110 protein-coding genes, 3 tRNA genes, 3 pseudogenes, 2 riboswitches and 2 other annotated features (1 of these 120 running past the window's edge) are annotated in these 115,343 nt (G+C 30.3%); of the genes and pseudogenes, 22 read left to right on the top strand and 94 right to left on the bottom strand.

Translation table 11 applies throughout. The features are described 5' to 3' along the window. The first annotated feature begins 404 nt into the window (after positions 1–404). On the top strand, positions 405–1,409 hold the full coding sequence (locus tag B3N22_RS20665; protein WP_286910179.1) for a DUF5050 domain-containing protein: 1,005 nt from the start codon (positions 405–407) through the stop codon (positions 1,407–1,409). A gap of 67 nt (positions 1,410–1,476) precedes the next feature. Here the strand turns inward: B3N22_RS20665 and murD are convergent, their stop codons facing one another. Further along, positions 1,477–2,853, bottom strand: coding sequence for a UDP-N-acetylmuramoyl-L-alanine--D-glutamate ligase (murD, locus tag B3N22_RS20670; RefSeq protein ID WP_286910181.1), 1,377 nt, complete (start codon positions 2,851–2,853; stop codon positions 1,477–1,479). A 118-nt stretch (positions 2,854–2,971) separates the two neighbouring features. Here murD and B3N22_RS20675 point away from each other — a divergent pair, with 118 nt between their 5' ends. Then, a complete protein-coding gene (locus B3N22_RS20675; protein WP_286910183.1) occupies positions 2,972–3,436 on the top strand; it encodes a methylated-DNA--[protein]-cysteine S-methyltransferase in 465 nt (154 codons plus the stop codon). Positions 3,437–3,453: 17 nt separating this feature from the next. On the opposite strand, the gene B3N22_RS20680 is transcribed toward B3N22_RS20675, so the two are convergent. The 32 genes from B3N22_RS20680 to purR all read right to left on the bottom strand — a co-directional run bounded on the left by B3N22_RS20680 (position 3,454) and on the right by purR (position 38,245). Continuing rightward, positions 3,454–4,845 carry a glycine--tRNA ligase gene (locus tag B3N22_RS20680; protein WP_286910184.1) on the bottom strand — a complete coding sequence of 464 codons (1,392 nt, stop codon included), beginning with the start codon at positions 4,843–4,845 and terminating at the stop codon, positions 3,454–3,456. Between the two features lie 48 nt (positions 4,846–4,893). Continuing rightward, positions 4,894–5,061, bottom strand: a binding site (T-box leader). A 92-nt stretch (positions 5,062–5,153) separates the two neighbouring features. Next, a tRNA-Asn gene (locus B3N22_RS20685) sits at positions 5,154–5,228 on the bottom strand. Positions 5,229–5,357: 129 nt separating this feature from the next. Then, entirely contained in the window at positions 5,358–6,863 is a 1,506-nt protein-coding gene (gene lysS, locus B3N22_RS20690; protein WP_286910185.1) for a lysine--tRNA ligase, read from the bottom strand. 13 nt (positions 6,864–6,876) lie between these two features. Next, positions 6,877–7,359, bottom strand: coding sequence for a transcription elongation factor GreA (gene greA / locus B3N22_RS20695; protein ID WP_073020421.1), 483 nt, complete (start codon positions 7,357–7,359; stop codon positions 6,877–6,879). A gap of 113 nt (positions 7,360–7,472) precedes the next feature. After that, entirely contained in the window at positions 7,473–8,294 is an 822-nt protein-coding gene (locus B3N22_RS20700) for a hypothetical protein (RefSeq protein ID WP_286910189.1), read from the bottom strand. Positions 8,295–8,353: 59 nt separating this feature from the next. Beyond that, positions 8,354–9,334, bottom strand: a complete 981-nt coding sequence (gene dusB, locus B3N22_RS20705) for a tRNA dihydrouridine synthase DusB (RefSeq protein ID WP_286910191.1) — start codon at positions 9,332–9,334, stop codon at positions 8,354–8,356. A gap of 6 nt (positions 9,335–9,340) precedes the next feature. After that, the gene (locus tag B3N22_RS20710; RefSeq protein ID WP_238903214.1) at positions 9,341–10,120 is read right to left on the bottom strand and encodes a type III pantothenate kinase; all 780 of its coding nucleotides are present in this window, start codon (positions 10,118–10,120) and stop codon (positions 9,341–9,343) included. Between the two features lie 313 nt (positions 10,121–10,433). After that, entirely contained in the window at positions 10,434–12,101 is a 1,668-nt protein-coding gene (locus B3N22_RS20715; protein ID WP_286910194.1) for a formate--tetrahydrofolate ligase, read from the bottom strand. 164 nt (positions 12,102–12,265) lie between these two features. Beyond that, entirely contained in the window at positions 12,266–14,068 is a 1,803-nt protein-coding gene (gene ftsH, locus B3N22_RS20720) for an ATP-dependent zinc metalloprotease FtsH (RefSeq protein WP_286910196.1), read from the bottom strand. 87 nt (positions 14,069–14,155) lie between these two features. After that, complete coding sequence (gene hpt, locus B3N22_RS20725) at positions 14,156–14,695, bottom strand: hypoxanthine phosphoribosyltransferase (protein WP_286910198.1); 540 nt, start codon at positions 14,693–14,695, stop codon at positions 14,156–14,158. Between the two features lie 2 nt (positions 14,696–14,697). Continuing rightward, positions 14,698–16,095, bottom strand: coding sequence for a tRNA lysidine(34) synthetase TilS (tilS, locus tag B3N22_RS20730; protein ID WP_286910201.1), 1,398 nt, complete (start codon positions 16,093–16,095; stop codon positions 14,698–14,700). A 191-nt stretch (positions 16,096–16,286) separates the two neighbouring features. Further along, positions 16,287–18,686, bottom strand: coding sequence for a stage II sporulation protein E (gene spoIIE, locus B3N22_RS20735; RefSeq protein WP_238903216.1), 2,400 nt, complete (start codon positions 18,684–18,686; stop codon positions 16,287–16,289). 383 nt (positions 18,687–19,069) lie between these two features. Next, a tRNA-Leu gene (locus B3N22_RS20740) sits at positions 19,070–19,158 on the bottom strand. Positions 19,159–19,316: 158 nt separating this feature from the next. After that, on the bottom strand, positions 19,317–19,727 hold the full coding sequence (locus tag B3N22_RS20745; protein WP_073020437.1) for a S1 domain-containing RNA-binding protein: 411 nt from the start codon (positions 19,725–19,727) through the stop codon (positions 19,317–19,319). 51 nt (positions 19,728–19,778) lie between these two features. Then, positions 19,779–20,066 (bottom strand): FtsB family cell division protein, encoded by a 288-nt coding sequence (locus B3N22_RS20750; protein WP_238903217.1) that lies wholly within the window; start codon positions 20,064–20,066, stop codon positions 19,779–19,781. Positions 20,067–20,150: 84 nt separating this feature from the next. Continuing rightward, the gene (gene yabQ / locus B3N22_RS20755) at positions 20,151–20,543 is read right to left on the bottom strand and encodes a spore cortex biosynthesis protein YabQ (RefSeq protein ID WP_073020441.1); all 393 of its coding nucleotides are present in this window, start codon (positions 20,541–20,543) and stop codon (positions 20,151–20,153) included. A gap of 9 nt (positions 20,544–20,552) precedes the next feature. Continuing rightward, entirely contained in the window at positions 20,553–20,846 is a 294-nt protein-coding gene (gene yabP, locus B3N22_RS20760; RefSeq protein ID WP_073020443.1) for a sporulation protein YabP, read from the bottom strand. A gap of 153 nt (positions 20,847–20,999) precedes the next feature. After that, positions 21,000–21,260, bottom strand: coding sequence for an RNA-binding S4 domain-containing protein (locus B3N22_RS20765; protein ID WP_073020445.1), 261 nt, complete (start codon positions 21,258–21,260; stop codon positions 21,000–21,002). Positions 21,261–21,315: 55 nt separating this feature from the next. Then, positions 21,316–21,591, bottom strand: coding sequence for an HU family DNA-binding protein (locus B3N22_RS20770; RefSeq protein WP_021804417.1), 276 nt, complete (start codon positions 21,589–21,591; stop codon positions 21,316–21,318). Positions 21,592–21,808: 217 nt separating this feature from the next. Then, a complete protein-coding gene (gene yabN, locus B3N22_RS20775) occupies positions 21,809–23,260 on the bottom strand; it encodes a bifunctional methyltransferase/pyrophosphohydrolase YabN (RefSeq protein WP_286910209.1) in 1,452 nt (483 codons plus the stop codon). 41 nt (positions 23,261–23,301) lie between these two features. After that, positions 23,302–24,840, bottom strand: a complete 1,539-nt coding sequence (locus tag B3N22_RS20780) for a putative polysaccharide biosynthesis protein (RefSeq protein WP_238903219.1) — start codon at positions 24,838–24,840, stop codon at positions 23,302–23,304. Positions 24,841–24,931: 91 nt separating this feature from the next. After that, on the bottom strand, positions 24,932–25,483 hold the full coding sequence (gene spoVT, locus B3N22_RS20785) for a stage V sporulation protein T (RefSeq protein ID WP_286910212.1): 552 nt from the start codon (positions 25,481–25,483) through the stop codon (positions 24,932–24,934). A gap of 198 nt (positions 25,484–25,681) precedes the next feature. Then, positions 25,682–26,725 carry a peptidylprolyl isomerase gene (locus B3N22_RS20790; RefSeq protein ID WP_286910214.1) on the bottom strand — a complete coding sequence of 348 codons (1,044 nt, stop codon included), beginning with the start codon at positions 26,723–26,725 and terminating at the stop codon, positions 25,682–25,684. A 95-nt stretch (positions 26,726–26,820) separates the two neighbouring features. Then, positions 26,821–30,333: a transcription-repair coupling factor gene (mfd, locus tag B3N22_RS20795; protein WP_286910216.1), complete on the bottom strand. Its 3,513-nt coding sequence runs from the start codon at positions 30,331–30,333 to the stop codon at positions 26,821–26,823. Positions 30,334–30,359: 26 nt separating this feature from the next. Then, complete coding sequence (gene pth / locus B3N22_RS20800) at positions 30,360–30,923, bottom strand: aminoacyl-tRNA hydrolase (protein WP_073020456.1); 564 nt, start codon at positions 30,921–30,923, stop codon at positions 30,360–30,362. 85 nt (positions 30,924–31,008) lie between these two features. Further along, positions 31,009–32,184, bottom strand: coding sequence for a S1C family serine protease (locus tag B3N22_RS20805; protein ID WP_286910219.1), 1,176 nt, complete (start codon positions 32,182–32,184; stop codon positions 31,009–31,011). A gap of 13 nt (positions 32,185–32,197) precedes the next feature. Continuing rightward, complete coding sequence (locus tag B3N22_RS20810) at positions 32,198–33,628, bottom strand: sensor histidine kinase (protein ID WP_073020458.1); 1,431 nt, start codon at positions 33,626–33,628, stop codon at positions 32,198–32,200. Positions 33,629–33,631: 3 nt separating this feature from the next. Continuing rightward, positions 33,632–34,318, bottom strand: a complete 687-nt coding sequence (locus B3N22_RS20815) for a response regulator transcription factor (protein WP_286910222.1) — start codon at positions 34,316–34,318, stop codon at positions 33,632–33,634. Between the two features lie 132 nt (positions 34,319–34,450). Next, a complete protein-coding gene (locus B3N22_RS20820; protein ID WP_073020460.1) occupies positions 34,451–35,410 on the bottom strand; it encodes a ribose-phosphate diphosphokinase in 960 nt (319 codons plus the stop codon). A 64-nt stretch (positions 35,411–35,474) separates the two neighbouring features. Next, positions 35,475–36,842 carry a bifunctional UDP-N-acetylglucosamine diphosphorylase/glucosamine-1-phosphate N-acetyltransferase GlmU gene (glmU, locus tag B3N22_RS20825; protein ID WP_286910224.1) on the bottom strand — a complete coding sequence of 456 codons (1,368 nt, stop codon included), beginning with the start codon at positions 36,840–36,842 and terminating at the stop codon, positions 35,475–35,477. A 194-nt stretch (positions 36,843–37,036) separates the two neighbouring features. Then, positions 37,037–37,312: a septation regulator SpoVG gene (spoVG, locus tag B3N22_RS20830; protein WP_021804406.1), complete on the bottom strand. Its 276-nt coding sequence runs from the start codon at positions 37,310–37,312 to the stop codon at positions 37,037–37,039. 111 nt (positions 37,313–37,423) lie between these two features. Next, entirely contained in the window at positions 37,424–38,245 is an 822-nt protein-coding gene (gene purR / locus B3N22_RS20835; protein WP_286910228.1) for a pur operon repressor, read from the bottom strand. Between the two features lie 347 nt (positions 38,246–38,592). On the opposite strand from purR, the gene murC reads away from it, so the two are divergent. Further along, positions 38,593–39,969, top strand: coding sequence for a UDP-N-acetylmuramate--L-alanine ligase (gene murC, locus B3N22_RS20840; protein ID WP_286910230.1), 1,377 nt, complete (start codon positions 38,593–38,595; stop codon positions 39,967–39,969). Positions 39,970–40,010: 41 nt separating this feature from the next. Here the strand turns inward: murC and B3N22_RS20845 are convergent, their stop codons facing one another. Next, the gene (locus tag B3N22_RS20845; RefSeq protein WP_286910232.1) at positions 40,011–40,574 is read right to left on the bottom strand and encodes a YdcF family protein; all 564 of its coding nucleotides are present in this window, start codon (positions 40,572–40,574) and stop codon (positions 40,011–40,013) included. 169 nt (positions 40,575–40,743) lie between these two features. Between B3N22_RS20845 and B3N22_RS20850 the strand changes: the two genes are divergently transcribed. The 4 genes from B3N22_RS20850 to B3N22_RS20865 all read left to right on the top strand — a co-directional run bounded on the left by B3N22_RS20850 (position 40,744) and on the right by B3N22_RS20865 (position 43,980). Beyond that, complete coding sequence (locus B3N22_RS20850) at positions 40,744–41,769, top strand: LacI family DNA-binding transcriptional regulator (RefSeq protein WP_073020466.1); 1,026 nt, start codon at positions 40,744–40,746, stop codon at positions 41,767–41,769. Positions 41,770–41,845: 76 nt separating this feature from the next. Continuing rightward, positions 41,846–43,018, top strand: coding sequence for a phosphopentomutase (locus B3N22_RS20855; protein ID WP_286910235.1), 1,173 nt, complete (start codon positions 41,846–41,848; stop codon positions 43,016–43,018). 15 nt (positions 43,019–43,033) lie between these two features. Then, a complete protein-coding gene (locus B3N22_RS20860) occupies positions 43,034–43,852 on the top strand; it encodes a purine-nucleoside phosphorylase (RefSeq protein WP_286910237.1) in 819 nt (272 codons plus the stop codon). Between the two features lie 54 nt (positions 43,853–43,906). Continuing rightward, positions 43,907–43,980, top strand: a tRNA-Gln gene (locus tag B3N22_RS20865). A 384-nt stretch (positions 43,981–44,364) separates the two neighbouring features. Here the strand turns inward: B3N22_RS20865 and B3N22_RS20870 are convergent. Then, positions 44,365–45,438: a M24 family metallopeptidase gene (locus B3N22_RS20870; RefSeq protein ID WP_286910239.1), complete on the bottom strand. Its 1,074-nt coding sequence runs from the start codon at positions 45,436–45,438 to the stop codon at positions 44,365–44,367. A 140-nt stretch (positions 45,439–45,578) separates the two neighbouring features. Between B3N22_RS20870 and B3N22_RS20875 the strand changes: the two genes are divergently transcribed. Further along, positions 45,579–46,277, top strand: a complete 699-nt coding sequence (locus B3N22_RS20875; protein ID WP_238903228.1) for a metallophosphoesterase family protein — start codon at positions 45,579–45,581, stop codon at positions 46,275–46,277. A 47-nt stretch (positions 46,278–46,324) separates the two neighbouring features. Here the strand turns inward: B3N22_RS20875 and B3N22_RS20880 are convergent, their stop codons facing one another. Next, a complete protein-coding gene (locus B3N22_RS20880; protein WP_286910242.1) occupies positions 46,325–46,474 on the bottom strand; it encodes a hypothetical protein in 150 nt (49 codons plus the stop codon). 174 nt (positions 46,475–46,648) lie between these two features. Here B3N22_RS20880 and asnS point away from each other — a divergent pair, with 174 nt between their 5' ends. Continuing rightward, the gene (gene asnS, locus B3N22_RS20885; RefSeq protein ID WP_286910244.1) at positions 46,649–48,046 is read left to right on the top strand and encodes an asparagine--tRNA ligase; all 1,398 of its coding nucleotides are present in this window, start codon (positions 46,649–46,651) and stop codon (positions 48,044–48,046) included. Between the two features lie 75 nt (positions 48,047–48,121). On the opposite strand, the gene B3N22_RS20890 is transcribed toward asnS, so the two are convergent. After that, positions 48,122–48,913 (bottom strand): Cof-type HAD-IIB family hydrolase, encoded by a 792-nt coding sequence (locus B3N22_RS20890; protein ID WP_286910246.1) that lies wholly within the window; start codon positions 48,911–48,913, stop codon positions 48,122–48,124. Positions 48,914–49,065: 152 nt separating this feature from the next. Between B3N22_RS20890 and B3N22_RS20895 the strand changes: the two genes are divergently transcribed. After that, positions 49,066–49,614, top strand: a complete 549-nt coding sequence (locus tag B3N22_RS20895) for a hypothetical protein (protein WP_286910248.1) — start codon at positions 49,066–49,068, stop codon at positions 49,612–49,614. Between the two features lie 24 nt (positions 49,615–49,638). Here B3N22_RS20895 and B3N22_RS20900 read toward each other — a convergent pair whose 3' ends face one another. The 12 genes from B3N22_RS20900 to B3N22_RS20955 form a co-directional block, all read right to left on the bottom strand. Next, on the bottom strand, positions 49,639–50,583 hold the full coding sequence (locus B3N22_RS20900) for a magnesium transporter CorA family protein (protein WP_021804389.1): 945 nt from the start codon (positions 50,581–50,583) through the stop codon (positions 49,639–49,641). Between the two features lie 96 nt (positions 50,584–50,679). Continuing rightward, entirely contained in the window at positions 50,680–52,164 is a 1,485-nt protein-coding gene (locus B3N22_RS20905; RefSeq protein ID WP_286910250.1) for a leucyl aminopeptidase, read from the bottom strand. 117 nt (positions 52,165–52,281) lie between these two features. Further along, positions 52,282–53,067, bottom strand: a complete 786-nt coding sequence (locus B3N22_RS20910; protein ID WP_286910252.1) for an ATP-binding cassette domain-containing protein — start codon at positions 53,065–53,067, stop codon at positions 52,282–52,284. After that, on the bottom strand, positions 53,060–54,037 hold the full coding sequence (locus B3N22_RS20915) for an ABC transporter ATP-binding protein (protein WP_286910254.1): 978 nt from the start codon (positions 54,035–54,037) through the stop codon (positions 53,060–53,062). The genes B3N22_RS20910 and B3N22_RS20915 overlap by 8 nt, the downstream gene beginning before the upstream one ends. Positions 54,038–54,051: 14 nt before the next feature. Further along, positions 54,052–56,265 carry an ABC transporter permease subunit gene (locus B3N22_RS20920; RefSeq protein ID WP_286910256.1) on the bottom strand — a complete coding sequence of 738 codons (2,214 nt, stop codon included), beginning with the start codon at positions 56,263–56,265 and terminating at the stop codon, positions 54,052–54,054. Beyond that, on the bottom strand, positions 56,252–58,564 hold the full coding sequence (locus tag B3N22_RS20925) for an ABC transporter permease subunit (RefSeq protein ID WP_286910258.1): 2,313 nt from the start codon (positions 58,562–58,564) through the stop codon (positions 56,252–56,254). The genes B3N22_RS20920 and B3N22_RS20925 overlap by 14 nt, the downstream gene beginning before the upstream one ends. Positions 58,565–58,585: 21 nt before the next feature. Continuing rightward, a complete protein-coding gene (nrdG, locus tag B3N22_RS20930) occupies positions 58,586–59,095 on the bottom strand; it encodes an anaerobic ribonucleoside-triphosphate reductase activating protein (RefSeq protein WP_286910260.1) in 510 nt (169 codons plus the stop codon). A 104-nt stretch (positions 59,096–59,199) separates the two neighbouring features. Then, on the bottom strand, positions 59,200–59,667 hold the full coding sequence (locus tag B3N22_RS20935) for a hypothetical protein (protein WP_286910263.1): 468 nt from the start codon (positions 59,665–59,667) through the stop codon (positions 59,200–59,202). A 105-nt stretch (positions 59,668–59,772) separates the two neighbouring features. Then, positions 59,773–60,981 (bottom strand): NADP-dependent isocitrate dehydrogenase, encoded by a 1,209-nt coding sequence (locus tag B3N22_RS20940; protein ID WP_286910265.1) that lies wholly within the window; start codon positions 60,979–60,981, stop codon positions 59,773–59,775. A 17-nt stretch (positions 60,982–60,998) separates the two neighbouring features. Beyond that, positions 60,999–62,921 (bottom strand): aconitate hydratase, encoded by a 1,923-nt coding sequence (locus B3N22_RS20945; protein ID WP_286910267.1) that lies wholly within the window; start codon positions 62,919–62,921, stop codon positions 60,999–61,001. A gap of 22 nt (positions 62,922–62,943) precedes the next feature. After that, complete coding sequence (nifV, locus tag B3N22_RS20950; protein WP_286910269.1) at positions 62,944–64,095, bottom strand: homocitrate synthase; 1,152 nt, start codon at positions 64,093–64,095, stop codon at positions 62,944–62,946. 360 nt (positions 64,096–64,455) lie between these two features. Beyond that, complete coding sequence (locus B3N22_RS20955) at positions 64,456–66,573, bottom strand: anaerobic ribonucleoside triphosphate reductase (RefSeq protein ID WP_286910271.1); 2,118 nt, start codon at positions 66,571–66,573, stop codon at positions 64,456–64,458. A gap of 341 nt (positions 66,574–66,914) precedes the next feature. On the opposite strand from B3N22_RS20955, the gene B3N22_RS20960 reads away from it, so the two are divergent. The 4 genes from B3N22_RS20960 (at position 66,915) to thiT (ending at position 69,799) form a co-directional block, all read left to right on the top strand. Further along, positions 66,915–67,913 carry a DUF3048 domain-containing protein gene (locus tag B3N22_RS20960; RefSeq protein WP_286910273.1) on the top strand — a complete coding sequence of 333 codons (999 nt, stop codon included), beginning with the start codon at positions 66,915–66,917 and terminating at the stop codon, positions 67,911–67,913. Positions 67,914–68,155: 242 nt separating this feature from the next. Beyond that, complete coding sequence (locus B3N22_RS20965; protein WP_021804376.1) at positions 68,156–68,608, top strand: PadR family transcriptional regulator; 453 nt, start codon at positions 68,156–68,158, stop codon at positions 68,606–68,608. Between the two features lie 67 nt (positions 68,609–68,675). After that, positions 68,676–68,885, top strand: coding sequence for a hypothetical protein (locus B3N22_RS20970; RefSeq protein WP_021804375.1), 210 nt, complete (start codon positions 68,676–68,678; stop codon positions 68,883–68,885). A 31-nt stretch (positions 68,886–68,916) separates the two neighbouring features. Further along, positions 68,917–69,016: riboswitch (TPP riboswitch) on the top strand. Between the two features lie 138 nt (positions 69,017–69,154). Beyond that, the gene (gene thiT / locus B3N22_RS20975) at positions 69,155–69,799 is read left to right on the top strand and encodes an energy-coupled thiamine transporter ThiT (RefSeq protein WP_414632253.1); all 645 of its coding nucleotides are present in this window, start codon (positions 69,155–69,157) and stop codon (positions 69,797–69,799) included. Positions 69,800–69,830: 31 nt separating this feature from the next. Here thiT and B3N22_RS20980 read toward each other — a convergent pair whose 3' ends face one another. The 10 genes from B3N22_RS20980 to B3N22_RS21025 all read right to left on the bottom strand — a co-directional run bounded on the left by B3N22_RS20980 (position 69,831) and on the right by B3N22_RS21025 (position 79,372). Next, positions 69,831–70,019: a ferredoxin gene (locus B3N22_RS20980; RefSeq protein WP_073020505.1), complete on the bottom strand. Its 189-nt coding sequence runs from the start codon at positions 70,017–70,019 to the stop codon at positions 69,831–69,833. A gap of 69 nt (positions 70,020–70,088) precedes the next feature. Then, the gene (locus tag B3N22_RS20985; protein WP_286910280.1) at positions 70,089–70,940 is read right to left on the bottom strand and encodes an Mrp/NBP35 family ATP-binding protein; all 852 of its coding nucleotides are present in this window, start codon (positions 70,938–70,940) and stop codon (positions 70,089–70,091) included. Between the two features lie 26 nt (positions 70,941–70,966). After that, the gene (locus B3N22_RS20990) at positions 70,967–71,794 is read right to left on the bottom strand and encodes a YhfM domain-containing protein (protein WP_286910282.1); all 828 of its coding nucleotides are present in this window, start codon (positions 71,792–71,794) and stop codon (positions 70,967–70,969) included. Between the two features lie 131 nt (positions 71,795–71,925). Beyond that, on the bottom strand, positions 71,926–72,486 hold the full coding sequence (locus B3N22_RS20995; protein WP_286910284.1) for a hypothetical protein: 561 nt from the start codon (positions 72,484–72,486) through the stop codon (positions 71,926–71,928). A 127-nt stretch (positions 72,487–72,613) separates the two neighbouring features. Beyond that, on the bottom strand, positions 72,614–74,128 hold the full coding sequence (locus B3N22_RS21000; protein ID WP_286910286.1) for a DUF7922 domain-containing protein: 1,515 nt from the start codon (positions 74,126–74,128) through the stop codon (positions 72,614–72,616). Positions 74,129–74,252: 124 nt separating this feature from the next. Then, on the bottom strand, positions 74,253–75,092 hold the full coding sequence (rsmA, locus tag B3N22_RS21005; protein ID WP_286910288.1) for a 16S rRNA (adenine(1518)-N(6)/adenine(1519)-N(6))-dimethyltransferase RsmA: 840 nt from the start codon (positions 75,090–75,092) through the stop codon (positions 74,253–74,255). Positions 75,093–75,096: 4 nt separating this feature from the next. Then, positions 75,097–75,651, bottom strand: a complete 555-nt coding sequence (gene rnmV / locus B3N22_RS21010) for a ribonuclease M5 (protein ID WP_286910290.1) — start codon at positions 75,649–75,651, stop codon at positions 75,097–75,099. A gap of 97 nt (positions 75,652–75,748) precedes the next feature. Next, positions 75,749–76,774, bottom strand: a complete 1,026-nt coding sequence (locus B3N22_RS21015) for a ubiquitin-like domain-containing protein (protein WP_073020517.1) — start codon at positions 76,772–76,774, stop codon at positions 75,749–75,751. 249 nt (positions 76,775–77,023) lie between these two features. Continuing rightward, positions 77,024–77,806: a TatD family hydrolase gene (locus tag B3N22_RS21020; RefSeq protein WP_286910293.1), complete on the bottom strand. Its 783-nt coding sequence runs from the start codon at positions 77,804–77,806 to the stop codon at positions 77,024–77,026. A gap of 63 nt (positions 77,807–77,869) precedes the next feature. Next, complete coding sequence (locus tag B3N22_RS21025; protein ID WP_286910295.1) at positions 77,870–79,372, bottom strand: DUF445 family protein; 1,503 nt, start codon at positions 79,370–79,372, stop codon at positions 77,870–77,872. A gap of 109 nt (positions 79,373–79,481) precedes the next feature. Here B3N22_RS21025 and B3N22_RS21030 point away from each other — a divergent pair, with 109 nt between their 5' ends. Then, positions 79,482–80,162, top strand: coding sequence for a Crp/Fnr family transcriptional regulator (locus B3N22_RS21030; RefSeq protein WP_286910297.1), 681 nt, complete (start codon positions 79,482–79,484; stop codon positions 80,160–80,162). Between the two features lie 187 nt (positions 80,163–80,349). Here B3N22_RS21030 and metG (B3N22_RS21035) read toward each other — a convergent pair whose 3' ends face one another. Both metG (B3N22_RS21035) and metG (B3N22_RS21040) read right to left on the bottom strand, forming a co-directional pair. Next, a complete protein-coding gene (gene metG / locus B3N22_RS21035) occupies positions 80,350–81,978 on the bottom strand; it encodes a methionine--tRNA ligase (protein WP_286910300.1) in 1,629 nt (542 codons plus the stop codon). A 155-nt stretch (positions 81,979–82,133) separates the two neighbouring features. Then, entirely contained in the window at positions 82,134–84,071 is a 1,938-nt protein-coding gene (gene metG, locus B3N22_RS21040) for a methionine--tRNA ligase (protein WP_286910302.1), read from the bottom strand. Positions 84,072–84,123: 52 nt separating this feature from the next. After that, positions 84,124–84,359 (bottom strand) — a binding site (T-box leader). 167 nt (positions 84,360–84,526) lie between these two features. On the opposite strand from metG (B3N22_RS21040), the gene B3N22_RS21045 reads away from it, so the two are divergent. After that, positions 84,527–84,835 (top strand): nucleotidyltransferase domain-containing protein, encoded by a 309-nt coding sequence (locus B3N22_RS21045; RefSeq protein WP_286910304.1) that lies wholly within the window; start codon positions 84,527–84,529, stop codon positions 84,833–84,835. 206 nt (positions 84,836–85,041) lie between these two features. On the opposite strand, the gene B3N22_RS21050 is transcribed toward B3N22_RS21045, so the two are convergent. From B3N22_RS21050 to B3N22_RS21065, 4 genes and pseudogenes are all read right to left on the bottom strand, one after another. Next, complete coding sequence (locus B3N22_RS21050) at positions 85,042–85,710, bottom strand: hypothetical protein (RefSeq protein WP_286910306.1); 669 nt, start codon at positions 85,708–85,710, stop codon at positions 85,042–85,044. Further along, positions 85,703–86,026, bottom strand: a pseudogene (locus tag B3N22_RS21055) (sigma-70 family RNA polymerase sigma factor); the annotation flags it as partial. The pseudogene B3N22_RS21055 and the gene B3N22_RS21050, both read right to left, overlap by 8 nt. A 262-nt stretch (positions 86,027–86,288) precedes the next feature. Then, a complete protein-coding gene (locus B3N22_RS21060; RefSeq protein ID WP_286910308.1) occupies positions 86,289–86,471 on the bottom strand; it encodes a hypothetical protein in 183 nt (60 codons plus the stop codon). 25 nt (positions 86,472–86,496) lie between these two features. After that, positions 86,497–86,925, bottom strand: coding sequence for a hypothetical protein (locus B3N22_RS21065; RefSeq protein WP_286910310.1), 429 nt, complete (start codon positions 86,923–86,925; stop codon positions 86,497–86,499). A gap of 510 nt (positions 86,926–87,435) precedes the next feature. On the opposite strand from B3N22_RS21065, the gene B3N22_RS21070 reads away from it, so the two are divergent. From B3N22_RS21070 to B3N22_RS23765, 4 genes and pseudogenes are all read left to right on the top strand, one after another. Continuing rightward, positions 87,436–87,663, top strand: a complete 228-nt coding sequence (locus B3N22_RS21070; RefSeq protein ID WP_286910312.1) for a DUF1659 domain-containing protein — start codon at positions 87,436–87,438, stop codon at positions 87,661–87,663. Positions 87,664–87,696: 33 nt separating this feature from the next. Next, the gene (locus B3N22_RS21075; RefSeq protein ID WP_238903262.1) at positions 87,697–87,918 is read left to right on the top strand and encodes a DUF2922 domain-containing protein; all 222 of its coding nucleotides are present in this window, start codon (positions 87,697–87,699) and stop codon (positions 87,916–87,918) included. Between the two features lie 126 nt (positions 87,919–88,044). Then, positions 88,045–88,953, top strand: coding sequence for an Rpn family recombination-promoting nuclease/putative transposase (locus B3N22_RS21080; RefSeq protein ID WP_286910315.1), 909 nt, complete (start codon positions 88,045–88,047; stop codon positions 88,951–88,953). A 284-nt stretch (positions 88,954–89,237) separates the two neighbouring features. Beyond that, a pseudogene (locus B3N22_RS23765) lies at positions 89,238–90,440 on the top strand (IS701 family transposase). 50 nt (positions 90,441–90,490) lie between these two features. Here B3N22_RS23765 and B3N22_RS21095 read toward each other — a convergent pair. The 17 genes from B3N22_RS21095 to mntA all read right to left on the bottom strand — a co-directional run bounded on the left by B3N22_RS21095 (position 90,491) and on the right by mntA (position 103,428). Then, a complete protein-coding gene (locus B3N22_RS21095) occupies positions 90,491–91,123 on the bottom strand; it encodes a CPBP family intramembrane glutamic endopeptidase (protein ID WP_286910320.1) in 633 nt (210 codons plus the stop codon). Between the two features lie 346 nt (positions 91,124–91,469). Further along, the gene (locus B3N22_RS21100; RefSeq protein ID WP_286910322.1) at positions 91,470–91,640 is read right to left on the bottom strand and encodes a hypothetical protein; all 171 of its coding nucleotides are present in this window, start codon (positions 91,638–91,640) and stop codon (positions 91,470–91,472) included. Continuing rightward, positions 91,637–91,861, bottom strand: coding sequence for a hypothetical protein (locus B3N22_RS21105; protein WP_286910324.1), 225 nt, complete (start codon positions 91,859–91,861; stop codon positions 91,637–91,639). The genes B3N22_RS21100 and B3N22_RS21105 overlap by 4 nt, the downstream gene beginning before the upstream one ends. A gap of 515 nt (positions 91,862–92,376) precedes the next feature. After that, positions 92,377–92,670 (bottom strand): hypothetical protein, encoded by a 294-nt coding sequence (locus B3N22_RS21110; RefSeq protein ID WP_286910326.1) that lies wholly within the window; start codon positions 92,668–92,670, stop codon positions 92,377–92,379. A gap of 391 nt (positions 92,671–93,061) precedes the next feature. Next, the gene (locus tag B3N22_RS21115; RefSeq protein ID WP_286910327.1) at positions 93,062–93,412 is read right to left on the bottom strand and encodes a hypothetical protein; all 351 of its coding nucleotides are present in this window, start codon (positions 93,410–93,412) and stop codon (positions 93,062–93,064) included. Between the two features lie 194 nt (positions 93,413–93,606). Further along, complete coding sequence (locus B3N22_RS21120) at positions 93,607–93,882, bottom strand: hypothetical protein (RefSeq protein ID WP_286910329.1); 276 nt, start codon at positions 93,880–93,882, stop codon at positions 93,607–93,609. Positions 93,883–94,175: 293 nt separating this feature from the next. Further along, a complete protein-coding gene (locus tag B3N22_RS21125) occupies positions 94,176–94,823 on the bottom strand; it encodes a hypothetical protein (protein ID WP_286910331.1) in 648 nt (215 codons plus the stop codon). A gap of 73 nt (positions 94,824–94,896) precedes the next feature. After that, positions 94,897–95,226: a hypothetical protein gene (locus tag B3N22_RS21130; RefSeq protein WP_286910333.1), complete on the bottom strand. Its 330-nt coding sequence runs from the start codon at positions 95,224–95,226 to the stop codon at positions 94,897–94,899. A 241-nt stretch (positions 95,227–95,467) separates the two neighbouring features. Beyond that, positions 95,468–95,614, bottom strand: coding sequence for a hypothetical protein (locus B3N22_RS21135; protein ID WP_286910335.1), 147 nt, complete (start codon positions 95,612–95,614; stop codon positions 95,468–95,470). A gap of 100 nt (positions 95,615–95,714) precedes the next feature. Beyond that, positions 95,715–96,095, bottom strand: coding sequence for a hypothetical protein (locus B3N22_RS21140; RefSeq protein WP_286910337.1), 381 nt, complete (start codon positions 96,093–96,095; stop codon positions 95,715–95,717). Between the two features lie 111 nt (positions 96,096–96,206). Next, positions 96,207–97,319 carry an HlyD family secretion protein gene (locus B3N22_RS21145; protein ID WP_286910339.1) on the bottom strand — a complete coding sequence of 371 codons (1,113 nt, stop codon included), beginning with the start codon at positions 97,317–97,319 and terminating at the stop codon, positions 96,207–96,209. Continuing rightward, positions 97,306–97,902, bottom strand: a complete 597-nt coding sequence (locus B3N22_RS21150) for a hypothetical protein (RefSeq protein ID WP_286910341.1) — start codon at positions 97,900–97,902, stop codon at positions 97,306–97,308. The genes B3N22_RS21145 and B3N22_RS21150 overlap by 14 nt, the downstream gene beginning before the upstream one ends. Next, the gene (locus B3N22_RS21155) at positions 97,889–100,141 is read right to left on the bottom strand and encodes a peptidase domain-containing ABC transporter (protein ID WP_286910344.1); all 2,253 of its coding nucleotides are present in this window, start codon (positions 100,139–100,141) and stop codon (positions 97,889–97,891) included. Before B3N22_RS21155 ends, B3N22_RS21150 begins: the two co-directional genes overlap by 14 nt. A 217-nt stretch (positions 100,142–100,358) precedes the next feature. Then, complete coding sequence (locus B3N22_RS21160) at positions 100,359–101,660, bottom strand: sensor histidine kinase (RefSeq protein ID WP_286910346.1); 1,302 nt, start codon at positions 101,658–101,660, stop codon at positions 100,359–100,361. 11 nt (positions 101,661–101,671) lie between these two features. Beyond that, positions 101,672–102,484 (bottom strand): LytR/AlgR family response regulator transcription factor, encoded by an 813-nt coding sequence (locus B3N22_RS21165; protein WP_286910348.1) that lies wholly within the window; start codon positions 102,482–102,484, stop codon positions 101,672–101,674. Positions 102,485–102,614: 130 nt separating this feature from the next. Further along, the gene (gene hepT, locus B3N22_RS21170) at positions 102,615–103,022 is read right to left on the bottom strand and encodes a type VII toxin-antitoxin system HepT family RNase toxin (protein ID WP_286910350.1); all 408 of its coding nucleotides are present in this window, start codon (positions 103,020–103,022) and stop codon (positions 102,615–102,617) included. Then, positions 103,015–103,428, bottom strand: coding sequence for a type VII toxin-antitoxin system MntA family adenylyltransferase antitoxin (gene mntA / locus B3N22_RS21175; protein WP_286910351.1), 414 nt, complete (start codon positions 103,426–103,428; stop codon positions 103,015–103,017). The genes hepT and mntA overlap by 8 nt, the downstream gene beginning before the upstream one ends. A 315-nt stretch (positions 103,429–103,743) precedes the next feature. Between mntA and B3N22_RS21180 the strand changes: the two genes are divergently transcribed. Next, positions 103,744–104,253 carry an FUSC family protein gene (locus B3N22_RS21180; protein WP_286910353.1) on the top strand — a complete coding sequence of 170 codons (510 nt, stop codon included), beginning with the start codon at positions 103,744–103,746 and terminating at the stop codon, positions 104,251–104,253. A gap of 127 nt (positions 104,254–104,380) precedes the next feature. On the opposite strand, the gene B3N22_RS21185 is transcribed toward B3N22_RS21180, so the two are convergent. Both B3N22_RS21185 and B3N22_RS21190 read right to left on the bottom strand, forming a co-directional pair. Beyond that, positions 104,381–104,683 carry a hypothetical protein gene (locus tag B3N22_RS21185; RefSeq protein WP_073020378.1) on the bottom strand — a complete coding sequence of 101 codons (303 nt, stop codon included), beginning with the start codon at positions 104,681–104,683 and terminating at the stop codon, positions 104,381–104,383. A 3-nt stretch (positions 104,684–104,686) separates the two neighbouring features. Continuing rightward, positions 104,687–104,791: pseudogene (locus tag B3N22_RS21190) on the bottom strand (LexA family protein); the annotation flags it as partial. A 69-nt stretch (positions 104,792–104,860) separates the two neighbouring features. Between B3N22_RS21190 and B3N22_RS21195 the strand changes: the two are divergent. Further along, positions 104,861–105,181: a hypothetical protein gene (locus B3N22_RS21195; protein WP_286910356.1), complete on the top strand. Its 321-nt coding sequence runs from the start codon at positions 104,861–104,863 to the stop codon at positions 105,179–105,181. A gap of 53 nt (positions 105,182–105,234) precedes the next feature. Here B3N22_RS21195 and ppcA read toward each other — a convergent pair whose 3' ends face one another. From ppcA to B3N22_RS21245, 10 genes are all read right to left on the bottom strand, one after another. Next, positions 105,235–106,851 (bottom strand): phosphoenolpyruvate carboxylase, encoded by a 1,617-nt coding sequence (gene ppcA / locus B3N22_RS21200; protein WP_286910358.1) that lies wholly within the window; start codon positions 106,849–106,851, stop codon positions 105,235–105,237. A gap of 246 nt (positions 106,852–107,097) precedes the next feature. Further along, positions 107,098–107,273: riboswitch (Lysine riboswitch) on the bottom strand. Positions 107,274–107,327: 54 nt separating this feature from the next. After that, entirely contained in the window at positions 107,328–108,929 is a 1,602-nt protein-coding gene (locus B3N22_RS21205; protein ID WP_286910360.1) for an ABC1 kinase family protein, read from the bottom strand. A 68-nt stretch (positions 108,930–108,997) separates the two neighbouring features. Continuing rightward, positions 108,998–109,309, bottom strand: a complete 312-nt coding sequence (locus B3N22_RS21210; RefSeq protein WP_286910362.1) for a phasin family protein — start codon at positions 109,307–109,309, stop codon at positions 108,998–109,000. 84 nt (positions 109,310–109,393) lie between these two features. Beyond that, positions 109,394–110,638: an aminopeptidase P family protein gene (locus B3N22_RS21215; RefSeq protein ID WP_286910364.1), complete on the bottom strand. Its 1,245-nt coding sequence runs from the start codon at positions 110,636–110,638 to the stop codon at positions 109,394–109,396. Positions 110,639–110,684: 46 nt separating this feature from the next. Beyond that, on the bottom strand, positions 110,685–111,125 hold the full coding sequence (locus tag B3N22_RS21220) for an ACT domain-containing protein (protein ID WP_073020360.1): 441 nt from the start codon (positions 111,123–111,125) through the stop codon (positions 110,685–110,687). A 567-nt stretch (positions 111,126–111,692) separates the two neighbouring features. Beyond that, a complete protein-coding gene (locus B3N22_RS21225) occupies positions 111,693–111,893 on the bottom strand; it encodes a hypothetical protein (protein WP_238903289.1) in 201 nt (66 codons plus the stop codon). Positions 111,894–111,959: 66 nt separating this feature from the next. Continuing rightward, positions 111,960–113,615: a putative ABC transporter permease subunit gene (locus B3N22_RS21230; protein ID WP_286910367.1), complete on the bottom strand. Its 1,656-nt coding sequence runs from the start codon at positions 113,613–113,615 to the stop codon at positions 111,960–111,962. Beyond that, entirely contained in the window at positions 113,608–114,333 is a 726-nt protein-coding gene (locus B3N22_RS21235; RefSeq protein ID WP_021804335.1) for an ABC transporter ATP-binding protein, read from the bottom strand. The genes B3N22_RS21230 and B3N22_RS21235 overlap by 8 nt, the downstream gene beginning before the upstream one ends. 82 nt (positions 114,334–114,415) lie before the next feature. Further along, on the bottom strand, positions 114,416–114,937 hold the full coding sequence (locus B3N22_RS21240; RefSeq protein ID WP_073020349.1) for a spore maturation protein: 522 nt from the start codon (positions 114,935–114,937) through the stop codon (positions 114,416–114,418). 8 nt (positions 114,938–114,945) lie between these two features. Then, on the bottom strand, positions 114,946–115,343 hold the 3' portion of the coding sequence (locus B3N22_RS21245; RefSeq protein WP_286910370.1) for a nucleoside recognition domain-containing protein. It continues 178 nt past the right edge of the window; the window shows 398 of its 576 coding nt (coding positions 179–576); the start codon falls outside the window, past its right edge — the gene reads right to left on this strand; it ends in the stop codon at positions 114,946–114,948.

Raw genomic sequence — 115,343 nt, forward strand, 5'->3', positions numbered from 1 at the left:
TGTTCCAAATTTTACATTTGGTACAATCACCTACTTCACAACTTTCGTTGTGTAAGTTTCGTTTTATTCAAAACTTCTTAAGTTTCCTCTGTTTAATTTTCAAAGATCTAATAAAACTTGCTTTCACAGTTTAACACTATCAACATCTTTATGTCAACATGTTTTTTTCAACTGTTTTTTGTCTTAGCGACGAATAAAATAGTAACACGATATTTACATTGCAACTCTCTATAATTATATTATTATTCTATTTTAACTTTATATTTCTTAATCTTTCTTTTAATTTCTTAATTTTCCTATTAAAGATACACTAGGTAATGTTTATATTAATCTATTTGTTATTTGCTCGATAATTAACTATAATATAATCATAATAATTACATAACCTACTGGAGGTATTTACTTTGATAAAAAAACTTATGCTCTTTTTATTATGTTCTTTTTCTATTACTTTATTATCTTGCAGTAATAAATCAACCAATTCAGATAATACTACTCAAAATAATAGTAATACTATAACCATAAAGTCTCCACAATCAAATCAAAACAGTATAGTATTTTTAGGAGACACTTCTTTATCTCCAAATATATTTTATCCTTTTTTAGATAAAAATATATTTGTTGATTGGAGAGATGGAAATAAATTGGCAACTTTTCCTAAAGCTCTTACTAAAGATATGTTTCCTAATTTAAAAAATGAAAATACATATAACATAACATCTTCTTCATCTTCAATAGCTGTTTATGGTGACAAAATAATTTACAGCGATAATGTTGGAAGTCTACATACTACATCTCAGGATTTAAAAAGTTCCACTAAATTATCTGATGATTATGCTTATAATCTTATTTTATCTGGTGATGATTTATATTACATAAATAAAAATAACAACAATGTAATTACTAAATATAATCTTAAAAACAATACAAAAACAGCTTTAACTCAAGATAATGCTGGTAAATTCATTATAGTTGGGGATTGGATATTGTATCAAAACCTATCTGATTACTCTAAAATATACGGAGTAAAGTCAGATGGAACTTCTAGAACTAAATTGTCTAATTCATCTGTAGAATCTTTTGCTTTATATAAAAATAATATTATATTTGTAAATTCCTCAGATAACGATAATCTATATTTACTTCTTATAGATAAGTCAGAAGAAAAAAAGGTTCTTGATGTAACAGCTCAAGATCTACATTCAATCAATAATACTGTTTTCTTTATAAACAAAAATGACCTTAATTATCTTTACAGTTTAAGTGAAACTGGCGAGCTAAAATTCTCCTCCACTAAAATATCCAAAGATTCAGTAGTGGATTATTATCTTTTTGAAAACTCTATTTTTTATAAGAGAAGCCTTTCTACTGATTCTGAAATACATAGGATAGAGAATGCTTATAAATAAAAGTTTTATTAGCTTTAAATATAAACACCCCAAAGTTCAATATTAAAGAACTTTGGGGTGTTTTACTTTATATACTATTAACAATCTCTCTAAACTTATTACCTCTTATTTCAAAGTTAGTAAACATATCAAAGCTTGCACAAGCGGGCGACAATGTTACTATATCTCCATCCTTAGCTATATCTTTAGCCTTTTTTACTGCCTCTTCTAAGGATTCTACTATATTTACTGGAACATTTATTCCTTTATCCTCTTTTATCTTATCAAAAACTTCTTTTATTTTATATTTTGTTGCTCCTAATAATATCAATTCCTTGATATACTTATGTCCTTCTTGAGCAAGTGGTTCAAATGGTATATGTTTATCATACCCACCTGCAATTAATATTACTTTTTCGTCAAAAGCCTTTAATCCCGCTAATGTTCTAGTTGGGCTAGATGCTATTGAATCATTATAGTATTTAACACCTTCAACTTCTCTTATTAGCTCACATCTATGTGCTACTCCCTTGAAGTTTCTTGCAACAGTTACCATACTTTCAATAGATACCTCATCTTCAGTCACTAAAAATGCTGCAAGATAGTTTTCTATATTATGAGTTCCCTTTATTACAATTTCATCTTTATTTATGATTTTTTTATCCCTTATATAAAGATATCCATCTTTTAAATACGCTCCATCTTTTAATTCTTCTTTAGAAGAAAAAGTTTTTACATGCCCTTTAGCTTCACCTATAAAGCTTTTTGTAATTTCATTATCTATATTTAATACTAATAGATCTTCTTTTTCCTGGTATTTAAATATATTCTTTTTAGCATCAACATACTCATCCATACCTTTATGCATATCTAAATGGTTGGGAGTTATGTTAGTTACTATTACTTTATCTATCTTTTCTTTCATTGTCATAAGCTGAAAAGAAGAAAGTTCTAATACTACTCTATCTTTAGTAGTAATCTCTTCTATATTAGAAAAAAGCGGAGAACCTATATTACCACCTACCCATGTCTTGAGACCTTCCTCAATTAAAAGTTTAGACACAATAGTTGTAGTTGTAGTTTTTCCATCGCTTCCTGTTATTCCATAAATCTTAGCAGGACAATATTTTACGAACTCTTCCATTTCTGATGTTATGTGAGTACCTTCATTCTTTGCATTTACAAGTTCAGGTAAGTCTATTCTCATGCCTGGTGTTTTAAATATAACATCAAAACCTTTTAGTCTACTTAAATAGTCTTCTCCCAAAGAAAGTTTAACCCCTTTATTTATGAAATCTTTCCCTATATCCCCTAATTGTGTTTCATCTTTTTTATCAAAAGCCGTTACTTCAGCCCCTAATTCTAGCAAAAAATTTATTAATGGTATATTACTAACACCTATTCCTAAAACTCCTACTTTTTTACCCTTTATAAAAACTTTAAATTCATTAAAATCACTTTTCATTAAATATGCCTCCAAAACTATACTCTACTTTAAATCTTTGCCCATTTGCTTTTAATTATAACATTGGTTATATTATAATTCTACTTAGGACGATACTAATTTGAAAAGGAGATTTTACATGTATTATTATGATTTCTTAGAAAGCCCCATAGGTTTAATCAAAATAACTACTTCTGAGTCAGCTCTTGTTTCTCTTTCTCTTATAACTCAAGCTGACATCATAGCCACTCCTAACATCATAACTGATTTATGCAAAACTCAACTCAATGAATATTTTATGAATCAGAGAAGAGAATTTACACTACCTTTAGAATTTAATGGTACAAAATTTCAAAAAAGTGTGTGGAATGAACTATTAAAAATCCCTTATGGTAAAACTGCTAGTTATAAAGATGTTGCTGTCTCTCTTGGAAATCCTAATGCATCCAGAGCAGTTGGTGGTGCCGTAAATAAGAATCCATTATTTATAGTTGTTCCTTGTCATAGAGTTATTGGTTCTAATGGTTCACTAGTAGGTTTTGCTTTGGGAATTGATAAAAAAACTTATTTACTAGATATAGAAAAAAATCACCCGGGCAAATAAATCCCAGGTGATTTTTATTAAAATTCTAATTTTTTACTTATATATGCTTCTAGTTCATCTATTTTGATTCTGATTTGATTCATTGTATCTCTATCTCTAACAGTTACTGATTCATCTTCCATAGTATCAAAATCAACTGTTATACATAATGGAGTACCTATTTCATCTTGTCTTCTATATCTCTTTCCTATACTTCCTGCTTCATCGTATTCTATATTAAAGTTTTTAGCAAGTTTTGAATATACTTCATCTGCTTTTTCTGATAACTTTTTAGATAATGGAAGTACAGCAGCTTTAAATGGTGCTAGTGCTGGATGCAATCTTAATACTGATCTTACATCTCCACCATCTAATTCCTCCTCATCATATGCATCAATTAAAAATGCTAATGCAACTCTATCTGCTCCTAATGAAGGTTCTATACAATATGGTACGTATTTTTCATTAGTAATTGGATCTAAATAATTCATATCTTGACCAGAATGTTCTTGGTGTTTTTTAAGGTCATAGTCAGTTCTATCAGCTATTCCCCATAATTCGCCCCATCCAAATGGGAATAAGTATTCTATATCAGAAGTTGCATTTGAGTAGAAAGAAAGTTCTTCCGCTTCATGATCTCTCATTCTTAAATTACTTTCATTTACACCTAAGTTTAATAAGAATTTCCAACAATATTCTCTCCAGTAACTAAACCATTCTAAATCTGTTCCTGGCTTACAGAAGAATTCTAACTCCATTTGTTCGAATTCTCTTGTTCTAAATACGAAGTTTCCTGGTGTTATTTCATTTCTGAAAGATTTACCTATTTGAGCTATTCCAAAAGGTACTTTCTTTCTTGAAGATCTTTGAACAGCTTTAAAGTTTACAAATATACCTTGAGCTGTTTCTGGTCTTAAAAATATTTCTGATTTAGCATCTTCTGTTACACCTTGGAAGGTTTTAAACATAAGATTAAATTTTCTTATATCAGTAAAGTTTTTCTTTCCACATTTAGGACAAACTATATTGTTTTTATCTATATAATCTTTAAGTTCTTCATTGCTCCATCCATCAGCCGTAGCAACTTCTGCTCCATTTTCAGTCATATGATCTTCTATTATTTTATCTGCTCTGAATCTTGATTTACAATCTTTACAATCCATTAAAGGATCTGAGAATCCACCAACGTGACCTGATGCAACCCAAACTTCTCTGTTCATTAAAATTGCACAGTCTACTCCTACATTGTATGGACTTTCTTGAACGAATTTTTTCCACCATGCTTTTTTTACATTGTTTTTAAATTCAACTCCTAAAGGACCGTAATCCCATGAATTCGCAAGTCCGCCATATATATCAGAGCCTGGGAATATAAATCCTCTATTTTTACAAAGAGCCACTATTTTATCCATAGTCTTTTCTACTGCCATTTTAATACCTCCAAATAATTTTTTATAATAAAAAAAGACCTCTTACCATAAAGGGACGAAAATATCTTTCCGCGGTTCCACCCTTCTTGGCAATAGCCCTACTTTCAAATTTTAAGCACTCAAAAGCTCCCTTCATCTTAACCACATAATAGCTTTCACCATCCGCTATCTCTCTAAAACATAATTAAGAATACTATTCTTTATCATCATGCATATTTAATTATATAATAATTTTATCAGATAATACTTTATTGTCAATTTAAATCTGAAATAAAAAAAAGCAGCCTATAGCTACTATTTAGAAAAATTGGCTCCGTGGAGAGGGCTCGAACCTCCAACCTATCGGTTAACAGCCGAGTGCTCCACCATTGAGCTACCACGGAACATTAATCACAAGTATTATTATATCAAGTTATTTATAAAAATCAATAGCTTTTTTGAAAAATTTTGAGGTTTTTTAATAAATTTAATTAAAAAACCGCCGTTAATACGGCGATTTATTAATTTACAATTTATTGTAGTGGTTTCATTGTTGGGAATAAGATTACGTCTCTTATAGATGCTGAATCTGTTAAGAACATTATAAGTCTATCTATACCTATTCCTAATCCACCAGTTGGAGGCATACCTGTTTCTAAAGCACTCATGAATTCTTCATCTATCATGTATGCTTCGTCATCTCCAAGTTCTCTTTCTTGTTCTTGTTGTTTAAATCTATCTCTTTGAACGATAGGATCATTTAATTCAGAGTATGCATTACATATCTCTCTTCCAAATACAAATCCTTCAAATCTTTCAGTAAATTCATCATTTCCTCTCTTCTTTTTAGTAAGAGGAGAATTTTCTACTGGATAATCTATAACAAAAGTTGGTTGTATTAATTTTTCTTCACAGAATTCTTCATAAAGAGCATTAAGAACTTCACCCTTAGTAACTTTATCTAATGGCTTCTTAAACTCTAAGTGTTTTTCTTTAGCTATAGCTTGAGCTTCTTCATTTGTAGCTACAGCATTATAGTCAAAGCCAGTATGCTCTTTTACTATATCAACCATAGTTACTCTTCTCCAAGGTGTCATAAATTCTATTTCTGTTCCTTGGTAAGTCACCTTAGTTGTTCCATTAACCTTTTGACAAACATAAGCAACTAAGTTTTCAGTTAGTTCCATCATATCGTTATAGTCAGCATAAGCTTCATATAATTCTATAGTTGTGAACTCTGGATTATGTTTTACTGACATACCCTCATTTCTGAAGATTCTTCCCATATCATAAACTTTTTCAAATCCACCTACTATACATCTTTTTAAATGTAGTTCTGTAGCTATTCTTAGATACATGTCTATATCTAAAGTGTTATGATGAGTTGTGAATGGTCTAGCAGCTGCTCCACCTGCACTTGTTTGTAACATTGGAGTATCTACCTCTAAATAGCCCTTTTGATCTAAGAATTCTCTTATTCCAGAAACTATTTTTGATCTTTTTATAAATGTTTCTCTTACTTCTTGATTCGTAATTAAGTCAAGTTCTCTTTGTCTATATCTTAAATCTGGATCTTTTAATCCATGCCATTTTTCTGGAAGTGGTTTTAATGACTTAGATATAAGTTGGAAGGCACTCACCTTAACAGAAATTTCTCCAGCCTTAGTTCTAAATACTTCACCTTCTGCTGCTATCCAATCTCCTAAATCATAAGTTTTAAACTCTTTAAGATTTTCTTCTCCAACAGCATCTAATTTAATAAATAATTGCATTTTCCCATCTCTATCATGGATATCTGCAAAAACAACTTTTCCTTGCCCTCTTTTAGACATTAAACGTCCAGCAATCGTTACAGTTTTTCCTTCAAGAGTCTCAAAATCATCCTTTACTTGAACTGAAGTATGAGTTCTTTCAACTTTATATACATCAAAAGGATCTTTTCCTGCCTCTTGTAGTTCTACAAGTTTCTGTCTTCTTAATCTTTCCTGCTCATTAAATTGAGCTTCCAACTGGTTTATACTTATCTCTTCATTTGACATTGGTGGTCCTCCATTAATCTCTTCTAATTCCTAATACTTCAAACTTATTTACCCCTTCAGGTACTGTAATTTCAACAACATCTCCAACTTTTTTACCTAAAAGCCCAGCTCCTACAGGAGATTCATTTGAAATTTTATAATTTATTGGATCTGCTTCAGCTGATCCTACTATTACATACTCAACTTCTTCATCAAATTCATAGTCTTTTATTTTAACTTTAGACCCTATTGATACTCTATCTGTTGATATTTCAGACTCATCTACAACAACTGCATTTTTTAACATGTTTTCTAATTGAAGAATTCTTCCTTCTGTAAAAGCCTGCTCATTTTTAGCTTCATCGTATTCTGAATTCTCACTTAGATCCCCATATCCTAGTGCAACTTTTATTTTTTCAGTTATTTCTTTTCTTTTTACAGTTTTAAGAAACTCTAGTTCCTCTTCTAATTTTTTTACACCTTCATAAGTTAATATAACTTTTTTTTGTTCGCTCATGTCTTTCTCCCCTTCTATATGGTTCATCATATAATATATCATATTTTATCTTTAATTTAATAGTTTTTCCTATATGATTATTTAAAATATTATAAAGCTTACGCTATTACATGTCAATAAGAGTTGATATCAATTTCTTTTTTACCAAATCTAATCTCTTCTATATTAATTTTATTACTATCAAAAAAATCTTCTACTCTCTCACTAATATTAATATCTGATTTAAGCAATGCTCCTAGAAGTTCAGGTGAAACCCTTTCTTCATAGTCATTTATGGATAATAATACATCATTAACCGCTAAATCACTGAATTTTTCTGGCTCATAAAAACTATCTAAATACCAAACTCCTATATCACCATAACTTTTAGCTTTATCACTTATAATAAAGTCTATCCCTTTAGTATCATTAATATTAGTTGTGAATTCAGGTGAAACTCCATAATTAAGCAGTATGTGGCTTCTTATATTATTGACATTTTTGAAATTCCTAGTAACTAATACTATTCTCTTGGTATATTTTGCACATTCCTCAATAAGTGATAGATTATTAGTATTTCCACCATCTTCAATTGCTATAACGGAATTTTTTACAGTTTTTTTATTATTAATTAGTATTATAGACATAGATCTAACAATACAAAATGAAAGTACATTTTTTTGAAAACTATCTAGGTAATCTAAATCGTATAATCTATTGCCTCTAACACTAACTGAGCTCCATGTTGCTCTTCCTATAGCTCTCAATATATTATAAGAGTAAGCATCCTTATTATAATTAGGTGGAATACTTACTCGAGTTATTTCTTTATCTAATAAACCTAACTTTTTAGGAATATATGTTTTTGTTTTCAATTGATCTAGTATTTTATTTATAGAGTTATACTTAAAGTATGGATCTCCTTCTCTAAGCCTTATGTCTAAGATAGATTTCATAAATGAATACCACCCTTAATTACAAATACTCTTAAAGTATATTATTCTGAACTTTTACTTTAAATACCTGCAATTTCGAGTATTTTTATATAATCTTCTAATATAGCTATAGCTTCATTGGAACTTTCCACAGTATTTATTTTGTCTTTTATGTCCGTACAATGAGGCAAACCTTTTGTATACCATGCTGAATGTTTTCTCATTTCGCGTATAGCTTTATATTCACCTTCATATTTTAACGCTATCTTATAGTGCCTAATGCACATTTCTATCTTCTCACTAGCTTTAGGGTAAGTTACATCCTCTCCTTTTAGCTTTTGAGAAATAAGCTTAAATATCCATGGATTCCCCATGCTTCCTCTTGCAACCATTATACCATCGCAGTTACTTATCTTTTTAAGGTTCATAGCATCTTCCGGAGTAAATACATCCCCATTCCCTATAACAGGAATAGAGACTGCTTTTTTCACCTTAGATATTATATCCCAATCAGCCTTACCTTCATACATTTGAGTTCTTGTCCTACCATGAACTGCTATAGTATCTGCACCTGCATCCTCCATCCATTTTGCGAACTCAACGGCATTAACATTCCCATCATCAAAGCCTTTTCTAAACTTAACTGTAACAGGGTTCTTGGAACTCTTTTTAACCGCCTTTACTATCTCTGCTGCTAGTTTAGGTTCTTTCATAAGTGCTGAGCCCTCTCCATTTTTAACTATCTTGGGAGCCGGACATCCCATATTTATATCTATTATACATATGTCATCTCTATTATTTAAATACTTGTCTACTACTTCTGCCATTATATTTGGTTCTCTTCCAAATATCTGTACTGCTGCAGGCATTTCTTCTTCTGCTATTCTCAAAAGTTTCTTTGTATTTTCACTACCATAATAAAGAGCTTTAGCGCTTACCATTTCTGTATAAACAAGTTCGCAACCCATCTCTTTACACAGGCCCCTAAAGGAAATATCTGTTACCCCTGCCATCGGTGCTAAAAATACAGGATTTTCGAAACTCATTTTTCCTATATTCACTATTATCTACTCCTTATTTTTTTCATAGATTATCTTTAATCCTTCAAGAGTAAGTTGAGATTCTATTTTATCTATAATATTTGTTCCTTCTGAAATAAGTGAAGCTAGTCCTCCTGTTGCTATAACAAATGGCTCTTCTTCATCTAGTTCTTTCATTTCATTTTTCATCATATTTACTATATATTCAACTTGACCTATGTATCCATAGATTATTCCTGCTTGCATACTTGTAATTGTGTTCTTACAAATTATACTTTTAGGTTTCTCAAGCTCAACTCTAGGCAACTTAGCCGCTCTTTCAAACAAAGCCTCTGAGGATATTTTTATTCCTGGAACAATATTCCCACCTAAATAATTTCCGCGTTTAGTTATAGCACAAAAAGTAGTTGCTGTTCCAAAGTCTATAATTATTAAAGGTCTTTTATACTTTTCATGTGCTGCTACAGCATTTACTATTCTATCTGCACCAACTTCTTTTGGATTATCATACTTGATATTAATACCTGTTTTTATGCCAGGACCTACAACAAGTGCTTCAGTATTAAAACACTTTCTTATCATATGCTCCAAAGAATACATTATATTAGGAACTACAGAAGATATAATTATTCCGCTTACTTCTTTAGGATCTAAAGAGTTTTGATTAAATAGCTGCATAACTTGTATTCCATATTCATCTGAGGTCTTATTAGCATCTGTAGATATCCTCCAGCTAGCTATAAATTTTTCCTCTTTACTAACCCCTAATACAATGTTGGTATTCCCCACATCTATTAATAGTATCATAATTGCACCGCCTTAATATAATTAAAAGTAGCTTTGAAGCTACTAAGATTCTTAAATACTTTTACAATTTAACAATTTAATTTTAGCAATTAATTTTGATTTGTCAAGTTTTTAACATTGTTTTTATATTAACAAAGAATTACATTTTAAAAACTTTTTCAATAAAAAATTTTAAAAAAAATTTAACTTCTCAACTTAATAGAGAAGTTAAATCTGTAGATTATATTTATACATCCAAATATCTGAGTACCTGAGTACTTGAGTACTTGAGTAATCAGGTACTCAAGTACTCAGGTTTTTCTTCTTTTATTTTTTAAAACAATCCTAGTATTTCTCCATTTTCTAATATATCCATTCTAGCAGCTGCTGGAACTTTAGGTAATCCCGGCATTGTCATTATATCCCCAGTTAAAGCTACTATAAATCCCGCACCTTTAGAAACTTTAATTTCTCTAACTGTAATATCAAAATTACTTGCTCTTCCTAGTAATTTAGGATTATCAGATAATGAATATTGAGTTTTAGCCATACATATAGGAAGTTTATCACATCCTATTCTTTCTAATTCTCTAATTTGATTTAAAGCTTGAGTCGTAAAATTAACACCATTCGCTCCATATATCTCTTTAGCTATTTTAAGTATTTTATCTTCAATTGAATCTTCTATATCATATAATACATCAAATTTAGATTCTTCTTTTTCTATTATATCTATAACTTCATTTCCAAGTTCTATAGCTCCATCTCCACCTTTTGCCCATACTTCTGAAAGTGATACCTTAACACCAATGGAATGACAATACTCTTTTATTGCCTTTATTTCATCTTCAGTATCAGTTACAAATTTATTTATAGCAACAATCATAGGTACACCATATTTTTTTATATTTTCTATATGTTTTCCTAGGTTCTCAATACCTTTATTTAATGATTCTATATCTTCAACATTTAATTTATCCTTAGCTACTCCACCATGATGTTTTAATGCTCTAATAGTCGCAACTAAAACTACACAGTTTGGTTTAAGTTCACCATATCTACATTTTATATCGAAGAATTTTTCTGCTCCAAGATCAGCCCCAAATCCTGCTTCAGTAACAACTATATCTCCTAATTTTAACGCAGTTTTAGTAGCTATTATAGAATTACATCCATGTGCAATATTAGCAAAAGGTCCTCCATGAATTATTGCTGGAGTATTTTCTAGAGTTTGCACTAGATTAGGTTTAATAGCATCCTTCATTAATAATGTCATAGCTCCATGTACATTTAGATCTTTAGCATAAACAGCATCGCCATCTAAATTATAAGCTACTAATATATTTCCCATTCTTTCTTTAAGATCAGCTAAATCTTTAGCTAAACATAGTATAGCCATAATTTCTGAGGCAACAGTTATCATAAAACCATCTTCACGTACAAAACCATTGGCTTTTCCGCCCATACCAACAACTATATCCCTTAGAGCTCTATCATTCATGTCCATGACTCTTTTGAATAATATCCTTCTTGAATCTATTCTTAAATCATTACCTTGATGTATATGATTATCTATAGCCGCTGATAGTAAATTATTAGCTGAAGTTATAGCATGCATATCTCCAGTGAAGTGAAGATTTATATCTTCCATTGGAACTACTTGAGCATATCCACCACCAGCTGCCCCGCCTTTTATTCCAAAAACTGGTCCTAAAGAAGGTTCTCTTAATGCTATTACGGCTTTTTGCCCTAATTTACAAAGCCCTTGACCCAATCCTACTGTAACAGTAGACTTCCCTTCCCCTGCTGGAGTTGGATTTATCGCTGTTACTAAAACAAGCTTTCCATCTTTATTATCTGATTTATTTAATATATCTAAGGAAATTTTGCATTTATATTTGCCGTATAACTCTATATCATCCTCACTTAAATTTAAATCCTGAGCTATTTTAACTATTGGTAGCATTTTGGCTTCTTGTGCTATTTCAATATCACTTTTCATAAGTAAACACCTCTTTCTTATATTAATAAACACTCTATAATTCATCTATATTATATCATTAAAAATATTTTTTTGAAGCTTTATTGCAATTTTAAAGATATTTTTCGCCTTATGACGGATTATCAATAAAAAAAGCCGTATATAATACGGCTTTTTAATATTAATTATGCATTAGCAAATACTTCTTGGAATTCATTTGCTTCAAGTCTTTCTTTTTCAAGAAGAGCTAAAGCTACTGCATGAAGCTTATGAATGTTTTCTGTTAATAACTTTTCTGTTCTCTTATATGCTTCATCTACTAATTCTTTTATTTCTCTATCTATTCTAGAACCAATTTCTTCACTAAAGTTTCTAGATCTACCTAAATCTCTTCCTAAGAAGACTTCGTTTTGATCTGTTCCATAGCTTATAGGTCCTAAGTTATCACTCATACCATATTCCATAACCATTGCTCTTGCTATGTTAGAAACTCTATCAATATCATTTTTAGCTCCAGTACTTATATCTCCAAGAATCAACTTTTCAGCTACTCTTCCTCCTAAAAGACTTACCATATCATCTTTTAATTTTGATTTTGATGTATATGATCTATCTTCCTTAGGTAAATGCATTGTATATCCACCTGCCATACCTCTTGGTATTATACTTATTTGGTGAACTGGATCCGAATTTTCTAAATACATAGCTACTACTGCATGACCTGCTTCATGATAAGCTGTAAGTTTTTTATCATGTTCACTAATAACTCTGCTCTTCTTTTCGGGACCAGCAATTACTCTTGTTATAGCCTCTTCCATTTCTTCCATGGTGATTCTCTTTTTAGATTTTCTTACTGAAAGCAGTGCAGCTTCATTAGTAAGATTTTCTATATCGGCTCCAGTAAATCCAGGAGTTCTTTTTGCTAAAACATCTAATTTTATATCATCTGATAATGGTTTATTTCTTGTATGAACTTTTAATATATCTTCTCTTCCCTTAACATCAGGTGCTCCAACCATGATTTGTCTATCAAATCTACCTGGTCTTAATAATGCTGGATCTAATATGTCTGGTCTGTTAGTCGCAGCTATCATTATTATTCCTTCATTAAGTCCGAAACCATCCATTTCAACTAATAATTGATTAAGTGTTTGTTCTCTTTCATCATGACCTCCGCCAAGACCTGCTCCTCTTTGTCTACCTACAGCATCTATTTCATCAATAAATATTATACATGCTGGATACTTTTTTGCTTGTTCAAATAAGTCTCTAACTCTAGATGCACCTACTCCTACAAACATTTCAACAAAGTCAGATCCCGATATGCTTAAGAAAGGTACTCCAGCTTCACCAGCAATAGCTCTTGCTAATAAAGTTTTACCTGTTCCTGGAGGTCCAACTAATAAGACTCCCTTTGGAATTCTAGCGCCCATATCTGTATATTTTTTAGGATCTTTTAAGAAATCAACTATTTCTGCTAATTCCTCTTTTTCTTCTTCAGCTCCTGCCACATCTTTAAACGTAACCTTCTTTTTATCTGGAGCTGCCATTTTAGCTTTACTTTTGCCAAAATTCATTACTCCTCTATTTCCGCCTCCGCTTTGTGATTGCTGCATTATTATGAATAAGAAAATTAAAAATACTACTATAAGTAATACTGTAGGGATTAATTGAACCCACTCTTTTGTACTTGTTGGCTGATCAAATAATATATCTACATTTTGCTTAGGATTTTCTGTAAGTAATCCATTAAGAATAGTTAATGGCGCGTATACAACAAACGCCTTTCCATCATTTAAAGTACCTTCTATTGTTATATTATCTTGTTTAACTCTTATTGATTTTACTTCATCTTTAATATAACTTTGTTTAAAATCACTATAGTGAATTGTATCCTTATTTTTACCGCCTTCCCATAGGGCAAATGAGGTTATCATGACCATAACAGTTATTATTAACCAAGTTGCAGTGCCAGAAAATTTTTTCATTCAAGGCCCCCCTCTCTTTCTAGTTATTAAAAATTTTATCACATTTAATTGTATCTAATCAATAGTATTATGGTATATATGCTTATATTACTTTCTATATACCTTTGGATCAAGAATGCCTATGAACGGAAGATTCCTATACTTCTCAGCATAATCTATACCATATCCCACTATAAATTCATCTGGAACTATAAAACCTTCATACTTAACATCCACGTCAACTGCTCTTCTAGCTGGTTTATTAAGAAGTGTCGCTATGCTTATACTATTAGCTCCTCTCCCTTGTAAATACTTAGACAAGTAATTTAAAGTTATTCCTGTATCTACTATATCTTCAACTATTAAGATGTTTTTTCCTTCAATTCCATGGTCTAAATCCTTTAATATTCTAACAACACCAGATGTTTCAGTGGAATTGCCATAGGATGAAACTGCCATAAAGTCTATTTCACATGGTATTTCAATGTTTTTTATAAGCTCTGATGCAAATAAAACTGAACCTTTTAAAACTCCTACCACAACTAATTCTTTTCCCTTATAATCTTTATTTATCTCATCAGCAAGTTCCTTTACTCTTTTAGTGATAGCCTCCTCACTAAACAAAATCTCTTTTACATCGTCCCTCATTCTTACTGTTCCTTTCTAATCAATTTAATTTTTAATATTTTTTTTGTACTTTTATTAATTTTAAATTCTTCAGAAGTTTTGATTCCAACAACCCATGCTATTTCATCATCAAAACAAACTATAGGAATAAAATCTCTATTATCTTTAGGTATCTTAAAATCTATAAAAATATCTTTTATTTTTTTTCTTCCGCTCATTCCTAATGGCTTCATTCTATCCCCATCTTTTCTGAGCCTCACTTCTATATTTTTAGATATTTTATCATAATCAAAATATTTTACAAGGGAATCATCTGAAAACATCAAATTTCCTTCATTACTAGAAACAGTAAATTCCATATCATATTCATTAAATCTTATGATATTATTATTCAACTCTTCCTTTTTCAACAATATATTTGCTTTTTTACTTTTCTCTTCATTATAAGTATTTACAAATCTAATTATTACATTCTTATATACATTTACAGCTTCCAAATTATGAGGAAGTGATAATCTTGTTCCAGTTTTATTTCTTTGTAATGTTATAATATCATAAATATGTTTCATTTCAAAATCAAAATGTTTTTTTGAAAATACTACTAATGCTGATTTTAGTGTCCTTGTAAGTAATGCTTCCTTTTCTAAAAATAGTTTTTCACCTATTTTTAGTTCATCTTTAAAATCACAATATTTATCCAAGCTCTTTTCAACATATTCATTTATAAATTCTTCATCCTTACTCAAAAGTATACCTAATCTGTTAATAGTATTTATAATATCAGAATTAAAATTCTCCTTAATATATGGTATCAATTCTAATCTTACCTTATTCCTAGAATATATATTTTCTAAATTAGTTTTATCAATTTTTGGCTTTAAATTTTTTTCTAAGCAATATTTCTCTATCTCATTTCTTTCTATACACAATATAGGTCTTATGTAAATATCATCACGTTTAGCTTTTATACCAACTAAACCTTCTAACCCAGTTCCTCTCATAAGCCTCATTAAAATAGTCTCTGCCTGATCATTTAAATTATGGGCTAAAGCTATTTTATCATAGGAGTGTTCTTTTTTTAATTCCTCAAAGAATTTATACCTTTCTTCTCTACCAGCCATCTCAGAGCTTATTCCTCGCTCTTTAACAATCCTATTAATATCAACTCTTTTTACAAAATAATCTATACCAGCTTTTTCACAAAAACTTCTAACATAAGCTTCATCCTCATCTGCTTCTTTTCCTCTAAGCATATGATTTATGTGTGCAGCTGCTATCTTAAGATTATAGTTTTTACTAATCTCTATTAAAATATTAGTCAAAAAAATTGAGTCGGGACCGCCAGAAAGAGCAACTAAAATCCTATCACCAGATTTAATAAGCTCTTTATCTTCAATATATTTAATTATCTTATCTTTCAAATTCAAATCCACCTCAATGTATTAATCAATCTTATTATACTTCTACAATTTAACATTTACAATTATTAAAATCAACTATATATAATAATGTGAACTAACTAATTTATACTGTTTTTTTAAGTGGAGGAATACTATTTATCAAGGTGCATAAATAAAAAACCTGGTGTTAGCCAAGTTTTTTATTCAATAACTTAATATAAAGAATATACTTTTGAAGCCACAACTGTCATATCATCTTTACTTTTGCCTCCAGATAGCTCTTTTGCCTTTTCTAATATATCATGAACCATCTCTTTAGGATTAGTAGACTTACACTCTCGTAGATAGTTTACAAGCCATCCAGTGCTTCCACTCTGATCCTTATTTATTTCTAATATACCATCACTTAAGGTTATTATTATATCTCCGCTCTTAACCTTCCTATTTATAATATCAACATCAACCTTATCTAGCACTCCAAATGGTAATGTTTTAGAACTTATTTCTTCTACACTATCTCCACTCTTTATAAAACTAGCAACAGCTCCTATCTTCATAAAACTTATATCTCCAGAGTATAAATCAACAGTATTCATATCTAATGTCGCATATTTCTCATCTTCTGCGAATTTCATATTCATTATAGAGTTAACAGCATTTATTGCTGTCATATTGTTAAATCCCGCTTCAGTAAATTTCTCTATAAGTTCCACAGCTGCCTTTGATTCCTCTCCTGCACCTGGTCCTGATCCCATTCCGTCACTAACTAAGGTCATATAACAACCATCTTTTGTTTTATTGAAAGAATGGCTATCCCCTGTGTACTTTTCTCCCTCCTTACAACTTAAAGCTACATAACTTGCTATATGATATTTAGGTGTTTCTTCTATCAGCACCTTACATTGATTACTCTTTGGGTCAATACTACATCCATCCCCTCCTATGCTCATCGGTCTTCCTATTACCTTATTTATTATTGGTAAAGCTTCCTTAACACAATACTGTGCTCCATGACAATTTTCTAAAGTGATTTTTATGTTAATTCTTCCTTTTTTATCTTCATAACAAAACAAATCTAGGTATTTAAAGTTATTTCTGTTAAGCGTCCTTTTTAAACTTCTTTCGAACTCACCACAGAGTTCCATATCTCTGTCTAAGTCTGTCAAAATCTCATCAACAGTATCCGCCATATTTCCTATATGATTTGCTAAAAGCATCCTTCCTTCCTCTAATCTTTTTTTCCACATTTCATTTAATATATGCTTTTCTACTATTTCTTCAGTACTTTTAATAAGTGCATGTTTTTTTACACATTTCTTTTCTAATTCTTCTGGAAATACTAAAACACCTTCTTCTGATGATTTAATTAATTCTGAGAAACTTCCATAGGTACTATATAGTTCCCTTTTCCAACACATGTATTTCATGTCACAATTACTACAAACTCTATCTGCTAAATTTTCTATTAATGCAGCACTTTTATTTTTTAATAACAGTTTATTATTATCACCAAAACCCTGCATCACCTCTGACATATCTCCTAATAGTTGCGTAAAATCTCTAAATCTTCTTGTAAATTCCTCCTTTATTTTTGACAAGTGAAACTCTGTATACTTATCTTCTTTTTTCTCTGCATCTATTTCTAACATCAATTTATTTATAAAAGTATTTGGTATAGCTAAAAATATGAAAACAGAGATTAAAGCCTCCACAATCATATATACATCAAATACTTGAGCATAGAGATTTAATATAGAATACATTATCACAAAACATACTGCCGAAAATATTTTTCCTATATCCTTAAATACTCCAACCACCAATCCACATACTCCATATAGAGTTACATAAAGCAGCATCTTATCCATGGTTATTCCTATTATAAGTCCCATACTTATACCCATTGCTGCCCCCAAGGCTCCCTGAGATGTATAGGCTATAATTAAAATAAATACAAGGGCAATTATATTTCTTATACTTATGTTAAGTATAGACATTCCCCCTATTCCAGCAACAGATAAAGAAATTAATATACTTATGCTTATAAGTTCCTCTGAAATAAATATATGATTTGTATTAAATTCTTCCAAGCAGCTTACGCTATACTTTACTATATACGATATACCTTCGATTATTATTGTTAATACTCCTGATAAAACAATTGAACTTATTATCCCATTTCCGTCAATAAAATATTTAAAGATCATCATTGAAAGAAATAAAACAACCCCTCTTCTTATCCCCTCACTTTTACCACCTATCTTTATATTAACTAAATCTGTGGATACCAATATACATGATGTTATTATATACATCGAAACATCTTCAACCCTATATACTAAAGTTAGGTACCCTAATATAACTCCTGAAGACCCTAATAATTTATACATTTTATCTTTACTACTTTGTAGTGCTAATATATATGCAATTCCAAAAGGAGCTATACTTTCTAATGTAGAGAGATTTAACACCAAGGATATTCTACTAAGTAATATCCCAACCGAAAAAAATATCCCTAACTTTAAGGGAGAATATACAACTCTTAAATCTTTTTTGTTTTTATTCTTGTTCTCTATTCTTTTATAAGTATCTACTTCTAGTCCATACTGCACGTCTACCCCTCCATCCTATTTTTCCAATAAATGTAATTAGATTATAGCAAGGTTTTTTTGCAATTTGTGTCATTATGTGTTCTACATAATGATTTTCGTTGGACAAAATTACTTATAATTCACATTATTTATATAAACTCAGCAAAAATCTGTGGATAATATTTAAAGACTTGTGGGTTGTTTTATTCCTTAGAAAGACTGGATTTTCAAAGATTATTTTCTCTTTTGAAAAGATTTAATTTTTTGTCGTGTTTTTATTATATTTGAATATTTATATCATACGAATTTAGGAATAAATCATATTTAGGCAGATGAAAGGAATCTAATTGATTAAGTTTCTATAGTAACACAAACAAAAAAACCTACAATATATTGTAGGTTTTTGGTGCTGAAGACCGGAATCGAACCGGTACGGTGTTTAAGCACCGCAGGATTTTAAGTCCTGTGCGTCTGCCAGTTCCGCCACTTCAGCCTATATTGTCCTAAGCCATTCAGCCGGGACAACAAAATTAATTATAATCTAGGATATGATTTATGTCAACACTTTTCGCAAAAAATTTAATTCACATGTTATTATGGCATAAACAAAGGCTTCTAGTGCACCTAGAAGCCTAATTTAAACAATACTATTTAACCTGAATTTTTTCTTCCTCTACCTTTGAATTCTTGATTTTTCTTAACGTCTTGAAGCCTTTCTTCGCTATCCTTTAAAAACTTTGACATAATATCTTCAAAGTTTTCAGTAGATTGAGATGGCTTCTTTTTATCTGACACCCAATCAATTTCTACTGGTTTTACACTTTTCTTTTGAGGATTAGCTTGCTTAATAGATAAGCTAATTTTTCCATTATCATCAATTGAAATAACTTTAACTTTAACTTTATCTTGTTCTTTTAGATGTTGTCTAATGTCTTTTACAAAAGAATCAGCTACTTCTGATATATGAACTAATCCTGTTTTTCCCTCCACCTCAACAAATGCGCCAAAGTTTGTGATGTTTACTACTGTACCTTCTAAAATGTTTCCTGCCACTAAGGTCATGTTTAAAAGACTCCTCCTTAAAATTATATATATGTTATAAAATAATAACCTTTATTTTGAGCTTGAACTTCCATTACTATTATTGACAACTTTTTCTCCATCTTTAACTAATCCTAGTCTTTCTCGTGCCAATTTTTCTGCAAATTCATCTGTATTTATACTATCCACTTTTTGTTGAAGTAATTCATTCTCTTTTTCTAAAGCTTCAAGCTTATTCTGTCTCTCAGATACCTGTTTACTTAGTTTTTTAATAGCATTTTCTTGTCTTACTACACTAAAACAAAATATAGCAAGCAAAAAAACTATTACTATGTTTTTAAGGGTAATTCGTTTTGCCATACATATTCCCCCGATTTAAAATAATAATGAATCTTATACTCTATTTTAAATACAATGAGGTATATATTCAAGCTATTTTTAAATTTATTTACTTTTTTCAAATATTTTATAAATAATTATCTTACAAATATATATGAAATTTTTTATAATTACTCTCGAGCCTTTACCAGCTTTTCTTGCGCTACTTCTCTCGACTTTCAATATATATGAGCTTAAGGTTTTCATATACACTATAAATCCCAATACAATACCTATATATACATATAATCCTAGGAAGGCATAATTTGTATATAACAAAAAGGTGAATACTATTAATCCACAAAGCCCTCCAAAAAGTACATCTTCTATAATCACAATAGCCCTAGGAGCCCCAACTCCTCTTATTAGCCTATATCCATCAAATAATACTCCAGTTAAAATTCCGCCCAATATACTAAATAAAACTATATTATATTGGATACTAGTAGGTAATAACATGATCTCCTCCTACTTAAAAAGCCTTTTTAATAAGGCTTCCTTTTCTTTTTTTGCCTCTTTACTTGAATATACTATACTATAAACTAACCCTATTATCATTACATCCCCATTTTGTACATCAAGTTTATTCATTTTAAGTCCTTGTCCTTTTATAATTAACATTCCCCCGTTCGTATTTAGCTCTATTTTTTCTTCATCAAAGCTTAATACTTCCATTACCCCTGTCAAATCTAATCTTTTTCTATTTTCAAGATGTATAGAATTCTTATTTTCTTCAAGATTTAAATCTTTTCTACTTTCCATAATTTCTCCTCTTCATAATATTTCTATAAGAATATATGACTTTCATCTAGTGTATATTCTATTATAGTCATCTTTTATATGTGAAAATTTATAAAAAATAAAAAAAATGACCGAATACTAACTTTATATGAAGTCAGTACTCAGTCTATAATTTTATTCTTTATCTTCTTCACCTTCTAATATCTCATACAAATCTCTTGCTTCATCTTTTTTTACATGTTCAGAAACATTCAATATTTTAGCTTTTAACTTTTTATTTGCAAAAGTTATTTCTATAATATCTCCTTCTTTTATGTCAGTAGATGGTTTAGCTACTTTTCCATTAATAGAAACTCTTCCACTTTCACAAGCTTCCTTTGCAACTGTTCTTCTTTTAATTATTCTAGAAACCTTTAAATATTTGTCTAATCTCAAAATTAAATTCCTCCTATAATACAAAAACCCGAGAAATTCTCGGGTTCACAAACTACTATTTGCTAACTGTATCTTTAAATTCTTTTCCAGCTTTGAAAACAGGAACTGTAGAAGCTGGGATTTGGATAGTTTCCTTAGTTCTAGGATTTCTTCCTTCTCTTGCAGCTCTTTCTCTTGTTTCAAAAGTTCCAAATCCAACTAATTGGACTTTTTCTCCGTTAGCTAATGCTTCTTGAACACTTTCTATGAATCCCTTTAAAGCTGCTTCTGCATCTTTCTTAGTTAGTTTGCTTTTTTCTGAAATACTAGTGATTAATTCTGCTTTATTCACGATTACATCCTCCTTAAACATAGAGATATTTAATTATTACTGTAGTCTTTTTTATGTACAATACTACATTATCATATTATATACCTAGTTTTATACCTAGTCTATAGAATAATAGATATTTAATACAAAAAAGGCATATTTATGATTAAGTAGCAATACATTTATTTATTTTAATATATATATTCTCCTTAAAAGGCGGTTTTCCTTCACTATTATACTACTTTTTTAGTTTTTTTGCATCTTCCCACAACTTATTCATTTCATCTAAAGACATTTCTTTCATATCTTTGTTGAGTTCTTTAGCTTTTTCTTCTATAAAAGAGAATCTTTTAATGAACTTTTCTGTGGTTTTATTTAATGCAAGTTCTCCGTCTATATCAAGGAATCTACATATATTTACACAAGCAAATATTAAATCTCCCACTTCTTCTATTATTATTTCCTTATTTTGCCCATTATATACTTCTTTTATTTCATTTAATTCTTCAATTACTTTATCCATTGCTTCTTCAACTTCATCCCAGTCAAAACCAACTTTTTTAGCTTTCTTTTGAACTTTATTAGCTCTAATTAATGCTGGTAGACTTCTGGCTATAGCTCTCATCTCTTCTGTAATACTATCTATTCCTTTTTCTTTCTTCTTTAGTTCATCCCAATTCTCTAAAACCTTGCTAGAAGTATTTATACTTTCTCCTCCAAATACATGAGGGTGTCTGTATATCATTTTATTACAAATTCCTTCTATAACATCATTTATAGAGAAAAACTCTTCTTCCTTTCCTATACTTGCGTGAAAAACTACTTGAAGAAGCACATCTCCTAATTCTTCTATAATAGCATCATCATCTTCGCTTTCTATTGCATCTATAACTTCATAACTTTCCTCTATTAGTGCAGATTTTAGACTATCATGAGTTTGTTCTCTATCCCAAGGACATCCATCCTCACCTCTTAAAGTTTCTATTATGTTTACTAAATCATAAAAATCTTTTTTGTTGCCTAAATCTTTTGGTATATATATTGAAGTCAAATAGTCTATATCTTCCTGCCTATCTAATTCGTATAAAGGTATTTTTCTTATACTCTCCATACCCTTAATTCCAGCAGCTCTTACAAAGAATATCTGAGTATCATCATTATAATACTCAGAAAGTTTTAATTTAACCTCTGAAGCTATAAACGGGTTATATACTTGAGTTATTATGGTCCCTATTCTCTTGTCAAGAATTTGGCTATCAAGTTCAAAGGCATCAAGAATTTTTAAACCTTCTATTGGATCTATCTTTAATGCCTCCATCATAACGTCAACAAAGCTTACTGCTGGTATAATCTTGTATTCAATATTTCTTTCTTCACAAATATTTATAATATTAAATACGGACTTTTCTGCAACTAATGGATGCCCTGGCACTGCATAAACTAAATCTCCAATTTTATCATGCTCTTCTATTAAATCTTTAGCTATATTTTCGTATACTTCATCAAAAGATGATCCTTCTTCATATTTTGAATCATAGGTTTCAAACAAAAAATTTCTTTTACTTAAGTATTCTACTGTAGGATGCTTTTCCGTCCTTAGAAATATTCTATTACCATTTCCTAGCACATCTAATGTCCCTAATGTTAAAGCTTCTGGTGCCCCAGGCCCTAATCCAACTATTGTTATCATTAAATAATCTCCTCTTTTCCCTGTATATATTAAATTATAACTTAGGTATTTCTATTTAATCTACTCCTAATAATATCATAATTAAATACTCCAAAAATAATTATTAATGTTATATATATAATAATACCTAAAAATATTGAAATTAAGCAAGCGAGAGAAGAACTCTTTAAAATATATGCTAAAGGGATATAACTTCCCATTACTCCAACACTCATTATGATGGTTGCAAATGCTGGTTTTACCAATATCTCATAGAATGGAATTTTGACTGACATACTTGTCTTTAATGTAATTAAGTTTAATATAGAGGATATTAAATATGCAGATACACTTGCAATAACCGCTCCATATATATTTATTTCATTTATAGAAACCAAGGTATTTGTTATTACTATTTTAATAACACATCCTATGAATAAATTAATTACAGGCAATATATATTTCCCTATCCCTTGTAATATGGCTGTTGTTGTCTGTGCTAAAATAATAAATGGTATTGATATAGAAAGATATTTTAATATCTCATAACCTTCATATTTTCCTGGAAACAAAATCTGCATTATTGGCTGAGCTAAAAAAAATAATCCTGCAAAACACGGTAGTCCAATTGCAAAAGATAGCTTTAATGACATGTTTACTTTCGATTCAACTTCTCTCTTGTTTTTAAGAATAAAATTTTCTGCTATGATTGGAACTAAAGAGGCACATAAGGCTACAGATAAGGTTAATGGTATATTGGTTAATACAGCAGCCTTGCCCGTTAACTGTGCATATAATATGGTAGCACCCTTTTTATCAAATCCTGCCTCTAATAACCTCTGTGGCACTAATACAGAGTCTATTAAGCCCATCACGCTTCCTACAGTTGCCCCAAGAGATATAGGAATAGATATCTTTAGTAGTCTTGTTAATATCTCTGGATTAAAGTTAACTTTTTTTACTCCACTTTCTTTCCTAATCTTTCTATATTTAAAGAATAAGTATCCTCCCCCTAATATCCCTCCAGCTGTGGCTCCAAATGCTGCTCCACCTGCGGAGTATTCTATTCCTCTAGGAAGTAACAATATAGCTAGTCCAACTCCAACTAGGATTCTCGTGATTTGTTCTATTAATTGTGATATTGCTGACGGGGTCATATTCTGAAGCCCTTGGAAAAACCCTCTGTATATTGTCATAAAAGACATCGCCATAGGTGCAAATGCTATTCCCATTAAAGAGTAGTAGGCATTATCTTCCCATTTTAACAATGTTATAAGAGGTTTCGCTCCAAAGAATAAAAATAAACTAGTACCAACCCCTAAAATTATCATTAACAAAAAGGCTTCCTTTATAATCTCAAAGGCTGCCTTATCATTTCCAAGTGCATTATTCTCAGAAACCATTTTAGATATAGCAACAGGTACACCCGATGCTACTGCTATAAAAAACATATATAAAGGATATGACATTTGATAATATCCTACCCCTTCATCTCCTATTAACATAATTAATGGCCATCTAAAAAATATTCCTAAAAACTTTGCTAATATCCCTGCCATGCCTAAAATAATACTTCCTTTTATAAGGGATTGTTTCTTCATATAAAAACCTCCACATTGATACTGTTACTAATAATTTTTATTTCAATGGTGGAGGTATTATTCTACTTTAACATAAATAAAATCAATTTTTCTATTGTTCCATTTGTTTTCCTAAAAACGATGCAGCTGTTTCTGCAAGTTTCATTTCTAAATCTCCTAGTTTTTCAGAACTATCTTTAGAAAGAATGATTACGGCCCCAATAGCATCTCCCTCAGCAATTATAGGAGATATAACTTGATAATTATATTTGCCTTCTTCTTCGTCATTATAAAGTTGTATTACCTTACCTCCTCCTTCTCCTAATAGAACTGGTTTTCTATCTTCCATGACTTTTTCTAAATCATTAGATATTTTCTTTTCTACATATTCTTTCTTTGAACTACCACTAACTGATATAAAAGCATCCTTGTCAGCGATAAGTATTATATGACCTATAGATTGTTGTAGTGATTCTGCGTATTCCTTTGAGAAGTCTGTTAGTTCGCCAATAGGAGAATATTTTTTTAATATTACCCCACCTTCTCTATCTGTGAAAATTTCAAGAGGGTCTCCCTCTCTTATTCTCAAAGTCCTTCTTATTTCTTTTGGAATAACTACTCTACCTAAATCGTCAATTCTTCTAACTATGCCTGTAGCTTTCATCCTTAGCGTCCCTCCTATTTATATTTATATTTTTTATTTACAATACTATTATTTTTCTAAATGAGATTTTTATACGTAAAAATGGTTATATTTATTTTTATTTACAGTGCTCATTGAATTTTGTCAATTATGGAATATAAAAAAAGGCATAATTAAAGAGCCCATGCAAATAATTGCAATGAGCTCTTGTTATTAATTTTATAGTTTATCTTCGTAAGATTTAACGTTAAGTTCTTTTTTCCACTCTTCTAACTTAGTATTATAAGCTTCAGTTTGTTTTTGTTGAGTTAATGTTTGAGTTATTTTATCTTTTACTGCATCAAATTCTTGAACTTTATCTTCGCTTTGAACATCAGTTACTTTTATTATATGATATCCAAATTGACTCTTAACAGGAGCTGATACTTCTCCTTCTTTTAAGTTCTTAAATCCATCCATAAATTCTTTAACATATTGAGTTGAAGAATAATCAATATGACCTAAACTTCCACCTGACGTTGCTGAGCCAGTGTCATCTGATTCAGCTTTTGCAAGCTCCTCAAAGTTTGCTCCGCCATTAAGCTTAGACTTTATTTCATCTATTTTTGCCTTAGCTTTAGAATCTTCCTCAGCTGTTGCTTCTGTACTAGCATCATTAAACTTAGCTAATATATGAGCTACTGTAGCTCCAGCACCTTGTGTATAAGTTGCTTTATTTGCTTCATAGTATACTTTAGCATCATCTTCAGTTACTGTTGCATCTTTAGTTATCTCATCATAAACCTTATTCATTATTTCATTTTCTCTAATCATTTTCTTAAGTGAATCCATATTAAGTCCATACGCTGTAAGAGCTTCGTTTAATTTATCTTCACCACTATAATATTCCTTATATTGTTCTAACTGCTCATCTACCGCTTTATTTAATTCATCTTCTGTTGGAGCAACACCTAGTTCATTAGCCTTATTTAATAGAATTTTTTGTTGAACTAATTGCTCTAATGCACTTTTTCTTTGTTCAGTTAAAGTACTTTTAGCAGTTTCATTGTTCTCATAATCATCCCCATACTGTTCTTTAAGTTGAGTGATTACAGATTGAATTTGCTGATCTACATCCCCTAGTGTTATCTTTTCACTTCCTACTTTTGCTACAACTGTCTTCTTTATAGCCTCTGGTGTTTTCTGTATCATGCTGCATCCAGCTACAGATACACCTATAACTCCTATTATTAAAAGTCCTAATATTTTTCTGAATTTTTTCAACTTCTCCCTCACCTTTCATTATATAAGTTAAAGTAAACATAACCTTAGTATAACAATATTATGTGTCAAATTCAAAACAATAAGAAAATATTTCTTTATCCTAAATCTTCAGTTAATGAATTTAATAACTCTTTTATATCTAACAACATATTTTCATTTTTAGCTTCATTAACTTTATACACAAAAGATGGTTTTTCTCCTAAGCGTATATAAACTTCTTTTTTGTAATTATCAAGTATTCTTTTGTAAACTGAGCTTTTAATCCTATCTCTGTTTTGGAACATGAAATGAATATCTTCATTTTTTTCCTTAACTTCTTCAACCCCTAAAGATTTAGCTTTGCTTTTTATATATGCTATATCCATTAAATTATATACGGGTTGTGGAATAGCTGAATATCTATCCTCTAGTTCTTCTTTAATATCATCATAATCCTCTTGATTTTCTATAGCTGCTATTTTCTTATATATAGATATCTTTTGTATCTCATCCTCTATATATTCTCCTGATATAAAAGCATCAACCTTCACATCTACGGTTGTTTCAATAGGCTCTTGTTCTATATCGCCCTTAATTAACTTTATAGTATCTTCAAGCATTCTGCAATATAAATCATATCCAACTGATGCCATATGACCATGCTGAGCTGACCCCATCATGTTTCCAGCTCCTCTTATCTCTAAATCTCTCATTGCAATCTTAAAGCCTGAACCTAATTCTGTAAAGTCTTTTAACGCTTTTAATCTCTTTTCTGCCACCTCAGTTAATACTTTATCCTTTTTATAAGTAAAATAAGCATAAGCTATTCTATTACTTCTTCCAACTCTTCCTCTTAACTGATAAAGCTGCGATAAACCCATTTTATCTGAATCATATACTATCATGGTATTTACATTTGGGATATCAATTCCTGTTTCAATAATTGTAGTACACAAAAGTATATCATATTCTCTATTCATGAAAGCAACCATTTCTTTTTCTAATTCTTTCTCTGTCATCTGTCCATGAATTATTGTCACCTTGCCTTCCGGCACAAGATCAGCTATATATTTAGCCATTTTTGATATATCTTCAACTCTATTATAAACAAAGAAAACTTGCCCTTCTCTATTTATTTCTCTAAGTATAGCATCTCTGATTAACTGATCATTTTGTTCAACTACATAAGTCTGAATAGGATATCTCTCCTCAGGAGGTGTCTCTATAACAGATATATCTCTTACTCCAGTTAAAGACATGTGAAGTGTTCTTGGAATTGGAGTTGCACTTAAAGTTAATACATCAACATTTTTCTTCACATTTTTAATTTTTTCTTTTTGGGTAACACCAAATCTCTGTTCTTCATCTACTATTAATAAACCTAAGTCTTTAAACTCTATATCTTTAGAAACAAGTCTGTGAGTACCTATTAATATATCTACATTTCCTTCTTTTAAAGCCTTTAAGGTTTCCTTTTGTTGCTTTGCAGTTCTAAATCTACTTACCATATCAATCTTTATAGGAAAATCCGAAAACCTTCTCTTCATATTATTATAATGTTGATCTGCTAAAATTGTTGTAGGAACTAAAAAAGCAACTTGTTTCCCATCCATAACCGCTTTAAACGCTGCTCTTATAGCTACTTCTGTTTTCCCATATCCAACATCACCGCAAAGAAGTCTGTCCATAGGTTTATCTGATTCCATATCCTTCTTTATCTCTTGTAATGATGTTAATTGGTCAGGTGTTTCCTCATATGGAAATTCCTCTTCAAATTGATTTTGCCACTGTGTATCTTTAGAATACTTGTATCCCTTAAGGGTAGATCTTGCAGCATAAAGTTTTACTAATTCTTGTGCTATATCATTAATTGAATTTTTAACCTTAGCTTTAGCTTTTTGCCACTCATTTCCCCCTAATTTATTTACCTTAGGAGATTTACCTTCACTACCGATATACTTTTGTATCATATCTAATTGATCTACAGGAACATATAACTTGTCACCTTTGTCATAAAGTATATCTAAGTAATCCCTTTTATGACCACCTACTTCTATTTGTTTTATTCCCTTATATACACCAATACCATGATTTACGTGAACTACATAATCTCCTGGTTTTAAATCAGCAAAACTTTTTATTTTGCCTATACCTTTTTGTTTAGAAGGTCTTTTGGTAAGTTTTCTTTTAGCCTCTCCAAATACTTCTTTATCAGATATAACACATATTCTAAGGTCAGGATATTCAAAACCTTTTATAAGATTTCCAAAGGTTATAACAACTTCACCAAATTCTATAGAAGATATATCATCTTTGTATACACTCTCTATCCCTCTATCTCTAAGAGTTTGTACCAAACGTTCTCCTCTACTTCTTGTACCTGATAAAATAACTGTTTTATATCCTTTTTGTTTTTTATCTTTTATATCTTCAATTAAAAAATCTAATTGACCTTGATAATTGTGAAGTGTAATTTGGGAAATATTTTTTATATCTAAAGGCGCCAAAAATGTTCTTCCTTTAGTTAAAGCATCTATAGTAACAACTTTACTATTTTCAATCATGCTATGAAGGATATCTTTTCCTAACAGTAAATTCCCTTGTGATGGTAATATATCTCCTCTATACAAGAACCCTTCATAATTCTCTTTAAACTCAAAATATAAACTTTCTAATTTACCTTCACATCTCTGAGTATCGTCCATAATAATTAAATAATCTTCAGCATATTGGAATAGATTCCACGGTTTTTCATATAAAAAGGGTAAATAACTCTCAATAGTCTCAAAACTATAAGATTCCTTTAAACTCTCAAGATTACTTCTAATTATTCCTGTTAATTTCTTTACTATATCCTTTTCTTCTTTTCTATTTTCTACAACACTTTTAAACTCTGTCTCAATAGCCTCAACAGCACTATTTAAGACTTCTGAATTCACAATTATCTCTTTAGCAGGAAATACTTCTATCTCTTTAACCTTAGAAATACTTCTTTGCGTTTCTATATTAAAGCTTCTTATAGATTCTATCTCATCGCCAAAAAACTCTACTCTATAGGGGATTCCATATTGAGGTGGAAATATATCTAATATTCCTCCTCTTAATGAGAACTGCCCTTTTCCTTCTACTATATCTACTCTTTCATAACCACTTTCAATTAAAAGGTTTACTAGCTCATCTGTATTTACTTCCTCTGAGGTTTTTAGTTTAATAAAATGTTTTAAATATAGTTCCTTTGGAGTATACAAAGCAGCAAGACTATCCACAGATGTTACTATGATTTTCTTTTTGCTATCTAACATCTCTTTTATAACCTTGAGCCTTGCCCACCTTAAGTCTCCTGAAATAGCATCTATATTATAAAAAACTACTTCTTTTGCAGGTAAATAAAACACATCCAGTTGAAAAAGATTCAAGTCTTCATATAAGTTTCTAGCTTCAATATCGGAATGTGTTACCACTAATAGTGGCTTATCTTGAGTTTCATATATTCCATTAATAAAATAACTTTTTCCTGATTCTCCTAATCCATATACTCCTATAGGATAAATATCTTTCTCTATACTTTTTATAATACCTTGAAAATCCTTATAGGATTTCAGAGGTTCCATTAACCCCCCTAATCGCATGTCACTACACCACCATTCAAATACTTCTAAATAGAAAAACTATTATATTTGTTCATAGCTTCAACTTCGTCGTTTTTAATTATTTCTTCAGTTGCTAAAGCTGATACTTCTATGACTTTTTGTAATTTCTCCATCTCTTCTTGAGAAAACTTTCCTAATACATGAGATACTAAATCTCCTTTAGGTTGTCCTACACCTATTTTAATTCTTGGGAATACATCACTATTTAGGTGTGCAACTATGCTCTTTATCCCATTATGCCCACCAGCGCTACCCTTTCCTCTTATTCTGACTCTCCCAACTTCAAGACTTATATCATCATATATCACTATTACCTGTTCATTAGATATCTTATAAAAATCTACTACTTCTCTAATACTCTCTCCACTTAAATTCATGTAAGTACTAGGTTTTAAAAGTATAACCTTTTCTCCAGATATCCTACCTTCCCCATACTCACCTTTAAATTTTTTCCTATTAATCTCTATATTATACTTTTCTCCTAAATAATCTATAGCATTAAATCCAATATTATGTCTTGTATTTCTATATTCTGCTCCTGGATTACCTAATCCAACTATTAAATACATGTAAATATCCTCCAAAATAAAAAATCAACTATATCTATAATATAATATTCACAGATAATAATAAAGAGACTTCATTCAAAGTCTCTCATAAAACTAATTTGTATTTTACAAGTGTGAGCACCAAATCCATGTTCTCAGCACCTCTTAATACTCTACAGCTGATATTATCCCCAATATTATGTTTTTTTATTATATTGTCTATATCATCAATACTTCTTATTTTTTGATTATCTAGCTCTATTATTATGTCAGTTGGTCTTATACCTGCATTAGCAACACTACTTTCGGGATATACCCATTCAACATATATTCCATTAATTCCTTCTTCATTTAATGAACTAGTTGCTCCTCCAATAAAGCCTAAATCCATTTTTTCAGCGTTACCAGTATCAATTATAGATCTTACTATAGATTCTAGCTCGCTTCCTCCAACTACAACACTTAATCCATACTTTGAATGTTTATCTATAAAGTCCAAAGAATTAATCCCTATTATGTCACCATTTAAGTTACAAAGGGGACCTCCATTATTCTCTTCATTTACAATTGTGTTATTCTGGATACTTTTAAATATCTTTTGTTCTTTGCTACTACTTGATGTATCTAGAGTTAAGCTGGTTGAATTAATTATTCCAGAGCTAACAAATCCTACATAATCATTTGCACTAGCATTTCCAAGGGAAACTACCCTGTCTCCTGCTCTTATATCCTTATCATTTGCAAATTTACTAACTGGATAATTACCGCCTTCAATTTTAATAACTGCTATATCTAATTGTTCATAAGAACCAATTAACTTAGCCACTTGTGTGCTAGAAGCCACTGAAGAAAGTTTAACATATATGTTACTAAAACTTTTTATAGAACTATAGCTTGTGACTATATACCCCTCATTATCTATAATAACTCCAGTAATATTTTGTTGATTATAGCCATTTTTCTTCAATTTATCAGTATCGTCCGATATGCTAACTAAAGATGGTCCAACCTTAGATATTATTTCAGATAAATAAACATAATTTAAGTTTTGTTCTTCTACTGTAATATCCTTTTTAATTGAACTATTTAATCCTAATTCCTCAATTTTTTTATCAACTATCACATTCGATGTAATAATTCCTGTTGCTATAGAAACAGCTACAAGAGCTGCACTTTTAGAAAGTACTTGTATTGTATGCTTCTTTTTATTTCTTTTGAAACTTATAGGTGCTTCATCATTCTTATTAGTATAAGTATGTGAATATTTTTCATCTTTAGACATTTAGCACCTCACTTTAATTAGATTTTGATAGTGTAAAAGTAAAAACTACACCAGAATTATCTTTTTCATTTTCCACCCATATATCTTGACCATGTTGAGTGATTATTTCTCTTACTATAGACAATCCAAGCCCTGTACTCATTTTGTTAGTTCTAGATTTATCAGCCTTATAAAATCTATTCCATATATTATGTATCTCTGAATCTTTTAATACAATACCTTCATTCGCTACACTTATATAGATTTTATTTCCCTTACTTCTAGTAGTAATTTTGATGTTCCCACCTTCATTAGCATACTTTATCGCATTATCAACAATATTTGTTATAACTTGAATTATCCTATCTAAATCGCCTAAAACGAAATCTCTTTTTCCTTCAAAAACAACTTCAACTTTAACCTTCTTCTCCAAAATCTTACTTTCAAGATTCATGACTACAGTTTTTATAATATCATTAATCTCAATTTCTCGTATTTTAAGTTCCATCTTTCCTGCTTCCATTGCTGATAAATCTAAGAGCTCATTTACTAATCTTGTAAGTCTTTGTATTTCATCATAAACAATCCTAAGATAATAGTTTTCTTTATCTTTAGGTATTACTCCATCTAAAATCCCAGCTATAAATCCCTTTATTGAGGTTATAGGTGATCTAAGTTCATGAGAAACATTAGATATAAATTCTCTTCTATTATTATCAACCTTTTCTAAAGACTCAGCCATAAAATTGAAAGATTCGGCAAGTTCCTGCATCTCATCTTTAGACCTTATATCAACTCGCTGTCCAACCTCGCCTTTTGCTAGTCTTTTTGCTGCTCTATTTATTTCATCCAATGGATCTATTAATATTTTCTGTGCTAACATATTTATGACAATTGCTGATACAGTTACTGCTATTATTGCAGATAGCCAAATTATAAAATAGAACCTATTTAGTGGAGCTTTTATTTTCTCCAAAGGTGTTACCATTGCAATAAATCCATAATAATAGTTATTGCTTATTATTGGCTTATAATAAATATAATCTGAAACATCTAGAAATTTGTTAGAATTAGTTCTATCCTCAATAGAATTTCCTTGCTTTAATTGTTCAATCTCTTCTGATGATAAATACATCTGTTGATACTTCATATTGATATAATTATCGTTTGAAACCTTATAAATATATCCTAAACTATCAACTAAAATTATGTCTATTGACAAAGTATCTGAAACATTAGTAATAGCATAATTTAAATTGTTCACAGAATCTGTTTTATTATTTGCATAATAATCTGTAACAGCTGATGATATACGTTGAGCTTGCTTATCTAACAAGTCCTTTCGTTGATCAAAATAATATCCTTTAAACCAAAAAGATAAAACTGCCGCAATTATTGTAAAGGATAATGCTACAATTAAAGTTACTGTCACAAGTAGTTTAGAAACTAAACTATTTTTCTTCATCAATTATTTCACCTCGAATTTATAGCCAACCCCCCAAACAGTTTCTATCTGCCAATTAATACCCTCTGGAAGTTTTTCTCTTAATCTTTTTATATGAACATCTACAGTTCTAGAATCTCCTGGATAATCATATCCCCAAACTTCACACAATAACTGTTCTCTTGTAAAAACCTTATTTTTATTTGATGCTAAATAATATAATAATTCAAATTCCTTAGGAGGCATTTTTATCTCTTCTCCTCTATAAAGAACGTTATAAGAATTAGCGTCAACATTTAAATCGCTATAATCAATTACTTCTTTATTTGTTGAGTCAGTGTTGTACCTTCTCATTACAGCCTTTACCCTAGCTAATAATTCCTTAGGTTCAAATGGCTTAACTATGTAATCATCTGCTCCAAGCTCTAAAGCCAAAACTTTATCAAAAGTATCACCTTTTGCTGTAAGCATTATTACTGGCACTTCGCTTTCTTTTCTTATCCATTTAAGAACATCTATACCATCTATATTAGGTAGCATAATATCTAGTAGTACTAGATCCGGCTTATACTCTATAAAAGCATTCTCCACATCTTTCCCATTGTTTACTATTCTATTATCATAATTTGAACTATTTAAATACATTCTTATAACTTCGCAAATATTCTCATCATCATCGACAATTAAAATTTTACCTATTGTTCCTTCCATAAAAAACACTCCTTTCATATTATTAATTTACCACAAGCTAAAATAATTAAATATAGATTTTAATAAAAGTTACAATTATTTAATGATGTTAGAAAAAATCCCCTTAGAAACTTTCTTCTAAGGGGATTGATTTTATACTTCAAATAATTTGCTTAATGGCTCTTCATCGTATATTCTCTTTATTGCTTCTGCAAATAAAGCAGCTACTGATAAAGATTTGAATTTATGTAAGTCATCTCTTTCAGGTAATTCTATTGTATTTAACATTACTAATTCTTCAATTGCACTAGAATTAATTCTATCTAAAGCTGGTCCTGAAAGAACTCCATGTGTACAGCATGCATATACATTTTTAGCACCTAAATCTTTTAATGCATTTGCAGCATTAGCTATAGTTCCAGCTGTATCTATCATGTCATCGATAAGTATGCAAACTTTACCTTCAACATCACCTATTATGTTCATGATTTCTGAAACATTTGCTTTAGGTCTTCTTTTGTCAATTATAGCTATTGGCGCATGTAATCTATCTGCAAATTTTCTTGCTCTAGTTACACTACCTAAATCTGGAGATACTACCACTACGTCTTCTCTCTCATCAAATCCTTGTTCAACAAAATAGTTTGCTAAAATAGGTGCACCTAATAAATGATCAACTGGGATATCGAAGTATCCTTGTATTTGTGCTGCATGTAAGTCCATTGTTAATACCCTATCAGCTCCTGCTGTAGTTAAAATATCAGCAACAAGTTTTGCAGTTATTGGATCTCTAGATTTTGCTTTTCTATCTTGTCTTGCATATCCATAGTAAGGAATAACAGCCGTTATTCTACCTGCTGAAGCTCTTTTTAAAGCATCAATCATTATTAATAATTCCATAAGGTTATTATTAACTGGAGAATTAGTTGATTGAATAATAAAAACCTCTTGCCCTCTTACTGTTTCATTAATATCTACTGATATTTCTCCATCACTGAAGGTTCCTACCTTCGCACTACCCACTGGGACCCCTAATATGTCTGCTATTTCTTTGGCTAATTTTGGATGCGAGTTTCCAGTGAAAATTTTAATATTTCTTCCATGGGTAATCATTTTTTAGAAAACCTCCTTATTTAATTAGAATACCTCAATTTATTTCAAAAAGTGCTGTTTTATGTTACTTTTTTAAGCCCTTTTTATTGACCCAACCTTCGATATTTACTTGTTTTGCTCTTGCAATAGCCAAGCTACCTTCTGGAACTTCTTTAGTTATAGTAGATCCAGCCGCTATGTAAGTATTATCTTTCACCTCAACAGGTGATACTAAATTTGTATTACAGCCTATAAATGAATTATCTCCAATTATAGTTTTATTTTTATTTTTTCCATCATAATTAACCACAACTGTTCCACAACCAAAGTTGCAGTTTTCACCAACCTCAGCATCTCCTATATATGTTAGGTGAGATACCTTAGTATTGTTTCCAATTGTAGATTTCTTTATTTCAACAAAGTCACCTATTCTAACTTTATCGCCGATATTTGATTCAGGTCTTACATAGGCAAAAGGTCCTACAGTAGTATTGTCTCCTATTTTACTTTGTAAAATAACCGAACTTTGTATTTCAACTTCATTACCAATAATTGAAGAATCTATTCTAGAATTCGGATAAAGCACACAATCCGCACCTATTTCAGACTTTCCTTCTAAAACATTGCCTGGATATATTATTGTATCCTGTCCAATAACAACGTCTACTCCTATATATGTATTACTAGGGTCTATTATAGTAACTCCATTATCTAAATGTTTTTTATTAATTACTTTTCTCATAATTACTTCTGCTTGGGCTAACTCAGCTCTTGAATTAACTCCAAGAGTCTCGTCGAATTCAGTAATAACTGCTCCAAGTTTTTTACCTTCAGACTTTAATATTGAGATTACATCTGTTAAATAATATTCCCCTTGAGCATTATTATTAGATAACTTTTCTAAAGCTCCTAAAAGGGCTTTAATATCGAAACAATACATACCTGCATTTATCTCATTTACCTTAAGCTCATCTTCGTTACAATCCTTATGCTCAACTATTCTCTCAATTTTATTTCCATTTCTTATTATTCTTCCATATCCTGTTGGATCTTGTATTAATGAAGTTAATAAGGTTCCAGTATTCCCATTTTCTATATGATTATCTAAAAGTTTTTTTACTGTTTCTTTTCTTATTAGAGGTGCGTCTCCAGTAAATATTGCAACTACTCCATCCTTGTCCTTCAAGAATTCTTTAGCACACTTTACTGCATGACCTGTACCTAATTGTTCTTCTTGTAGTGAATATGATACATTTCTACTTTCAGTAGCTTTTTGTACTAATTCAGCGCCCTTACCTATAATTATATTTACATCTTCAATGTTTGCTTCTCTCATGGTGTCTATAACGTGATTAATCATCTCTTTACCACATACTTTATGAAGTACCTTAGGAAGATTTGATTTTATTCGCTTTCCTTGTCCTGCTGCTAATATTAAAGCACTTTTAAACATCCATTCCACCTCAACAATTTTTGCATATTAAAATAAAATTTTAATAATTTCTAAATGCATCTATTACATTATAGGGTATTAAAACTAGTATTTCAACCTAATAAATATAATTAGAATTATCCCTAATTTTCTGAATTTTCAATAACAAAACACACAGTAAAAAAAGGAAGCACTGCCTCCTTTTTTACACGTAATTATTCCTCTACGATTTCTTCTACTTTAGCTTTTTCATATTCATCTAAAATAGCGTTTTGGATCTTTTCTCTGGTATCTGTATTTATTGGATGCGCTATATCCTTAAATTCTCCATCCGGAGTCTTTCTACTAGGCATTGCAATAAATAGACCATTTTGGCCTTCAATAACTTTAATGTCATGTACAACAAACTCATTATCAAAGGTCACAGAAACTATAGCTTTCATTTTGCCTTCAGCAGCTATTTTTCTTATTCTTACGTCTGTGATTTGCACTTCACTACACCTCCAGTTGTTTATTGTAGTTAATATTCTATAAAAGTTAGTAAAATCCTCTTTTTTGTAGAAAAATTAATATTTTTTTAACTTTAATTTTAATTTTTCTATTTATATATTTTTATTAGTCGAGGGTTGTAAATCAACCACGCCATTTTTGTCTACATTTTTTAAATCTATAATCGAATAATAGTTTTCTACAAGTTTGGTTTCAGCACCAGTATGATCAACTAATACACCAATACCAACAAGCTCACAGTCAAACTCCTTAAGCAAATCATTAATTCCTTTTGCAGTTCCCCCACCTTTTAGAAAATCGTCTACAAAAATACATCTACTTTCTTTCTTTAATGACTTTTTAGAAAGAGACATTTGTTGAATCTTGCCACTACTTCCAGAAACATAATTAATGGTAACTGTTGGTCCTTCTGTGACTTTATTGTTATCTCTTCTAGCTATTACAAGCTCAACCCCTAAATTTTTAGCAACTTCATATGCTAAAGGAATACCCTTAGTTTCAACAGTCACAACATAATCAACTTTTTCTTTTCCTAAATACTCTGATAATATAACCCCAGCCTTACCTATAATCTGTGGATTATACATAAGATCTGTCATGTATATAAAATTACCTGGAACAATTCTAGATGGATCTCTTAAAAGCTCACATAATTGTTCTCCAAAGTTGTCCTTATTTTCTTCACTGATTCCATTTATAAATCTTATTCCACCAGCAGCTCCTGAAATAGTTTCCACTCTACCCATGTGTAACTTTTCTAGAACTTCTCTAACTATTACTATATCTTCACTAATAGTCGACTTAGCAGCATTTAATAAATCCGAAAATTTATTAAGTCCTATCACTTTATTAGGATTTTCTATTAACGATTTAGTAATAGCTACAACTCTACTATTTCTACTTAATTTTTCCACACTAATCACCTACAATTTTTAATATAATTAACGAATTTTCTCTCTCTTAAACACTCTTAATATTCATATTTTATTCCATATTATAACCTTAATCAATACAATTTAATCAATTATTATGGATATTTCATAATTTATATAAAATTTCTTTTAATGTGATTATTTTTCATAGGTATATGTTAATACTTTCTCATATAAGAATTTATTCCAAATAACGAAAAAGAACACTCTTACGAAACAGAGACGAACTTTTTTCATTGATTTTGCATATAAATACATGTAAAGGTGTGTTCAATTCTGTAAAAATGTATATAATTAAATAATGTAGTTAACAAAAGGAGTTGATATTAGTGTCTTTTGATTTTTTAAAGGATAAGCATATGAAAGTGCATTTTATAGGTATAGGCGGAATAAGTATGAGTGGTTTAGCTGCAGTACTTTTAAACGGAGGATATAGAGTATCTGGTTCTGATGCAAAAGCATCTAAGATAACTGAGTCATTAAAAAGTAAAGGCGCAGAAGTATACATAGGCCACAATAGTGATAACATTAAAGATGCTGACCTAGTTGTTTATACAGCTGCTATCCCAAAGGATAACCCTGAATTACTAGAGAGCATATCAAGAAATATACCTTTAATGGATAGAGCTGAGTTCTTAGGGCATATAATGAATGGTCATAAATATAATGTAGCTGTAGCTGGAACACACGGTAAGACTACAACTACATCTATGATATCTCACATTACATTAGAAGGTAACTTGGATCCAACAATTTTAGTCGGTGGAGAATTGGACATCATAAATGGTAATTATAAAGTGGGAAATTCCGAATACTTCATCACAGAAGCATGTGAATACAAGGAATCATTTTTAAGTTTTTATCCTTATATAGGAATAATATTAAATATTGATGCTGACCATCTAGATTACTATAGAGATATAAATCATATTCAAGAAACTTTTGAGAAATTTATAGATATTATACCAAAAGATGGTTATATAATAGGTAATGCAGATGATGAGAGAGTAAAAAAGGCAATGTCTAAAGCTGAATGTAACGTTATTGGTTACGGAATTGACAATGGAGATATTTTAGCTAAAAACATCAGCTATGATAATAAAGGTTGTGGAACATTTGATGTTTATAAAAATGGTACTAAATTATTCACTTTATCTTTAAGTGTTCCTGGGAGACACAATGTGTTAAATGCCCTTTCAACAGTAGCTGTAGGTCTAATATTTAACTTATCAGATGATGCAATCATAAATGGTTTAAAAGCCTTTGGGGGTGCTCATAAGAGATTTGAATATAAAGGCGTTAAAAATGGAGTTACTGTAATAGATGACTATGCTCATCACCCAGTAGAAATACAAGCTACCTTAAGCACAGCAGCTAAAATTCCTCATAATAAAACCTATTGTGTTTTTCAACCACATACTTATACTAGAACTAAAACATTATTTAAGGAATTCACAGAATGCTTCGACCATGCTGACGAAGTAATATTAATGGACATCTATGCTGCTAGAGAAAAAGATCTAGGAGAAATAAGTTCTAAAATCCTAGGTGATGCTTTAAGAGAAAAAGGTATAAAGTGTACCAATGTATCTTCTCATAAAGAAGCTTTAGATTACGTTAAAACTATAGTAAAAGATAAAGATCTTCTTTTAACTGTAGGTGCAGGAGATGTAGTCCAAGTAGGAGAAATGTTTTTAAATGAATAACCCTTAAATAATAAAACAGCTGTTTTCATACAGCTGTTTTATTATTTAAAAATATCTTTCATTAACCCTAATATTTCTCTCAATCCACCATAAATTTCAGTATACCACTTATCTTTTACAAAAATTCCTGAGAAACTTGCTTTCAAATCTAATTTATCACTAATTAACTTTGCTCTTCTAAGATGGAACTTGTTAGATACAATAAGAACATCTTTAAAATTTTTATCCTCTATTATCTTCTTTGAATTAACCAAATTTTCATAAGTATTTGTAGATTTATCTTCTAATATAAGTTTTTCATCATCTATTCCTTCATTTATAAGTATTCTTCTCATACATTCAGCTTCTGATATATTCTCACCTTCGCCTTTACCACCAGAAAGGATTATATACTCTGAGTATCCCTCTTTATAAAGCCTACTTGCTAAGATAGTTCTTTCATATAAAAATCTAGTAGGATTTTCTCCATTAACCTTACAACCTAAAACTATAATAGCATCGCTCTTTTGTGGTTTATTAAAATAGTCTGTTGAGAATATAAAGGTTTCAGTTAAAATCAATAGAACTATTAAAGATCCAATCATTTTAAAAATTCTCTTCCTCATAAAGTTCTCCTCAATAAATATTATTTTTTATGCTGGTTAATTGTTACCATTTAATTATACTTAATTTTTAAGGAATATCATAATATCTATTGATTTTTATATAGAACTATTGTAAATTGAACTTAAAATAAAACCATTTTTCCATGGTCAAAACTTAGGAGGAGTTTAGATGGCAGCAACAATTAGTGATATAGCTAAGGCAGCAGGAGTTTCTTTAGCTACAGTATCAAGAGTTTTGAACAATTCTGGATATGTAAAAGAGGAAACGAAAGAAAAAATACTTAAAGCCATTAAAGATTACAACTATACACCATCTGCTATAGCTAGAAGTTTATCAAAAAAACAAACTAATACTATAGGAGTAATTGTTCCTGATATCACTAATCCCTTTTATGGCGAGATGATACGTGGAATTACAAAAGTGGCAGAAGAGCACGGATTAAATATACTTTTATGGGATTCTCATGAATCAGTAGAGAGAGAAATTAAAAGCATTCAAGCCCTTAGAGAACATAGAATTAGAGGAATATTAATTACACCAACTTCTTCTGAAGATGATAGAAATGCTGAATGCATTAAAAATCTAGAAAACTTAGGTATTCCAGTAGTTTTAATAGATGGTCATTTAAAATATTCTAACTTTAGCGGTATATTTGTGGACAACATTCAAGGAAGCTACGATGCTGTAAATGCTTTAATTAGAGAACATCACAAAAAAATAGCCATAATTACAGGTAGAATGAATTCTAAAACAGCTCAAGAAAGACTTGAAGGTTATGAAAGAGCACTTTTAGAAAACAATATCTCCATAAACAAAAATTACATATTATATGGTGACTATAGCCTAGAATCTGGTTATAATTTAACTAAAGACATACTTTCAATGAAAGATAAACCTACAGCTATATTCACTTCATCAAATCAAATGACAGTAGGTGCTCTTAAAGCCTTGTCAGAACATAATCTTAAAACCCCTGAAGACATTTCTTTAATTGCTTTTGATAAAGTTGATATTTTTAATATATTGGGGCTAAATATAAGTTATGTAGATGGGCCAAGCACCGAATTAGGTGAAATTGGTATGAGTTTACTATTAGAATTTCTAAATTCTGAATATAATAATAAAGAAGAGAAAAAAATTACTCTAACACCAACTTTAATTTTAAAAGGATCAGAGAAGCTAATAAAAAAATAGAGATTTATTCTCTTTTCTTTTTAGAAAAACAGTAAAGCGTTTCCATAAAAAAAATAAAAACTTACGGAGGTATTTTATGATAAAAAGAGTTATTCTAATAATCCTAGACAGCGTAGGAATGGGAGCACTTCCAGATGCTGATAAATATGGCGATGTAGGTGCAGATACCATAGGTCATGTGGCTAAATTTAATGGTGGCTTAAAGCTTCCTAACATGGAATCTATAGGACTAGGCTTAATTGAAGGAATACAAAATATAAATAAAGTAAGTAATCCTTTAGGCTGCTATGGCAAATTCTATGAAGCTTCTAATGGCAAGGACACTGTAACAGGTCATTGGGAAATGGTTGGAGTAAAATCTGAAATCCCATTACCTACTTATCCAAATGGATTTCCACCTGAAATCATTAAAGAATTTGAAGAAAAGACAGGTAGAAAAGTAATAGGTAATAAACCTGCTTCTGGTACAGAAATATTAGATGAATTAGGAGAAGAGCAGTTAAAAACTGGCGCACTAATAGTTTATACTTCTGCTGATTCTGTTTTTCAAATAGCTGCTCATGAAGATATAATTCCTATTGAAGAACTATATAAATATTGTGAAATCGCTAGAGAAATGCTTACTGGTGATAATGCTGTAGCTCGTGTTATTGCTAGACCATATCTAGGCGAACCTGGAAACTTTAGCAGAACTTCAAACAGGAAAGACTATGCCCTACTACCACCTCATGCTACTGCTTTAGATAAGTTACAAGAAGCTGGAGTTAAAGTAATGGCTGTAGGTAAAATTGAAGATATCTTCTCTGGTAAAGGTATCTACTCTGCTGTTCATACAAAAGATAATATGGATGGCGTAGATAAAACCCTTGATTATATGAAAACTGAAAAAGAGGGGCTTATTTTCACTAACTTAGTTGATTTTGATATGAAATGGGGACATAGAAATGACCCTAAGTCTTATGGTAAAGGTCTAGAAGATTTCGATGTTAGACTTAAGGAAATCATGCAAAACATGGAATCTGATGATATACTATTTATAACAGCAGACCATGGATGTGACCCAACATATCCTGGAACAGACCACACCAGAGAATATGTACCTTTCTTAGCTTATGGAGAACCACTTAAAAAAGGCTATAATTTAGGAACTAAAGTAGGATTCTTCAATATGGGGCAAACTATTTGTGATATCTTTAATAGTGAAAAAATAATAAACGGGGATAGTTTCCTTGGTGAAATTTTAAAATAATAGGGAGATGTTAAGATGGATTTAGATTTAAGAATAAAGGAAGCCGCTGAATATATATTATCAAAAAGTAAATATAAACCTGAAATTGGTCTTATTCTTGGTTCAGGACTCGGTGCAATAGCTGACGATATAGAAGATGCTGAATACTATGACTACAATGATATACCTCACTTTCCTGTTTCAACAGTAGAAGGTCATGCTGGAAGACTAGTAATAGGAAAACTTCAAGGTAAAGACGTATTAGCTATGCAAGGAAGATTCCACTTTTATGAAGGTTATAAGATGCACGATGTTACTTTTCCAGTAAGAGTAATGCATTTATTATCAGTAAAAAAATTGATTGTTACAAATGCTGCTGGTGCTGTTAATACATCCTTTACTCCTGGAGATTTAATGTTAATCACAGATCACATTAATCTATCTGGAGATAATCCTTTAATCGGAAGAAATCTTAAAGATTTCGGAACTAGATTCCCAGATATGTCTTCTGCCTATGATGTAGACTTAAGAAATACAGTTAAACAAATAGCTACTGACTTAGGAATAGATCTTAAAGAAGGAGTTTATTGTATGATGAGTGGTCCAACTTATGAAACTCCTGCTGAAATTAGAATGATTAGAATAATTGGTGGAGATGCTGCTGGAATGTCAACAGCTCCTGAAGTTATAGTTGCTAAGCATCAAGGTATGAAGGTTTTAGGAATATCATGTATGACAAATATGGCTGCTGGTATATTAGATCAACCATTAAGTCATGAAGAAGTTATGGAAACATCTGAAAATGTAAAAAGTAAATTTATAACTTTAATGAATAATATAATAAAAACAATTTAAAACATTTGCAATTTTCCACATATGAATTTATAATATTTTTATGTGGAAATTTAATGCCAGATCGTCTAAGGGTAGGACAGCAGACTCTGACTCTGCACGTGTGGGTTCGAATCCTACTCTGGCAGCCAATTATAAGCTATTACAATTTTGTAGTAGCTTTTTGTTTTCTAAATTTATAGGTAAAAATACTGGCGTCTCATAAATGAGACGCCGTATTTTTACATAGGAATTTTTAACTTTTTAACTTTTTAAGAAGAATGACTTTAATGAGGCTTGAAGAGAAGCCTCTACAGTAATAAGGTGTTTAACTTTTTATTAAACATAATTATCAATCAAAATGAATTTAATGGAGCATTCCTGCGGAATCTCCTACAGTAATAAGGTGTTTAACTTTTTAAGAAGAATGACTTTAATGAGGCTTGAGAAGAAGCCTCTACAGCAATAAGGTGTTTAACTTTTTAAGAAGAATGACTTTAATGAGGCTTGAAGAGAAGCCTCTACAGTAATAAGGTTTATAAAACCACGAGTTCCTTAGTAACCTTATTTAAAACTTCTACCCCATTTTCAGTTACTAAAACTAAATCTTCTATTCTCACGCCTACATCTCCAGTTAAATATATACCTGGTTCTACTGAAAATATATTTCCTACTTGTAACTTATCATTGTTTACGGAGCTAACATCACCGTAATCATGAACTTCTATACCTATTGAATGTCCTGTTCTATGTGTGAAGTATTGTCCATATCCATAAGATTCAATTGTACTTCTAGCACCTCTATCTACCTCACTGAAAAGTGCTCCTGGCTTTACAGCCTTGATGCCTTTTTCATTTGCCTCTTTTACTATGTTATATACTTCTCTTCCCTTAACGCTTGGTTCTCCATAAAATACTGTTCTAGTCATGTCAGAACAATAATGGTTATATAAGCACCCTATATCTATTACAACCCCTTCCCCTTTCTTTAAAAAGGATCTATCAGGTTCATGATGCGGATCAGCAGCATTAGCTCCATAAGCTATAATTGGAGAAAATGAAAATCCATCTGCACCTTCTTTTTCATAAAGTTCTCCTAAAAGACTACACATTTCTTTTTCTGTTTTTACTTCCCCTACACTTCTCCATATCTCTTTCATAGCTCTATCATTAAGTTCACTTGCTTTTCTCATTAATTCAATTTCTTCTAAGTCCTTAACTGCTCTAGCCTTATCTATGATTAAGGAACCATTAACAAATGCTTTACCTCCACCTAGTTCCATAAGCTTAATTAAAAAATGAGCTGGCCAATTCTTATCTATTCCAACTGCGCTATTTTTATCAATAAATTTACTTAATAGAAGTACAGGATTTTCTATATCCTTATACCAAACTATATCTAAACCTAAATCCTCATTAACTGGAAACAATTCATTTATAATAAGTTTAGGTGATGATTTTGTACTAACGTAAAGAGCAATCATTCTTTCTCCTGGCTCAAACCACTTACCAGTTAAATAAAATATAGCTGCTGGTGATGAAATTACCATCTGCTCTAAACCTTCAGCATTCATCTCTATAAGAATCTTTTTTAATCTACCATCTTTCATGGATTTTCCTCCTTAAATATTTACTACCTCAATATTACTACTACATCAAATAAAAATCAAAAACACATAATATTTTGTCATTATAAACCTGACTGGGTGTTATAATAATATTATTAGCTAGATTAGGAGGATTAATATAAATGAGAATAGCAGTTATATCCGATATACATGGGAATATTTATGCACTAATGAAAGTTTTAGAAGAAATTGATAGCGAAAATATAGATTTTATAATGTGTTTAGGAGATCTTGTGGGGTATGGTCCTCATCCTAACGAGGTTATAGCTTTAATGAAAAGAAAAAGGATTCCTTGTCTAAAAGGAAACTATGATGCTTCTGTAGTAGACAATGAATATAGTTATATAAGAAACACCTCAATAAATTCATTTTCACTTCCTTGGACTGTAGATGAACTTAGGGCCTCCAATAGACACTATTTAAATAATCTACCTTTATCTATGAGTATGGAATTTGAAGGCAAGAAAATAACTTTTGTACATGGAAGTCCAAGAAAAATAAATGAATATCTATTACAAGATGGTGAAAACACCAAAGAGATTATGGAAACTTTTGATGGAGACATTCTAGTGTGTGCTCATACTCACATCCCATCCTATAAAGAGTTTGGAGATAAGTTATTTATAAATGGTGGTTCTGTTGGAAAACCTAAAATAGGCAATCCTAATGCAACTTATGCAATACTTGAACTTGAAAATGGCAGTAAACCTACAGTAAAGTTTAAAGAAGTTCCTTATGAATATAAGCGTATTATTAAAGATATGGAAATATTAAAATTCCCTTCTCAGCTTATATATACCTTTGAAACTGGAAATGAATAAATGGATTATAGAGAATTGATACCTTATATCAATTCTCTATTTTTTGTCTATATTTTATTCTTCATTTCTTCAAGATCACTTAATCTCATTTCTAATAACTCCATGATTACTTCCCTAGAATCAGGAGCAACCATTAGCATTGCTTTTATAAGTTCTACTTCCTTTAATAACTCCTGTACAATATCTTGATTCGTCAATATCCTCTCCCTCCTTAAAATAACTGTATGTCCATATACATTATTATGAGATAATGTTTGCAAATATTAAATTTTTGCGGTAGAATCATTATGAGTTTATTATAATTTGGAAATTATTCTTTCATCATTTTTGATGAAGGCTTTTTTTATTTTAAAATATTAAGGAGGTTCCTTATGAATAAAGATGTTTTAGTGAAATCTTTATATAGAGATTCACATGAATTTATTAACAAGCAGGTTACAGTAAGCGGATGGGTAAGAACCCTTAGATCTTCTAATGCATTTGGCTTTATTGAACTTAATGATGGTTCTTTTTTTAAAAACTTACAAGTAGTTTTAGATGCTACTAAACTTGAGAACTTTAAAGAAATAGCAAAACTACCTATAAGTTCATCAATATCCGTTACCGGTACCTTAATAGAAACACCAGAGGCTAAACAACCTTTTGAAATTCAAGCTGAAGTGATAACGATTGAGGGTATGAGTTCTTCTGATTATCCACTACAAAAGAAAAGACACACGTTTGAGTACCTAAGAACTATAGCTCATTTAAGACCTAGAAGTAATGCTTTTTCGGCTGTATTTAGAGTTCGTTCTGTAGCAGCTTATGCTATACACAAGTTCTTCCAAGAAAGAAACTTTGTATACACTCACACACCAATAATAACTGGTTCTGATGCTGAAGGTGCTGGAGAAATGTTTAAAGTCACTACTTTAGATTTACATAACGTACCTAAGACAGAAGAAGGTAAAATAGATTACTCAGGTGACTTCTTCGGAAAAGAATCTAATCTTACAGTATCAGGTCAATTAAATGGCGAAGCTTATGCTTTAGCTTTTAGAAATATATATACCTTTGGACCAACTTTTAGAGCAGAAAACTCTAACACTGCAAGACATGCAGCAGAGTTCTGGATGATTGAACCAGAAATATCTTTTGCAGACCTTAAAGATGATATGGAACTTGCTGAAGATATGCTTAAGTATGTTATTAGCTACGTAATGAATGAATGTCCAGAAGAAATTGAATTCTTTAATCAATTTATAGATAAAGGTTTATTAGAAAGATTAAATCATGTTGTAAATTCTGATTTTGGAAAAGTAACTTACACAGAAGCTGTAGAATTACTACAAAAATCTGATAAGAAATTTGAATACCCAGTTAAGTGGGGAATAGATCTTCAAACTGAACATGAAAGATATTTAACTGAAGAAATCTTCAAGAGACCTGTATTTGTAACAGATTATCCTAAAGAAATAAAAGCCTTCTACATGAGACTTAATGATGATGGAAAAACTGTTGCAGCTATGGACTGTTTAGTTCCTGGAATAGGAGAAATAATAGGTGGTTCTCAAAGAGAAGAAAGATTAGAAGCTCTTAAGAAGAGAATGTCTGAACTTAATTTACACGAGGAAGATTACTGGTGGTATTTAGAACTTAGAAAATACGGTGAAACTCCTCATGCTGGATTTGGTTTAGGTTTCGAAAGACTTATAATGTATATAACAGGAATGTCTAACATAAGAGACGTAATACCATTCCCAAGAACTACAGGGCAAGCGGATTTCTAATAACACAACCTGAAAATAATAAGAGAAATAGCTTTATATTTTAGCTATTTCTCTTTTTTATTTTATTATTAGTTGCTATATTAATTCAAAAACCTTCATAGCATTATAAATTCCATCATCAAATATATTTGAAGTTATGTAGTCAGCTACTTCCTTAAGTTCTTCTACTGCATTTCCCATTGCTATTCCTGTGTTTACCTTCTTTATCATTTCTACGTCATTATGTCCATCTCCAAAGGCATAGGTGTTTTCCATAGGTATTTCTAAATGTTTAGTTATATACTCTATAGCTTCAGCTTTTCCCCAGTCTTTAAGAGATACGTCTGCTGACATATCTGCTCCATGTGCATTGAAGATTAGCATGTCCTTAAAATATTCACGGCATTTTTCTAATACTGAATCATCCTTATAAAATATATCTAAAGAACTTGCCTCTACATCTTCTAACTTCCACTCTTCTAAAATATATGCTTCACCTGGAAATTGTGAATTATATCTATCAATTCTTCTTCTATCCATCTTATAAGAATATCCTTGATGTCCTCCGCTAAAGTTACATGATACATCAAGCTCATCAAAGGATTTCATAAGAGATATTAATGTATCTTGAGATAGATTTTTCCCATAAACCTTCTCTCCCTTAAAAAATATCTCTGTTCCATTTCCAGATATATAACCATCAAACATATCTGTTCCAAATTTATCATTTATAAATCTTATTTGTCTTCCACTGCATATAAAAGCTAAATTTCCTTTTTCTCTGAATTTTTTTATAGCTAGTTTTGTACTTTCTGGCATTATTAAAACATTTTCTTTATGTTCAACTAATGTTCCATCAATATCAAAAAATGCTATTTTGTTTCTCATAAGTTCTCCTCCTCTTATATAATTAAAATCTTCTCTACCTATAAAGTATATCATAGTTAAATACAGCCTTGAATTCCTTAATAAATACTTTGACATAAAGCAATAATTTCTTTAAAGTATAAGTAATAATAATTCTTAATTGGGAGGTATTAATGAAAAATCAAGCGCAAAAGCTTACACTAATTGCCATAACCATAGCACTACTCATAGTTGGTGGTGGAGTAATTTACTCAGTTAGCTACCTTTTAGGTGGTTCACAAATAATCAAAATACTTTTTATGTCACTTTATTTTAGTATTCTTTTATATTTACTTATTCTTAGATGTAGTGATATTGGAACTTTAACTACTTTATCTATAGTATTAGGTCTTATTCTGTCTGTATTTAGTCCACTAATGACTTTAGCAATAATTCTTTCTGGAATTTTTACTGATTTGACTAGTTATTTAATGTTTAAGGGATATGGAAAAGATAAGCAAAAAATTATAAGTATCGGTTTTTACCCTTTATACTCTGTAGTATTTTCCTTATTAGTTACCTCTGCTTTAACAATTAGATTTCATAACACTATGATTGTTGTCATAGTCTATATCTTAGGTGGACTAGCTGCATTTATACTGGGCATTATTGGCGGCTACCTAGGTTATTATTTAAATAATAAATATATACATCTTGAAAAACAATTTAACATACAAAAATAAAAAGAGGCCAAGCCTCTTTTTTTATTAAAACATATCTTTTTTCTTTAAGTATAAAGTTGAACCTACGCATAGAAGAACAATAAACAACACCACAGATAAAAGACCATATGGACTTTCTAGAAGAGGATTCCCCCCTACGTTCATCCCAAATATTCCTGATATCATATTAGGTATTGACATTACTATTGTTACAGAGGCTAACACCTTCATAACTATGTTAAGATTATTAGCAATTACTGATGCAAATGCATCCATGGTTCCTGCTAATATATCACTATATATACCTGACATCTCTATTGCCTGTTTATTTTCTATAATAACATCCTCTAAAACATCATTATCCTCAGGATACTTTTGCATGATCTGCATCTTAAGCATTTTTTCTAGAGTTATTTCATTAGACTTTAATGAAGTTGAGAAGTAAACCAATGACTTCTCTAAAGATAATAACTGAATAAGTTCTTTATTTTTCATGGATTTATGGAGTTTCTTTTCTACCATTACACTCTTTTTATCTATTTGTCTTAAGTAAAGTAAATAATATGTTGATATTCTATTTAATATTTGAAGTATAAATCTAGATCTCTTAAAGGTATAAAAACTTCTAATATCACCTTTAGCAAAATCAGTTAATATTTTTGAATTCTTTAAACAAACTGTTATGATTTCTTTTTCTGTATGAATTATTCCTAATGGATAAGTATCATAGGTTAGAGAATTATCTTCCATCTCCGTAAAAGGTATATCCACTATAACTAAAATATTATTATCTATTATATCAATTCTTGAAGTCTCCTCATCATCTAGAGGCGCCTTAAAAAATTCAAGAGGTACCCCAGTTTTCTTAGCCAATAGTATTATTTCTTGCTCCGTGGGAGCTACCACATTAATCCAGCATCCTGGTTCTATATTTTCTAAGGCTCTTAGGGTTGTATTAGTTTCATTAGTAGTTCTATATATGTTTATCATAATAACTACCTCCTCTCTTTTTTCCACATTCATTATAACAGTTAATAACTAAAAAGAACATGGTAACTACAAAAAAGCTACCATGTTTATAAAAAATTATTTTTTCTCTGTACTTCTTCTTTTGATTAATTCATATATAGTTCTTACTGGTTCTCCTGTACCACCTTTTTGAGAATATTCTCTAGGTGAATCACACCATGCTGTTCCAGCTATATCCATGTGTAACCATGGTTTATCTTCTACAAATTCGCCTATAAATAATCCTGCTGTTATAGTACCAGCCATTCTTCCACCAGTGTTCTTTAGATCAGCTATATCTGACTTTATAAGCTTCTTATATTCTGGGAAGCTTGGTAAGTTCCATACTCTTTCCCCAGTGTATTTAGATGCCTCTTCTAACTCTTTATAAAACTCTTGATTGTTAGTGATCACAGCTGTAGTTGTTCCACCTAATGCTACTAAAGCAGCGCCAGTTAAAGTTGCTAAATCTATAACTTCTTTAGCTTTTTCTTCTCTTATAATATAAGTTACTGCATCAGCTAAAGTTAATCTTCCTTCTGCATCTGTGTTTAATACCTCAATTTTCTTTCCAGCCATAGAACCTATTATTTCTCCTGGTTTATATGCATCTCCAGATATTAAGTTTTCGCAGGCTGCAACTACTCCAACTACATTTATTTTAAGCTTGCTTTTTGAGATAGCAGCTAAAGCTCCTATAACAGCGGCTGAACCACCCATATCTGATTTCATAGTTACCATACCATCATTAGGTTTAATAGAGTATCCGCCTGAATCATAAGTTAGTCCCTTACCTACAAGTCCGAATATATTATCCTTATCTTCTTTGTTTCCAAAGTATCTCATAACTATTAATCTAGGTTTATTTGCTGATGCTTTAGCAACTTGTAAAAATGCTTCCATACCTAAAGCTTTTATTTCTTTTTCTTCTTTAACTTCAACCTCAAATCCATACTTTTCTCCAACCTCTTTAGCAGCCTTTGCTAAAGTTTCAGGATATATAACATTTGATGGTTCATTAACTAAATCTCTAGCGATAATAGTAGCTTCAACTAAAAGCGACCCTTCTTCTAAAGCTTCTTTAATCTGACTTGAATTTTCTTCATTTATTAAAGAGCCTCCTATAGAAAATGTTAAACATTCAGTTTTGTTGTCACTTTTATATTTATCAAAAGAGTAAGAACCTAATCCTAAACCTTCTACTACTGCTCTAGTAGTATCATATGGACTGATTTCCTCATTTAGTGGCAATCTTACAAATATCTTTTTGCATTTTAATTCCTTTGCCTTTTTAACCCCACTAGCTAAAGCTACTCTTACAACTTCTTCATTTAGCTCTTTTTCTTTTCCTAGCCCCACAATAACAGCATCTTGAAGACTGCTATTAGTTTTTCTAATAAAACTAAAAATCTCGCCTTTAGCACCTTTAAATTGACCTTTAGATTTCATACTTTGTATATAATTATTAGTTTCTTCATGATGTACCTCTGCCTTCTCTTCAAAAAGCGGTATTATAACTAAATCTGCTTCTTGGCAGGTAAATCCTTTTAATGTTATGTTCATTTTATCACCTCGTTATTTTTAATACTTCTATAATTTTCCCCAATTAATACTTACAATATAGCACATTTTTTAATTAAATACTAATTCCTATCCAAATTAAAATAAATAGTTATAAAGTTATAAAAGTTGAGAGCTTACTAAAGATTTTGTATATTCTTCCTTAGGATTATTTAAAATCTTTGAGGTTTCCTCAATTTCCATTAAGCCGCCCTTATACATAACTCCTATTCTATCACATATATGTTTAACAACTTTAAGATCATGAGATATAAATAGATATGTCAGATTCAATTCTTTTCTTAAATTCATTAATAGATTTAATATTTGTCCTTGAATAGAAACATCTAGAGCAGAAACAGGTTCATCACAAACGATGAAACTTGGCCTTGTTGAGATTGCTCTAGCAATACCTATTCTTTGTCTTTGACCTCCACTTAATTCATAGGGAAGTTTTTTCTTAGTACTTTCAGCCATTTCTACTAAATCCAAAAGTCTTTTAACTTCCTGATCCAATTTGTTGTTATCAACAACTTTATGAAGTTTCAGTGGTTCTTTTAGTAATTCTTCTATTGTCCTCTTTGGATCTAAAGCCCCTTGATTATGTTGAAAAATTATTTGAAGTTCTTTTCTTAAATTTCTCATCTCATATTCTTTTAAGTCTATTAGATTTTTTTCTTTATAAAATATACTTCCTTCATCAGCTTTTACAAGATTTAGGATTAAAGAAGCTGTAGTAGTTTTTCCACATCCACTTTCTCCTATTAACCCTAAAGCCTCACCTTTTTTAATATTAAAGCTTATATTATCAACAGCTTTAATTACAGTGCTTTTAGAGAAAATATTTTTCTTTACTACATAATGCTTAGAAAGATTTTTAACTTCTATAAGTACATCTTTATTCAAAATCTTCACCAACCTTCTCTAAAACACATCTGAACTTTCTATTCCCTACTATTTTAAAATCTGGTATCTTTTCTAAGCACTTATCATTTCTATACTTACATCTATCATAAAAAGGACATTGATTCTTAAATTCCTCTGGCGATGGAGCTTTACCATCAAGAGAGTATAAGTCTTTATCATTTTTATTTAGTGACTCAACACACTTAATTAATTCCTTAGTATAAGGATGTTTAGGAGATTTTAAAACCTCTTCTGTTTTTCCTTCTTCCATAACCAATCCCCCATACATTATAACCACTTTACTACATGTATATTTAACCACATCAAAATCATGGGTTATTATTATAATAGAAGTATTATTCTTTTTGTGTATATCCTTAAATAAATCTAATACCTTTTTTTGAAGAGAAGCATCAATAGCTGCCGTAGGTTCATCTGCAATAATTATTTCTGGAGAACATAAGGTGCTCATGGCTATAACAACTCTTTGACAAAGACCTCCGCTTAACTGCCATGGATACATATTATAGATAACCTCTCCATTATCAATTCCAACTTTTTTTAATCCTTGGATAATTTTCTCCTTACTAAAGCTTTCTCCATGAACCTTTAGCACCTCTTTTAACTGCTTTCCTATACTCTTATAAGGATTTAATGCGCCAGTTGGGTCTTGAAAAACATAAGATATCTTTTTTCCTCTTATATCTCTCATCTCTTTATCATTTAACCCAATAAGTTCTTTATTATTAAACACTATGCTTCCTGAATCTATTCTATAGGTATCATCCTCTATTAACCTTAATATAGTAGAAGCAGTTACTGTCTTTCCACTACCTGATTCTCCTAATATTCCAAGTATTTCTCCTTCATTAAGTTCTATATCTACCCCTCTTATTACTTGAAGAAATCCTCCATTATTTCTAAAGGATACCCTTAAATCTTTTATATTAAGTGCTGAATTATTCTCCATGTTCTCACCCCCAACTAATAATTTGTTTTCGAAATTGAAGATACTAATACATCCACAAATTTTTTCTCTATAAGATTCTTCTTTGTATTATTTTCTTCACTGCCTAACATTGATATTGTAGGCACTGCCCCCACATAATACATTACCTGCTGAGAATTAGGATTTTTAACAATTTCAGCTACCTTTTTCTTATTTACATATTGATTAATATTAAATCCTTTCCCCTTAAGATTTAATTGGAATTGATGATTAAAACCCCATGAAGAATACTTAGTTACTGGAACCTGGGCTTCATCAAAGGTTAGTGTATCTCCTTTTACATCCATATTGGTTAAATCAACATTAATATTTGCAAATTCTAGTGACTTAGCTGGTTTTGCCACATACTTCTTTACTCCAGAATATTCTTCTGTTAAATTACCATCCCAAAAGGCAAACATTATACTTCTTCCTTGATTCTCTTTATTATCATATAATCTTTTAGCTATCTCTAACATCATGTCCATCTTTTTAGCTGAGGACTCCTTATCAGAAGCTAAATAATTATAACCCATGCTAATAATTATTACCTGCTCAGAAAGATTTTTATTACTTCCTGGAATCATTGCTAAAACATTTTTTCCAGAGCCTTCTAAAGTTTTAGTTTTTATAGATATGGAAACATTACTATCATGTTTTAGCTTTTCTCCTGAATCCTTAGTTAAATATATCACGTTATCCTTACTTTCTTCTCCAGTAATAGAATTCGGTAATTTTTCATTTTTTGATATTACATCTATTACCCCTAAAGCCTTTGACTTTTCTTTAATTATGTTTGAAAAATCTGCTATAGTTTCTCTCGAATAAACATCCTCATCTAAAACCAATAACTTTCCATCAAATATGCTAAAATCTTTTATAGTAAATAAGTCTAGCGCCTCATCTTTATAAACTTTTCCTTCTATGGAAAAGTCTTTATTTGAAATGACAGAAAAATCTTTTCCTAATACTAAACTATCTGAATCTACTTCAAAAGAGTAACTATCTATAACTTTTAACTTATGGATATCATATTTACTTATATAATCTTCTCCTACTGGACTTAATCCTATTTCTTGTAGGGAATTTTTAAGATTATTAGCTGTATAATCCGCTTCTTCACTTCCTATAACTACCTGATCCTTAAACTCCCAATCCATAATAGATGAAAGTTGTTTTTTAGCCTTTCCAGTTTTATAAGTATTAACTCCAAAATTAAATATACCTACTATTAATATTGCTGCCATAAATGCTGCTATAGGTTTATAAACCTTCTTAGGAATATTTCTTATCCCAACTTTAGAATTTTTTCCTTGAAGTTTTTCTCTAAGACCTTCTCCAAAAAGATTAAATCCAAATATACTTATAAAGAATGTTAATGCTGGTGAAATTACCATCCAAGGGAATTTAGTTATATATGGTAAAGAAGTTGATAGCATGCTTGCCCATTCTGGCTCAAAGCTTATATTTATAGGTACATTTGTATCCTGAAATACTCTTAAATTTCCTACATATATTCCAAAGTAACCAAGCTCCATTATCATTGATAGGGCCAATGCCATTTCCATAAATACTAGGACCATTATCTCTGCTGAAAGATGGGGCAAAACATTTTTCATAGCTATAGCTAAATTGCTTTTACCTATAGCTTTCTCTCCATCTATAAATGATTTTGACAATATTCCTTGTACTCTTTCCCTTATAAGTTCAGCTAACTTACCAAAACCAACAATAGTAAGAACTACTACAAAGGCTAATATTGACTGATTTTTATCTAAAGATTTAAAGAAACTTATATTAAGAACAAAAAGACTTATAATTAATGCCGGTATAGCACTAAATATTAAGCTAAAGAAATTTATTATGGATTTGCATAAGTTATTGCCAAATCCAGCTGCTATTCCTAATGGTATTGCAACTAAAAATCTTCCTAATACTATAAAAAATCCTAATTCTAAAGTTAGTCTTGTTCCATATATTATAAGACTAAGTATGTCCCTTCCAAGCTGATCTGTTCCTAATAGATTTTCTTTAGATGGTGCAAAAGGTGCTCCTTGTAATGATAATCCTACATTTTTTTGTATAGTAGCCCTAACGCCTTCCATTACATAAGGATTGTCACTTGTAAACCATCTTGGAAATACTACTACTACTGCTAAAATTACTATTATAAAACCTCCAAATATAAGAGGTAGATTACGCTTTTTCATTTTGCTTACCTCCAATCATAGCACGTCTTTTAAATGGATTAATTATTATAGACAAACCTTTAAATATAGCAGTTAGAATAAAATAGACAACTCCTATTCCAATTATTAATCCAACACAAGTCCTAATATCATAATCCTTAAAATAACTAAATAACTGATATACTATTCCTGGATATGAAAATACATACTCAACAATTATTACATTTGATACTATGATATTTAATACTGAAGGTAAAGTCTCAACAACCTTTATAGCTACACTTATTAACAAATGATCCTTTAGAATATTAAAAGTTGATAGACCTTTCGCCCTAGCTGCCATTATATAATCTTTAGTTATTTCTTCCTTTACTGCAATCTGAGCAATTCTCGATATATATGCTGTTGGAATTATTGCTAAAGATATAAATGGAAGTAAAAATTTGGTTATCTCACTACTACCTGAGTGTAGTATGTTGTTCTGACGAAGTATTATAAATAAAAGCTGAACAGATATAGCTATTAAAACATCAGGTAAAGACAACATTGCTATAGGGCCTATAAAGCTTATATTTCCTCTTTTTTTATTTTTAAAAGAACTTATTATCCCTATGGAAGTTCCAACTATAAAAGCTAATATTACCGAACTTAATATTAAGCCTATACTTTTTATTATTGAAAAGCTGATGATAAATGCTACAGAAAAGCCACTATCTGTTTTTCCTAAACCTTTATCAAAGAAATTTCTTATATATTCAATAGTACTTTCAAAAGAAAAATATATAGAATGATTTGATATATAGCTCCCATTGTATTTAACTAAATCAAAATTACTTGGAATATAAACAATAAATGCAGTTATAAATATTATTACCCCTACTAGAGCAGCCCCATTTACTATTTTATCTATAACATTAAATATACTCGAATAATAAATGTCCTCTGCACTTATTCCTAACAACTTAATTGAAGGCTTAGTTTTATATACAGATTTAAATAGGTACATTATTAAAAATACTATTACAAATGTTATTATATAGCTTTTTTCTTTGCTTTGAATCATTCCCTGTGACCAATCTTTATATATATCTCTTTGAATATAGTTTAAAAGTACTTGTCCTGCATCTGCGAAGTCTCCTTGCTGAAAAAATTCATAACTACTAACTTGTCCACCTGATCTATCTCCATTTATAAGAATAGCTGGAGTATCTTTTAATAGAAAAGTCTTGCTATCATTATAGGCTATGTCGGTTGTCACATTGGGTCTGATTCCCCTATGCATTGCATAATCTGATAATTTATTCATGATGAATTGTCCCGCTTTCCCATAAGTAGAGATATTCATTACTCCACTGTTAAGTGAAGCAACATCGTCTAAAACAAATACTTCTGTTTCCTTTAATGGATATATTGGATTTTCCACATAATAATTAGAGCCTTTCATTCCTTCATCAAAGCTATTCCAAACAGCAAAAACAATAGTTTTTTCAGGAGTATTATCCTGCATCTTAAGTACTCTTGCATATTCCATTAATAATGCTATCCCTGAATTATCATCAGATATATGAGCTGATATTATACTATATCCAGCACTTTTGCTCTTTCCTTGGATTTTGGAGAGAATATTAGGAGTACTCTCCATTTTAAAAGAAACATCAACTTTTAAGTGAACCTCTAAATTATTTATGTAATTACTTTTAAGTTCACTAAATAATCTTTGTGATACTCTATAAATAATAGTAGACTTGGCTTGCTTTAACCTTGTATCTACACTCTCTTTTTTACTTACATCTGGATCTATCATCATTATTGCCTTACATCCATTATTAACAGCATAATCTATATCTTCATCTGTTAGCGCTCTACTACTAAGGATTATGTTATTTTTTAATATATCTTTAGACAATGAAGCCATATTATCTTCAAGTAGATATATTTTCCCACTAACATCTCCATTTCCACCAAACCCTAATAAAGATTCCCTAAAATCTTCACCATACACAAAACTTCTAACTACAGAATCATTATTTTTTATATAAAGTGATGGTGTAGAATTATATACTGGAATCATTGTATTAAAATTCTGAAGATAAGTCCCTTCCTCACCACCAGGAGAGGTTCCTAACTTTTCAAAATAATTTTCTATATATTTAACCTTATCTTCATTAGTTTCTAATTTTGATAACTCTTCTGTATTTTTAGCTACATTATTTACTTCAAATGCATTATTAAACTTATGTATATTTATTTGAACCAGCACTACCGCAACAATAATTATACATGCAAAAAATCCTGCTAGCCCTCTGCCCCACTTTAACACAATATCTCCTCCTAATTAGTCCTATATTTCTATCTCTATTATCTCACCTGTCTTTAAGCTTTTTTTCACATCTATTATCCTTTGATTAGATGACCCTTTAAATCTTAATCCATCTTTCTTATTCTCAAGTTCAAACCTTCCATCTACAAGCACATCTAAACAGTTAATTAAATCTCTCCACCCTTCTCTCCTATCTAAGTGGTCTAATATGTATTCAAATTTATAGCCCGTATAAGACCATATATTTAATCCTAAATCTCTGAATTCCTTAGCCATATATGAAAATTTATCTGCTTGCTCAAAAGGATCTCCCCCTGAGAATGTAATTCCTTTTATCATAGGGTTCTCTTTTACATCTTGTATAAGTTCATCCATATCTCTAAGTTCACCACCTGTGAAAGGATGAGTATCTGGGTTAAAACACCCCTTACAATTATGTATGCACCCCTGTGAAAAGAATACTCTTCTAATCCCAGGACCATTAACTAATGACTCGTAGGCTATGCCTGATAATCTTATGTTTTTATCCATTTTCTTCACTCCATGCTCTAAATTGTATTATTTAATTTTAGCATAAATTTAAATAGAAAAGAGAATACCCTAAAAATTTTACTTTTGGCATTCTCTTAATTATCTTAAAGTTTTTTATCTATATGCTTATCTAACTCTACGGTTTGTATATCCTCTTTTTCTACGCCGTCTATGGTGTAGTTAAATTTTATATCTAGTGCTTTATCAGGTTTTATTTTGGCGCCAACTGCTCTCGAGTCCCACAATTCATCATAAGAAGATTCATATTCTTGTTTATACTCAAATCCAAACATATATGTTCGTATTCCATTACCATCTTGAGATATTTCCATTCCTATATCTCCTATTTTCCCTTGCGATGAATTTCTCTTTTCTATACTATATCCTTTAGGAATATAACATTTGTCTTTGAATTTTACTAAAGTAAAATCTCTAAGTATAATATCATCGGCTATTACATCAACTTTATAAGTAACTACCTCATTACCTCTAGCTCCAATATAACTTCCTACAATTATACCTGTAATCAATACTAATATAATTATACATACCCACTTTATTCGTTTACCCACAAAAATCCCCCTCATCACTATATTTCCCTCTAAATACAACACTACCAATATTATACTATATTTCAAAACAAAAGAACCTAGATTTCTCTAAGTTCTTCTTAAATATTAAAGCATAGCTTCTAATCTAGCTCTTACTTCTTTTATAAATTCTTCTGTGTTTACTGTTTTTATGTTTTCTATAGAAGATAATGATGCTAAATCCTTAGTCATTACTCCTTCTTCTATAGTTTTTATTGAGGCTTCCTCAAGTTTATCAGCAAAACTTATTAGCTCTGGAATATTATCAAGTTCTCCTCTTTTTCTTAGAGCCCCTGTCCACGCATATAATGTGGCCATGGAGTTTGTTGATGTTTGTTGTCCTTTTAAGTGGTTGTAGTAATGTCTTTGAACAGTTCCATGAGCTGCTTCATATTCATAATAACCTTCTGGTGATAATAAAACTGAAGTCATCATAGCTAAAGAGCCAAAGGCTGTAGCTACCATGTCACTCATAACATCTCCATCATAGTTTTTACAAGCCCAGATAAATCCACCTTCTGATTTCATTACTCTTGCAACTGCATCATCTATTAGTGTATAGAAATATTCTATCCCTGTTTCTTCAAATTTAACTTTATACTCTGCTTCATAAATCTCTTCAAATATATCTTTAAAAGTATGGTCATATTTTTTAGATATAGTGTCTTTACTTGCAAACCATAAATCTTCTTTTCTATCTAAAGCATAGTTAAAACATGCTCTAGCAAAACTTTCTATAGATTCATTAGTGTTGTGCATTCCTTGAAGAACTCCAGGTCCTTTGAAGGTATGAATTACTTCTTTAGTCACCTTTCCATCTTCAGATGTAAATACTAGTTCAGCTGTTCCTTTTCCTTCTGCCTTTATTTCAACGCTTTTATAAACATCTCCATAAGCATGTCTTGCTATAGTTATAGGCTTTTCCCAAGTTCTTACGAAGGGTTTTATAGAATCAACTATTATAGGACTTCTAAATACTGTTCCGTCTAAAATAGCTCTTATAGTTCCATTTGGACTCTTCCACATTTCCTTTAAGTTATATTCCTTAACCCTAGCTGCATTAGGAGTTATTGTTGCACATTTAACTCCTACACCATATTTTTTTATAGCTTTAGCAGCATCTACTGTTACCTTATCATCAGTTTCATTTCTATATTCTAAACCTAAATCATAGTATTCTGTCTTTAAATCTATAAATGGAAGTAAAAGTTCATCCTTTATCATCTTCCATACGATTCTTGTCATTTCATCTCCATCCATCTCAACTAATGGAGTTATCATAGCTATCTTTGTCATTAATTTATCCCCCACTTCTATGAACTCATTTTTACGTAGTTAAGTCTTCCGCCTGCTTCAATTACTTCTATTTCCTTTGGAGTTAATTCTACATTAACCTTAAGGCTGTAATCTCCAGTCTTATTAGTGATTTCTAGTACTCCGGATTTTAATCCTTCTTTAACATTTTGTATAACAAATTCATCAAAGTGGTTTATTTTATCATAATCCTCTTCATTAATAAAAGTCATAGGAACTATTCCGTTATTTATTAGGTTAGCTTTATGAATTCTAGCAAAACTCTTAACTAAAACTCCTTTTACTCCTAGATAAAGTGGTGCTAACGCAGCATGTTCTCTAGAAGAACCTTGACCATAATTGCTTCCACCTACTATAAATCCACCATTGTTTTCTTTCGCATACTTAGGGAAATTTTCATCTACTGTATTAAAGCAGTAGTCTGCTAAATATGGAATATTAGATCTATATGGAAGTAGTTTAGAGTTTGATGGCATAATATGATCAGTTGTAATATTATCTTCAACCTTTAATATAGCCTTTCCTTCTAAAGCTTCTCCTAGTGGTTTATTAACTGGGAATGGTTTAATATTAGGTCCTCTTAAAATCTCAACCTTACTTCCATCCTCTGCTGGTGGTATTATCATGCTGTCATCTATTAAAAATCTTTCTGGTAATTCTACATTTATATCTACATCATAAGTTGAAGGATCTGTTAAATATCCTTCTATGGCTGATACAGCAGCTGTTTCAGGTGATACTAGATATACTTTTGCTGTTAAAGTTCCGCTTCTTCCGTAGAAGTTTCTATTAAAGGTTCTTAAAGAAACCCCATTAGTTCCTGGCGCTTGCCCCATACCTATACATGGTCCACAAGAATTTTCAAGAATTCTAGCTCCTGCACTTATGATATCTCCTAAAGCACCATTTCTAGCTAACATCTCCATAACTTGTCTTGAACCTGGAGCTATTACTAAACTAACCTCTGGATGAACTTTTTTACCTTTAAGAATCTTAGCTACTTTCATTAAATCTTCGTAAGAAGAGTTTGTACAGCTTCCTATAGCTACTTGGTCAACTTTTATTTTTCCTATAGTTTCAACTTCTTCAACATTATCTGGTGAATGAGGTTTAGCTGCAAGTGGCTTAAGTTCATCTAAATTAATAGTTACTTCTTCATCATAAACAGCATCTTCGTCTGGTTTAAATTCTATCCAATCTTCTTCTCTTCCTTGAGCTTTGAAATACTCTAAAGTTCTCTCATCACTTGGGAATATAGAGGTAGTTGCTCCAAGTTCAGCTCCCATGTTAGTTATAGTAGCTCTTTCTGGAACAGATAAAGTTTTAACTCCCTCTCCAGCATATTCAAATACTCTTCCAACTCCACCTTTTACAGTAAGCTTTCTAAGTACTTCTAATATGATATCTTTAGCTGCAACCATTGGGTTTCTCTTTCCAACTAAATTTATCTTACATACTTTAGGAGTGTTTATATAATAAGCTCCTCCACCCATGGCTAAAGCTACATCCAGTCCACCAGCACCCATAGCAAGCATTCCTACTCCTCCTGCTGTTGGTGTATGAGAATCTGAACCTGTTAAGGTTTCTCCTGGTGTTGAAAATCTCTCTAAAAATACTTGGTGGCATATACCATTACCTGGTTTTGAGAAATGTACTCCATATTTTGAAGCTACTGTTTGTATAAAGGCATGGTCATCTGCATTTTCAAAACCTTGTTGAAGCATGTTGTGGTCTATAAACGCAACACTTCTTTTAGTTTTAACTTTATCAATTCCCATAGCTTCTAATTGAAGATATGCCATAGTTCCTGTTGAGTCTTGAGTTAATGTTTGATCTATTTTAAGACCTATTGGTTCACCTACTACTAAGTTTCCTTCTACTAAATGTGATTTTAGGATTTTATAAACTAAATTATCCCCCATTGTCCTTCCCCCTTGCTTATTGCTATTTTACGACTTTTTTATATTCTCTATAAAGCTGAACTAATTCCTTATCAAAAAGACTTCTCTTAAGATTAACAGAAGTTTCTCTTACCTTTTCTAAAAGCCAATCAGCAGCTTTATTGTCAAGCTCTTCACCATACTCTTCAAACTTCTTTAATATACTAGCTCTACCTGAATGTTTACCTATTACTAATTGTCTTGCAAGACCTACTTCATCTGGTGAAAAAGCTTCATAGTTCTTAGGATTCTTTATAGCTCCATCTGCATGTATTCCTGATTCATGAGCAAACATATTAGTACCAACTATAGCCTTCCATGATGGAAGTTCTCTTCCTGAAGCTCTTGATACATACTCTGAAAGTTCTCTAAATCTCTTAGTATCTACATCTAATTCATATCCATAAACATGTTTAAGTGCCATAAATACTTCTTCTAACGCAGCATTACCAGCTCTTTCACCAAGTCCATTAACAGTAACCCCTACATGAGTAGCGCCTCCAAGAATTCCTGCAATAGCATTAGCAGTCGCCATACCAAAGTCATTATGAGTATGCATTTCTATATCAAAACCTGTTGTTTCTCTTAAGTCCTTTATTACTTTATTTATTTTAAATGGTTCCATTATTCCTACAGTATCACAATATCTAAATCTATCCGCTCCAGCCTTTTTAGCCTCAGTTATAAATTGAACCAAAAAGTCTCTGTCTGCTCTTGAAGCATCTTCTCCATTTACGGATACATATACACCATTTTTCTTTGCATATTCTACAGATTTAAGCATACTTTCTAAAACCCATTCTCTAGAGGTTTTAAGCTTATGCTCAATATGAATATCCGAAACTGAGATAGAAATTGCTACTGCATCAGCTCCACAATCAATAGATTGTTCTATATCTGATATTACAGCTCTATTCCAAGCCATAATAGAAGCTTTTAAGCCTCTTTGTGCTATTTTCTTTATGGCAGCTTTTTCATCTCCACCCATAGTAGGAATTCCTACTTCTAACTGATCTACTCCGATTTCATCTAATAAATCGGCAATAGCTATCTTTTCATGATTAGAAAAAACCACTCCTGCTGTTTGCTCTCCATCACGTAATGTAGTATCAACAACAATAATTTCTTTTCCTGTCCTTGGATCTTTAATAGGCATTTTAATCCCCCTCTTTTAAATAATTACTAAACCCCAAATTTGTAAATAATGTAATTTCCAGTTTCCCAAATGCAATAAATATACTTTTTCTTTCATTATATTCAATTCTATCATAACTAATAATCAATAACAAGATTTTTTATTTCCACTACAAAGCCTTTGTTTTCAACACTTTAAAGCATGGTTAATAATTTTTTAATAATAAACAACTTTATTTTTTTTGCAAGTTTTCATTTATTTCTTTCAGTCATTAGAATTTTTATGTGCACGAATTTTAATTTTTTTATAATAATATACTTAACTTATTATAATAATAAAAGACTAAATCTACATAAATGTACATTTAGCCTTTTAAATCCACTATACTCGGTGATAGTTCTTGTTATGTTTTTCTGTATGGGTTATTCTGTCTTCTCTTTCATCATACTTTCCAGGACCAAATCTTTCATCTAGGCTCAAGTAACCTGTAACTCTAGATACTCCTTGAATATCAGTTGAACCACATTTAGTACATGCTCCTTCATTACTATGAAGATAAGTTCCACAGCTCTTACAATATCTTATATGAAAATTAATTCCTAGATAGCTTATATTAGTGTTTTTATAAGCATAATCAAGTATATCCATAATAGCTTCTCCAGTAGGACAATCATCAACTTCAAGATAACTTATATGTCCCCCATTACAAAGCTTATGGTATGGAGCTTCTATATCTATTTTAGATTTTATAGAAATAGGATGATAAACAGGCACATGATAACTGTTAGTATAATAATCCTTATCTGTAACACCCTTTATTTTTCCAAATACTTTTTGATCTTGTTTTATAAATTTACCACTTAGTCCTTCAGCAGGTGTTGCATAAGCACTCCAGTTTAATTTATATTCTTCACAATATCTATCTACTGTTTCTCTTAAGTGAGTTATTATTTTAACTCCAAGCTCTCTAGCTTCTTCACTTTCTCCATGATGTTTTCCTGTCAATGCTATAAGTGTTTCAGCTAAACCTATAAATCCGATTCCCCAAGTTCCTTGTTTTAATATAGGTTCTATAGAATCATCTGGTGCTAATCCTTCTGCACCTTTCATTAAGTTTTGACCAGCTACAAAAGGTAGATCTTTAACCTTTAGGTGTTTTAATACATTATATCTATGAAGAAGAGATTCCTTAGCTAATTCCATACGTGCATCGAATATTTCAAAGAATTTATCAATATCACCTTTAGCAAGAATTCCTATTCTAGGAAGATTGATTGTAGTAGGTGCTATATTTCCTCTTCCTTTACAACCAGGTTCTCCATTTACATTCTTCATTAGATAAGTTCTACATCCCATAGTAGCAGGCATATATCCTTTATCATAATATTCTTTATTAAAGTCTGCATCTATATTCATAAAAGTAGGATTCATTCTCTTAGCTGCAACTCTACAAGCTACTTCATATAAATAGTGATAAGGATCATTTTTCTCCCTATTTACGCCTTCTTTAACTCTAAATATTATATTAGGGAATATAGGTTGTTCTCCCTTACCTAATCCTTTTTCATATTCTAATAAGAAGATTTCACAAACTAATGCTGCATCATGATTAGCAGGTATTCCTAAGTTTATGGATGAGAAAGGTACTTGTGAACCAGCTCTTGAATGCATTGTGTTTAAATTATAAACAACACCTTGCATAGCCTGATGTACTCTTTCCTTAAGTTTCTCTTCAGTAACCTCTGCTAACTTATCTCCTTCTAAACCATATCCCATCAGCTCTTCTTTAATTTCTTGTCTTGTAGGGTCGACAAAAATAGACATATCATTATCAAAGTCTGGATGTGATTGTCCTCCAAACATATCATTTTGAGTTGATTGTAATAATATACACGAAAGTTCTGCTGCTGTCTCTATTCTTCTAGGTTTATTTATAGTTCCATACCCAGTATTGAAACCATTTTCAAGCATTTCCCTAGTAGGAATATGAAGACAGTTTGTAGTTAAATTATATGAATCTAAATCATGATAATAAACATCTCCATTTTCATGAGCTTTAGCTAAATGTTTAGGCATGTTTGAAAGATTATGCCACTTATTAGATTCTGAAGCAATCCTAAGAAGCTTAGAAGAAAAGTTATTACCAACATTAGCATTATCTCTATCTGTTTCTATTCCTATTCTTTTTATAGCATTCATTAAATCTGATTTTATTTCTCTAACTTTAGTTCTTTCATTTCTATAAGTTGAATAAATACTTGCTATATCTTGAAGCCCACTATCCTTTAGTGCTCTTTCCACAAGATTTTGAATTTCTTCAACAGTTACCTTCTCTTGTTGTGACATTTCTATGTAAGTTATAACCTTTTGAATAAGATCTATAACTTGACCTTCCCTTAATGGGCTTCCTAGTTCTTCAGCCGCTCTTTTAATCGCATTAGATATCTTCTCAGTATTGAATTTCACTTCTCTACCGTCTCTTTTCACAACATCTAGCATTCTTTATACCCCCGTTACACTATATCTTGTACCTGGTTTATTATATATTAGGAAAAATTTATTTACAATTTTGAAATTCACCCTTTTTAGGTTATAGCATTTACTATATTCTATTTACTCTCTTTTTTAAGTTTTTTTATAGTTTTTCACACATTGACATTTTAAAATTATGAGAGTAAATGCTAGCAAAAAATGAAACATTTTTCTTTTATACCACACTACACATACTCGAAAAGTATCGTATAAAATTAAATTCTCCACTCTACCTATGCATAAATAACTATAATTACAATATTATTGTAATATAGATTATGTAAATGCATTGTTATAAGGAGAGTACTATGATTAAAAAATTGTTACCACTAATATTAATAGTCATTATTCCACTTACAGCGTGTTCCAATTCATCACCTAAAAAAGTTGAAGAAGAAAATACTTCTACTGACCCTGTAGTTGCTGAGCAAAAATACTACTCTCCATATACAGGTGAAGAAGTATCAGAACAAGTTTTAAATAATAAACCCTATATGGTTATCGTAGAAAATTCATCTTCCTCAAGACCCCAAAGCGGATTAAGTAGTGCTGATATAATATACGAAACTATGGCAGAAGGGGGAATCCCTAGATTTATAGCCCTATTTCATAAAAATTCTGTTGAAAAAATAGGACCAGTAAGAAGTGCAAGACCTTATTTTATTTCTATTGCAAAAGACAGTAATCTCCCGTTTGCTCATTGCGGAGGAAGTCAAGAAGCACTAGATACCATAGCAAAAGACTCTACCTATATGAGTATAAATGAAATGGCTCAAGGCTCTTATTTTTGGAGAGATAATAAGCGAAAAGCGCCTCACAATTTATATACCTCCTCAGAAAAACTTTTAAAATATATAAATGATAAAAAGCTGTCTTACACGCCAAATAATAGTCTTGTTTTTAGCAACGAATATTGGGATAACTCACTTTTAGAGCCACTTGATAGGATGGTTTTAAAATTAAATAAATATTATTCCACATCTTACGTTTTTAAAGATGGCTACTATGTAAAATCAATGGATGGAACAGAAGCTATAGATACAAATACTAATCAAGCTTTAAAATTTACTAATATAGTAATACAAAAAACTAATATAGTGACTAGAGAAGATGGTCGCTTAAATATAAAATTAGATGGCTCAGGTGAAGCTTATGTACTATCTAAAGGAAAAATAGTAAAAGGCACTTGGAGGAAAGATTCTACTAAAACTATGCTCTTAGATTCAAACAATACAGAAATTCCTCTTTCAAAAGGTAATACTATATGGCATATAATTTCTAATGATGTCACTATTCCAATTGAATAATTTTTATTATAAACTCCTTAATTATTAGGAGTTTATTTAGTTTGCTATAAAAAACTCTATAATTTTTAACAATTACTTATCCAAAATTTACGAAGAACTTTTACCTTATAGGTTAGACATTTTCCTAGAATATCTATATAATATTATTAAAAAAGAAATGCCGAAAGCGGATCTTACATATCTAAAACTTTCAACTATTTGACCTGGTCTTATAGTAATAACTTTGGAAAAGGAATAATTTAATGAAAAATTCAAGCTTTAATACTAAAGAAGATATTAGAGCAGAAGAAAAACGGCTCTATAATGAGTATAAACAAAAGCTAGCTGAATTAAAAAAAGTGCATAAAGAAAATAATGCTGTTGGGCAAGTTTTTACTAAAGGCCTTTTACCTATCTATGTACTATACATCTTAAGCGAATCTCCTTCTAACGGTAATGATATATCTCATAAGATTGGTGACAAAACAAAAGGGTTATGGGTTCCATCAACCGGAGGAATATATCCAATATTAAAAAAGTTCGAAAAAGAAGGTCTTATAGAGGGTCAATGGGATGATCCAAAAAAGAAATTTCAAAAGATATATACCCTTACCCCTTTAGGCGAATCAGAGTTTTTAGAAAGAAAAGAATTGCTTAAGCCCAAAATTCAAGAAGCTTTAAAAGTATTTAAAATAATTTACTCAGATTTATATTAAATGTATATAAAAGTCTCCTAAGATAAAGAATATTAAATGTATATTCTTATTTTAGGAGGCTTTTATTATGAAAGGTAAAATTATTGATATGAGTTCCAATGATGCTGCAATTCTACTTGAAGATGGCACAAGCGTTAATGTATCAATTTCTCATCTCCCTTATGGCAGCAAAGTTGGTTCTGAAGTTAACCTAAATCCATCAACTATTTACGGCATAGAGGAAAGTACTGTATCTCAAAATAAAATAAGTAATGATAAGTTAGTTGATTTTTTCTAATTTCTAGTATATTATAAGCATATAATAAAATAACATGTGCTAGGGGTGCCTTAATGGCTGAGAGATGTCTTACATTAACCCTTTTACCTGATCTGGCTAATACCAGCGTAGGGAAGCGATAGTATATAAAGTGTAAATATGCCGCAACCTTATTGGGTTGCGGTTTTTTGCTTCTTCGCTTTAAGCACAAAAAGAAGGAGGTTTTTATGAATTATTTATCTGATGCTTTAACTTATGTTAAAGATGTATTTACAGAATTTTTTCAAAGTATGGCAGAAATTTTTATTAATCTACCAGCAAATACTAGCGAGATAGTTAAACATCCGCTATCTTTAGTTGCACTTATAGGATGTGTAATTATTTTGATAGTACTTATAAAGGCTAAAAAAATCGAAATAACTACACAATTAATAACGAGGATTGGAATAGCCTTGGCTCTTGCAACTGTTCTTAAGGTATTTAGGCTTTATCACTTCCCTCAAGGAGGTAGTGTGACCTTAGGAAGTATGGTCCCAATATTAATAATAGCCTTTATGTATGGTCCTTTAGTAGGATTCTTGACCGGTTTCTTATATGGAATAATAACCTTGTTTATGGATCCATATATCCTACATCCTGTACAAGTCCTATTTGACTATCCACTTCCATTTTTGGCCTTAGGATTAGCTGGATTCTTTAAGCAAAATAAGCTACTCGGAACTTCTGTCGCCATATTTGGTAGGTTTATATGTCACTTTATATCTGGTGTTGCGTTTTTTGGAAGCTTTGCTCCAGAGGGAATGTCTCCAATAGTCTACTCACTTTTTGTAAATGGACTACTAGTAGGAGTAGAAGGTATCATATGTTTAGTTATAATAAAACTTTTACCTATAGACAGAATAGTAAAAGCAACTAATAAAAACTACTTAGCTTAAACAAAAAAGCAACCTTATGGTTGCTTTTTTATTATTCTATGCTAATTGCATTAACTGGACAACTTTCTTCAGCTTCTTTTGCGCTATCTTCTGCACCTTCTGGAACTGGATCTGATATAACTCCTGCCTTTCCATCATCCTCCATATCAAAAACTTCTGGACAAATTGATGGACATAATCCACAACCTATACAAGTATCCTTATCTACTATAGCATTCATATTTTTCCCTCCTGTGATATTACTAACAAAATTAGTATGTCATCATAAAGGAAATATTATTCAATAATTTTAATATAATCCTTGAAATGCTGATGTATAAAGTGGATCTTCCTTAACATACTCTTCAGCTGTACCATTCTCTAATGCCTCTGTTAAATCTAAATTAATAGGAAGTTCAGCTAAAAGTGGTAGCCCTAAATATTCTGCATGTTCTTCAGCAGATTTTTTGCTAAATATTTTTATTTTATGATCACAACTATCACAATTAATATAAGACATATTCTCTACTACACCCCTTATACTAATTCCCATTTTTTGCGCCATAATAACTACCTTCTTAACTATCATAGAAACCATATCCTGAGGGGTAGATACGATTATAAGTTCTTTTAATGGGAAACTTTGCATTACAGTTAATGCTATATCCCCTGTTCCTGGAGGCATATCTATAAGTAAATAATCTAAATCTCCCCACTCTGTATCGGTATACATTTGGTTTAATACTCCTGTTATAACAGGCCCCCTCCAAATAACTGGTTGATCTTCTACTGGGGTAAGTAAATTCATAGATATAACCTTTATCCCTAATTTACTCTCTACTGGTTTAAACTTAAAGTTTGAATTATTATCTAACGGAATCATCTCTGCTCTTTTATCATTTATACCAAAAAATCTTGGCATAGATGGTCCTGTTATATCTCCATCTAAAACCCCAACCTTATATCCTCTATTAGCTAACTGAGTTGCTATAAGTCCTGTAACTGTAGATTTCCCTACTCCACCTTTACCACTTATCACTCCAATAATATTCTTTACTTCTCCATATTTAGGTAATACTTTCATATTCACTGTATTTGTTCCACATCCTTTGTCTTTTGTATTGCAACTATCCTTGCTTGCACAACTTGAACAATTTGACATAAAAAAACTCCTCCTTAGTCTATATACTACCAATCTTTTGGTTTTGTAGTGCTTGTTTGAATGCTCCATGCTTTAAGGTCATAATCTCCCCAAACATAATAGATCTCATAGCTATGGTCATTCTTATTTTCAATAGTTATGTTAGTTTTGAATTTTTTTGATGTATAGCCTTGATTTCTAACGGTTATTATCACATCAAAATCCTGCTTATTCCCATTTATTATTTTAACATTATTAGTTATCTTAGCCACATCGCTATTAAAGGATTCTATATCCCTAGATAATATGTATTTAGTACACTCTACATCTCCCAATATATCTATACCTATTTTTTTGTTGCCATCATTTAAATAACTTTTCTTCTCTTCAAGAACTTTCAATATACTTCCATAATATATGGTGCTAAAATCTCTTGGTTTTCTTACAAAAGATAGATTTTGAATTATGTCATTATCGATTCTACTAGAAACATAATATACTTTATTCTCATCATAAAAATTGCCCTTAGATTTCTCGTCTACTCCTACTACATAGTTAAACTTTTTTACCTCTTCACCTACATATATTTCAAAAATGTAATCTGATTCAAGGTCCACCTTTTCACTCATCGCTTTTGCAGAAGAAAGTAGATTATATACATCTTTAATAGTTTTATCATCTGTTACTACAAATCTAAAACCCTTATCTCTAGTACTTTGTATTACTATTTTATCAACCTCATCATTTTTTATATACTCAAAATCCTCATTTTTAAGCCCTAATTTAAGCTTCCCTTTATCTACTATGGAACAACCCGTAAATAGGGTTAATATTACTAACATTAACAAAATAAATTTTGTAATAGACTTTCCCATACCTAAACTTTCTCCCTCTTAACTTATTTAATTATGTTAATCATAACAATAAACATAATTCTAAATAAGGAGAAGCTAAGCTTCCCCTTATCATAAATAAATTATAATACTTAATACTTTTTATATCAAATTTATTTCACTGAATCTACCAAAACCTTAAAAATATCTTGATAATTAGTTTTGTAATACTTGCCATCTACCATAAAGCTAAACTTAACTAATTTTTCACCTTTTATCTTTAAATAATACACATCATAAAAAGTCTCTCTTTTATTTTCACCCGTAACTATAAAAGAAGCTTTATAACCTTTATAATTTTTACTTTGGTAACTATCTAAGCTATAGTTTCCTATCTCACCTTCTATATATTCCTTATCTTTTTCTATAAGAGCTTTATCATCCCCCTTATAGTTTATTAACTGCACATATCCTGTAATACCTAAAGAACTGTCAGAAAAACTCTTATAATATGTTATATAATTCCCTGGTAAGCTTCTATCACTGTTTTCCCATTGACTAGGTAACTGGAAAGAAATTTCTTTATTATTATCTGTATACTCTGTGAAATCTGTTATATTATTATTCATTAATGAAATCAACTGAAATCTTTCATTGAATATACTTTGTCCTACAAACAATAGACCCATTAAACATATAAGTACTATAGTAACGCCTAACTGCTTTCTATTCATAAAAACCTCCTAGATAATCCTTAATAATTTATTTATACTCTCTTTAACATAAATCTATGATTAAAGATTTATAAATAAATTATGATCCTAGAAATAAATATATAATAAATACTTCTAGGATCTTATCTTATCTTTCTGCTGGTATTACAATAACAGAGTTTCTGAAATCATAGAACATTAACCAATAACCCATTCCATCTCCTATGCTTTCATCTTCCATCCATGTTACAAAACCTGTCTTTCCTCCATATGGTTGATCTCCCTTATCCTTTTTACCTGGAATTCCATATACTATATATTTCATCTTTCCTTTATCATTACATTTATAACCTATACAATAATGTTTATGTTTTTTAAAGTAAGGATAATAATTGATCATTGGATAGTATATTACTGTGTACTTATTATAATCAGCTATATTGCACATCTCATCCAGATTATCCACAGGTACTTTATACCATTTACAATGTTTTATATCCTTCTTTTTGTTCTTGTGTCTATCAAGTTCAAAGTCTTCAGCTAAAGATTCAAAAAACTCTCCAACAGATCCTCTAATCTTGAAGTTTTCCTCACTATAATCATCTACTATCTTGTTCTCATATTCGTCAAACTCACTTCTTACCTCAATAGTATCCTCTTCAACTATAGGTGGCTTAGCCCCTCCAATATTTCTTCCTATTGTCGTATAAGAACTATCATATAAAGGTTTATTATCAATTTCTACATGTCGTGGTGAAGTAGTGCCATACATATTTCCACCTTGAGTTCCAGGTGTACTATATCCTGGTTGATTTTGCATATTTCCTGTACCATTCATCATCCCACCTTGGTTCCCCATAGTGCCTACTTGCCCAGTTGTCATTCCTCCTTGGCCTCCCATAGTGCCTCCCATGGTGCTTCCTTGACCATTCATTGTAGCTCCTGCTCCCATTGTAGGAACTACATCTTCATATAAAGGTGATTCTCCCATACCATCATATGGAGTTTCATAAATACCATTTCCTACTTCAGGTGTTGTTCCATTTATAAATCCATTTTCTTCTGTCATTGTTCCTGGTGATTGCATTGTAGTTGGTGATTGCATTGCAGTTGGTGATTGCATTGCAGTTGGTGATTGCATTGTTCCTTGTGTTTGTGTAGGAGCTTGTGCAGCTGTTGGTGATGTAGTTTGTGAATATAGAGTTGAACCTGTAAACTTACCTAAGTCAACACTATTTACTACAGGATACTGTTTCCAATCATCCTTTGGCATTTCATTACTCATAAATCCACTTATTAGGAATTCTAATTTATCCCCAACTTTTTTTACTATAGCTGCCCCTGATATTTTGTCATAACCTAGTCCCATACCTCCAATGTTATTAACACTAAATTCCTTATAACCATCTACCTTTCCTATATCAGTTATGTTCACTTCTCCTAAATTCATAAGCTGTCTCATGTCTTTTTTTGCACACACTATCATCATAAAGTGTTTATGTTCATCTTTTTTAAGATTCTGTGCGTAAAAAGATATTTTACATTTATCGTCTTTAGCCTCAACCTTTGCATAGCCTGATAGAGGTTTATCTTGAGCTGTTGAGTGTCCCCTTTCATCCTCTTGTAATATTATAAAGTTTCTATATAATTTTCCATGCGCCAACTCTACGGTCCCTCCACTTATATTTATTCGTTACATTATATGATTAAATAGTTAAAATATGTTCAAAAGAATTTCCTTTAGACAAAATAAAAAAGTGGCCTAAGCCACTTTTTATTTGAAATAATTATCTATTAAGTTTTTCATAAAGAGAATTTGCCAAAGCACCAAACTCTTCTATGCTTAAGGTTTCTCCTCTTCTCTTTTGATCTATACCAGCATCTTTAAAGACACCTTCCATACTTTCCTTATCTAATCCAAAAGATTTTAAAGCATTCCATAAAGTCTTTCTTCTCATATTAAAAGAATTTCTAACTATATCAAAAAATAGTTTTTCATCTTTTAGTTCTACTCTAGGTTGCTCTAATCTATCTAGTCTTATAACTATAGAATCAACCTTAGGTCTAGGCATAAAACTTGAAGGTGCTACTTTTCTTATAATTTTAGTTGTGCAGAAATATTGAACTAAAACAGATATTGAACCATACTCCTTGCAGTTTGGCTCAGAGTTCATCCTTTCTGCAACTTCTTTTTGAATCATTATAGTAAGAGACTTAAATTTATAACCTTCATTTAAAAGCTTAGCTATAATAGGTGTAGTAACATAATAGGGTAAGTTTGCTACTAGTTTAACACTTTTCTCTCCAGCCATTATTTCATCAAAATTTACTTTTAGTGCATCATTATGTATAAGAGAAAACTTCTCTTCATTTCCGAGCTCTTCAGTAAGTATAGGTATTAAATTTGAATCTAATTCTATAGCTACTACTCTCTTTGCCTTCTTAATGAGCTCTCTAGTTAACGTCCCTACCCCTGGACCTATTTCTATTACTAAGTCCTCCTCTGATACCTCTGCACCTTCCACTATATCTTCAAGTACGCTATCATCTATTAAAAAGTTCTGACCTAAACTTTTAGAAAACCTAAAATTATATTTTTTTACTAACTCCTGTGTTTTTACATCCATAATATTACTCTTCACTCTCCATGATTTTCTCTACATTTTTTACAGCATGTATAAATTCTTCTCTAGATACTCCATAATTATTCAACCTTGATATTAATTGATTTGTGTTCCCATAACCTATTCCTAATTCTTTTCCTAAAAGATGTCTTCTCTCTTTAGACTTCATATCTCCTGTAAGTTTAAAAAAGAGCATATCTTCTACATTAAAAAAGTCCCTTCTCTCTGTAACTGTTGCCTTAGCCCTGTTTAATGCTCTTAATATAGACTCTGGTGTAGCATTTTCAACCCCTATGTCTCCGTCTTTTGTACCTTCATCTCGTCCTATATAAGCATGTTTTATACCTGGAACTCTTTTAGCTATTATATTTCTTATACGCTCTCCAGCAAAATCAGGATCAGTTAATACTATAACCCCTTGTCTCTTTTGAGCCTCTTTAATTCTTTTTATTACTTTATTATTAATTCCAAAACCGCCAACAGGTATTACCTCTGAATCAACTGCTTTCTTAACAGCAGTAACATCATCTCTACCCTCAACTACAATAACTTCCTTTATCACAAACTTTTCTTCCTTTCACATTATACTCATATATGTAATCTAAATAATACTCTTAAAAGATAAAAAGATGACTCATCATCTGAGTCACCTTCTTATTTTACCACTGTCCTGGATACGCTACAACATAAAGATTAACTGTTCTTACTCCCCATTGATAACACTCTCTTGTGGAATTCATAAAAATATCTATTTTGTTATTCTTTATTGCACCGCCTGTATCCTCTGCAACTGCGTAACCATAGCCTTCAACATAGACCTTTGTTCCTAAAGGAATGACCCTTGGGTCAACAGCTATAGTACTCAATCCAGATGGATTTCTCTTAGGCACTGTTCCTGTTGCAGTTATACCATCACCAGCATAAGCACTCGCTTTAACAGAAAGAGCTTGTTTATAGTAAAGTTTGGAATCTCCACCTCTGGAGAGAGCAACGTAGCTAAGAGTTCCCTGATGAACCACTTTACTAGTAGGTTCCTTAGTTATCTTTTCACCAACAACTTTTCTCTCAACTTCTACGCCATCTTCATATATCACCTTTACTGTAACTTCTTTTTCTCCTTGAGTACCCTCCTGAACAACTTTTGACATCCCCTTATCCATACTATCATCATTTTTAACAACAGTTTGATAATCTAATGCCTGAGTTTCAACAATATCTTTTGTTTCTACTCTTGTTACTTTAAGTTTTAAATCTTCTGTTATTAGGGTATCTGCTGAAATGCTTAACTTGTCATCCTCATTAAGAGTGATGTTTTCAGCTTCTAGCATATCCTCTATGTTGCTCTCTGCAGTTTGTATCTCTAGGGTCTCACCATCTACATAGACCTCAATAGGCACAGCTCTTTTAATTGAAATGATATCATCATCATTAATTCTATCTTCTAATTGAGGGGATACCTTATCCTTTTCACCTAGAGTTATGTCGTTACTTTGCAACGCCCCTTTAACAGTCCCTTTGTATGTCACTATTCTTTGTTCTTCATTATCTATTCGAACAATCACTGTCGTTCTCATGTTGTAAATTGTAAGTATTAGCACTGATGTTACTATTGAACACAACACGATTTTTGCCTTAGGACCATTAGAAAAAACTCTTTTAAAATGCTGTTTGAATTTTTCTACCATTTTATTCCCTCCTTTGGCAAGAGTGTCTTTTGCATTATAAACAAAATATTAAAGCTTGTCAAATTGACATCTCCTGCATTTATTGTAACTGTTACGAAATGCTCACTTGGCATAAGTTAAAATTATATTGAATGATAGCTTTAATCCATTAACAGTCACTACTGGGAATATGTTTTCTGACTCCTATCCTAATTCTTAACTATCCTTTGTTGTATACCACCAAATTAAACTTGCAAGAACTATTTTACCTTATTTTTCCATTTTAAACAACCTTACAATATTATCATTAATCTTCTTATTTGCCTCAAAAGGGTCGATTTCCTTGATTTCTGCTAATTTTTCTATTATATACTCTATATAGTCTGATTTGTTTCGTTTTCCTCTATAAGGTGTTGGTGCCATATACGGACAATCCGTTTCTACTAACATTCTATCTAAAGGTACATCTTTTGCTACTTCAAGAATCTTTTTAGCATTTTTGAAGGTTACTACTCCAGTAAAACCTATGTAATATCCTAATTTTAAACATTCTCTTGCAAATTCCACACTACCAGAAAAACAATGTACTACCCCTGTAACCTTTGGAAATTCTTTTAGTATATCTAAAGTATCTCCATGTGCATCTCTGTCATGAATTACCACAGGTAAATTCAGCTCTTCAGCTAACTTCATCTGTTGTCTGAACACCTTTTTTTGAACCTCTCTAGGCGGATTTTCTTCCCAATAATAATCCAGTCCTATTTCGCCTATTGCCTTAACTTTATGATTTTTGCTTTTCTCTCTTATGAAGTCTATTACCTCATCAGTTAGCTCATTAGCGTTAGATGGATGGATTCCTAAAGCTGCATAAAAAAACTCATATTTATTTGCTAATTCATAGGAGCCAACTAACCCCTCATAAGAAGAGCCACAATTCAAAACTCCCATTACTCCATTTTCTTGTATCTGTTTTATTACTGCATCTCTATCCTCATTAAAAGACTCATCATCATAATGAGCATGAGAATCTATTATGTTATATTTGTTACCCAATACTTCCACCTCTTATCTATAAATTATTGCATATTTTTTACATTTTATTCACATAATGTAATATTATTTAAACAAGGTTGATAATACAGGGGCTAGAATCCCCATAATTCCACCTAATAAAGCACCCAGCCAAGTAATAGCTTTAAGTTCTTTATTAGCAATTTCTATAATCAATTCCTCTGCATATTCAACAGGGAAAGACATTATTTGCTTCTCAACTATTTTAGCTATGTTTAGCTTCTCTATAAAATCTCCTCCGCTGCTTTTTAAAAGATTTCCTGCTAACTCTTGAAGTTTGTTAAATACGGCATCTAAGCTCTCATTATTACCCTCTGGCATTACTTCTTTTAATTTTTTATTTTCTACAGAAACCACCAATTCATCTATAATTTCTTGTATTTTTTCCTTTAAGGATTCCCTATTTACTAAAGCCTTAATTGCGCCTTTAACTTCTATAGATATTTTAGATTCATAATCTGGATTAAAGAAGGTTAATAACTCATCTAAAGTAGTGAATTTTTCTAACTTGCCATTTGTAAAGTTTATTATTTTATTAGTAAACTCTTCTCCATTTAATAAATCTACTATTTTTTTCTGTAAATCTTTTATTATTTCATCTTTAGCATGCTGAGGTATTCCTTGAACTATAGAACTTATTTCTTTGTTTCCAAAGCTTTTTATCATATTTCCAATCATCATAGCTATTTCTTGTTTATTTTCTTCTTTATTTAAATAATCATCTACTATAGTAGTAAATTTTGCATAAAGCGACTCAGTACTCATAAACATAGAAACTAAAGGATTCATGTTACTAATAACATTTTTCTCTATTATGTCTTTTATCTTATTAGCAGCTTCTTCCTGTCTTAATAAACGTCTTAAATAAAAAGAAATTTCATTTCTTTCATTATATGTATACACTTCTATCCCTTGAAAAAATCCTTTTGGTATTACGTCATTTAATGTTTTACCTTCTTGTCCTAAACTATCTATACCATAGTTTAATACATTACCTATATCATTTTTTAAAGCCTCAGACTTCAAAGTTTTATCTAATATATCTTTTATAGGAAGTTTACTAAAAACATCCACTGGACTTACTTTTAGCATATCTTGTAATACTAGTTGTATTTCTTTAGTTATTTTATCAATCATATCTTCGCTTGAAATTTTATCAATTAAATATGTAGATGATTTTTCTTTTATAGAATATGTAAAAGTTTCGTATTTTCCTTCTAATAATTCTTGTCCTAATATTTTTATATTTTTATTAGATTCTCTTGCAGTCTCAACTTTTTTTATAAATATATCATGTAAATAGCTTTTCATCTCTTGAGATTCCATAGCTTCCATCATATTTTCTCCAGTTACCAGATGACGACCAACAGTATCTCCAACACTTTTTGCTATTCTATCTCTTTCCTTTGGTATAAGTCCTGGTGTAAAGGGTAATTTAAACCTGCCAATTCTTTTTTCCGTATATGGTCTAAAAAGCATCTTTATAGCTAGCCAGTTTGTTATATATCCGATTACTGCTCCTATTACTATACTTATTACTAAATTCATTTTATCTCCTCCTGATAATATATGTAGTCTATACTAAATCTCATTATAAATTTACCATATTGCTTTTTCAATAAATATTAAGGATAATAATTTAAAGGCGGTGTTTTTTATGAATAATTCTCATGCTCTTGAAGGAATTAGAATGTGTAAGTTATTTAAATCTTTTTCTGATGATGAAGCCTCTGAATTGTTTAATGCTAAAAATAATTCAACTAAAACATATTCAGCTGGAGATATTTTATTTATGCAGGATGAATCTTGTGATTATCTTAGTGTGGTGTTAGATGGTGTTATAGAAATCCAAAAACTTGATGCTGATGGCAATATATTAATAGTTGCCAGTTTAGAGAAGGGAAATGTTTTTGGGGAAAATCTTCTTTTTGGAGATAGACACTTTTATCCCATGTCAGTTGTTTGCAAAAATTCATCCACAGTTTTACATATACATAAATCTTATGTGGAGACCTTGCTTCAAAAAAATCATGAGTTTCTTGTAATTTTTTTAAGAATCTTATCTAATAAAGCAATGGCTTTAAGTTCCAAACTTAAACAAGTAAGTATGAAGTCCTTAAGGCAGATGATATGTAATTATATTTTATCATTATATAAAAAAGATAAATCCTTAGAGATAACCCTAAATATGTCTAAAAAAGATTGGGCTGATAAATTAGGGGTCCAACGTCCATCCTTGTCTCGTGAGCTTATTAATATGAAGAAAGATGGATTAATTGATTATGACAGATCTAAAATAATTATTTTAGATTTAGAAGAAATAAAAGATAATGCTTAATTAATTTCTTTTTAATAATGTTTATAAATTGTTTCGTATTTTGTCATAGAACTGACATATTGGTTCTATATACTTAAACTTGTAAAGTTGTTAAAGCATTATTATTTACCCCTAAAAACCATCATGTAAAAGGCCCTTGTTGTTATCTCGTCCCCCTTTGACTAAGATAAACAAGGGCCTTTTCTTTTTATATTTTTTCTTCTTTAAGTTTTATAACCTCTTCTACAGCTTTTTTCTTATCAATTCTTTCAAAAAGTATTTCTAAGTCTCCTATTTTAGGATTTTTAATCTCAATAAAACTCCAAGTTCTCTCCTCAATTCCTAAAAAGCCCTTTATCTTATCACAAGAGTATGGAATAAAAGGTTCTAGTAGATTAGATAAATTAGCTATTATTTGAACACAAGTATATAAAGTTTCTATACACTTATTTTTATCTTTCTCTACAGTAATCCAAGGTTTTTCATCATCAAAAAACTTATTTACTTTTTTGATAAATATAAATATATCCTCTAAGGCATCCTTAAATTCTCCTGCCTCTATTTTATCTCCAACCTCTACATATAAATCAAAAAAATCTTTCTTCCATCTAGGATTTAATCCACAATTAGGTAGACTCCCATCAAAGTATTTGTGGATAAATACTAAAGACCTGTTAACAAAATTCCCAAAACTTCCGAGAAGATCATTATTAGTTGAATTTATAAATCCCCTCCATGAAAAATCAGAATCTTTTTTCTCTGGTCCATTTATAGTTAAATAATATCTTATAGCGTCTGGGTTATAATTTTCTATCATATAAGGCATCCATACTGCCCAATTTTTAGTGGTTGAGAATTTTTTACCTTCAAGGTTCATGTATTCTGAAGAAATCATTCTTAGGTTAGGATTTTTAATGCCTATTCCACTTAATAAGGCAGGGAATATTACAGTGTGGAAAGGAATATTATCTTTTCCGTGGATAAAATATACTCTCGAATCTTCATCTTCCCAGTATTCTCTCCAATCTTCTCCTCTTTCTTCACAAACTTTAATGCTAGCTGTAATATAGGACATAACAGCCTCTATCCAAACATATATCCTCTTATCCTCATATCCTTCTAAAGGAACATCAACCCCCCAAGAAATATTTCTAGTTACTGCCCTATCTCTAAGACCTTCATCTAAATATCTCTTGGTTAATTTTATAGCATTATCTCTCCAGCCATCTTGCTTTATCCATATCCTTCTTACATCATTTTCAAACTTTGATAAAGAGAAAAATAAGTGCTTAATCTCCTTAACTTCTGGTTCCTTGCCACAATTTTTGCACTTCTTATCTATCAAGTCCTCTGGATCTAATATTTCTGCACACTCTTCACATTGATCCCCTCTAGCTGCTCCATGACAATGTGGACATGTACCTTCAATAAGTTTATCTATTAGAAACTCTCCACACTCTTCACAATAATATTGAGTAACTAATTTTTCATAGATATATTTATTATTATAAAGCTCCAAAATAAACTTCTTAACAGTTTCATGATGCTGTTCTGAGCTAGTCTTTCCAAACAAATCATAGGAAAAACCCAACTTCTCAAAACATTCCTTAAATTCTTTATGATACTTTTCAGATATTACCTCTGGAGTTGTTCCCTCTTCCTTTGCCTTAATTAATATAGGAGTACCGTTACAGTCACTTCCAGATACAAAAATAACTTCATCACCCATTAGTCTATGGTATCTTGCCAAAATATCACCTGGCATTAAAGAAGATAATCTCCCAACATGTAATGATCCATTTGCATAAGGCCATGCATTGCCTATTACTACTTTCATATTGCCCCTCGCTTTCTAGCTTTTTAGTTGAGAATTGAGAGTGGAAAGTTGAAAGTTAGTTGATAATTCTTAACTGTCAATTTCCATCTCAGGTAAAAAAGAAGGTCACCACAAATTTCTTTGTAACAACCTCTTTAAAATCCTAAACACTAAAGCTATCTAACTTCACTTCCAGTTGGTAGTTCACCTGGGTTTACTAAAAATAATTGAGCATCATCATCACTAGAAGCAGCTAATAGCATACCTTGTGATAATTCTCCTCTTAATTTAACTGGTTTTAAATTAGCCACAAGTACTACATACTTTCCAACTAAATCTTCTGGTTTATAATACTTAGCAATTCCTGAAACTACCTGTCTTTCCTCACCATTTAAATCTACTTTAAGTTTTAATAACTTCTTAGCTCCTTTTATAGCTTCAGCACTTAATACCTTAACTACTCTTAAATCCACTTTTTCGAAGTCTTCTATAGTTATTTCCTCTTTAATAGGTTTTATAGTTTCTTTAACTTCTTCTACAACTGGTTGTGGTTTTAAAGCTTCAAGCTCTTTAAGCTTAGCTTCAACATCTATTCTTGGGAATAAGTTATTTCCCTTAACTACCTTAGCTCCAGCAGCTGTTCCATCAAAGGCTGATAAAGAGTTCCAAGTAGTTACTTCTGTATTAATCTGCTCATTTATCTTGTTAGCTGTATCAGGTAAAAATGGTGATATAAGTACAGCTATAAATCTTAAACTTTCAGATAAGTTATATAATACAGTACCTAATCTATCCTTTTTACTTTCATCTTTAGCTAATATCCATGGAGTTGTTTCATCTATATATTTATTAGCTCTACCTACAAGCTCCCAAACTTCTTCTAAAGCTTCTGGGATTTTAAGATTATCTATAGCTCTCTCAACCTTTATAGGAGTTTCTAACGCTAATTTAATAAGTTCATCATCAACATCTTCTTTATCAAGAGGTGCTGGAATCATTCCTCCAAAATACTTTTCAATCATAGCTACAGTTCTAGATAAAAGGTTACCTAAATCATTACAAAGGTCTGAATTTATCTTCTTTATAAATATCTCATTATTAAATAATCCGTCAGCGCCAAAAGGAATCTCTCTTAATAAGTAGTATCTAACAGCATCAACCCCAAATTCGTTAACTAAAACTACTGGGTCTACTACGTTTCCTTTAGATTTAGACATCTTACCACCATCAACTAAAAGCCATCCATGCCCAAATACTTGTTTAGGTAGTGGAACATCTAAAGCCATAAGCATAATTGGCCAATAAATAGTGTGGAATCTTAATATATCCTTACCTATTAAATGAACATCTGCTGGCCAATACTTTTGGTAAAGCTCTGTGTCTTCACTTCCATATCCTAAAGCAGTAATATAGTTAGATAAAGCATCAATCCAAACATAAACTACATGTTTTTCATCAAAAGTAACTGGAATTCCCCAGTTAAAGCTTGTTCTTGATACACATAAATCTTGAAGCCCTGGTTTAAGGAAATTATTTAACATTTCATTTTTTCTTGATTCAGGTTGAATGAAATGTGGATTATCCTCTATGTGTTTTATTAATCTATCTGCATATTTACTCATTTTAAAGAAATATGCTTCTTCCTTAGCCTTTTCAACTGGTCTTCCGCAGTCTGGACAATTTCCATTAACTAATTGAGTTTCGGTCCAAAAAGATTCACAAGGTGTACAATACCAACCTTCATAAGAATCCTTATATATGTCTCCTTGATCATAAAGCTTTTTAAATATATCCTGTACAGCCTTTATATGATAATCATCAGTAGTTCTTATAAATTTATCATAACTGATATTCATAAGCTCCCAAAGATCCTTTATTCCAGCCACTATTTCATCTACAAATTCCTTTGGAGTTACACCCTTCTCCTCTGCCTTAAGCTGAATCTTTTGTCCATGTTCATCTGTACCAGTTAAGAACATAACATCATAATCAGTTAATCTCTTAAATCTTGCTAATGCATCTGCTGCTACTGTTGTATAAGTATTACCTATATGTAAATTAGCAGATGGATAATATATTGGTGTAGTGATATAATATGGTTTTTTCTCGCACATAAAATTTTTCCTCCTAAAAAATAAAAAAAGCCTCTACATAGGGTATCCCCTATATAGAGACGTATTATACGTGTTACCACTCTATTTTATGCCATTGTTACCAAATAGCACCTCATTAAGTACTTAATATACTTTGCAATATAACGGTTGCCACCGTATCCTCCTAACCCTAAGGCTCAGAAAACCCGCTCCAAGACCATCTTCATAATACTTTCAGCTACTGGCTTTCACCTACCCCAGCTCTCTATAAACCTTCTATATTATTACTCTTCTTTTCCTCGCATTTAATTATAATATTATTCTAAAATCAATTTTCTGTCAATATTTATCTAAATTCTCTTTATTTTTATTATAATTACTCAGATCAAAACTCTTCATATTTATTATTAAACATGACTACGAAAACACTTTTTAGTGTATAATAGAATTATAATTTAAAATAATTAGGTGATATTATGATTCCATTTATTAATGAAATAGAAGATATTAAAACTCAAATAATAAATAAACATAACCCTCTAAAAATAATTCTTTTTGGCTCTTGTGCAAAAGGAATTGCAAAAGAAAATAGCGATATTGATTTATGTGTAATTTGTGATTATACAAATAAAAAGGATAAGCTATTAGATATGCTCGTTTCAATTGAATATAGCAGAGACGTGGATTTCATTATTTATAGACCAGAGGAATGGAATAAATATACTGAGGATTCAGGTACATTTGCCTCACTAATAAAAAGAGAGGGGGTAGTTTTATATGGTTGATACTCTAAAGTATCGAGAATGGTATGGAACTCACTCTAAATATACTGAACTCTATCAATAAAAAGATTAGTTAAATACTATAAAATAGCAATATAAGATTAGTTTTTATCTTATATTGCTATTTTAATTCCTCAAACTACCCTTTAAAATGCTCTTCTATTTTAAGGTCTAACTCACCATTTTCCTTAATGTCTAATATCTCTTTATCAAGGGATTTTATTTAATGCTTCCTTTATAGCACCAAAAGCAACAGAAAACATTAATATAAATAAAATAATAAATAACACCCATCCAACTATGTCCATTTTAGATCTCTTAAAATCTTCAAAATTCGAATTACTCTCTTCCTTTAAATACCTTATTATTTCTAAAAATAGCTTAGTATTATATTCCCCTACAGGCCTTAACATAAATTCACTGCCATCATTGAATTTTAAACCTATAGTTCCATACTCCTCCCAAGCATCAAGGAACCCCTTTAAACTTCCTATATCCTTAATATATTCACCCTCCATTAGTTTATAAAAATTACTTAAATTATATATAAACACTCTCTTATCAGTAACAAATACCCCTAAATATACTATAGCTGGAGTCCCTAAACCACCTACATATCTAATATGAACATCCTTTTCTAAATAACCTTGTAATACTATAATTTTATATTTTATTTCTTCATCACTAGAAAGGCGCGCTTTTACCTTCTTCTCTAACTCTAGTAATGTAACCTTTCTTAAAATTACATCATTTTTTATTTTATACAATTCTACAGAAACTCTATTTTTCTCCTTCATTGCCTCATGTTCTAAATCTTTTAACTCCTCTTCACTATAATCAATTGAATTTAGTACCTTTAAAATCTCCCTACTATCCATTTATATCACCTGCTATCTTTTTCATTTTCTTTCTGGCTCTAGATATCCGTGTATAAATATAGTCTTTTGAATATCCTAACTCTTGAGCAATTTCTTCTATAGAAAATCCTTTTAAATATCGTTTCAAGAATATTTCTCTATCCTTATCATCCAAAGTATTTAAAAGATCCTCTATTAATTCATTATTTTCTATATTCTCTAAAGATAAATCATTTTTAATATGAGTGATTTCATCTTTATATTCAAAAGTCTTATTATGATTTGATATCTTTCTCTTAATATCTATTGCTTTATATTTAGTTATAGAAACAATCCAAGATTTTAGCTTTCCTTATCCCCTTTTAAAATTCCCTCTATAATTTCCTTTTCATTTATCTCATTTACCATATCTCCTCCATAATGATTTAAAATTGAAGCTCCTATCTATAGTTCGTTCTAATCCCTCAATAACTGTCACTTATTTTTTATCTCTAATATTTTAATTCTATAAAAAAATTAAATTTCCTTATAAATAAAGCTATGCACTAATAAAAATATATAGTGCATAGCTTCTAAATATATAAACCCTCTTAAACAACTTATTCTAAATACTCCTCTTTTTCCTTAATGTGTTCATAATAATGTCTTATAGCCTCATCTACTAATTTACTAATTCTCACATTAACATTAGGGTGATTTACTTTTAGTTCGTTTAACATCTTTATAGTCGAGGCCTTTATTATATAGGTTTTTCTAACTTTCTCTTCATTATTATCAATCAATTTATATATACCCCCTTTTAAATTATCAATATATTTCTCCCACTTGGGATAGTTCATTTTCCATTACATTTTTATAATAATATCTAACCGCCCTATCTAAAATAACATTTACCCTAACATTTATATTAGGATGTTCAAGCTTAAGCTTCACTAACATTTTTGCAGTTGATTCTCTCATAGTAAACGTCTTTTGAATCGTAAAGGCTTCTCTCTTTTTCTTTTCCAAACTATTGTTAAGAATTCTCTCCTCTTCTATAGCCCTAGCCTTCTCGTCATTAGAAATTTCTATATTTTTATCATTCAAAAGATTCTCTATATCAAACTTCTTTACTATAACCTCGTCAGTTACTTCTCCTTCAGTAAATAACCCTGCTTTAGGATATTCCTTCTTTTCATCCTTTATTATTTCTTCATGTTCACTGTTATTTTCCTTACTAACCATATTTCTCTTCATAGTAACCCCCTAACTACCTACTAATTATTTTATTACTCCCCAATCCCTTATGTGCATAGATAATTACCTAATTATCTGTTTATCTAATTACCTAATTATATGCGTATCTAATTACTTAATTACTTAATTATCTAATTACCTGTTTATCTAATTATTCAATTACCTAATTATCTAAGTAAATAATTNNAATTATTTACTTAGATAATTAAGTATGCACTTTTATACTGTAGAGACTTCTTCTTAAGTCTCATCAATTCCTTATCACTTCTGCACTGTAGGAGCGTCCCTCAGCTCCATCAATTCCTTATCACTTCTGCACTGTAGGAGCTTCTTCCCAAGCTCCATCAAATCCCTCTTAATTTCTAAACTTAATCTAACTATTCCCACAATCTCCCTTTATTTAATATATTTCGTCATATTATTTCTAAATTATATATATTTTAAACACACTTTCTTTACTATTCTCATATGGTATATAATCAAAGATTTTTTTACAAGGAGGATACCGAAATGTCTATCAGTAAAAATCTTAAAACAAAATCGTTGATAATAGAAATCCAATCTGGTACAGATGGAAATGGAAAACCAACCTATAGAAAAAAGACCTTATCCAATATTAAGCTCGATGCAAAAGAAGAATCTATTTTTGCAGTTGCAGAGGCTCTTTCTAAGGTACTAGCTCCAGATACCAAGGACTATCTCCTAGACGAGATTTCTATATTATCTAAGGAGGAGTAATATGAGTAACTTTGTTAGAAGGGTGGTGAAATTATGGACTACTCTTTAAGTTTGACCTTTGTTACCGAAAGTGGAGATAAGGCAAATATAACTATCGCAGATGTTAGAAGTGATTTAACTAATGAAGAAGTATATGAATTAGTTTCAGTCATTTTACAAGAGAATATTTTCTTGAGTAAAAACGGATCATTTGTATCCTTCTACTCAGCTAGTTTAACAGAGAAAAACAAAAAGACCTTCGATATCAAAATTTGACAAAATATTAGGGCTCAGCATTTTTTGCTGAACCCTTTTTGTAATATACTAAATCCATTATCCTTAATTATATAAGTGCAATATTAGACAGAATTGGGTATAATATTAATGAAAGGAAGTGATCAAATGAATGAGGAGAAAGAGTATATTTTAGACCCTAAAAATGATGTGGTATTTCAGAAAATATTTGGAAGCCCAGAGAATGAAGAGATATTAATAAGTTTTTTAAATGCCCTTTTAAGTAAAACGGAAAAGGAAAAGATAGAAAAGGTTGAATACGTAGATACAAAATTAAATAATATTGATGTAGCTGATGATAAAATAGGTGTACTAGATGTAAGAGTCATTACTGATAATGGTACCCATATAAACATAGAGATTCAGCTAATAAACAGATATAACATGATAAAAAGAACCTTATTTTACTGGTCACGTTTATATTCTGGACAGATTAAAAGAGGCGCAAATTATAAAGATTTAAATAAAACTATAACAATAAATATTCTAAACTTTAACTATATAGACAGTGAAAAGTATCATAACATATATCACTTATATGAAGATGAGGTAAAGAGTCAACTAACTGATTTACTTGAAATACAGTTTGTAGAACTACCTAAGTTTTTAAATCAAAACCCTGATGTGGATAATAGTTTAAATGGATGGTTAACTTTCTTAACAAATCCAGGAAGGGAGGGAATTGAGATGTCAGAACCTGTAATTGGAAAAGCTATAGCGGTATTAGACTTCTTAAGTAGAGACCCAGAAACTGTTAGATTAGCAGAACTTAGAATGAAAAAAATACTTGATGAAAGATCAATGCTTGAAGGCGCTCGAGAAGAAGCTAGAAAAGAAGGGCTTAAGGAAGGGCTTAAGGAAGGGCTTAAGGAAGGACTTAAAGAAGGCAAAATTGAAGGAATTAGGGAAGCTAAATTGGAAACAGCTAAAAATCTCTTAACCATCGGATTACCATTAGATCAAATAGTTTCTGTTACTGGTCTTTCAAAAGAAGAAATAAACAACTTAAAGCGTTAGTTATTAAAAGGGACACTATGTGTCCCTCAACTATTCTATTAATTACCTATTCTTTATTATTAATCTTCTTCATCCCCCAATAGTAAACTGTTAAAGACTTCTCTCTCTAAATTTACTGAACTCATAATCAACTTATCCATGCAAAAATTAATTTCACTATCATCTATAATAGTGCAAAAATGCTTGAATAATTTTACAACTGAATAAAATAAAAAAACATTTATGCTAAATCCTTGTTATAATTGAGTTCTCACACAACAATGACAGCAAGGAGCTATGCATAAATGTTTCAGAACACAATTATATCAGATGAACTATCAATATACAAATTTTTCAAACAATTAAATTTTGATCTATACCTAACTAAGCCACAGCTAAAACATTTAGAAAGTATTATAAATGCTATGATATCAAAAGGGTACACTGGAAAAGTATCCGACATAGCGGAGCTTGCTTCGCCAAGGCATAGAACAAGTATTACTAGATTTTTATCAAATAGCACTTGGGATGAAAAACTTTTAACTAAAGCATTGAAAGCATTAGTTGTGGAACTTATTTGGAAGAAATCAAGAGAAACTAAAAAGCCAATATACTTTATTATTGATGATACAATTTCAGAGAAAACAAAGCCCTCGTCAAAGGCTAAGAATCCAATTGAAAAGTGTTCATTTCATAATTCACATTTAAAAGGTAAAAAATGTATATGGTCATCAAATATTAGTTTCTTTACTATCGTGTGACGGATTAGTACTTCCATATTCAATTGATATCTATGATAAAGAGTCTATGAGTAAAATAAAATTAACTCAAAAATTAATTACAACGCTTCCTAAACCTGAAAATAGAGGTTTTGTTTTGTGCGATAGTTGGTATAGTTGTAAAGATATTTTTGATGCCTCTGAAAAAGCTGGCTACAGTTATATTGGCGCTTTAAAAACTAACAGAGTTATTTTCCCAAAGGGACATGAAAGATTAGGAATAAAGCTTCATAGTTTTGCTACATCGTTGAATATTGAAGACTTTGACCTTGTGACAGTTAAAGGTAAGCAATATTATATTTACAATTATGTTGGTAATTTGAAGGATAGAAAGAATATTTCTATTGTTTTAAGCTATCCAAAAGATGCTTTCCAAAAAGATAAAGCTTTGAAAGCCTTTATTTCCTTAGATAAATCACTAACACCGTTAGACATTCTAGCTCAATATACTGACCGCTGGGCAATTGAACCATTTTTTAGAGATTGTAAAACTTACTTAGGACTAGACGGATATCAAGTACGAAGTGAAACGAGCATCAGCAGATATCTTGCAATAATGACTATAGGTTATACTTATTGCAAATTATATTCCAATGAATCATACCACTTTAATACTGGATATAAATCAGCCAAGAGAGCTCTAATAAAATATAAAATAACATATATCTACGAAGCTGCCGTTATCGAAAGTCTCTAAAAGAAATTTTTAAGACGCTAAAAATAGCTTAGTTCATCTTTTGCTTATTTAACTGTAAAATTATTCAAGTAAAAACGCACTATTATAGTATCATAATAACTATGGTAATTGAATTCCAATATAAATGACTCAGTATAGCTCCTAATATGGATTTTGTATAAATATATGACATTCCGAAAGAAAAACCTAAAACTACAAATACAATAAAGTATACAAATAATCCAAGCCCAAACTCATATCCTTTAACATGTCCTATACTAAAAATTACCGATATAATTAAAAGAGAGAGGTGCTTGTTCTTAAAATTCATTACATTTAACATAGCACCACGAAAAACCAATTCCTCAACTACAGGCGCATACACAATTGCTGAAAATATAGTTAAAAATATATTTCTCGCTTCATATTTTTCCATCATGTTTAAAGATATTTTTATATCTAATATCCAAAATATAAAGAAAATTATTCCTATTACCATTCCTGCAACTAATAAAATTGAATACGCGTCTTTAAAATGCTCTTTCTTAAACTTATAAAAACCTTCCTTAATCAAGGGATACATTCCCCATACTGTAATAGCTATAATGACGCAGTATAAGAAGATCTGTATTAAAGGATTAATATAAGTTCCTCCACTATTCTCTAGCTTAATGGTCAAATATATACCTAACTTTTTATACACTCCAAGAACTGCAATTAAATAATTTATCAGCACAATTCCAACCTTTATGCTAGATAAATTCTGCTCCTCCAAATACTCAGTGTCTATCTTTTCTTTACCCCATGACTTATTTCAAACTTTAATATATTTTATCACGTTCTTTGTATTTTCAGTTACTTATGTAATGAACGTATTAAATTTACGATTAATCGTTAAAAAAGAAAAAACAGAAATAATTACCGTAAAACTTCCATTACTTTTACTGATAAAATCCCTGAAGCCCCATGAACACTATATATAGTTATATAGTTATATAGATATCTATATATATTCCTGGAAATTAGATACAATAGATTTTTATTTATAAAAATACTTTAAACAATTCTAATACTTTTCACTCTCACCACTCTTTACGTTTTTGGTTACTTGTAATTATATAGTTTATCAATCGGTATATAGCAATTACTAAAAATAGAAGTCCTAATGCAATCAAGAAGTTCCCAGTAATTTTTTTAACTATTAATCCTAATATAATTCCAATAATTAAGTATATTTTTTTATTTATCTTCATACTTCACTCTTACCAATCAGCATCTTTAGATTTATAGTTGCAATACCTACTCCTAAAATTAGTATTATAAAATTTATTGCCATTTTACTTATAGAAGATAGATAAATCATCTTCTCATTCATTCCTATCAAAATAATTATTAAGCTAAGTCCTATTACATTTAAATAATTATTACTTTTCAAAAGTATCACTACTAACTCTTTAATTAGTAACTTATTCAAAATTTAAATCCTATTCTCTAAACCAATACTCTCTGAAATTATTTTATCATGTACTTTGTCACTTATGTTATTTCTGCAATAAACGTATTAAAATCATGCTTAATCGTATTAAAATAAGAGTTGCTTTGTGGCAACCCCTGTGGTTATTAATCTTAAGCTCTAAATACATATACTAAAAGATTCAATTAATATCTCTCAATCATTATGGGAATAATTCACTTTTTAAGACAACATGTCTGTGCCCAGGCAACATAGTAAGGCGCTTGCGACTTACTTGCTATCCTCTCTGTCCATATCTACAAAGCTACTTAGTATTGGAAATAATATACATATAGGATAAACAATTTAAACCTTATAAATATCCATCTTTCGATAAAAATATAGCTTTGTCGATAATCTAAAATCTGAAATTATTTTCAAGAAGAATAATAGAATACACAAAAAACTTTACAGCCTCTTATTTATATAGTATTTTTCATCATCTCTGCCTACTAAAATTATACTCTGACCTAAAATCATTTAAATCTTTTTTCAGATAAAATCACAAAAAGCTCTTTGATTATAAAAATATCTAAACCTCTAAAAATTAAACTAATATAGTTTCTTCCACCAAATATTTGATTTGATAAATCTATACCAAATTCCACAACTATTGCAAATAAAACCATACTTATTATAATTGTAATTTTAAAGTTCTTTTCTTTTATTAATTTATTAGATAATTTACTTGTTATATCCATCCTTCTAAATATTATATCCATAAATAAAAAAGTTGCCATAGCTACTATAAATGGTTGCAAATAACTCAAATTACCCCTCCTATCGGAAATTTACTAAGTTCACCAAACATGTCACGTACACCCAAAAGTACTTTCTATATAATTTTAGGTTCAACACCATTATATGCACTTGACAGGTCAACCTTTAAAATATAAAAATCATATTCTAATAAATTTCTACACTTATACCAATTGCAATAGTAGTTTTATTTCATCATAATTAAGTCGAACTTAACACTTGCTAATTAAAATTTTTTAATTTAAATTATAATACAATTTATGGAAACAACTTGTCACATGCAGTTTTAGCATCGAGCCTTAAATATTATCTTTTTATTAAAACTATATTAAATTAGCTTCCCTCAATATAATATATTTGAACTTAAATTTAAAATTTTAAAGTTTTAACATATTCTTATTTCTAGTTAATAGGTACCCAATAATTATCTTTTGGATAACCAGCTCTTTGGCATATCATTTCACATATAGCAGATCCCGGATCAAGAGCCCACATTAAAACAGTAAACCCACTAGATATAACTGAAGATACAGTCCCAGCTACACTATATGAAAATTGTGATTTTAAAAGAGCATTTCTAACTGTTCTTGAAATAATCTCTGCTGCTGCAAATTCGCCAGCTCTAGCAGCTTGTCGTCTAGAATATGATGCTACTAAACCTACTGATCCTCCTGTTAATAATGTTAGCCCTGAATTGATTGCATTTGAAAGAAGCCATCTAGGAACTGCATATCCTCCATCTACATACTCCATTTCCTCTCTGTCAACATCCTCAAAGGTTTTTGATAATTGTAACGAAGGAATTTAATGAGACTTGGGAAGAAGTCTCTACATGTCAGCAGTGCTTAATTTCTGTTTAAAACAAATGTGCTCATTTTCTCTTCCTCCCAATACTATATTTCTACACTCATATATCAAGGGAGAGGCTATTCTCTTTTAACTACACCTCACAAAAAACTAACCATCTTGAGAACCGTGTATATTACTATTATTAATAAACATACTGACCCATTCATTTCATATGCACTCTCATCATCTCTGCTAATTTTCTTTCCATTCATTCTTATAAATCTAATTATTAAAAGTAATGGATAACTTTCCATAATAATTAAAAACAATATCCCTCTAATATCACTAATCTTATTTAATCTTTCAAATAAGATTATTACTGCTAGTATTATTGCGAAAATAAATGTTTTGCCTGTGCTTTTTTTCGAATTCATCAATAAACTAATCGTCTCCTTACTATCGATATAGGTTTCTTTGTCTTTTATAATAATAGCTACTTTGAGGAAGATTTTATAAATTATTAACCATAAATGCACTTATAAGAGTAAGCATTAAACAAACTCCTATTTTCTAAACCAACAATCTCATAAATTATTTTACCATGTACTTTGTCACTTATGTTATTTCTGCAATAAACGCAGATAATATATGTTTAATCGTATAAAAATAAGAGTTGTTTTTTCAACTCCTATAAACATCACTCTCAAATTTTTAAATAGATTAGATTTTATTGTTTCCCTATAGAAATATTGAGTTCTACCTTTTTTACATGATCATTAATAATCTCAATTTCACTATCCTCTACTTGAGAGTATCCATTGTAAAAATCAATTACTTCATTAAAATTTCCTTCATCAATCCTATCCCATACATTAACTATTCTTATACTATTCTTAAATTTTTTTTTCTTAATCCAAAGAAATAAAGAACCAATTTTATTATAATCAAATTTGTTTATAATTTCATCAAATATCTCTTTCAATTTTTTTTCTATTATAACTAACTCTTTATCACTAAAATCTTTAGGGAAGAAATATATTTGAACCTTATTCCAGTTATTTTGATTATTTATTAACTCCAGTACTCTTATTCCTCTATAATCATTTTTAGCCTTATACTCTAAAAATAATCCAACCCCAATAAATGGTATAGCAAAAGAATACCCTAAGGTTCCTTGTATCCTAAATATACTTATTGCGAATAAATATATTCCTGTAGAAATTAACATGGTATGTGGTACATATTTAATCTTTTTTGGATCTTTTTTAAGTAATAATCCATAGACATACCAAGCAAATATCATTAGTAATGCCGTGCACATTCTATCCATTGTAATGAATAATATTTTGTAATTAAAAAACTTATCAATATCCATTTTTCTATCCCTTTCAATTAAGTTAAACTAATCGATTATTACCAATTAGTTTAACTATTATATTATACTTAATTTATCCTATCCAAACTCCTCCATTGCGTGATCCATCAAGTGGATCTATTAACTTTTCAGCAATGAATCCTCCAATTGAAGCACCTGTAAATGTCATTATAGCATTTAAAACAGAATTTTGACTTAATACAAACCATGAAAAAGTAACTTTTGAAACAGCTGTACAAATTGCTCTTGCTAATGCTGTCTTGGCAACGCTTGACATCATAGTAACAGCAAGAATACCCGTTCTAGCAAACTTCAATCCTGGAACTATCCATATTGCTACATCAATAGCACCCTGTATAACCCTATTGGATATAAATAGTCCTCCCCCATCTACATATTCCATTTCCTCTCTGTCAACATCCACAAAGTTACTTGGTAATTGTAATGAAGAAGTATAAATTTCTACTATATGGATTTTAATATAACCACTTCGTGGTATACTATACAACTTGAATTCATAGTTTTCTATTTATATATTTAAATTTCTATTATTTTGTCTCGAACTGACTGTAATTAATTACATTAGCCTCCAAACAAAAAGTTTATTTTTATTACTATATATTCTAATAAGTATTCCACATATATTATTTTTTTGACTTTACAACCTTAAATATTATTAATAACATTACGAAAATTCCTAACCCTATAAAGAAATTTCCAGTTATTTGTTTAATTATTAGTCCCACTATTATTCCAATTATTATATAAATTTCTTTATTCACATTCATCATATTATCTTATCTCCATAATTAATTTTTCTTATCTACTCTATCATCTAAATTTATATTAGTAAGAGATAAGTTATAAACTTATCTCTTTTTATAATTTCATTTAATAATATATTGCCTCTGAATACTCTATTCTTCCATTATTAGGTTTACTGTCTGTTCTATCAAGATAATTAGCATAATGTGTTCCAAATTCAAACCATGAACCAGTAAATCCACCAATAACATTAGACAATTTACCACTATTAAGACCTACAATTTTAGCAACTACCCCTGAAAGTTTTGAAATTCCTGCTGAAATTAATCCTCCCGTAAAATACCATCCTATTGCATTTATAGGCCATGATACTAACCTTTTATCTATACTTCTTTCAACAATTAAAATTTTCCCCCCGTCAACATACTCCATTTCATCCATATCAATATCTACATAGCTTTTTGGCATTTGTAATGCATATTCTCTTCTTAATACATAAGTATTCATTTCCGCTTCCTCCCATTTTATCACAAATTTATTATTATTTATATTAAAAGTTTCTATAATTTTTCCAGTCATCTCGAGCTAACTGTAGTCAACTACATCAACTTCTAATGGCTAATTTAACTTTATTCCTATCTGCTCCATAAAGTATTTCATATAGGTTATTTTTTCATATTTAACTCTTGTTTCTGTTACCATTCCTAATGTCAAGTTAACTTCTTGTCCTTTTTTATCTTCTAGATAGGTTTTCTCTGGTTTAACCTTGAGTTTAAAGTATATGTTTCCTTTTTCATTATCTATGGTGGCATCTTCATCTATGCTTATTACTTCCCCTTTTACAGTTCCGTATTCTGCTTGATTTAGTCCCCCTACTGCCATGGATACTTCATCTCCTACATTTACTCTAGGTCTATCTGTTCCTGATATTAAGGTTTCTACTATTTTTTCACTTTCTTCATTTGTTATAGTTCCTAAAAGATTTCCTCCTTGAAGAACCATTCCCCTATTAAGTGGAGTGTTTAAATGTACTTTTCCTGCTATAGGAGAAAGTAACTTATACTCATTAGTAGAATTATCTATAGCAGCTTTCTGGGTTTCCAGCTTACTTTTCTCTAACTCTAACTGCTGTTTTTCTGTGGTAAAGCTTAGTATGGTTTCATAATATAGCTGATTTAGTTTTGTTTTAGCCTGCTCTTTATATTGTTTTATTTGATCATCTGTATACTGTTGTTTCTTTAAATCCTCTTCATTAATATCATAGTCTTTTCTCTTAGCATAATTATTTTGCAATCTATTATAAAATTCTAATTCCTCAGAATTGTTTTTATTAAAACTGTTAGCTAGATTAGTAGAATCTTTTTCAGCCCTTTTTAGAAGTTCTATTCTTTTATTTAATAAGTCTATTTGTCCTGTTGCCTGTTCTATCTGATATTTTGCATCTGGAGCATTCATTACTAAAAGTACATCTCCCTCTTTAACTTCTTTTCCTTCTTCTATATATACTTCCTTTATTTCTCCAGATACTTTACTCATTATATTAAACTTATCACTAGTAGTTATAAGCCCCTGCCCTTTTACTACATAGGTCTTTACTGATTTAGTGGACCATACTATGAAGGCTGTAAGTAAGGCTACCACTATAAAGATTATATATACCATAAATCTTGGAGGTTTTTTATCGTACAGTAACTTACTATCTGTTATTTCATTTAAGTTATAGACTTTCAAGTTCCTGTCCTCCCTTTTGTATATAGAAATTTGAAGGATTTGATGAAGCTCTTTGAGCTTCTACAGAGCAGATGGGTGAGGAATCTAATGAAGTTCTTCGAACTTCTACAGAGCAGATGGGCATGAATACATCCGCGATCATACTACTATCTTCCTTCTTATCTACGAAAACTGTATAGCTGTCACCTTGAAGTTTTATATCATTTTCAAAAGCATGAAGCTGAAGTTTTGAGTATGCAAACTGGAGGTTTTCCTCTTTTTCTGTAAATCTTGCAAACAAACAATTTGTAACTCTTATTTGATTTTTTAGCTCATAAGGTGTTTCAACATTATGCATAGGACTTTTAAGCTGTACCATTAGTTTTAATATAATCTTAAGTTGTCCATTTTCATCTGCTTCTGCTGTTGTGTAATTTATCATAGGGCCTAGAGTTGAATTCCCTTTTGACTTTATGTAGCTATCCATCATATAGGCTACCTTATCTATATTCATAATCTCATTTTCACTTACTTCTCTAACTAATACATTATTTAACTTTAAAGTTTTATTTTCTCTCACTACTATCTTCTCAGTTGTATTCATACTCTTCCCCCTCTTCTAAATCCATAGCTTTATCCTCTATTAAAGTACTCCCTTCTTTATTTTCTTCAATAGTTTTAGGTTCTATTTCTCCTACCTGACTTACATAAAGCTTATGGTAGTACCCCTTTTTATTTAGTAATTCCTCATGACTTCCTACTTCTACTACTTCCCCTTTATCTAAGACATAGATTATATCGCAGCTTCTAATAGTTGAAAGTCTGTGAGCTATAATTAACATGGTTAGATTTCTACCTTTATTAAATAAAGTATCGTATATTTTTGCTTCACTTATAAAGTCTAGGTTACTAGTTGCCTCATCAAGAATTAGAAACTTAGATTTTTTAACTAAGGCTCTTGCTAAAGCTAATCTCTGCTTTTCTCCGCCTGAAAGCCCGCCGCCAGCTTCATCTAAGAAAGTGTCATACTTTGCTGGAAGTCTTTCTATAAAAGAACTGCAACTAGCATTTTCACAGGCTGTTTTTATTTCCTCATAGCTTACATTTTCTTTTCCTAGAACTATATTTTCTCTAATACTTCCTGAGAATAGTTCCACATTTTGAGGTACATAAGCTATAGCTTTTCTTAAAGCGTATAAATCAAGTTCTTCAATATCATATCCAGAAACCTTAATCTTTCCTTCTTCTGGTGTATAGTATTTAAGTAAAAGTTTAGATACTGTGGTTTTACCACTTCCTGACTCTCCTACTAAAGCAACTTTTTTACCTTTAGGAATTTTTATATTTATATTCTTAAGTACTGGCGCCCTGCTTCCATATCTAAAGGTTATATTCTCAAGCTCTATATCCTCATCTATTGTTTCAATATCTATTTTATTTTCTGCTTCTTGTTCCTTCTCTACCTCATATATTTCAGATATTCTCTTCATAGATATACTTGCTTCTTGAATACTAAGTTGAAGACTTATTAATCTTCCTATAGGATCCATAAAATATCCTGATAGAGATGTAAATGCCATTAATCCTCCTAAGGTTATCTTTCCATCTATAACCATAGTTGCTCCTAAATACATAAGCACAAGATTACCTATAGTTGAGACTCCAGAGGATATTGAACCTTGTATATTAGATAAAACTCCTTCTTGGAAAGCAATCTTTAAATTCTTAATATACTGTTTCTCTAAGGTTTCCAAGCTTTTTTCTTCTGCTGCTAAAACCTTTATTGTTTCTATACCTTTTAAACTTTCTATAATCTGGCTATTGAGCCTTGCTCCTGCTTCCATTTGCTTTATGTTGATTTTCTTGTAAGGCCCTTTAAAGGCATATATTAAAACTGCACTTATAATTGTTAATATTAAAACTACTATAAAAAGTGTTGAGTTCATTATGTATAGAATTACCGCTGATACCGCTGCTAAAACAATATCCATAATTAAAGATAATGATACTGAAGTTAATATGTTCTTTATAGTAAATGCATCACTAAATCTTGTTAATATGTCTCCAACCTTTCTTGTGGTAAAAAACTTCATTGGTAACTTATATACATGTTTAAAATATCCTAAAAGTAATGGTATATCTATTTTTTGTGACAAGTATAAAAGCATATGTTGTCGTATAGCAGATAATCCAATCTGTGTTATTCCTAATACTAAAAAGCCTATTACAAAAACCGTAAGCTGATTTTTTAATCCGTAGGGCAGAATTTCGTCCATAAGAAACTTATTAAAAAATGATGACGCTATCCCCAAAACCGTAAGAATTGCTGATGCAATAATACTATAAATAAATAATGACTTTTGAGGTAATAAAAGTGCTATAAACTTTGAAAGTATTCCTGATGATTTATCTTTTCCTACAGAAAACTCATTGTTAGGAATAAGTAATAGAAGAATCCCATCAAAACTTTTAAAGAAATCATCTACCGTTTCTTTTTTTACTCCCTTAGCTGGATCTAAAATAGTGACCTTATCCTTTTTAACTTTATGTACAACTACAAAATGGCTAAGACCTTCATCCGTAATAATATGTGCTATAGCTGGAAGAGTATATTTACTTTGAAAACTCTCCTTGTCCACCCTTATTGCTCTTGTATCAAACCCAAGCCTTTTGGCCCCATCCTCTAAACCTTTTAAGGTGGTTCCTTTAATATCAGTTCCTAAAATATCTCTAAGTTTTGTTATTGTTATTTCTTTTTTATAATACATACTTATAGTTGCAAGGCAGGCTGCTGCACAGTCTGTCATATCATGTTGTTTGACCAAATACTTTTTATAACTCACTTATTTCTCACCCTTATTCTTTATGAATTTTATCCCCTTAAACCTTTGATTAAATGCCAAAGCCAACTCATGTCCATTGTACTCATAGTACTCATTCTCTCCACCTGCCTTATCAATACATTAAAATAAAAAAAACAATCTATAGCGTAATTTATACCATACACTTTAGATTGTTTTTCAACTATTCTGATGAACGTTAAATAAAAATAGATGAACGTTAATTCATAATTATATCACTAAATATAATTTCAACTAAAAAGCTTTCTTCTGAAATGTTATACTTAATATTTCCTCCATATTTATTTACTGATTCTTTAATATTTAAACTACCAAAACCATGATTGTTTTTATCTAATTTAGAAGTTATTAATTTATTATCAATTATATTAACTTTTTCACTAATAGGATTTTTAACTTTAATTATAATATTGTTTTCTAATTGTTTTATTTCCACTTCTATTTTTTTCTCTGTATTCTCTGCTATTTTTTCCACTGCTTCTACTGAATTTTTAAGAAGATTAGAGAAAATAATACATAAATCCATATTGGATATTTTCAGTTTATCTGGAAGCTTTCCTCTCCACTTTAGCTTTATATCATTGTTGATTTTATTACCTAATACATCACCAACTACAATATTAACTATATCATTACCAGTCTGCATGTTAGTGCTTAACTTATCAATAGCTCCCTGAATATTATTCATATAAGAATAAAGTTCGTCGTATTTTTCGTCCTCAAACAATATCTTCATACAATAAAAGTGATTTGCTATATCGTGTCTAAACCTCTTTGTATCCTTATCCTTTTCAATTAACATAGAATAATAATCCTTTTGCTGTTCTAGTAACTTTTCATTTATTATTAGGCACTCTTGATAATATTTATTGTTTTTATCTAATATTATTAAATATACACATATAGCTACAAAAGCTATTCCACTTAAGCTTATCCCTATTATAGTAAAATTCTTAATCTGATCATTTTTCTGCATTAATCCTAGAACATGTACTGGTGCTATGTATAAAGCTATCCCTAAAAATCCAAAAAAGGTAATACCCATTTGTCTTTTATTCATATTTAATTTCCCTATTCTCCAGATTTTCTTTATTTGATAGAGTATCGATAGAAAAATAATACTCAAAAAATTACTAATAAAGCTATATAAATAACTTTTCAAAATAATGTCTACATTAAAATCCATAATAATAGCATATAGGCTAGCTAAGATAACATCCATAACACATATGATCAAGAAAGATAAAATTACTATAAAAATATTTTTATAACCCTTTAAGTATATTACCATTATAATCATAGCCATTATTCCTGCTATATAGAACGCAATATCCTCTAATCCTACAAGCATAATGATTGATATCATCACACTAGTGACTATCAATCCTCCAATAAATATCTTATTATTCTTTTTATGTTCATAACCCATTATTTTAACTATAATCAAATATAACTTTATAAAATCTAATATGTACAAACTAGTCCAATAAAAACTCCCCATGTCGTATCTCCCTAAACATATCTAGCATTTTGACTAATATATTCAATAAACCTATCTTTAGCTACCTTTCTATTCCTAATGGATACAGGTGTCTCTTTATTATTTTTTAATAGAAAATGTCCATTCTCTATTTTTATTACGTTCTGAAAATTAACTATAAAAGATTTATGACATTGAAAGAAATGTCTATCACCTAATTCTTCTCTCCATTTTTTTAGAGAACTGGTTGTTACATAACTATTATCTCTAACATATATAGCTGAGCCTTCCCCCAATGACTCTATATAGAGAATATCTTTTTTCTCTATTAAAATACTCTCTTCTCTCTGTTTTACTATAATGCTGTGTGCTTCAGTAAATTCTTTTATGGCTTCCTCTATTGCCTCAAAAAATTCTTCATGATCTAAGGGTTTATAAAGATATCTAAAAGCTTTAACCTTAAAGGCTTCCTTAATCATGTTTGAATGGCTCGTTATAAAAATAATAAATATATTATTGTGTTTGTTATTCAGCTCTTTTGCTACCTGGAAGCCATTTATACCAGGCATTTCAACATCTAAAAATAATATATTTATATCCCCTTCATAATTTATAAGCCTTGTCCCATTATCAAACAGTTCTATTCTATAATCCATATTATGTTCATCCAGGTATTTTTCGCATAATTTTTTAACGGCATTTTGAATTATAGGCTCATCATCACATATAGAAATTTCAATCTTTTTATTCCCCATTATACCCCTCATTTCTATATTAGTTTTTTCTACTAATTTTATCATATTTACCCTAAATAATCTATATTGTTCCATCTTATATAAGGGCATGTATTGCACCTTTATTAAGCATTTATAATGGTGTATCCCTAAAAATTAATAGAATCCAAAGGAGGCTATGCTACTTCAATATATAAAAATAGCTGTGCACTAATTGTTCAGTGCCACAGCTCTCTGATTATTATATTAATTTATTTATTTCATAGGTAAACTCCTTAAAGTCATCCATATGATTTTTTATTATCATCTCTACAATTTTTAAATTTATACTTTTATAATCATGCACAGCTATATTTCTAAAACCCACCATAGCTTTAAGATTGTTCATAAGTTTTTCCTCTATAAGTTTATTAGAATATAGAACTTCAAATGCGTCTCTACTATTTTGAGGTATTCCTAACTTTTTCTCAGACACTATATGCATAGCTAAATCTATAGCTGCCTCGCAGGCTCTTTGTATATTCAAAATTATTGAGTCCTGCTTAGTATAATCTTTTAAATTATTAGCATCGTCAGCATAAACTGAATTTATTCTTTCAATACATCTTTCTATAGTTTGTGTCTTATTAAAAATCACATCCTTACCCATAAACACGCCCCCGTTCTTTTACCCCTTTAAGTATCTCTTCTCTTTCTTCATTAAGCAGCGCATATTCCTTGAAAGCTCTCATTTCAAAATATTGTCTCTTAATATCATCATTACAATGTATCACTTTTCCTGTTCCAACTACTTGAGCTTTAAATACTGTAGATGACTCTTTTAAATCTATTAGATCAACATCTCTTTTAAAGGTATCATATAATTTTTGCGCAAGCATAAATACTTCATAGCTGTCTAATTTTTTCTCACTTATAAATGCTATATCTATATCGCTATCTTCTCTTAGCTCATTTCTACTTGCTGAACCTAGAAGGTAGATACAAAAAGGATTTATCTCTTCTTTTAATATCCTAATGGCTTCTATTAATTGTTTTTCAAGAACTTTTTCAGTCATTAATTTAACCTCCTTATAGGTTTTATTTTATCAATCATATTAACATTCTTCTATCTATATTATACCATTAAATGAGTTATATAAACATCTATAACCTGAGTTGTATTTCTATCTATAATGACAAATATCAAAAATTTATAAAGGATTCAACCTTTTAGCTGAACCCTTTATAATTTCAATAAACTTCCAACAATCTCATTAAGTATATTATAGCATTATGATTTCACTTTAGCCCAAAGGTGTATTTTAATATGGATTTATAGTATTATTTAACTATAACTTTGTAACTAATGATTTTCTTTTTAGGAGGTAAATATGAACTTTAAGATAAATAAATTGCCTAAAATAGGGCTTAGAAATCTCAAAACTGCTCTTTCTGTATTAGCATGTATTTTATTGTTTGAGATTATGAATAGAGAGCTTCCCTTTTATGCTTGTATAGCTGCTGTTATTTGTACAGGAGATTCTGTTAAAAATTCTGTGCTCGCAGGAAAAAATAGATTAATTGGAACTTTGATTGGTGGTTTACACGGAATAATTTTCATTTTTATTGAACCTTATATTCCTATTCCAACATCTGTTTTAATAAGCCTTGGAATAGTAATTGTTATATATACGGGAGTAATATTAAAAAAGCAGCCCTCTATATCTATTAGTTGTGTTGTTTTTCTAGCTATAATGATAAATATTAGAGGTGGCGTAACCTATCTTTATGCAATAAATAGAATCATAGATACTGCTATCGGAATTGTTATAGCTGTTTTAGTTAATAAATATTTTAATCCAACCTTAGATACGGATGGGGATTTGGATGAAGATAACTAAACAGTACTATTGTACATTTTAATCTTAAATTCATTCATTAGAAAAGATTAATGAAAAAAGAGACTATCGGATAACAGAATTTTAGTCTGCTAATTCAATAGTCTCTTTTTATTTTGCTCCCATTCTTTTAAGATTCAATATCTGCAATAACTCTAAAAAATTTATCTCTAGCCCATAAGGTCTCAATTACTTTGTAATCAAAATTCTGTTCATATTTATCTAATTCTATGGTTATCGTACCTGTTAATTGATTATATATCATCCTTCCATAATCATATATACTTAAATCCATAGCTTCATCTTTGCTTAACTCTAACCCCTTATTTATGTGATATAAATTTTCTTTGTCTATCCTATAGTGTAAGTACATTTTAGTTTCTATACCATTTACTTCTACATCTTCTCCTGAAAAATAAATTACATTTTTCATCTACTAATCCCTCTTTTCAACCTTAATACTTCTTGGTGATGCATCTATTCTAGATATATACCCTTTTTTCTCTAGTCTCTTAATATATTCGTGGATAGTAGAAGTAGACTTTAGTCCAACTAGCTATGAATATTTCCATCTAAACTTAAAGAAACTATATAAAGTGAGGTGCATATTATGAAACTAACTTTATTAATACCAATTATTTTATCAACTTTTATGAATTTAACTGAAACACCAAAAATAATTTCTGAATCAAATACTTACAAAGAGGGTGTATATGATATTACAAATGCTATACAAGTTAAGGCTACAGCTACACTTGTAAACCAGAATACTCCTGTAAGCCTATCCATAATTGATGCTAATGGTAATCAAACCTTCTTTAAAAAATTTGATAACATAAACGATACAGTAAACTTAGGAACTATTCTAGATGATGACCGTGTTGCAGTAGTTGGCGCTGGGGAAATAGCCATAATTATTGATAATTCATAGATACAACAAAAAACCTCGTTAACACTGTTAACGAGGCCATACATATTTCTCTATTAACCCATACTTCCTCTTAATTTACCCATTCTTATAATCCACTCATTTAGAATCTTAAGTTCTTCTGTTTTATTTTCTAATAAATCTTCTTCTGAACCTATTAGGTGCATTATTATTGGACGTGTTGTTTTAAGTAATGTATGGTAGAATTCATTATCATTTAGGTATTCAAAATCAATACCTAAGTCTAATATTTCATTTACTAATTCTAGATCCTCTGCATATTCTAATCTTGCAGATTCATCTATTATTCTTTTTGAAACTTTAGGATTAGCAAATAAAGCTGCAAATCTAAAGTCTTTTTTTATTTGAGGATAGAATTCTTTTAGTTTATCTATTCCCTCTTGTCCATACTTTTCTTTTATTTCCCTAAGACCTCTACCCATTCCTACGAATTCTGGTGGTATTCCTAGAGTGTACATAGCTCCAGTGTAAGAAATAGCTCTTGGTACTGAATATTCTACGTTTAGGTCTATTGATAATAATTCATTTTTTAATTTCTCATCTTTAACCCAGTTTGCTATTTTATCTATTTCTGGAAGATCTCTAGTATAGTCTAAACCAGTTTTACTCTTAGTAAGTCTATCTCTGTTTTTGGGAATAAAGTCTGATACAAAACTTACTGTGTTTATTATTTTTAAGAAGGTTTGAAGATAATATTTTGAGAATATTCCTATGAATTCTTTCATCAGTTCTATATCTTCTTGATTAAAGTTTCTATGAACTGATTTATCTATATTATCATTCAATTTATTTACTACTTCTTTTGCTTTGTCTCTTCCATGGTCATATCTTAAAGCTGATTGTAGTGTAAAAGTCTTAATACCTGAGTAAGTTTTAATCATGCTTTCAACATTATCGTTAGTAAAGTGTCCTCTAAATGGAAGTGAACCGCAACCTAATATTGGATATACTTCTACTCCATGGTCTTTTCCCCACTTATAAGCTGTATCTATTGCAAGTACTACAGATAATACTCCTGATATTAATCCATAGGACATAGCAGAATCTGAACGTGCTAGCATAAACCTTAAAGATTCAAGCTTATCACCTTTATCTTCTGAGGTATGATAAAACTCATCAAATATAGTATCTATATTTACTAATGAAGGAACCCCTTCTACTAGTGGAATTATTCTTATACTATTCAAATCAAATTTAACATCATAGTTTTTGTTTCCAAGTTCAATAACAGAGTTTACTCTATCTTGGAATTGGCAAACCTCTGCTCCAGTCTCAACCATAGGTACTACAACTTCTTTTATAGCCTGCACTCCTGTATGTTGGTAGGCTTGAACATTAGTTTCAACTATTGACATTATACTCATTAATTGTCTAAATACTGATTCCTTATTCGCATTAGGAATTCTTGGCGTTATAGCTACATCCTTTCCTGGAGTTATCCCATTAGAGATTAATCCTAAGGCCACCTGAGAAGTTTGATGATATGGTGTTAACTTACCTTCAAAGTCAATCATTATCTCATTTATTCCAAGTCCACCTTTCTCCTGAAATGTAAGACCGTCAATTGCTTCTTGTGGTTCTTGTTGTATAGATACATAAGTATCTACGTTGTCTGGATGTTGCGTCATCATAGAACTAGGAATTTTATACATTAAATATACCCCCAAATGAATTTTTATTTACCGCCTAATTTCAATTCTAACATAAAATGTTGTAATGTAAATATATTTCTATTTACAAATGCAAGTTTTTTATTTTCCACTTGCACATCTTTTCTTTTATGTTTATTAATTAAGGCTGTTATTATCTAAAAGTGTTCCCCAATATTTTAAAGAATAAAAAAGAGCCTTGGAGTAATCCAAGGCTCTGTATGTACTGAAAAATATCAATAACAGTTTCCATTGGATAGCACTCCACAAACATTATTTGTGACAATCTTATATATATTCTATATAAGACCAGTTGTATAGTTTTAAAGCATTAACTACACACTTCGGCAATGTTTCCTTTCTCTTCACTTCTCAGTGCTTAACTCCATGAAGATACTTTTAAACCTTGCGCCTCTATCTCTAAAATATTCACTTTTATTGAATTATACATTGTGGTAAATATTTAATCAAGAATTATTTTATATATTTCCTGATCTTATTATACTTATAACAAGCCAAACTCCTAATATTGCAGCTATAAAAAATCCAAACAAGCCTATTACTGAAACCCCATGAAATTGTGGTGCCCCATTATAATCTATTATTAGTGATGAACCTACTATCATAGCTGAAATTATCATAGAAAACACCATTCTATTGACCATTTTACTGAATCTATCCATTGATTTATCTAAATCATTTATCTGTAGGTTAATCTTTGACCTTCCACCTTTTACACTGTCCATAAAACTAACAGCTTTTTCGGGAAGCTCTATAGAACTTTCAATGAATTTATAAAGTTTTAATGCTATGTCTTCTTTGTTTAAATCATTTAAGAAAAATAATTTACTATCATTGCCCATTATAGCTATAACCATAGTTAATATGTCTAAATCAGGAGATAACTCTGCAATCACCCCTTCAAATATTACCATGCTTTTAGCTAATATTACTAAGTCTGTAGGCATTAAAATATTGTTTTTAGATGATATAGCCATTATCTCTTGAAGCATCCTAGATATTTTTATGTTCTTTAATGAAGTCCCTAAATAAACATCTAAAAACCCTTCTATATCTTCATATAAATTGCTTTTATTAATAGTTCCATTTTTTATTCCTATTGCTAATATAAAGTCAACTAGCTTATTTATATCTTTTTTAGCTAATGCTATTATTACCTTATTAAACCATTCCCTTAGGTAAGGATTTATTTCCCCCATTATCCCAAAATCTATAAAGCAAATTTTGTTGTCAGATACTAGAATATTACCTGGATGGGGATCCCCGTGGAAAAAGCCATCCTTAAAAATATGCTTAAAATATATAGATACCAATTTTTTTGATATGTCTTCAAGTTCATAGTTATCTTGAATTAAGCTATATTTATCTGTTATCTTATAACCTTCTATTTTTTCCATAATTAAAATTCTAGCAGTAGAATATTCATCATAAACTTCTGGAACGTGAAGTGGTACTACATCTCTATTATTTCTCTCAAATCTCTTTAAGTTATCTTTTTCTATCCTAAAATCTAATTCTTTTTCTGTAATGTTCTGTATTTCTTTTAAAGCTTCCATTGGATCAATTAAAGTTTCTTTAAACTTTCCTTTTGCCATTCTAGTAAGCCTCATTAAAATCCTCATGTCTTGGCTCATAAGTTCTTTTATATTTGGTCTTTGAACTTTTATTACAACCTTTACTCCGCTTTTTAAAACTCCTTCATGAACTTGAGAAACAGATGCAGAAGCTATAGGTTCTTCATTAAATTCTAAAAAACATTCATTTATATCTCTTCCTAGTTCCTCTTGAAAAGTTCTTTTAATATCTTCTATAGGAACCTTAACCACATCATTTTGAAGCTTTTTCAATTCTTCAATATATTCTTCTGAAATAATATCTGGTCTAGTACTAAGTATCTGCCCTATTTTTATGAAAGTTGGTCCTAAATCTTCAAACGCTTTTCTAAAGTTTTCAACCTTCTGTTTTTTATTTAGTATTTTCTCTTCAACAAAATACCCAAAACCATAATAGGTAAGTACTCTAATTATCTCTCTAAACCTATTAAAAGTACTTCTGTTCAAATAAATCACTCCTGTTTCCCTGTCACTAAGCAATAATTAATAAATAGACTAAAGGGAAACCCTTTAGTCTACATTTGATCTAGTTTATTTTCTAAAAACTCTATTCTTACTTTTAGTTTATCTATCTCTTGTTTTTTAACATATCCAAGTTCTGAAATAACCTTTTCTAAACTCTCTTTGTTTACTGACTTTATTTCGTTAATTTTTTCTGTGGCTTTTGTAGTAAAGTTTCTTTTTAATTCTTCTGAAAGCTCTTTACCTTCATCTACAGTTAATCTACCTTTTTCAACTAACTCATCCACAACTTCAGATGCTTTTTCATAAGTTGTAGCTACGGCACCCACTCCAGCTAACAACAATTTCTTAAGATCATTTATCATTTAAATCATCTCCCATACATTCTTATTAATATTATTATACCATTTAATTCTAATATTACTCTAATATTAATAAACACTTAATAATTAACGATTTCTGAAGAATTCTTCTATTTCACTAACTTCTTTAATCATTGCCTTAGTTAATATTTCATTTCCATCTTCAGTAACTAATATATCGTCTTCTATTCTTACTCCTATCCCCTCTTCTGCTATATAAATTCCAGGTTCTACTGTATATACCATTCCAGGTTTTAGCTCCACATTTCTTTTACCCACATCATGAGTATCTAATCCCAGGCTGTGACCTATAGAATGCCAATAGTATTTTCTTACATCTTTTTTATCGTCTATTAATCCTAAAGCTATACATTCTTCTGCAACCCAATATGTAGCTTTAGTGTTTATGTCTCCCCAATTAACTCCTGGTTTAATCTCATCTATTACCTTTTTGTTTACTCTAAGTACAGCTTCATAAACTTGTTTTTGTCTTTCTGTAAACTTACCGTTTGCAGGGAAAGTTCTTGTTATATCTGCATTATAATATTCATATTGTGAACCTAAATCAAATAATATTAAGTCGCCATCATTAATTATAGAATTATTATCAACATAGTGAAGTATTGTAGCATTAACTCCAGCAGCTGCTATTGTCTTAAATGCAGCGTCTGTTGCGCCTCTTCTCTTACAACTAAAATCATAATAAGCTTCAAGTTCATATTCCATCATACCTGGTTTAGAATTCTTCATTAAAGCTTCTACCCCTTCAATGGTAATATCTATAGCTTTTTGCATATTTTCTACTTCTTCACTAGACTTTACAAGTCTAAGTTCTGCTATACTGTTGTAAATATTTTTTACTGAAACTTGAGGATATTTATTCTTTAGATTTCTTGCAAACTCTTCAACTAAGGTTTCTCTTTCAGAGAAACCATCTTTTTCTAAATCAAAATATACTTTCTCTATTTCTTCTTTAAATATAAGTCCATGTATAGTTCCTTCAAATTCTTTAGTATATAGAACTTCTGTAAATCCACCTTTTTCTTTTGCTTCATTCGCTCTTATACTTTTCCCAACCCATTTTTCCATTTCTAAGTCTGGTTCTTTTACAAATAATATTGTTCTTTGCTCATCCTTCTTTTTTACCAATATTAAAGTTATTTCTTCTTCATCTATTCCAGTTAAATAATAAAAATTTCTATTAGGTGTAAAACTATATGCTTCATCAGCTGTTTTTTTAGGTGCTTTTCCTGCAAATAATATTACCGCACTATTTTCTTCCACAACTTTAAATAAATTTTCTCTATTTTTTATAAAAACTTCTGCCTTCATAACTTATCTCCTTTGCTTCTTTAATGCTTAACTTAATTATAGCATACTATTCTACAAACAAAACTCTGGTTTTAACAACATTAGGAAGCGCATCTATACTTTCAAGTAAGGTTTTTGCTTTTATTGTTATATTGGATACATCTACAGTTATTGTTACATTAGCAGTTAAATTTATAGGTATATCTTGATTTATTGTAAGTATATTTCCCTTATATTCAGCTATAAGATCTAATACTCTAGATAAGGCTCCTGCTTCATGAGAAAGCAATATATTTAATATAACTTTTCTGCTATTAATAGGCTCATTCATTGGGTATATTGCATCCCTATATTTATAATAAGCACTTCTACTTATCCCAACTTTCTTAACTCCCTCAGTAATATCTTTTACTTGTTCACTGTATATAAGCTCTTTAACCTTCATAACCTTTATAAATATATCAGGTAATATCTTTCCATTTACTATATAAAACTTCTCTTCATTCACTTTATCACCCCTTTGTGTTTCTCAGAGAAATACATTTGTCCTCAATTTGTGTTTCTGCATAAATTATAACATTTGAATAATAATAATAATAGGATAAATTAAGCCACTATATGAAAATATACTTGTTTTTATATGGCATTCTTTGTTTTTCTTGATATCTTGTCTACTTTTTAAGTTTGAAGATGAGTTAGTATATTTTTGTGATACAATACATTCATGCCTTAGGCATTTAAGGGGGCTATTATACATAATTTCTAAAAGCATCTCAGGCATGGGGCTAAGCCCTGAGAAAAAGCTTTTAGAACCCTTATACCCATATAAAACAAACAATTAATTAGTCTCTAAATAAAATTTAAGATAGAGAAAATATCCCAATGATTTTAGGATTTTCCTTATGGAATTTCCTTATTTTTTTGCCTTTTTATTAGGTTAGTATATAATAGTTAATGTTGGTTTAAAAACTGTTTTGAAAGGAGTTTTTATGAACATTAATAAAAATCCTCTCAAAAATAAATAGGCAGCTTTAAGGTTTTTATTCTTAAAGCTGCCTATTTATATTAATAATCATTACTCTTTGCCTTTTTTACTTTTTACTACAAAGTTATATACAATAGATATTAGGATACCGCTGACTCCTCCTAATGAAAATCCTAGAGGAACATTGCTTATGATTGCTCCTAATACTACTCCTATACCTGATCCAAAGGCTATTCCATAACTTATTCTTGTGATATCCCCATCTGTAGAGTTCAACTTATCCCTTTCCATTTCCCTCTCCTCTTTTTTTATTCCTTCATATATATAGACGATTAAAGTCTCATAAAAGTTCTCTTTTTATTCAAGTTTTTCAACTTTTTTTGTAGCCTTGCTTATTAGAAGTTTATAACTTACCCCTATTAATATTATTAAGTATATTAAAATACCTAATATACCAACCACATTAGAAATTAAATTACCAGCAACAAAAATTACTAAGCCTAAAATTCCTATAACAATACCTATTCCCATAACCTTTAAGGAATTTAAGTTATTTTTAACTGCCTGCTGCTCATTTTCCCAATAAAGTTTAGGACTATAGCTGTCTACTATAACTCCAATAATGCTTATTAAAGTTATTACAACCTCTCCCATTAAAAGTGATAATAGAATTACATACATATCTACTTTAAACACTACTAGGGCTACACTACATATTACATTTGTAACACTGCTTAAAAGTATGCCTACAATAACCTTAGCAAACAACTTAACTCTTGTATCTGTAGGTAGATATTTTATTATAAGAAGTTCTCTACCCTCTCTAGATATTGAAGTTGCAGCTATTGAATTTGCACTTACTGAAAAAGCTAAAAACGCCATGTATATTCCTACTATTATAATTTTGTTATCTAAGCTATTTATAAAGTTAGAAACTTGGTATATTCCTCCCGAGCCTGTACTTAACATTGGAATAACGAATATAAATATAGGTAATATCAATGTTGATATACAATTAACTACATAGGACGGAGTTCTAAATAATATTTTTATTTCTCTCATAATCCAAGCCTTAAGAGCAGAGTTTTGCTTTATAAGACTTTTTTGCTCCTCATTACTTAACTTCTTTTTAGTTGAAGAGGATTCTGATAATCCAACTACTCCCTTTATATAAACTTTTTCTGCTAAAACATATAGAACTATCATTACTAAAGAAACAATTAAAATCAGTAGTCCTAAATTAATAAATCCTTTAGAAGTTCCACTTTCACTTAAAGCATAAGCAGAAACTTTAGTGTTTATAAATACTGTATTCATTTTATCTAAAAGAGACCCTTGCCCAAATATTTCTTGAATATCTTGAGCATTATCCATAGTCATTGCACCATTTCCTATCCTCTGACCTAAGAAATTAATCCCAAGACCTAAAAACAATCCTATTAAACCAGTAACTACTTTAAATGCATCCTTATATTTAGAAAGATTCGTAAATCTCATCAATATAAAACTCAATATAACTCCATAAGCTATAGGAATAACTGGAATAGTAATATAGACTATTAATGCGGTTATGTAATAAAATATACCGCTACCAGATAATACTCCATAAGCTATAAGTGCGGGTATTATAACTGACAATATTATATATTCATAAACTAGTAAGGTTAGAAATTTTCCTATGACTATATGAGATGCTTTTATGGGTAATGGAAGTATCCATTCTATATCATTGTTAAAATAAAATATGCTCATTACTCCAGCTATCCCAAATAAAAATATAATTGTGGAAGCTCCATTAAACAAGGTTCCTAAAATTAGCTCACTTTGATTAAAGTGGTCTAATACCCCATAGCTTACTGTTACAAAAAGAGTAATTGGAACAGCAAGCATTATAAGAATAAATCCCATGGCTACTATAGTTAATGCTTTTTGTCCGCCTGACTTTACATTAGATGTTAAACTCTCATAGAAATTTCTTAAAAAAAACTTGGTTATAGTAACTAACTTATTCATTTTCAGTCATCTCCAAGAACATTTTTTCTAAGGATTCATCTACCTTAAATTGATTTTTTATTTCTTCGAGAGTTCCACAAAATAATAATTTTCCTTTATTTATAATAGCTACTCTATCACATAATTTTTCTGCTACATCTAAAACATGAGTTGAAAAGAATACTGTTTTTCCTTCTTCAACATGCTCCCTCATCATTTCCTTAAGTATATATGCTGATTTTGGATCTAAACCAGTCATAGGTTCATCTAATATCCAAACATCTGGTTTATGAAGAAGTGCTCCCATTAACACTATTTTTTGTCTCATTCCATGAGAGTAACTTTGTATCTTATCCCTTAAAGCAGTTTCCATAGAAAACCTTGTTGCTAATTCAGAAATTACTTTTTTTCTCTCATCTGCAGAAACATCATAAACATCTCCAATAAAGTTTAGATATTCTATTCCCTTCATTCTTAAAAACATATCTGGATTATCTGGAACATATCCAAACTGTTTTTTATAAAGTATAGGATCTTTAGTTATGCTTATTCCATTTATTAAAATCTCACCTTTTGTAGCCTCAGCTATGCCTGTAAGCATCTTTATCGTAGTTGTTTTTCCTGCTCCATTTGGTCCTAAGAAACCAAATATTTCTCCATTGTTAATGGTAAGTGATATGTCATCCACGGCATTAACTCTACCATTATAACTTTTAGTTGCATTGATTATTTCTATCACCCTAATCACCTCATAATTATAAAATTATTAAATATTATCTATAATCTTATAATAAGGTATTCTATACCTTTTGTCAATAATTTTACAGTATTATTTTTACAACTATTAAAGCCATAATTATAGCAGTCATATCTGCCATAACCGCTGCCCATAGAGTATGTCTTATCTTTTTTATTTTTACAGCTCCAAAATACACTGTAATTGTATAGAAAATTGTCTCTGTTGTTCCCATAATTACAGAAGAGACCAAACCTATATAATTGTCTACACCATAGGTTTTAAGAATATCTGTAAATACTCCTATTGCTCCACTTCCTGAAAGAGGTTTAATTAGGATTAAAGGGAGTATTTCTTTAGGTAATCCTATTAATACTGTTATCGGAGATAATAAAAAATTCAATATATCTATTAGTCCTGCTTCTCTAAATATTTTTACTCCTACTACCATAGCTAAAAGGTATGGAAATATCCTAATACATACACTTAAGCCATCCTTTGCCCCTTCTACAAACCACTCGTAAACTTTTCTATCTTTGATCATTCCATAAGTTATTATAATAAATAGTATTATTGGTATTATACTCAAACTTAAATATCTCAGCATGGCTCCTCCTAAAAATATCTCTGTAATATTTTGCAGCATATTATTCCTACCAATGCTGCGCTGCCAGTTGCTATCATTGCAGGAATTATTATAATTGCTGGGTTCTCTGAATTTAGTGATGCTCTTATTGATATGATTGTTGATGGTACTAACTGTATACAAGCAGCATTTAATACTAAAAATAATGCCATATCATTGGAGGCTCTACTTTTATCTTTATTTAATCTTTGCATTTCCTCCATAGCTTTTATTCCAAAAGGAGTAGCCGCATTAGATAGCCCAAACATATTTGCAGTAATATTCATAACAATAGCTCCGAGAGCTTTTTCATCTTTGGAAGCTTCCTTAAAAATTATTCTCAAAAATGGTTTCATAACTTTAGCTAGTTTTTCTGTTAATCCACTTT

It is taken from the genome of Clostridium sp. UBA1652 (assembly GCF_002320975.1).
In the GTDB taxonomy this organism is placed as follows: Bacteria; Bacillota; Clostridia; order Clostridiales; family Clostridiaceae; genus Clostridium_T; species Clostridium_T intestinale.

Coding starts and splice junctions, on each gene's coding strand:
- B3N22_RS20805 (WP_286910219.1), bottom strand. CDS start 32,184: ATGTCTAAAGATGAAAAATATTCACATACTTATACTAATAAGAATGAT.
- B3N22_RS21025 (WP_286910295.1), bottom strand. CDS start 79,372: ATGAATTTAGTAATAAGTATAGTAATAGGAGCAGTAATCGGATATATA.
- B3N22_RS20855 (WP_286910235.1), top strand. CDS start 41,846: ATGATAAAAAGAGTTATTCTAATAATCCTAGACAGCGTAGGAATGGGA.
- ppcA (WP_286910358.1), bottom strand. CDS start 106,851: ATGTATAAAATTCCTAGTTCTATGATGACGCAACATCCAGACAACGTA.
- B3N22_RS21185 (WP_073020378.1), bottom strand. CDS start 104,683: ATGAAAAATGTAATTTATTTTTCAGGAGAAGATGTAGAAGTAAATGGT.
- mntA (WP_286910351.1), bottom strand. CDS start 103,428: ATGACTGAAAAAGTTCTTGAAAAACAATTAATAGAAGCCATTAGGATA.
- B3N22_RS21150 (WP_286910341.1), bottom strand. CDS start 97,902: ATGAATACAACTGAGAAGATAGTAGTGAGAGAAAATAAAACTTTAAAG.
- greA (WP_073020421.1), bottom strand. CDS start 7,359: ATGAGCGAACAAAAAAAAGTTATATTAACTTATGAAGGTGTAAAAAAA.
- B3N22_RS21065 (WP_286910310.1), bottom strand. CDS start 86,925: ATGAAGAGAAATATGGTTAGTAAGGAAAATAACAGTGAACATGAAGAA.
- hepT (WP_286910350.1), bottom strand. CDS start 103,022: ATGGGTAAGGATGTGATTTTTAATAAGACACAAACTATAGAAAGATGT.
- B3N22_RS21160 (WP_286910346.1), bottom strand. CDS start 101,660: ATGGGGAGTTTTTATTGGACTAGTTTGTACATATTAGATTTTATAAAG.
- B3N22_RS20970 (WP_021804375.1), top strand. CDS start 68,676: ATGAAAGGTAAAATTATTGATATGAGTTCCAATGATGCTGCAATTCTA.
- B3N22_RS20955 (WP_286910271.1), bottom strand. CDS start 66,573: ATGCTAGATGTTGTGAAAAGAGACGGTAGAGAAGTGAAATTCAATACT.
- yabN (WP_286910209.1), bottom strand. CDS start 23,260: ATGATAACAATAGTTGGATTAGGGCCTGGGGCACCAGAAGCTTTAACA.
- B3N22_RS20985 (WP_286910280.1), bottom strand. CDS start 70,940: ATGTCAAATTGTTCAAGTTGTGCAAGCAAGGATAGTTGCAATACAAAA.
- B3N22_RS21115 (WP_286910327.1), bottom strand. CDS start 93,412: ATGGAGTATGTAGATGGAGGATATGCAGTTCCTAGATGGCTTCTTTCA.
- B3N22_RS21075 (WP_238903262.1), top strand. CDS start 87,697: ATGGACTACTCTTTAAGTTTGACCTTTGTTACCGAAAGTGGAGATAAG.
- B3N22_RS21125 (WP_286910331.1), bottom strand. CDS start 94,823: ATGGATATTGATAAGTTTTTTAATTACAAAATATTATTCATTACAATG.
- nrdG (WP_286910260.1), bottom strand. CDS start 59,095: ATGGATAAAAACATAAGATTATCAGGCATAGCCTACGAGTCATTAGTT.
- pth (WP_073020456.1), bottom strand. CDS start 30,923: ATGTATTTAATAGTTGGATTAGGTAATCCAGGAGCAGAATATAGAAAT.
- B3N22_RS21225 (WP_238903289.1), bottom strand. CDS start 111,893: ATGGAAAGGGATAAGTTGAACTCTACAGATGGGGATATCACAAGAATA.
- B3N22_RS21015 (WP_073020517.1), bottom strand. CDS start 76,774: ATGGTAGAAAAATTCAAACAGCATTTTAAAAGAGTTTTTTCTAATGGT.
- B3N22_RS21180 (WP_286910353.1), top strand. CDS start 103,744: ATGAACTTTAAGATAAATAAATTGCCTAAAATAGGGCTTAGAAATCTC.
- B3N22_RS21240 (WP_073020349.1), bottom strand. CDS start 114,937: ATGCTGAGATATTTAAGTTTGAGTATAATACCAATAATACTATTTATT.
- thiT (WP_414632253.1), top strand. CDS start 69,155: ATGGCAGAAATTTTTATTAATCTACCAGCAAATACTAGCGAGATAGTT.
- B3N22_RS20870 (WP_286910239.1), bottom strand. CDS start 45,438: ATGAAAGATGGTAGATTAAAAAAGATTCTTATAGAGATGAATGCTGAA.
- metG (WP_286910302.1), bottom strand. CDS start 84,071: ATGTGCGAGAAAAAACCATATTATATCACTACACCAATATATTATCCA.
- B3N22_RS20845 (WP_286910232.1), bottom strand. CDS start 40,574: ATGAGGAAGAGAATTTTTAAAATGATTGGATCTTTAATAGTTCTATTG.
- B3N22_RS21100 (WP_286910322.1), bottom strand. CDS start 91,640: ATGAAGATAAATAAAAAAATATACTTAATTATTGGAATTATATTAGGA.
- B3N22_RS21130 (WP_286910333.1), bottom strand. CDS start 95,226: ATGGAATATGTAGATGGGGGAGGACTATTTATATCCAATAGGGTTATA.
- B3N22_RS21140 (WP_286910337.1), bottom strand. CDS start 96,095: ATGAATACTTATGTATTAAGAAGAGAATATGCATTACAAATGCCAAAA.
- B3N22_RS20780 (WP_238903219.1), bottom strand. CDS start 24,840: ATGAAGAAACAATCCCTTATAAAAGGAAGTATTATTTTAGGCATGGCA.
- B3N22_RS20875 (WP_238903228.1), top strand. CDS start 45,579: ATGAGAATAGCAGTTATATCCGATATACATGGGAATATTTATGCACTA.
- B3N22_RS20900 (WP_021804389.1), bottom strand. CDS start 50,583: ATGATAAACATATATAGAACTACTAATGAAACTAATACAACCCTAAGA.
- B3N22_RS20715 (WP_286910194.1), bottom strand. CDS start 12,101: ATGAAAAGTGATATTGAAATAGCACAAGAAGCCAAAATGCTACCAATA.
- B3N22_RS21080 (WP_286910315.1), top strand. CDS start 88,045: ATGAATGAGGAGAAAGAGTATATTTTAGACCCTAAAAATGATGTGGTA.
- B3N22_RS20945 (WP_286910267.1), bottom strand. CDS start 62,921: ATGGGGGATAATTTAGTTTATAAAATCCTAAAATCACATTTAGTAGAA.
- rsmA (WP_286910288.1), bottom strand. CDS start 75,092: ATGGATGTAAAAACACAGGAGTTAGTAAAAAAATATAATTTTAGGTTT.
- B3N22_RS20680 (WP_286910184.1), bottom strand. CDS start 4,845: ATGGCAGTAGAAAAGACTATGGATAAAATAGTGGCTCTTTGTAAAAAT.
- B3N22_RS21030 (WP_286910297.1), top strand. CDS start 79,482: ATGAATAATTCTCATGCTCTTGAAGGAATTAGAATGTGTAAGTTATTT.
- B3N22_RS21230 (WP_286910367.1), bottom strand. CDS start 113,615: ATGAATAAGTTAGTTACTATAACCAAGTTTTTTTTAAGAAATTTCTAT.
- yabP (WP_073020443.1), bottom strand. CDS start 20,846: ATGGAAAGTAGAAAAGATTTAAATCTTGAAGAAAATAAGAATTCTATA.
- B3N22_RS20750 (WP_238903217.1), bottom strand. CDS start 20,066: ATGGCAAAACGAATTACCCTTAAAAACATAGTAATAGTTTTTTTGCTT.
- B3N22_RS21165 (WP_286910348.1), bottom strand. CDS start 102,484: ATGCCCTTATATAAGATGGAACAATATAGATTATTTAGGGTAAATATG.
- yabQ (WP_073020441.1), bottom strand. CDS start 20,543: ATGTTATTACCTACTAGTATCCAATATAATATAGTTTTATTTAGTATA.
- B3N22_RS20980 (WP_073020505.1), bottom strand. CDS start 70,019: ATGAATGCTATAGTAGATAAGGATACTTGTATAGGTTGTGGATTATGT.
- B3N22_RS20965 (WP_021804376.1), top strand. CDS start 68,156: ATGAAAAATTCAAGCTTTAATACTAAAGAAGATATTAGAGCAGAAGAA.
- murD (WP_286910181.1), bottom strand. CDS start 2,853: ATGAAAAGTGATTTTAATGAATTTAAAGTTTTTATAAAGGGTAAAAAA.
- B3N22_RS20995 (WP_286910284.1), bottom strand. CDS start 72,486: ATGAATAGAAAGCAGTTAGGCGTTACTATAGTACTTATATGTTTAATG.
- mfd (WP_286910216.1), bottom strand. CDS start 30,333: ATGCGATTAGGGGGGTTAATGGAACCTCTGAAATCCTATAAGGATTTT.
- B3N22_RS20905 (WP_286910250.1), bottom strand. CDS start 52,164: ATGAACATAACATTAAAAGGATTTACCTGCCAAGAAGCAGATTTAGTT.
- B3N22_RS20920 (WP_286910256.1), bottom strand. CDS start 56,265: ATGAAAAAGCGTAATCTACCTCTTATATTTGGAGGTTTTATAATAGTA.
- glmU (WP_286910224.1), bottom strand. CDS start 36,842: ATGTTTAAAAGTGCTTTAATATTAGCAGCAGGACAAGGAAAGCGAATA.
- lysS (WP_286910185.1), bottom strand. CDS start 6,863: ATGTCAAATGAAGAGATAAGTATAAACCAGTTGGAAGCTCAATTTAAT.
- metG (WP_286910300.1), bottom strand. CDS start 81,978: ATGAAAGTAGTAATAGGCAATGCATGGCCTTATGCAAATGGATCATTA.
- B3N22_RS20810 (WP_073020458.1), bottom strand. CDS start 33,628: ATGAAGAAAAATAGTTTAGTTTCTAAACTACTTGTGACAGTAACTTTA.
- B3N22_RS21215 (WP_286910364.1), bottom strand. CDS start 110,638: ATGAAGGCAGAAGTTTTTATAAAAAATAGAGAAAATTTATTTAAAGTT.
- asnS (WP_286910244.1), top strand. CDS start 46,649: ATGAATAAAGATGTTTTAGTGAAATCTTTATATAGAGATTCACATGAA.
- B3N22_RS21050 (WP_286910306.1), bottom strand. CDS start 85,710: ATGGATAGTAGGGAGATTTTAAAGGTACTAAATTCAATTGATTATAGT.
- B3N22_RS20815 (WP_286910222.1), bottom strand. CDS start 34,318: ATGGAAGGAACAATAGGTAAAATTTTAATTGTCGATGATGATGAGAAT.
- B3N22_RS20710 (WP_238903214.1), bottom strand. CDS start 10,120: ATGATACTATTAATAGATGTGGGGAATACCAACATTGTATTAGGGGTT.
- B3N22_RS20675 (WP_286910183.1), top strand. CDS start 2,972: ATGTATTATTATGATTTCTTAGAAAGCCCCATAGGTTTAATCAAAATA.
- B3N22_RS20820 (WP_073020460.1), bottom strand. CDS start 35,410: ATGATTACCCATGGAAGAAATATTAAAATTTTCACTGGAAACTCGCAT.
- spoVT (WP_286910212.1), bottom strand. CDS start 25,483: ATGAAAGCTACAGGCATAGTTAGAAGAATTGACGATTTAGGTAGAGTA.
- ftsH (WP_286910196.1), bottom strand. CDS start 14,068: ATGAAAAAATTTTCTGGCACTGCAACTTGGTTAATAATAACTGTTATG.
- B3N22_RS20895 (WP_286910248.1), top strand. CDS start 49,066: ATGAAAAATCAAGCGCAAAAGCTTACACTAATTGCCATAACCATAGCA.
- B3N22_RS20915 (WP_286910254.1), bottom strand. CDS start 54,037: ATGGAGAATAATTCAGCACTTAATATAAAAGATTTAAGGGTATCCTTT.
- B3N22_RS21210 (WP_286910362.1), bottom strand. CDS start 109,309: ATGATAAATGATCTTAAGAAATTGTTGTTAGCTGGAGTGGGTGCCGTA.
- B3N22_RS20990 (WP_286910282.1), bottom strand. CDS start 71,794: ATGGGAAAGTCTATTACAAAATTTATTTTGTTAATGTTAGTAATATTA.
- nifV (WP_286910269.1), bottom strand. CDS start 64,095: ATGCCTATTAAAGATCCAAGGACAGGAAAAGAAATTATTGTTGTTGAT.
- B3N22_RS20890 (WP_286910246.1), bottom strand. CDS start 48,913: ATGAGAAACAAAATAGCATTTTTTGATATTGATGGAACATTAGTTGAA.
- B3N22_RS20700 (WP_286910189.1), bottom strand. CDS start 8,294: ATGAAATCTATCTTAGACATAAGGCTTAGAGAAGGAGATCCATACTTT.
- B3N22_RS21120 (WP_286910329.1), bottom strand. CDS start 93,882: ATGAATTCGAAAAAAAGCACAGGCAAAACATTTATTTTCGCAATAATA.
- B3N22_RS20745 (WP_073020437.1), bottom strand. CDS start 19,727: ATGACCTTAGTGGCAGGAAACATTTTAGAAGGTACAGTAGTAAACATC.
- B3N22_RS21045 (WP_286910304.1), top strand. CDS start 84,527: ATGATTCCATTTATTAATGAAATAGAAGATATTAAAACTCAAATAATA.
- B3N22_RS21135 (WP_286910335.1), bottom strand. CDS start 95,614: ATGATGAATGTGAATAAAGAAATTTATATAATAATTGGAATAATAGTG.
- B3N22_RS20960 (WP_286910273.1), top strand. CDS start 66,915: ATGATTAAAAAATTGTTACCACTAATATTAATAGTCATTATTCCACTT.
- B3N22_RS21195 (WP_286910356.1), top strand. CDS start 104,861: ATGAAACTAACTTTATTAATACCAATTATTTTATCAACTTTTATGAAT.
- B3N22_RS20850 (WP_073020466.1), top strand. CDS start 40,744: ATGGCAGCAACAATTAGTGATATAGCTAAGGCAGCAGGAGTTTCTTTA.
- B3N22_RS20860 (WP_286910237.1), top strand. CDS start 43,034: ATGGATTTAGATTTAAGAATAAAGGAAGCCGCTGAATATATATTATCA.
- B3N22_RS20940 (WP_286910265.1), bottom strand. CDS start 60,981: ATGACAAAGATAGCTATGATAACTCCATTAGTTGAGATGGATGGAGAT.
- hpt (WP_286910198.1), bottom strand. CDS start 14,695: ATGAGGGACGATGTAAAAGAGATTTTGTTTAGTGAGGAGGCTATCACT.
- B3N22_RS21070 (WP_286910312.1), top strand. CDS start 87,436: ATGTCTATCAGTAAAAATCTTAAAACAAAATCGTTGATAATAGAAATC.